This is a genomic window from Vibrio sp. DW001, from assembly GCF_029016285.1.
Classification (GTDB): Bacteria; Pseudomonadota; Gammaproteobacteria; order Enterobacterales; family Vibrionaceae; genus Vibrio.
Genome location: NZ_CP091975.1, coordinates 1845489 through 1960831 on the forward strand (window position 1 = coordinate 1845489; position 115343 = coordinate 1960831).

At 41.2% G+C, this 115343-nt stretch carries 86 protein-coding genes, 11 pseudogenes and 1 riboswitch (1 of these 98 only partly in view); of the genes and pseudogenes, 41 read left to right on the forward strand and 56 right to left on the reverse strand.

Features of this window, described 5'->3' with window-relative positions; translation table 11 throughout:
- On the forward strand, positions 1-888 hold the 3' portion of the coding sequence (locus L3V77_RS08520; RefSeq protein WP_275136619.1) for a threonine synthase. It extends 243 nt beyond the left edge of the window; the window shows 888 of its 1131 coding nt (coding positions 244-1131); the start codon falls outside the window, past its left edge; its stop codon occupies positions 886-888.
- Positions 889-898: 10 nt separating this feature from the next.
- The gene (locus L3V77_RS08525; RefSeq protein ID WP_275136620.1) at positions 899-1276 is read left to right on the forward strand and encodes a Rid family detoxifying hydrolase; all 378 of its coding nucleotides are present in this window, start codon (positions 899-901) and stop codon (positions 1274-1276) included.
- Here the strand turns inward: L3V77_RS08525 and L3V77_RS08530 are convergent.
- The 5 genes from L3V77_RS08530 to L3V77_RS08550 all read right to left on the reverse strand — a co-directional run bounded on the left by L3V77_RS08530 (position 1238) and on the right by L3V77_RS08550 (position 5442).
- Positions 1238-2125: a LysR family transcriptional regulator gene (locus L3V77_RS08530; protein ID WP_275136621.1), complete on the reverse strand. Its 888-nt coding sequence runs from the start codon at positions 2123-2125 to the stop codon at positions 1238-1240. The two genes, L3V77_RS08525 and L3V77_RS08530, sit on opposite strands and share 39 nt — an antisense overlap.
- 99 nt (positions 2126-2224) lie before the next feature.
- Positions 2225-3454 (reverse strand): sensor domain-containing diguanylate cyclase, encoded by a 1230-nt coding sequence (locus L3V77_RS08535; protein WP_275136622.1) that lies wholly within the window; start codon positions 3452-3454, stop codon positions 2225-2227.
- Positions 3455-3813: 359 nt separating this feature from the next.
- Positions 3814-4398: a DUF938 domain-containing protein gene (locus L3V77_RS08540; protein ID WP_275136623.1), complete on the reverse strand. Its 585-nt coding sequence runs from the start codon at positions 4396-4398 to the stop codon at positions 3814-3816.
- A 94-nt stretch (positions 4399-4492) separates the two neighbouring features.
- The gene (locus tag L3V77_RS08545) at positions 4493-5158 is read right to left on the reverse strand and encodes a DUF3047 domain-containing protein (protein WP_275136624.1); all 666 of its coding nucleotides are present in this window, start codon (positions 5156-5158) and stop codon (positions 4493-4495) included.
- Between the two features lie 86 nt (positions 5159-5244).
- Positions 5245-5442, reverse strand: coding sequence for a CPXCG motif-containing cysteine-rich protein (locus tag L3V77_RS08550; RefSeq protein WP_275136625.1), 198 nt, complete (start codon positions 5440-5442; stop codon positions 5245-5247).
- A gap of 185 nt (positions 5443-5627) precedes the next feature.
- Here L3V77_RS08550 and L3V77_RS08555 point away from each other — a divergent pair, with 185 nt between their 5' ends.
- Complete coding sequence (locus tag L3V77_RS08555; RefSeq protein ID WP_275136626.1) at positions 5628-6704, forward strand: PQQ-dependent sugar dehydrogenase; 1077 nt, start codon at positions 5628-5630, stop codon at positions 6702-6704.
- 24 nt (positions 6705-6728) lie between these two features.
- On the opposite strand, the gene L3V77_RS08560 is transcribed toward L3V77_RS08555, so the two are convergent.
- The 4 genes from L3V77_RS08560 to chrA all read right to left on the reverse strand — a co-directional run bounded on the left by L3V77_RS08560 (position 6729) and on the right by chrA (position 9628).
- A complete protein-coding gene (locus L3V77_RS08560) occupies positions 6729-7379 on the reverse strand; it encodes an HAD-IA family hydrolase (protein WP_275136627.1) in 651 nt (216 codons plus the stop codon).
- 241 nt (positions 7380-7620) lie between these two features.
- Positions 7621-7974: a hypothetical protein gene (locus tag L3V77_RS08565; protein WP_275136628.1), complete on the reverse strand. Its 354-nt coding sequence runs from the start codon at positions 7972-7974 to the stop codon at positions 7621-7623.
- Between the two features lie 124 nt (positions 7975-8098).
- Positions 8099-8434 (reverse strand): PBPRA1643 family SWIM/SEC-C metal-binding motif protein, encoded by a 336-nt coding sequence (locus tag L3V77_RS08570; RefSeq protein WP_275136629.1) that lies wholly within the window; start codon positions 8432-8434, stop codon positions 8099-8101.
- 63 nt (positions 8435-8497) lie between these two features.
- A complete protein-coding gene (gene chrA / locus L3V77_RS08575) occupies positions 8498-9628 on the reverse strand; it encodes a chromate efflux transporter (RefSeq protein ID WP_275136630.1) in 1131 nt (376 codons plus the stop codon).
- A 104-nt stretch (positions 9629-9732) separates the two neighbouring features.
- Between chrA and L3V77_RS08580 the strand changes: the two genes are divergently transcribed.
- Positions 9733-10647 (forward strand): LysR family transcriptional regulator, encoded by a 915-nt coding sequence (locus tag L3V77_RS08580; RefSeq protein ID WP_275136631.1) that lies wholly within the window; start codon positions 9733-9735, stop codon positions 10645-10647.
- 41 nt (positions 10648-10688) lie between these two features.
- On the opposite strand, the gene L3V77_RS08585 is transcribed toward L3V77_RS08580, so the two are convergent.
- Positions 10689-11060 (reverse strand): hypothetical protein, encoded by a 372-nt coding sequence (locus L3V77_RS08585; RefSeq protein WP_275136632.1) that lies wholly within the window; start codon positions 11058-11060, stop codon positions 10689-10691.
- 245 nt (positions 11061-11305) lie between these two features.
- On the opposite strand from L3V77_RS08585, the gene ccoN reads away from it, so the two are divergent.
- The 10 genes from ccoN to uspE all read left to right on the forward strand — a co-directional run bounded on the left by ccoN (position 11306) and on the right by uspE (position 20266).
- On the forward strand, positions 11306-12733 hold the full coding sequence (ccoN, locus tag L3V77_RS08590) for a cytochrome-c oxidase, cbb3-type subunit I (protein WP_195703279.1): 1428 nt from the start codon (positions 11306-11308) through the stop codon (positions 12731-12733).
- Between the two features lie 12 nt (positions 12734-12745).
- Positions 12746-13366, forward strand: a complete 621-nt coding sequence (ccoO, locus tag L3V77_RS08595; RefSeq protein ID WP_275136633.1) for a cytochrome-c oxidase, cbb3-type subunit II — start codon at positions 12746-12748, stop codon at positions 13364-13366.
- A 12-nt stretch (positions 13367-13378) separates the two neighbouring features.
- Positions 13379-13555 carry a CcoQ/FixQ family Cbb3-type cytochrome c oxidase assembly chaperone gene (locus L3V77_RS08600; RefSeq protein ID WP_195703281.1) on the forward strand — a complete coding sequence of 59 codons (177 nt, stop codon included), beginning with the start codon at positions 13379-13381 and terminating at the stop codon, positions 13553-13555.
- Positions 13555-14529, forward strand: a complete 975-nt coding sequence (ccoP, locus tag L3V77_RS08605; protein WP_275136634.1) for a cytochrome-c oxidase, cbb3-type subunit III — start codon at positions 13555-13557, stop codon at positions 14527-14529. Before L3V77_RS08600 ends, ccoP begins: the two co-directional genes overlap by 1 nt.
- Before the next feature lie 91 nt (positions 14530-14620).
- Positions 14621-15100: a FixH family protein gene (locus L3V77_RS08610; protein ID WP_275136635.1), complete on the forward strand. Its 480-nt coding sequence runs from the start codon at positions 14621-14623 to the stop codon at positions 15098-15100.
- Positions 15101-15115: 15 nt separating this feature from the next.
- A complete protein-coding gene (locus tag L3V77_RS08615) occupies positions 15116-17485 on the forward strand; it encodes a heavy metal translocating P-type ATPase metal-binding domain-containing protein (RefSeq protein WP_275136636.1) in 2370 nt (789 codons plus the stop codon).
- Positions 17478-17645 carry a cbb3-type cytochrome oxidase assembly protein CcoS gene (gene ccoS, locus L3V77_RS08620; protein ID WP_195703285.1) on the forward strand — a complete coding sequence of 56 codons (168 nt, stop codon included), beginning with the start codon at positions 17478-17480 and terminating at the stop codon, positions 17643-17645. Before L3V77_RS08615 ends, ccoS begins: the two co-directional genes overlap by 8 nt.
- Positions 17635-18306 carry a sulfite exporter TauE/SafE family protein gene (locus L3V77_RS08625; protein ID WP_275136728.1) on the forward strand — a complete coding sequence of 224 codons (672 nt, stop codon included), beginning with the start codon at positions 17635-17637 and terminating at the stop codon, positions 18304-18306. Before ccoS ends, L3V77_RS08625 begins: the two co-directional genes overlap by 11 nt.
- Positions 18307-18405: 99 nt before the next feature.
- Entirely contained in the window at positions 18406-19155 is a 750-nt protein-coding gene (locus tag L3V77_RS08630; protein WP_195703286.1) for an FNR family transcription factor, read from the forward strand.
- 163 nt (positions 19156-19318) lie between these two features.
- The gene (gene uspE, locus L3V77_RS08635) at positions 19319-20266 is read left to right on the forward strand and encodes a universal stress protein UspE (protein WP_275136637.1); all 948 of its coding nucleotides are present in this window, start codon (positions 19319-19321) and stop codon (positions 20264-20266) included.
- A gap of 60 nt (positions 20267-20326) precedes the next feature.
- On the opposite strand, the gene ttcA is transcribed toward uspE, so the two are convergent.
- The 4 genes from ttcA to L3V77_RS08655 form a co-directional block, all read right to left on the reverse strand.
- Entirely contained in the window at positions 20327-21220 is an 894-nt protein-coding gene (gene ttcA / locus L3V77_RS08640; RefSeq protein ID WP_275136638.1) for a tRNA 2-thiocytidine(32) synthetase TtcA, read from the reverse strand.
- A gap of 286 nt (positions 21221-21506) precedes the next feature.
- A complete protein-coding gene (locus L3V77_RS08645) occupies positions 21507-22169 on the reverse strand; it encodes a DUF2987 domain-containing protein (RefSeq protein ID WP_275136639.1) in 663 nt (220 codons plus the stop codon).
- Positions 22170-22222: 53 nt separating this feature from the next.
- Positions 22223-23026: a glucosaminidase domain-containing protein gene (locus L3V77_RS08650; RefSeq protein ID WP_275136640.1), complete on the reverse strand. Its 804-nt coding sequence runs from the start codon at positions 23024-23026 to the stop codon at positions 22223-22225.
- Positions 23019-23921 carry a hypothetical protein gene (locus L3V77_RS08655; protein ID WP_275136641.1) on the reverse strand — a complete coding sequence of 301 codons (903 nt, stop codon included), beginning with the start codon at positions 23919-23921 and terminating at the stop codon, positions 23019-23021. Before L3V77_RS08655 ends, L3V77_RS08650 begins: the two co-directional genes overlap by 8 nt.
- A 327-nt stretch (positions 23922-24248) precedes the next feature.
- Between L3V77_RS08655 and potA the strand changes: the two genes are divergently transcribed.
- From potA to L3V77_RS08675, 4 genes are all read left to right on the forward strand, one after another.
- Positions 24249-25364 carry a spermidine/putrescine ABC transporter ATP-binding protein PotA gene (gene potA, locus L3V77_RS08660; RefSeq protein ID WP_275136642.1) on the forward strand — a complete coding sequence of 372 codons (1116 nt, stop codon included), beginning with the start codon at positions 24249-24251 and terminating at the stop codon, positions 25362-25364.
- Positions 25348-26202 (forward strand): spermidine/putrescine ABC transporter permease PotB, encoded by an 855-nt coding sequence (gene potB / locus L3V77_RS08665; RefSeq protein WP_275136643.1) that lies wholly within the window; start codon positions 25348-25350, stop codon positions 26200-26202. The genes potA and potB overlap by 17 nt, the downstream gene beginning before the upstream one ends.
- A gap of 2 nt (positions 26203-26204) precedes the next feature.
- Complete coding sequence (gene potC / locus L3V77_RS08670; RefSeq protein WP_275136644.1) at positions 26205-26981, forward strand: spermidine/putrescine ABC transporter permease PotC; 777 nt, start codon at positions 26205-26207, stop codon at positions 26979-26981.
- 116 nt (positions 26982-27097) lie between these two features.
- Positions 27098-28138 carry an extracellular solute-binding protein gene (locus L3V77_RS08675; protein ID WP_275136729.1) on the forward strand — a complete coding sequence of 347 codons (1041 nt, stop codon included), beginning with the start codon at positions 27098-27100 and terminating at the stop codon, positions 28136-28138.
- A 115-nt stretch (positions 28139-28253) separates the two neighbouring features.
- Here the strand turns inward: L3V77_RS08675 and cobB are convergent, their stop codons facing one another.
- The 4 genes from cobB to L3V77_RS08695 all read right to left on the reverse strand — a co-directional run bounded on the left by cobB (position 28254) and on the right by L3V77_RS08695 (position 34203).
- The gene (gene cobB, locus L3V77_RS08680; RefSeq protein WP_275136645.1) at positions 28254-28985 is read right to left on the reverse strand and encodes a Sir2 family NAD+-dependent deacetylase; all 732 of its coding nucleotides are present in this window, start codon (positions 28983-28985) and stop codon (positions 28254-28256) included.
- Positions 28986-29126: 141 nt separating this feature from the next.
- The gene (locus L3V77_RS08685) at positions 29127-30347 is read right to left on the reverse strand and encodes an ammonium transporter (RefSeq protein ID WP_275136646.1); all 1221 of its coding nucleotides are present in this window, start codon (positions 30345-30347) and stop codon (positions 29127-29129) included.
- Positions 30348-30741: 394 nt separating this feature from the next.
- Complete coding sequence (locus L3V77_RS08690; RefSeq protein WP_275136647.1) at positions 30742-32751, reverse strand: cache domain-containing protein; 2010 nt, start codon at positions 32749-32751, stop codon at positions 30742-30744.
- Positions 32752-32763: 12 nt separating this feature from the next.
- Positions 32764-34203: a sigma-54 dependent transcriptional regulator gene (locus tag L3V77_RS08695; RefSeq protein ID WP_275136648.1), complete on the reverse strand. Its 1440-nt coding sequence runs from the start codon at positions 34201-34203 to the stop codon at positions 32764-32766.
- A gap of 187 nt (positions 34204-34390) precedes the next feature.
- Here L3V77_RS08695 and mobA point away from each other — a divergent pair.
- The 3 genes and pseudogenes from mobA to L3V77_RS08710 form a co-directional block, all read left to right on the forward strand.
- Positions 34391-34960 (forward strand): annotated as a pseudogene (gene mobA / locus L3V77_RS08700) (molybdenum cofactor guanylyltransferase MobA); the annotation flags it as partial.
- A gap of 6 nt (positions 34961-34966) precedes the next feature.
- A pseudogene (gene mobB / locus L3V77_RS08705) lies at positions 34967-35467 on the forward strand (molybdopterin-guanine dinucleotide biosynthesis protein B); the annotation flags it as partial.
- Positions 35468-35490: 23 nt separating this feature from the next.
- Complete coding sequence (locus L3V77_RS08710) at positions 35491-35751, forward strand: DUF2960 family protein (protein ID WP_275136649.1); 261 nt, start codon at positions 35491-35493, stop codon at positions 35749-35751.
- A 283-nt stretch (positions 35752-36034) separates the two neighbouring features.
- Here L3V77_RS08710 and nagK read toward each other — a convergent pair whose 3' ends face one another.
- Positions 36035-36949, reverse strand: a complete 915-nt coding sequence (gene nagK / locus L3V77_RS08715) for an N-acetylglucosamine kinase (protein ID WP_275136650.1) — start codon at positions 36947-36949, stop codon at positions 36035-36037.
- Positions 36950-37102: 153 nt separating this feature from the next.
- A complete protein-coding gene (locus tag L3V77_RS08720; protein ID WP_275136651.1) occupies positions 37103-37858 on the reverse strand; it encodes a tRNA-uridine aminocarboxypropyltransferase in 756 nt (251 codons plus the stop codon).
- Positions 37859-37943: 85 nt separating this feature from the next.
- On the opposite strand from L3V77_RS08720, the gene L3V77_RS08725 reads away from it, so the two are divergent.
- Positions 37944-38729: a sterol desaturase family protein gene (locus L3V77_RS08725; protein WP_275136652.1), complete on the forward strand. Its 786-nt coding sequence runs from the start codon at positions 37944-37946 to the stop codon at positions 38727-38729.
- Between the two features lie 129 nt (positions 38730-38858).
- Here the strand turns inward: L3V77_RS08725 and L3V77_RS08730 are convergent, their stop codons facing one another.
- Positions 38859-52115, reverse strand: coding sequence for a retention module-containing protein (locus L3V77_RS08730; RefSeq protein WP_275136653.1), 13257 nt, complete (start codon positions 52113-52115; stop codon positions 38859-38861).
- A 231-nt stretch (positions 52116-52346) separates the two neighbouring features.
- On the opposite strand from L3V77_RS08730, the gene L3V77_RS08735 reads away from it, so the two are divergent.
- A complete protein-coding gene (locus L3V77_RS08735; RefSeq protein WP_275133796.1) occupies positions 52347-52700 on the forward strand; it encodes a DUF2750 domain-containing protein in 354 nt (117 codons plus the stop codon).
- A 289-nt stretch (positions 52701-52989) separates the two neighbouring features.
- Here the strand turns inward: L3V77_RS08735 and queC are convergent, their stop codons facing one another.
- Positions 52990-53685, reverse strand: a complete 696-nt coding sequence (gene queC / locus L3V77_RS08740) for a 7-cyano-7-deazaguanine synthase QueC (RefSeq protein WP_275136730.1) — start codon at positions 53683-53685, stop codon at positions 52990-52992.
- A 114-nt stretch (positions 53686-53799) separates the two neighbouring features.
- Between queC and L3V77_RS08745 the strand changes: the two genes are divergently transcribed.
- Positions 53800-54609, forward strand: coding sequence for a Cof-type HAD-IIB family hydrolase (locus L3V77_RS08745; RefSeq protein WP_275133797.1), 810 nt, complete (start codon positions 53800-53802; stop codon positions 54607-54609).
- A 94-nt stretch (positions 54610-54703) separates the two neighbouring features.
- Here L3V77_RS08745 and L3V77_RS08750 read toward each other — a convergent pair whose 3' ends face one another.
- From L3V77_RS08750 to L3V77_RS08785, 8 genes are all read right to left on the reverse strand, one after another.
- Complete coding sequence (locus L3V77_RS08750; RefSeq protein WP_275133798.1) at positions 54704-55186, reverse strand: GNAT family N-acetyltransferase; 483 nt, start codon at positions 55184-55186, stop codon at positions 54704-54706.
- A 109-nt stretch (positions 55187-55295) separates the two neighbouring features.
- Positions 55296-57173, reverse strand: a complete 1878-nt coding sequence (locus L3V77_RS08755; protein ID WP_275133799.1) for a propionyl-CoA synthetase — start codon at positions 57171-57173, stop codon at positions 55296-55298.
- Positions 57174-57200: 27 nt separating this feature from the next.
- A complete protein-coding gene (gene prpF / locus L3V77_RS08760) occupies positions 57201-58397 on the reverse strand; it encodes a 2-methylaconitate cis-trans isomerase PrpF (RefSeq protein ID WP_275133800.1) in 1197 nt (398 codons plus the stop codon).
- A gap of 10 nt (positions 58398-58407) precedes the next feature.
- Entirely contained in the window at positions 58408-60984 is a 2577-nt protein-coding gene (gene acnD, locus L3V77_RS08765) for a Fe/S-dependent 2-methylisocitrate dehydratase AcnD (RefSeq protein ID WP_275133801.1), read from the reverse strand.
- Between the two features lie 142 nt (positions 60985-61126).
- Positions 61127-62257 carry a 2-methylcitrate synthase gene (gene prpC / locus L3V77_RS08770; RefSeq protein ID WP_275133802.1) on the reverse strand — a complete coding sequence of 377 codons (1131 nt, stop codon included), beginning with the start codon at positions 62255-62257 and terminating at the stop codon, positions 61127-61129.
- 98 nt (positions 62258-62355) lie between these two features.
- A complete protein-coding gene (prpB, locus tag L3V77_RS08775; protein ID WP_275133803.1) occupies positions 62356-63249 on the reverse strand; it encodes a methylisocitrate lyase in 894 nt (297 codons plus the stop codon).
- Positions 63246-63971 carry a GntR family transcriptional regulator gene (locus tag L3V77_RS08780; RefSeq protein WP_342752006.1) on the reverse strand — a complete coding sequence of 242 codons (726 nt, stop codon included), beginning with the start codon at positions 63969-63971 and terminating at the stop codon, positions 63246-63248. Before L3V77_RS08780 ends, prpB begins: the two co-directional genes overlap by 4 nt.
- Before the next feature lie 196 nt (positions 63972-64167).
- Positions 64168-65121, reverse strand: a complete 954-nt coding sequence (locus L3V77_RS08785; RefSeq protein ID WP_275133805.1) for a DMT family transporter — start codon at positions 65119-65121, stop codon at positions 64168-64170.
- A gap of 106 nt (positions 65122-65227) precedes the next feature.
- Here L3V77_RS08785 and L3V77_RS08790 point away from each other — a divergent pair, with 106 nt between their 5' ends.
- The 6 genes from L3V77_RS08790 to L3V77_RS08815 all read left to right on the forward strand — a co-directional run bounded on the left by L3V77_RS08790 (position 65228) and on the right by L3V77_RS08815 (position 71713).
- Complete coding sequence (locus L3V77_RS08790; protein WP_275133806.1) at positions 65228-66088, forward strand: LysR substrate-binding domain-containing protein; 861 nt, start codon at positions 65228-65230, stop codon at positions 66086-66088.
- A gap of 80 nt (positions 66089-66168) precedes the next feature.
- Complete coding sequence (locus L3V77_RS08795) at positions 66169-66858, forward strand: DNA-3-methyladenine glycosylase I (protein ID WP_275136731.1); 690 nt, start codon at positions 66169-66171, stop codon at positions 66856-66858.
- A 158-nt stretch (positions 66859-67016) separates the two neighbouring features.
- Positions 67017-68441, forward strand: coding sequence for a TolC family protein (locus L3V77_RS08800; protein WP_275133807.1), 1425 nt, complete (start codon positions 67017-67019; stop codon positions 68439-68441).
- Positions 68441-69427: an HlyD family efflux transporter periplasmic adaptor subunit gene (locus L3V77_RS08805; protein WP_275133808.1), complete on the forward strand. Its 987-nt coding sequence runs from the start codon at positions 68441-68443 to the stop codon at positions 69425-69427. Before L3V77_RS08800 ends, L3V77_RS08805 begins: the two co-directional genes overlap by 1 nt.
- 1 nt (position 69428) lies before the next feature.
- A complete protein-coding gene (locus L3V77_RS08810; protein ID WP_275133809.1) occupies positions 69429-70580 on the forward strand; it encodes an ABC transporter permease in 1152 nt (383 codons plus the stop codon).
- On the forward strand, positions 70577-71713 hold the full coding sequence (locus tag L3V77_RS08815; RefSeq protein WP_275133810.1) for an ABC transporter permease: 1137 nt from the start codon (positions 70577-70579) through the stop codon (positions 71711-71713). Before L3V77_RS08810 ends, L3V77_RS08815 begins: the two co-directional genes overlap by 4 nt.
- 62 nt (positions 71714-71775) lie before the next feature.
- On the opposite strand, the gene L3V77_RS08820 is transcribed toward L3V77_RS08815, so the two are convergent.
- Positions 71776-72522: a chromosome partitioning protein ParA gene (locus L3V77_RS08820; RefSeq protein WP_275133811.1), complete on the reverse strand. Its 747-nt coding sequence runs from the start codon at positions 72520-72522 to the stop codon at positions 71776-71778.
- Positions 72523-72538: 16 nt separating this feature from the next.
- The gene (locus L3V77_RS08825) at positions 72539-72697 is read right to left on the reverse strand and encodes a hypothetical protein (RefSeq protein ID WP_195703317.1); all 159 of its coding nucleotides are present in this window, start codon (positions 72695-72697) and stop codon (positions 72539-72541) included.
- A gap of 322 nt (positions 72698-73019) precedes the next feature.
- A riboswitch (glycine riboswitch) is annotated at positions 73020-73141 on the forward strand.
- A gap of 113 nt (positions 73142-73254) precedes the next feature.
- Here L3V77_RS08825 and L3V77_RS08830 point away from each other — a divergent pair.
- Positions 73255-74631, forward strand: a complete 1377-nt coding sequence (locus tag L3V77_RS08830; RefSeq protein ID WP_275133812.1) for a sodium:alanine symporter family protein — start codon at positions 73255-73257, stop codon at positions 74629-74631.
- An 87-nt stretch (positions 74632-74718) separates the two neighbouring features.
- Here L3V77_RS08830 and L3V77_RS08835 read toward each other — a convergent pair whose 3' ends face one another.
- The gene (locus tag L3V77_RS08835; RefSeq protein ID WP_275133813.1) at positions 74719-75369 is read right to left on the reverse strand and encodes a LysE family translocator; all 651 of its coding nucleotides are present in this window, start codon (positions 75367-75369) and stop codon (positions 74719-74721) included.
- 119 nt (positions 75370-75488) lie between these two features.
- Between L3V77_RS08835 and L3V77_RS08840 the strand changes: the two genes are divergently transcribed.
- Positions 75489-76970 carry a carboxypeptidase M32 gene (locus L3V77_RS08840; RefSeq protein WP_275133814.1) on the forward strand — a complete coding sequence of 494 codons (1482 nt, stop codon included), beginning with the start codon at positions 75489-75491 and terminating at the stop codon, positions 76968-76970.
- Between the two features lie 187 nt (positions 76971-77157).
- Here L3V77_RS08840 and L3V77_RS08845 read toward each other — a convergent pair whose 3' ends face one another.
- Both L3V77_RS08845 and L3V77_RS08850 read right to left on the reverse strand, forming a co-directional pair.
- Entirely contained in the window at positions 77158-77814 is a 657-nt protein-coding gene (locus tag L3V77_RS08845; protein ID WP_275133815.1) for a class I SAM-dependent methyltransferase, read from the reverse strand.
- Positions 77815-78044: 230 nt separating this feature from the next.
- Positions 78045-79156 (reverse strand): annotated as a pseudogene (locus L3V77_RS08850) (IS3 family transposase).
- 548 nt (positions 79157-79704) lie between these two features.
- Here L3V77_RS08850 and L3V77_RS08855 point away from each other — a divergent pair.
- Positions 79705-80988, forward strand: a complete 1284-nt coding sequence (locus tag L3V77_RS08855) for a serine hydrolase domain-containing protein (RefSeq protein WP_275136732.1) — start codon at positions 79705-79707, stop codon at positions 80986-80988.
- Between the two features lie 759 nt (positions 80989-81747).
- Here the strand turns inward: L3V77_RS08855 and L3V77_RS08860 are convergent.
- Positions 81748-82500 (reverse strand): hypothetical protein, encoded by a 753-nt coding sequence (locus tag L3V77_RS08860; RefSeq protein ID WP_275133816.1) that lies wholly within the window; start codon positions 82498-82500, stop codon positions 81748-81750.
- Positions 82501-82797: 297 nt separating this feature from the next.
- Here L3V77_RS08860 and L3V77_RS08865 point away from each other — a divergent pair, with 297 nt between their 5' ends.
- A complete protein-coding gene (locus tag L3V77_RS08865) occupies positions 82798-83697 on the forward strand; it encodes a LysR family transcriptional regulator (RefSeq protein WP_275136733.1) in 900 nt (299 codons plus the stop codon).
- Between the two features lie 67 nt (positions 83698-83764).
- Here the strand turns inward: L3V77_RS08865 and L3V77_RS08870 are convergent, their stop codons facing one another.
- Positions 83765-85219, reverse strand: a complete 1455-nt coding sequence (locus L3V77_RS08870) for a M20 family peptidase (RefSeq protein ID WP_275133817.1) — start codon at positions 85217-85219, stop codon at positions 83765-83767.
- Between the two features lie 322 nt (positions 85220-85541).
- On the opposite strand from L3V77_RS08870, the pseudogene L3V77_RS08875 reads away from it, so the two are divergent.
- Positions 85542-85802, forward strand: a pseudogene (locus tag L3V77_RS08875) (carboxypeptidase M32); the annotation flags it as partial.
- Between the two features lie 207 nt (positions 85803-86009).
- Here L3V77_RS08875 and L3V77_RS08880 read toward each other — a convergent pair.
- Positions 86010-86273, reverse strand: coding sequence for a hypothetical protein (locus L3V77_RS08880; RefSeq protein WP_275133818.1), 264 nt, complete (start codon positions 86271-86273; stop codon positions 86010-86012).
- A 149-nt stretch (positions 86274-86422) separates the two neighbouring features.
- Here L3V77_RS08880 and L3V77_RS08885 point away from each other — a divergent pair, with 149 nt between their 5' ends.
- Both L3V77_RS08885 and L3V77_RS08890 read left to right on the forward strand, forming a co-directional pair.
- Positions 86423-87235 carry a LysR family transcriptional regulator gene (locus L3V77_RS08885; RefSeq protein WP_275133819.1) on the forward strand — a complete coding sequence of 271 codons (813 nt, stop codon included), beginning with the start codon at positions 86423-86425 and terminating at the stop codon, positions 87233-87235.
- 424 nt (positions 87236-87659) lie between these two features.
- A complete protein-coding gene (locus L3V77_RS08890) occupies positions 87660-87893 on the forward strand; it encodes a hypothetical protein (RefSeq protein WP_275133820.1) in 234 nt (77 codons plus the stop codon).
- Positions 87894-88037: 144 nt separating this feature from the next.
- Here the strand turns inward: L3V77_RS08890 and L3V77_RS08895 are convergent, their stop codons facing one another.
- From L3V77_RS08895 to L3V77_RS08905, 3 genes are all read right to left on the reverse strand, one after another.
- Positions 88038-89345, reverse strand: a complete 1308-nt coding sequence (locus L3V77_RS08895) for a TRAP transporter large permease (RefSeq protein ID WP_275133821.1) — start codon at positions 89343-89345, stop codon at positions 88038-88040.
- A 21-nt stretch (positions 89346-89366) separates the two neighbouring features.
- Positions 89367-89846 carry a TRAP transporter small permease gene (locus L3V77_RS08900; RefSeq protein WP_275133822.1) on the reverse strand — a complete coding sequence of 160 codons (480 nt, stop codon included), beginning with the start codon at positions 89844-89846 and terminating at the stop codon, positions 89367-89369.
- 67 nt (positions 89847-89913) lie between these two features.
- On the reverse strand, positions 89914-90873 hold the full coding sequence (locus L3V77_RS08905; protein WP_275133823.1) for a TRAP transporter substrate-binding protein: 960 nt from the start codon (positions 90871-90873) through the stop codon (positions 89914-89916).
- Positions 90874-91755: 882 nt separating this feature from the next.
- Between L3V77_RS08905 and L3V77_RS08910 the strand changes: the two genes are divergently transcribed.
- Entirely contained in the window at positions 91756-92208 is a 453-nt protein-coding gene (locus L3V77_RS08910) for a GyrI-like domain-containing protein (RefSeq protein WP_275133824.1), read from the forward strand.
- A gap of 472 nt (positions 92209-92680) precedes the next feature.
- Here the strand turns inward: L3V77_RS08910 and L3V77_RS08915 are convergent, their stop codons facing one another.
- From L3V77_RS08915 to L3V77_RS08940, 6 genes and pseudogenes are all read right to left on the reverse strand, one after another.
- Complete coding sequence (locus L3V77_RS08915) at positions 92681-93316, reverse strand: LysE family translocator (RefSeq protein WP_275133825.1); 636 nt, start codon at positions 93314-93316, stop codon at positions 92681-92683.
- A gap of 300 nt (positions 93317-93616) precedes the next feature.
- Positions 93617-93817, reverse strand: coding sequence for a hypothetical protein (locus tag L3V77_RS08920; protein WP_275133826.1), 201 nt, complete (start codon positions 93815-93817; stop codon positions 93617-93619).
- Positions 93814-96954 (reverse strand): efflux RND transporter permease subunit, encoded by a 3141-nt coding sequence (locus L3V77_RS08925; RefSeq protein WP_275133827.1) that lies wholly within the window; start codon positions 96952-96954, stop codon positions 93814-93816. Before L3V77_RS08925 ends, L3V77_RS08920 begins: the two co-directional genes overlap by 4 nt.
- Entirely contained in the window at positions 96944-98020 is a 1077-nt protein-coding gene (locus tag L3V77_RS08930; RefSeq protein ID WP_275133828.1) for an efflux RND transporter periplasmic adaptor subunit, read from the reverse strand. The genes L3V77_RS08925 and L3V77_RS08930 overlap by 11 nt, the downstream gene beginning before the upstream one ends.
- Positions 98017-98652 (reverse strand): TetR/AcrR family transcriptional regulator, encoded by a 636-nt coding sequence (locus tag L3V77_RS08935; RefSeq protein WP_275133829.1) that lies wholly within the window; start codon positions 98650-98652, stop codon positions 98017-98019. Before L3V77_RS08935 ends, L3V77_RS08930 begins: the two co-directional genes overlap by 4 nt.
- A gap of 498 nt (positions 98653-99150) precedes the next feature.
- Positions 99151-99848, reverse strand: a pseudogene (locus L3V77_RS08940) (IS3 family transposase); the annotation flags it as partial.
- Between the two features lie 65 nt (positions 99849-99913).
- Here L3V77_RS08940 and L3V77_RS08945 point away from each other — a divergent pair.
- Positions 99914-100790: pseudogene (locus tag L3V77_RS08945) on the forward strand (reverse transcriptase domain-containing protein); the annotation flags it as partial.
- A gap of 305 nt (positions 100791-101095) precedes the next feature.
- On the opposite strand, the gene L3V77_RS08950 reads toward L3V77_RS08945, so the two are convergent.
- The 7 genes and pseudogenes from L3V77_RS08950 to L3V77_RS08980 all read right to left on the reverse strand — a co-directional run bounded on the left by L3V77_RS08950 (position 101096) and on the right by L3V77_RS08980 (position 109251).
- Positions 101096-102052: a bifunctional helix-turn-helix transcriptional regulator/GNAT family N-acetyltransferase gene (locus L3V77_RS08950; RefSeq protein WP_275133830.1), complete on the reverse strand. Its 957-nt coding sequence runs from the start codon at positions 102050-102052 to the stop codon at positions 101096-101098.
- 338 nt (positions 102053-102390) lie between these two features.
- Positions 102391-103628, reverse strand: a pseudogene (locus tag L3V77_RS08955) (ISL3 family transposase).
- 391 nt (positions 103629-104019) lie between these two features.
- The gene (locus L3V77_RS08960) at positions 104020-104829 is read right to left on the reverse strand and encodes an SDR family NAD(P)-dependent oxidoreductase (protein ID WP_275133831.1); all 810 of its coding nucleotides are present in this window, start codon (positions 104827-104829) and stop codon (positions 104020-104022) included.
- A 196-nt stretch (positions 104830-105025) separates the two neighbouring features.
- Positions 105026-105501, reverse strand: a pseudogene (locus L3V77_RS08965) (IS3 family transposase); the annotation flags it as partial.
- A 47-nt stretch (positions 105502-105548) separates the two neighbouring features.
- Positions 105549-107069 (reverse strand): heavy metal sensor histidine kinase, encoded by a 1521-nt coding sequence (locus L3V77_RS08970; RefSeq protein ID WP_275133832.1) that lies wholly within the window; start codon positions 107067-107069, stop codon positions 105549-105551.
- A 173-nt stretch (positions 107070-107242) separates the two neighbouring features.
- Positions 107243-107959, reverse strand: coding sequence for a heavy metal response regulator transcription factor (locus L3V77_RS08975; protein ID WP_275133833.1), 717 nt, complete (start codon positions 107957-107959; stop codon positions 107243-107245).
- 397 nt (positions 107960-108356) lie between these two features.
- A pseudogene (locus L3V77_RS08980) lies at positions 108357-109251 on the reverse strand (IS5 family transposase).
- Positions 109252-109476: 225 nt separating this feature from the next.
- Between L3V77_RS08980 and L3V77_RS08985 the strand changes: the two are divergent.
- Together L3V77_RS08985 and L3V77_RS08990 are read left to right on the forward strand one after the other, a co-directional pair.
- Positions 109477-110877: pseudogene (locus L3V77_RS08985) on the forward strand (PTS mannitol transporter subunit IICBA); the annotation flags it as partial.
- 253 nt (positions 110878-111130) lie between these two features.
- Positions 111131-112330 carry an acyltransferase family protein gene (locus tag L3V77_RS08990; RefSeq protein WP_275133834.1) on the forward strand — a complete coding sequence of 400 codons (1200 nt, stop codon included), beginning with the start codon at positions 111131-111133 and terminating at the stop codon, positions 112328-112330.
- A 234-nt stretch (positions 112331-112564) separates the two neighbouring features.
- Here the strand turns inward: L3V77_RS08990 and L3V77_RS08995 are convergent.
- Positions 112565-112921: pseudogene (locus L3V77_RS08995) on the reverse strand (DDE-type integrase/transposase/recombinase); the annotation flags it as partial.
- Positions 112922-113191: 270 nt separating this feature from the next.
- Entirely contained in the window at positions 113192-114664 is a 1473-nt protein-coding gene (ltrA, locus tag L3V77_RS09000) for a group II intron reverse transcriptase/maturase (RefSeq protein WP_275136734.1), read from the reverse strand.
- Positions 114665-115343 lie beyond the last annotated feature (679 nt).

The window sequence follows — 115343 nt, forward strand, 5'->3', positions numbered from 1 at the left end:
ATACTGGCCAAGATGGATTCATTACAGCCAACCGGATCATTTAAAGACAGAGGTGCGGCACTTGTCATCAATTACCTCAAAAATCTGGGTATAAAAAGTATTGCCGAAGATTCAAGTGGTAATGGCGGTAGCGCCTATGCTGGTTACGCTGCGAAAGGGAAAATCGAGTGCAACATATTTGTACCTGCGGGCACATCTCTTGGCAAAACCACACAAACTAGAATGTACGGTGCAAATTGTATTGAAGTTAAAGGTACGCGAGAAGACGCTGCCCAAGCCGCAATAAACAGTTTTAAAACACACGGTAGTTACTATGTTGGTCATAACTGGCATCCACTCTTTATTGAAGGCGTAAAGTCCATTGCTTATGAAATTTGGGAACAGTGTGGATATAAAGCCCCCGATAATTTTGTGGCACCTGTTAGCAACGGAAGCCTATTAGCGGGCGCCTATTTAGGTTTCTCTGAATTACTTAGAAGTGGAGAAATAGATAAATTACCTCGTTTATTTGGGATTCAGAGCGAAGGTATTCAACCATTTGTCCAAGTATTCAATGGCAAGGAAATTAAAACTATCTCTATGAGTACGATCGCTGAAGGCATCAAGATTCAGCGCTCTTCTCGCCTGAATGAAGTAATTGAATTTGTACGAACTTCTAAAGGCCGTTTTATCAGTGTCAGTGATCACGAGATTAAAGTAGCTCTAAAAGAAATGGGCAAGCAAGGTTTTTTCATCGAGCCTACATCAGCTGCAGCATTTGCTGGTATTGCTGTTCTTTTAGACCGTGGAGACATTGGCAAAGAAGACTTAACAGTAGGCGTGATAACCGGTAATGGCCTTAAGACGACGAGTGCCATCCAACAGTTACTTAATGAAACCACAGATTAAGGGGCAAACAATGAAGTATATTCAAACGAATGATGCGTTAAAACCTGTTGGGCATTACTCTCAAGCGATTGTTCATAATGGGTTAGTCTACGTGTCGGGGCAATTGCCAATTAATCCGGATAGCGGTGAAAAAGTAACTGGTGATATCGAACTACAAACTCGCCAAATATTTGATAACTTGATTAAGATTCTTGATACAGCGGGAACGACTTTAGATCAAACCTTGAAGCTTGTCGTCTATATCTCGGATGTCCATTACTGGAGTGAAATTGATGCAATTTGTAGCGATTACTTTACAAACCATAAACCAGTGCGGACTATAGTGCCAACGCGTGGGCTTCATTTCGGTTTAGAGATTGAAGTGGACTGCATCGCGATATGCACGTAATAATAATGACTTGGTTGTCGCACTATCTGTGATAGTGGCTACCACCTTTTGTATTCGTTCTAGTCGATAGTTATTTTGCCTAACACAAATAGTTATTGGCCTGAAAAGAGGTTCAAGTTCATCATATTTGTGTATGTACTTTTCTTTTATTCGCAGTGCTCTCACAATAGAAAGTGGCACAAGTGCTGGTGCGGTGCCCTGTAATGATAACTGAGCCGCTGCCGTATAAGAGTCTAGCTGCATGACCGGTTGTATATTTAATTTTTCTAAAATCGCTGACTGATAGGTGTTTGCGCCGTTACTTAGGTCTGTGGTGATTAAAGTGTTAGGTAACGATTTCAAGGGCAAGTTACTCACGATATAGAACGGCTCATCAAAAAGGTGAAAAGTGAGTAAGCCATGGCTAGGAGGTAAGTAACCAGCACATAATCCTAGTATGGCTTTACCTGATTTAACATTTTCAACAATTCTTGGCGTATGATTTGTGGTAATAGTGAGATTTGAGTCGTCTTGAAAACATTTTGTTAAAGCCGAACTGAAATGACCCGCAACGAGTGTTTCTGAACAATCCATACGAAGAAGTGTGTTGTTTTCCAGTACCTGTTGTTCATATATCTGCCCGCACAGTTCACTAAACGTTGGGCCAACACTTTCAATTAACGCTTTAGCATCTGCGGTAAGCCGTACATAGCGCCCGTCCGGTTCTATCAGCTTCTTTCCAAGGCGTTTTTCTAGTTTCGTAATGCGTTTGCTAACAGCCGATTGGCTGATATACAGAATGCTTCCCGTGCGGTTCATGGTTTTTTCCTGACCAAGAACTAAAAGGGTTTCAATACCTTCGAGCAACATAATATTAACAATGAAAAAAAGGAATAATTCAAAAAGTTTATTCGTATTTTGCGTAGGTTACAATCATATTTTGGTTGGCATAATTGAATATTTTCTAAATTAGTTATTAACCACTACCCTGTTTCGACCCTCTCTTTTCGCAGTATAGAGAGCAGTATCTGCTCGTAATAAAAGTTGATTGCGAGATTCATCGTTTCGATTCATCGCTACACCCATACTTGCCGTCACTGAATATTGATCGCTTAAATCCAGTGTCTCAATCGCTATTCTCAATTTCTCTGCCAGGCTGCTAGCACCTACCAGTTCAGTATTCGGACAAATCACCAGAAACTCTTCACCGCCCCAGCGTCCAACAATATCCACTTTGCGTACAGTTTCCTTTAGCGCCTTCGCTACCGCAACCAGCGTGTCATCTCCCGCCTGGTGTCCCCAACTATCATTAATTGATTTAAAATAGTCCAAGTCGATAAGAATAACTGAGAACTTATGAGGGTACCGGTTGGAGCAGTTAGTTTCTTCAGTTAATACTTGATCTAACCTATGTCTGTTAGATATTTGAGTCAGCGCATCCGTCACCGAATAGTGCTTAAGTTTCTTTTCTAGCTCGACTTTCTTGGTTACATCTTCAATTACCGCCTGCATCGCAGGCTCACCATCCCACTCAATTCTATTATCGTAAACACTGAAATAGCGTTTTTTTCCATCGAAACAAATATTTTCAAGTACCGTATTTACCCCCTGAGCCTTGCCACTAATTATGTCGGCGTATTGCTGTCGTGCAAAATCATGTTCATCTTCCGGGATGAAGTCCATGAGACTCACGTTGTTGAGTACATATTCTATTGATGGAGCGTGCATTAAGTCGACCCATGCCTGATTGACCATCACCGGTATAAAGTTCTTGTGAACCGTTATACCTTGTCCTGAAGTCGTAATCAGCCTCTTGTATTTGCGCTCATTTTCTTTCAATTGCTGGTGAGCTTTCTCAACGATTGACATATCAATAACGGTAACTTGGATAGCGGGTTCCCCTTCCCATTCAATCACGTGATCGATAGTAAATACTGTGAAGGTACGGCCATTACGATCAATGTTTTTAAATGTTCTACCGCGGGGAGTCATTTTGCCACTTATCTGTAGGTAGTAGTTGTCACGGGCGGCTTGATGAAATTCAGGGTCAATAAAATCCAGAAATGAGCCAATACTACTCATTAACTCCGTCGCCGAATTATACCCAAATATTCGTGCATAGTTGTCATCAACATAAACTGGCTCAAGGTCTTTGAGCACGATTACACCATAGGTTGAATCGATGGTTAATTCAGGCATAAAGCTTACTACTCCAAAGAAGAGACGGTGTTACAGTTAGTTAATATACAGGTAGAACTGTATGCCGCAACATATCCAAACATAAATCTATTTACTTCCTTTGTATTGTCGTTCGTTACCATACGAATTTCGGTGATTACAAATACATGATAGTCAATCTCCAGTGACAAAGAGAGCATAGGCATCACACTACACTTTTTTTCATAAAACTCATTTTCGTGAGGACTAGCTTTGCGGCTATTATTTGCGTGTTAATGAGTCATATCGTCTCTCCAGGTTAACGTGCCCCCATACAACCTTTATGTTTTGCATTAGCATCACGCTGCTATTACATCCGTAATGTCTGAGGTCAATTCGTTTTACTTCGCCCAAACCAACATGAAATTATTCGCAGGCATCGGTATTTTGGTAACCAATTCCATACCTTTAGCCCAAGAGACCAAGTCTTGAATGTCTCGAACACCTCCAAACCCTCTCTTTGTTAATGACTCGTCAAATTCTTGATTGCTACTGCTTGTGTGTTCACCATTGACCATCATTGGACCATATTGACAAAAAACACCACCTTTAGGGAGGTTTTTTGCGATCATCCTCATCATCAATTGTGCATCTTTCTGTTGCATAATATGAGTCGTGTTTGCCGTGAATACAGCATCAACTTCTATATTAGGCCAGCTATCCTGGCCAATTTTGAGCTCAATTGGATTGCTGATAATGACTGAACCAGACTCTGAGATCCATGCATTAATACTTAGATGGTTTTCGGGCATATCGCTGGTGTACCAACAATTAAGATTAGATATTTTAGGAGCAAGAAAAACGGCGTGTTGTCCCGTTCCTGAGCCGATCTCTAAAACGTTTTGACTGTTCTTAAAATAGATGGAAAGCTGTTCGAAGATGACCTGTTTGTTTCTTTCAAAGGACGGGCTAAAGCACTTAGACATAATTATATTCCTGATTGTTTCTGAATAAGTATAAACGGTACTCTTTAGCAAACGAAACATCGACTTTTGTCACACAACGTAATGAAAGTAGCGTTTAATTGGAACTGAATATTATATTGCCGTAGTAGGATTCTGCGTTGCTCCCGCTGTTATCTGTATCCGTCATAATGGCGACCATGTCTATATATCTATAGGCATTTAAGTTCGATTTCTCGCTCCCTTTATCCCCAAAGTAATCGATCAAATCATTGTATACATTTCGTTTTTCATTGTACCAATGTCCTAATTGAGCTCCCTGCCCTCTAACCGCGATCATTTGGACACTTGATCCAGTAAACGCGTTATCCCAAACCTGCCCCTGATTTTGATTGCTTGACCAAACATAGCTTATCGATTTTGTTGTCCAGAGCATTAATCCGCCATCGATAACCACATAAACCCTAGCGACGTAATCATCACCTTCCTTGTCATGCTCGTTCAATAATGGCAGTTTACTTTCTGTTAACCAGCTCCAGTTCATATAAGGCGTTATGAGTAGGTCAATTTTCTTTTTCAAAACAAGGCCCGATGCCGAATTGTTACTTATTGCTTTTAAAGCAATGTGGTCTTTATAGGTAAGTACGTTATACGTTGATTCGCCGGAAATGACTTCGTGTTCCCACTGTTGAATACCATTGTCATTTAATGATGTTAAGTTTAAAGAGGCACCGGCACACAAAGATGTCCCTAAACTGATGAACAAAGCGATAGATCTAACCATTCCATTCTCCACTTGCTGCCATTCGATACATTTTAAATAAGTAATAAAAATCAGTCTTAAAGACCCATTTCAAGGCCGATTTTTTATTAAAATGCCTCATCTTCATTATAAACACTGACAACATGGTCACCATTCACAGTTTCAGATATCAAAAAAACGATGGGCTTACAGCATACTTGACAGTCTTCAATATACTGTTGATTTACGTCCGTGGAATCGACTAGAACATCAATTAATTCAGCACAGTATGGGCATACTATAGATTTTTCAAGTAGTTGATCCATTTTGAAATCCCTCGAAATACGCTGAAATTGATAGTGCCGCAGTTACGCGATTACTATTATTAAGATTTAATTGAATTTATCCTCTTCGCACGATGAAATCAAAGAATAACCAAAAATGTTACATGTACTAACGAGAGTTGAACGCTAAACTTAATAATAATCCACTCGATATTTCAGGCTGATAGATGAAAATAACCCATCAAATAAAGGTATCAATGCTTGTCGTGCTAATGGCGAATACTGTACACGCGTATGAAGTAGAAAAGGTGAGCAGCGGACTAATCATACCATGGGGACTGGCTTATATAGACGACAACACTATGCTCATAACTGAGAGAAATGGTGCAATCAAAAGGCTCAACCTGTTAACCGGTGAACATAAGACTTTGGCTGAGATTCCAAATGTTTGGGCGAAAGGACAAGGTGGACTTTTAGACATCGCACTATCCCCCTTCGATGACAACAAAATATACGTTACGTACAGTAAAGAGAACAATAACAAAGGCATCTTAACCCTTGCATCAGCGACTTACCGGAACGGGTTATTATCAGATTGGAAGGATATATTTGTTTCAATATCCCAAACTGACACTAATAGACATTTCGGCAGCCGAATTACGTTTGATAATAATAGTCTCTACCTTTCAATCGGTGACCGTGGTGAACGAGAAAATGGTCAGAACACCCTAAATCATGCCGGCTCAATCTTACGTTTGTATCCGGATGGTAGTACGCCTCCAGATAACCCGTTTGTCAGCAACGAAAATGCACTAGACGAAATATGGAGTTACGGACATCGCAACCCACAAGGATTATTCTTCGATCATAAGACCGAACAGCTCTGGTCAATTGAGCACGGGCCACGTGGTGGAGATGAAATTAACTTAATCAAAGAAGGTGCCAATTATGGATGGCCAATTACCTCACACGGTAAGGAATATTGGGGTCCAATGAATGTTGGTGAAGCGACTGAAAAAGAAGATATTGAATCACCTATTAAGGTATATATTCCTTCAATCGCTCCAAGTAGTTTGGTCTTGTATCGAGGTGATACGTTTCCGGAGTTAAAAGGCAAATTACTATCTGGTGCGCTTAAGTTGACGCATATCAATGTCGTCACACTCAATAAGGACGGTGACGATATCGCTGAAGACCGAATCCTATTAAATCTTGGTGAACGAATCAGAGACATTGAGGTGTCCCCTAACGGAGAGATTTTCTTCAGTACTGATTCTGGTCATATCTACAAGCTCAAGAGGTGACAATGTTATAGCTATAACTCTCTACTAAAGATACTCAGCGACGACCCCTACAACCTCGTCTAGGTGACCAACGATATGATTTGCGATGTCAAACTCTTTGGATGCCTGCTCAGGTATGGCTATTGTGGTTATTTTTGCGCAAACAGCAGATCTTACTCCGGTGATACTATCTTCTAAAGCAATGGCACTGTTAGTGGAGACACCTAACAGACGGCATACCTCCAAATATACATCAGGTAAAGGTTTTCCGTATTCAACATCATCAGCGCTTAGTGTAAGTTCAAAGACATCCATTATATCCAACTTCTCTAGAACCGCGGATATGATCGGATAACTGGATGAGGTTGCTAATGCAATGCGGCACCCTTTCTTCTGTAGGAAGTCAATTAACGTATAGATCCCTTCTCGGGCCGTCGCTCGTTGACATATTAAAGCGGCCGTCTTTTGCAAAAGAGAACTGGTGAATACGTTTTGATCAACCGTTAAGTTAAAACGTTCGATCCAAAATGCGGCAATATCATCTATACGCTTACCCATTGTATATAGAATGCATTCTTCTTCAGTTATATTGATACCAAGCTGTTCCAACAACTCTATTTGAGCTTTACGCCAATGCGGTTCGGAATCAAGCAACACGCCGTCCATATCAAAAATAAATAATTCTTTTCTGTACATGTAACCTCTGTTAAAAAACTTACCGTTGAGCGGTTATTTATATTGGTTTTATTTTAACGGAGTTGATCAAAAAAAGCTTGAAATTCAAGAGACGCTAACTTATTTTTTTTGCACGAATTTGCAATGCTTAACGTCAATCATCTAAAAGAAAATAGCCATATAAGTGACAGGGTAACCTAGAGTCGGCTGTAATTAGAATGCCTGCAGCCCTAAATTAAAGGCTGCAGATTTACTTAAGACATTAATTGACTCTGTTGCCGATAAGCTTTCTTGTCTCTCGATAGCATTGAACAACCCGCTCTCTCTGAACATTGGCACTTGTTACATTTAAAAGCTTAGCGTCTATATTATTTTTATAGTGATATATTGAATAGTGAGGCCTTCTCGATTTGGTCAGAATATGTTCCAAGAAAACCAACGTCGCTATAAGATGAAAAATTTGACGCGGAAGTTGATATGTCAACCGACTCATTGGTTCAAAACATTCGGGATAATTGAAGGTTAACTCTTGTGCCGCCGTTTTATCCATACCAACAGAATGAAGAATGTCACTCACATTTTCTCTACACTTGCTTTTCTCCAAATATTCGAACATACGCCTCCCCAATACAACATAACATTGGGGTAAATAATAACGTTACGCTAGAGAGTTATTGTAAGCGTGATGTCAGAAACAACCTTGATTTGTAAACAAATATTACACGACAAGAAAAATGTGATTATTTGCCGCAACACTTCTTGTATTTTTTATTACTACCACAGGAACAAGGATCATTACGTTCCGGTTTTTTTTCAAAACGTTGAGTCTTGGGTTTATTTAATACCGCATCGAGTTCGCTGATATCTTCTACGGCTTCGCTATTTATTTCAATATTAGCGAAAAGCTGTTGCTGATCAATCAATCTCTGAACTTCATCCTTACGTTGCTGGCTAGTCACGGTTAATGACAATGGATAATTGGATGTACCAGGCTTAACCTCTGCGTTTGTTTTGTAACCATTCTTGCCGTAATTCGACATAATATCAGGGGTGCCACGATAGAAAAATTTAGACATAAAGTATCTCAAAGGGAGAAAAACGGCATCTTAACAACTTAAAGAGAGATAAGCGAAAGAAGTTTAAAGTAACATCCCGACGAGGAGGAAATACATAATCATCCAGAGCACTGAAAGGTTCAAGCTCTTATAAAGATAAAAACCTAAGGCCACTGTTGCGACATCAATAGACGAGGTGATTGCCCCACTAAAAATAGGATAATAAAGGGCAGAAAGGAGTAACCCGACAACGGACGCGTTCACCCCAAGAATGGCACCAGCCATCTTTGAGTTCCCCGCTAGATGTTGCCAATTCTTTAAGACCGCGAGTAATAATAGGAAGCCAGGTAAAAATACAGCGAGTGTTGCGACAAAAGCGCCAAATATTGGCGACGACGACATCTGATAACCAATATACGTTGCCAGAGTAAACATCGGACCGGGTACTGCCTGAGCCGCCGCATATCCAGTCATAAACACATCCTGACTAACTTGTTCGCCAATTAAGCTCTGAAGTAAAGGAAGAACCACATGACCCCCGCCAAAGACAAAGCTTCCTGCCTGGTAAAAGTGACCAAATAGGTCAATCATTGGGGAGTAATGACTGATAAGCGGTAAACCAATCAATAACATCATAAATAATACCAAAGGAATTATAGATGGTTTGAAAGGTTGAAGATCACTCTTTGCTTCTGTTCTCATAAAGACCCCCCCTATCAGAGCAGCAATAACCAAGGCAACCACCTGCGTAGTAATACCCGGAAGGATAAGAAGCGAACATGTAGTTGCAACGCAAATACCTGCGGTTAGCTTGATCTTACAGAAATTTTTATACATACCCCACGTGGCATCTGCAACGACGACGACGGCAAGCAACTTCAATCCGTGCACAATGCCTTGATAAACATTGGTTCCTATTATTTGACTACTTACCGTTGCTAGCCCCAACATAATCAACATGGAAGGAAGGGTGAAACCAACAAACGCAGCGCATGCACCAAGTATGCCTCCCTTTTTATACCCAAGAGCAAACCCTACTTGACTCGATCCCGGTCCAGGAAGAAATTGGCTTAGGGCGACAATTTGGGCGTATTCGTTATCATCTAACCACTTATGTTTTTCCACAAATGCTTGGCGGAAATAGCCGATATGTGCCGCCGGACCGCCAAAGCTAACCCAACCAAGGAAAAAAAACAGTTTAAAAATTAACCACATTTAAAAATCACTCTGTATCTCGTTATGATTAATTTAATTAGTAAGCTAAAATGAATCAAATTAATAGATTTAATAGACTATATGAACCAAATGGGATGAAGTGAATGAATGGTGTTAAATGGAAAGATGTCGACCTCAATTTGATGGTTGCTTTTCAAGCCCTTTACAAAACGAACAGCGTTAGTATGGCCGCTGAACGATGCTTTATCAGTCAATCCGCAATGAGCCATACCCTTCAACGTATTAGAATGCTATTCGATGATTCATTGTTCACTCGCGTGGGCATTCATATGGAACCGACGCAGAGAGCCCATGAAATTGCACCGGTAATCGAAGATCTTCTCCATTCTATACAAACGAAATTACTCATTAAGCCTGCGTTTATTGCAAATGAATTCGATGGCATATGGAAAATAGGACTGACTGATTACGCCGAACAACTCTTTGCACCTTCTATCTATGACGAAATTAAAGCACAGTCGCCAAAATCTCAAATAGGATTTTATAACGTTAATCGTGGTAATTACTGCCAAATGGTCGAAAGTGAAACAATAGACATTGTCATTGGCAGCATAGAAAGTTTGGATAAGCGGTTTATTTCAGACCATTTATATACAGAAGACCATCTCTGCCTATTTGATCCAGATTCAGTATCATTTCGTACCACTTTAAGCGTAAAGGAGTTTATCTCTATAGAACATGCCTTAGTAAGCCCAGACGGTCACCTACAAACAAAAATTGATAATGAATTGAATAGGTTAGGCCTAAAGCGCCAAGTAAGCGTTGCCTCAAGAAACTTCTTAACTATCCGTCGCCTATTGTTAGGGAGAGAATTAATGTGCATTGTACCTAAGCGATTTGCCGAAACAGAAATGTACAGTCACGCGCTGATGGCACTTCCTCCTCCTATTCCTGTCTCCAGTTTTGACATCAAACTGGTTTATCTAAAAACCGTTCAACAAGAGAACAAAAATAGCTGGTTACGAAAATTAATCACCAACATCATTACGGAATCTTGAGTACATTTCTTCCTGATAAAACTAACGAAAATCGGGCTTTTCTACCGAAAGTTGATATAACGTGCTTTTTCTAATGGTTGGTCCGTTTTTGATAACCTTATCCGTACAGGCAGACTCTCAATTTTTAGTAACCAATGGTCCAATTTAACCTCTAATATCGCCTCTGAATTGATGAGTTCAATCACGAGTTTCTCCTCGACCGTAGCGGACGATATACGATAATTATTGTCTTTCATTTGCCATTTTAAGTTGACATTCATTGAATCATTTTCGATAACGCAATCCTGTTCGACATAACATAAAACATCATTATTTGAGTGAGTTAGGCTACGCCATGTAAACGCGATAATGAGTATACATAACATGAATAAAATTTGAGCTAAGCGCCCTTTTGTCAGTTTTTCTGCAGCCATTTTTTATATTCTCATGCAACAAGCTTCAAACTTTTAGTAATAAATGAACTTGCAATGTAAAAATTGCAGGTTAAATCGTTGTCATTAAAATGTTAATTCAATTATCATGTCGTGTGAAAAATCACTCCAAACCGTGTTTTGATAGAACAGAAAGATAGATTGACGTTTTTTTAATCACCTTTGGAATGTATTACGACACAAAGTCAAAAAAAGCAAATAGTCACTTAAAAATTGGAAGAAATATAATGAGCCAAGTACAACAACTTGAGCACAACTATAACTATACAGTCGTACGTCAATTTACCCTAGTTACCATACTATGGGGAATCGTTGGTATGTCTGTAGGTGTGTTGATTGCTGCTCAGTTAGTTTGGCCACAGCTAAACTTTGATACGCCGTGGTTAACCTACAGCCGTTTACGCCCGCTACATACTAACGCTGTGATTTTTGCGTTTGGTACCAGCGCCCTTTTTGCAACTTCATATTATGTTGTTCAACGTACATGCCAAACGCGTCTGTTTGGTGGAATTCTCGTACCCTTCACTTTCTGGGGATGGCAACTTGTTATATTGCTTGCTGCTATCACACTCCCTCTTGGGTACACAACAAGTAAGGAATATGCGGAACTAGAATGGCCAATCGATATTTTGATTGCTGTCGTTTGGGTCGCCTACGCCATCGTGTTTTTCGGCACGATGGTTAAGCGAAAGACATCGCATATCTATGTAGCCAACTGGTTCTTCGGCGCATTTATACTTACTGTAGCCGTCTTACACATTGTAAATAGCATGGCAATACCAGTTTCTATGGGTAAATCTTACTCATTATACTCTGGCGCGACCGATGCAATGATACAGTGGTGGTACGGACACAATGCGGTAGGCTTTCTACTGACTGCTGGTTTCTTAGGGATGATGTATTATTTTGTACCTAAGCAAGCCGGAAGACCTGTTTATTCATATCGTTTATCGATAGTCCACTTCTGGGCACTTGTTTCTCTGTATATTTGGGCTGGTCCTCACCACCTTCATTACACTGCACTGCCTGACTGGGCTCAGTCACTCGGTATGGTGATGTCTTTGGTTCTATTTGCTCCATCTTGGGGTGGCATGATCAACGGTATAATGACGCTTTCTGGTGCTTGGCATAAGTTACGTTATGACCCTATCTTACGTTTCATGGTTGTTTCCCTTTCATTCTATGGCATGTCCACGTTTGAAGGTCCAATGATGGCAATTAAGACAGTTAATGCGCTCTCCCACTATACTGACTGGACAATTGGTCACGTGCATTCAGGTGCGCTCGGTTGGGTCGCGATGGTTTCTATCGGTGCCATATATCACTTGATTCCAAAGCTATTTGGTCAAGAGAGAATGTATTCTGTTGGATTAATCAATGTACACTTCTGGTTAGCTACTATCGGTACCGTGCTCTATATTGTCGCGATGTGGATCTCAGGTGTAATGCAAGGTCTGATGTGGCGTGCAGTTAACGCGGACGGTACATTAACCTACAGCTTTGTAGAGTCAGTTCAAGCGTCTTACCCGTTCTACACAGTACGCTTCATCGGTGGCTTAATTTTCCTATCAGGTATGTTCTTATTAGCTTATAACGCTTATAAAACAATAACGGCACCTGAAGATAGCTTACAAGCTATCGAGCAACCGGCATAAGGAGATTTATTAATGAGTTCAAACTCAAATAATCGCCATGATCTAGTCGAACGTAACGTCGGTTTGCTAGCGATTTTAATTATATTAGCTATCAGCTTAGGTGCTTTGGTGGAAATTGTTCCACTGTTTTTCCAAAAGCAAGTAAACGAACCTGTTGATAATTTGAAGCCCTATACTGCCCTTCAGATGGAAGGTCGTGACATTTACATCCGTGAAGGTTGTAGCGTATGTCACAGCCAGATGATTCGACCTTTCCGCGCAGAGACTGAGCGCTATGGTCACTATTCTGTTGCGGGTGAAAGCGTTTGGGAACATCCATTCTTATGGGGTTCTAAGCGTACAGGCCCAGATCTCGCTCGTGTTGGTGCACGTTATTCAGACGAATGGCACCGTGTACACTTGTTGAATCCAAGATCTTTGGTTCCTGAATCTAATATGCCAGGCTTTCCTTGGTTAGCAGAAAATGTGTTAGACGGCGAATTAACGCAGGCCAAGTTAACCTTGTTCCGCGATCAATTTGGCGTTCCATATACTGATGACCAAATAGCAACCGCTAAAGCGGATGTTGTTGGGAAAACAGAGATGGACGCACTAATCGCTTATCTTCAATCTCTCGGCCACGCGATGAAATAAGGAGGAATCATTATGAGTATTGGTACTTTCCATTCCATCTGGACCGTTGTGCTATTTGTTAGCTTTTTTGGGGTCGTTTGGTGGGCTTACGGTAAAAACCGTAAAGGTCGCTTTGAAGAGGACGCAAACTTAGTGTTTGCTGATGAGCAAAAAGCGACAACCAAAAAAAATAAAGGAGTAAGCAAATAATGACGTCATTTTGGAGTGCGTGGATTATCATTCTCACAGTCATCACATTGGTTGGGTGTGCTGTGATTTTGGCTTGGGCCTTAAAAAACAACGTCGGTGTCGAAGAAGGCGCCGAAATGGATCACGAATATGACGGTATTAAAGAGCTAAACAACCCACTACCAAAATGGTGGAGCTTTTTGTTTATTGGTACCTTTGTTTTCACCATTATTTATTTGGCATTATTCCCAGGTTTGGGGTCTTTTAAGGGCTTACTAGGCTGGACGAGTTCTAACCAAGTAGTTAAGAATCTAGAAGAGTCTAAACAGTACATTGTGCAAGCACATGCGAATCAAACACTTGATGAGTATGCGAGAGCACTGGATGATGCAAATACTTTCTATGGTGAGGCATTCGACAAACTAGCTTATAGTTCAAACGGAGATTTACGCTCTATCCCCGAGATAGCCGCTGATCCGGAAGCGCTTAAAGTTGGTCAACGTCTGTTCCTACAAAACTGTTCTCAGTGTCACGGTTCAGATGCTAGGGGACAAATTGGTTTTCCTAACCTGACAGACAAAGCTTGGTTGTACGGCGGAGAACCAGAAGCCATTCTGACGACGATCATGAATGGTCGTATTGGCGCAATGCCTGCTTGGGGTGATGCTCTAGGTGAGCAAGGCGTTAAAGAAGTGGTCACCTATACTTTAGGCCTAGCTGGTCGTAAAGTGAATGCACGTGAAGCGGCCGCTGGTAAGCAGCGCTTTGTTGTGTGTGCGGCATGTCATGGTACAGATGGTAAAGGTAACCCGGCATTGGGTGCACCTGATTTGACCGACAATGATTGGTTATTTGGTGACTCGCGCGCAGAAGTAACGGCAACCGTAGTCAATGGTCGTCAAGGCGTGATGCCAGCTTGGAAAGACATTCTTGGTGAAGAGAAAGTACAACTCGTCGCCTCTTATGTTTGGAGCTTAAGCAACAAAGATAAGTAATCTACTGCGAAAGAATAGCCCCAATTTTTGGGGCTATTCTTTTTTCTAATAACCTCTTTATGTCCTAAAGACATTTTTCATAGAGAATCCCATGATAAAACCTTGGTATAAACAATTTTGGCCGTGGTTTCTGATCACATTACCTTTGTGTGTCGTAGTATCAGGTTTTACAACCCTTGCCATTTTTACCCAAAATTCAGTTTCTCTTGTTGCCGAAGACTATTATAAAAAAGGCAAAGGGATTAATATTGATCTTTCAAAAATTAGACAAGCAGGCGCTTTGGGCCTTTCTGCTAGCGTTTCATCCGACGCTGATTTTGTCTCTGTTACTTTTGATAAAGGTGATCTTGAGTTTTATCCCGCTCTGACTATTGTATTTACCCATAGAACCTTAGCCGATCGAGATTTCCAAAAAGTAGTTAGCTCAGATGCAAAGGGCCAATATCGAATCAAATTGGATCGCGATCTTAGCGGCCCATGGTTTGTAGAAATTCAACCTCATACAAAAGAATGGTTGTTGCAAGGAAAAGTCTCCTTCCCTGCTGCTAGTCCGACCCTTCTTGTTAATTAATAACAGAGAATCACTATGGCACACTCGTGTTATCACTGCGGTGAAGATGTACCAGAGAACACGGATTTTATTGTCGAAATACTTGGTGAAACAAGGGAGATGTGTTGCCCAGGTTGCCAAGCTGTCGCGCAAACTATTATAGATAGTGGGCTGGTTAGCTATTATCAATACCGCACTGAAAAGGCAGAAAAAGCAGAACTTGTGCCTGAACAGTTGCAAGCGTTAATCAATTACGACAACGAGGAAGTTCAATCCGAGTTTGTACGTAAAAGTGCTAATACTTCAGAGGTAACGCTTTCTTTAGAGGGGGTCACTTGTGCGGCTTGTGCTTGGTTAATTGAAAAACAGATCAATGATAAGCCGGGCGTAAACTTGATTCGTGTTAACACCACGACCAATAGAGCAATAGTAAACTGGGACAATACTCAAACTAAATTGAGCGACCTTCTGTCTTCTATCCATAGGCTTGGCTATAAAGCGGCCCCGTTCGAAGCTGATGCCCATGAAGCCACCTATCATCAATCTATGAAGCAGTACTTGTATCGTTTGGGTATCGCAGGCTTAGCCTCAATGCAGGTCATGATGCTTGCCGTCGCGCTATATTTTGAAGTTTTCGGTGACCTTGATACTGAATTCAAACAATACCTCCGCATCGTCAGTTTATTATTTGCCACACCCGTTCTGCTCTACTCTGCCCTACCTTTTTACCTGAATGCATGGCGTAGCATAAGAGGCCGAACACTCGGCATGGACGTACCAGTGTCTATTGCCTTAATATTCGCTTACGTGGCCAGTGTTATTGCGACGGTACAAGAACAAGGCGAGGTCTTCTTTGAGTCCGTATCAATGTTTACCTTTTTCTTGCTGCTGGGTCGATTCTTAGAGATGAGAGCAAGAAGGAAAGCGGCAGCCGCGAGTGCTAACTTATTAAAACTGATCCCGGCGATGGCAACTAAAATAGACGGGACTCAAGTACCAGTGCGCGTATTACAGCCGGGAGACCGTGTTCGCGTTTTGCCAGGTGAGCATATACCCGCAGACGGCCTAATTAAAGATGGTCGCATTCACGTTGATGAATCGATGCTTACTGGTGAATCTATCCCTGTGGTTAAAAGCGTTGACGACAACGTCTATGCTGGCAGCATTAATACTGACGAGGCCTTTGAGTTGGAGGTCACCGCAACCAAGGCGGAATCGATGTTGGCGAGCATTGTTCGCCTTCAAGATGAAGCCCAGATGACGAAACCGAAGATTGCTCAGGTCGCTGATGTTATCGCTCGATATTTTGTTGCCGCAATCCTAACGATAGCATTTGCAACATGGTTGTATTGGCAGCAACATCAACCCGACGACGCATTCTGGATCATGTTATCGGTTCTTGTCGCCACTTGTCCTTGTGCGTTATCACTTGCCACGCCAACGGCAGTGACATGTGCGACATCTCGAATGGGCGACTTAGGCTTATTGCTTCGAAAAGCGCACGTTATAGAAACGTTTTGCAAAGTGAATCACTTGGTTATTGATAAAACAGGCACGCTAACAAAAGGTGAGATACACATCGATGATGTCGCCCTTTATTCAGTGCAAGATAAGGAAACGTGTTTGGCGATTGCTGTGGCGCTTGAAGAACATGCTAATCATCCGATTGCGAAGGCCTTTAAACAGATAAGTAAAAAAGACGCGACAGTGTCAGAAGTAAAAAATGTCATTGGTTTTGGTATCCAGGGTCGGTGGCAAGGACATGAGTGCCGAATAGGTAATGCACAATTTGTATTGGGTGACGAAGCACTTTCTGCTCCGTCCTCTATTTTCCTTTCCGTAGATAACCAACACATCGCAACATTCAGTTACCGCGATCCAATACGGAACGAAAGTAAAGCCTTCATCAAGCAACTGCATTCACTCGGTATTAAAACCACCCTTCTGACGGGCGACTCGTTAGTAAACGCAAATAGAGTGGCACAGGAAATCAACGTAGGTAAGGTGGTTGCCGATGCGTCTCCGGAGAAAAAGCTGGCTTACCTACAGGCGTTAGGTAAAGAGGAAATCATCCTAATGGTTGGCGATGGAATAAACGACGCACCAACGCTTTCGGGTGCTCATCTTTCTATTGCTATGGGCGGCGGAACGGATGTAGCTAAAGCCTCTGCAGATATTGTGCTCCTTGGCGATAAATTAAGTCATATTTTACATGCCCGAAAACTTGCGTTAAATACCCGCAAAATAATTAGGCAAAACCTTGCTTGGTCGTTAGGGTATAATTTACTGATACTTCCTCTTGCGGTAATGGGCCATGTCGCCCCTTATATTGCTGTTGTTGGCATGTCTGCAAGTTCTATCATCGTCGTTACCAACTCGTTAAGGTTGCTAAAAAAAGATGGATAGTCTTTATATATTAATCCCTATTGCCATTATCTTCGTGTGTATCGCGGTTGGCATCTTTTTATGGGCGGTAAAAAGTGAGCAGTTTGAGGATCTAGAAAGACAAGGTCAAAATATTTTGTTCGATGACGAATTAGAAAAGAAGAAAGATGATCACAAGTGATTGGTTAGGTGCAATGATGGTCGGTTTTTTGGGTTCAGCGCATTGTATCGGAATGTGCGGGGGCATCGCCACCGCAATGAGTATAAACTCCGTTGCAAAATCCGATCGGTTGCTAACGACCCTGCTCTATAATACTGGTCGAATTATCAGTTACTTGACCGCTGGCGCAATTGTAGGCGGCACAATATCGAGTGCGGCCTCTCTTGTGACTGACTACTCTATTCTCAATTGGCTGAGAGTATTGTCCGCCGTTGTAATGATTATTCTTGCGCTGTATATCGGAAAATGGTGGCATGGCCTTGTTTATGTGGAAAAGCTTGGTCAGCATTTATGGAAACATCTTTCTCCATTCAGTAAAAAGTTATTACCCTTGCCGACGCCATTCCATGCACTGCCATTAGGGCTATTATGGGGTTGGTTACCTTGTGGTTTAGTATACTCCGCTTTAACTTGGTCAGCGGTTTCCGGTAGTGCAGTAAACGGTGCCGCTATCATGCTTGCATTTGGATTAGGTACGTTACCATCAATGCTGTTTATGGGCGTTGGCGCGGCCTATTTGAATAAATTGAAAAATTCTGTCTATTTTCGTCAAACTGGTGCTGTTTTACTTTTATCATACGGCATCTATATTCTGGTGCAAACGTCCAACTTGTTGCGATAATCTAGTTAACTTATTGATTTATTTGTTAATTATTTAACTATCCTTTCCGTCATAGCAATGCTAAAATATTGATGTATATCAAATAGTGACTTGGAAATTATGATTTCAGAAAAACCAGCAACCAAAAGAATTCAGTCGGGCGGATGCGCTATTCACTGCCAAGATTGTAGTATTTCTCAACTCTGTATTCCATTTACTTTGAATGAATCAGAGCTCGATCAGCTGGATCAAATTATCGAGCGCAAAAAACCGATCCAAAAAGGCCAAGAGATTTTCAAAGCGGGCGATGACCTAAAATCTCTTTATGCTATTCGCTCTGGAACAATCAAAAGCTATACTATTACCGAACAAGGTGACGAACAAATTACTGCGTTTCATCTAGCAGGCGATTTAGTTGGTTTTGATGCGATAAACGGTAATGCTCATCCTTCATTTGCTCAAGCACTTGAAACCTCTATGGTTTGCGAAATTCCTTATGAAATTTTAGACGACCTTTCAGGAAAGATGCCTAAACTCCGCCAGCAAATTATGCGTTTAATGAGTAGCGAGATTAAGGGTGATCAAGATATGATCCTATTACTCTCGAAGAAGAATGCAGAGGAAAGATTAGCCGCATTTTTATTCAACCTTTCTACTCGATTCTCACAGCGTGGGTTTAGCCCTAGAGAATTTCGTTTAACCATGACTCGCGGTGATATTGGTAATTATCTTGGCTTAACCGTCGAAACCATCAGTCGATTGTTGGGACGCTTTCAGAAATCGGATATTTTAAGTGTTAAGGGTAAGTACATTACTATTCTTGATCACGAAGAGTTAAAAATTCTGGCTGGTATCTCTACTGAAGAGTAGTTAAAAAAGCGGCAAACAAATCCAAACCGAGTGGCTCTATAATGAGCCACTTCATATTTCTAGAGTACGATCATTTCTTTTGTTAAAATATTCCTCCCAAATAGTCTACAGTTAGAGTAGATTTAATAACTCTTTGGTTCTATTCCATAAAAAGGGAATTGTTATGAGTATATATAACAAAATTTTAGTCGTAGCGAATGTAAACGATGAACCTCAACCCGCACTTGCTCGTGCCATGCAGTTAGCACGTAAGAGCGTCTCGAAAAGTAACATCACCTTTTTCCTCTCTATTTATGATTTTTCCTATGAGATGACGTCGATGTTGTCAATAGATGAACGTGATGCAATGCGCAAAGGGGTGATCGAACAACGTTGCACATGGATGAATGAAGTCGCAGCACCTTATATTGATGATAGCGTTAATTTTAACGTCAAAGTGGTCTGGCACAATCGTCCCTATGAAGCTATTGTCGGCGAAGTATTCGGGGGAGACCACGATATCCTTATTAAGGCAACAAGAAAGCACGATATTTTAGAGTCCGTCATTTTCACACCGACTGACTGGCACCTTCTTCGCAAAGCTCCCTGCCCTGTGTTACTGGTTAAAGAGCACGAATGGCCAGAGAACGGTAATGTGATTGCATCGGTTCATGTTGGCTCCGAAAACCCTACGCACATTGAGTTGAACGATTGTATGGTTGAGCAGTTAAAGAACCTCTGTAGCCGCTTAGACGCGCAGCCTTATCTTGTAAATTCTTACCCGGTTACCCCAGCCAATATAACGATTGAGCTCCCCGAGTTCGATCCGACAACCTATACTGACGCCGTAAGAGGCCATCACCTTAAGGCGATGAAAGCGCTGAGACAAAAGCATGGGTTGGACGAACAATATACGAGAGTTGAGCAAGGGCTTCCTGAGGATGTTATTCCTTCGGTAGTTCAGGAATTAAAAGCAGGATTGGTTATTCTGGGTACCACTGGTAGGACAGGTATTTCCGCTGTGTTTATTGGTAATACAGCAGAGCATGTTATCGACAAGATAAACTGTGATGTTCTTGCACTTAAACCCAAAGGTTTTGTCAGCCCACTCGACCCGAATCAGCCCGCATAATGTTAAAAAAACCACCTGTTTACAGGTGGTTTTTAAATAGGGTTGAATTGAGGTTAATAACTAAATATTTGAAACATCAATAAACATTGATTCATCGATGTTAGACGAGGAAACCTCAGCCTCGTCAAAAGCATACGCTTTTCTTTCACCTTCTCTATCTATCGGCAGGTTTACAAAGTCAAACAACGCTTTATCGGCTAGCTGACTTGGACTGACATTTTGAATAGACTTAAACACCTTCTCTACGCGTCCTGGCGTCTTCTTGTCCCAATCAATCAACATCGCCTTGATACTTTGACGTTGTAGGTTTTCTTGTGAACCACATAGATTACAAGGGATAATTGGGAACTGTTTATAATCCGCATACTCTATTAGGTCTTTCTCTCTACAGTATGTTAATGGACGAATAACAACGTTTCGACCATCATCGGAGCGTAACTTTGGTGGCATCGCTTTTAATCGAGCACCGTGAAACATATTCAAAAACATCGTTTCAACAATATCATCTAGGTGATGACCAAGTGCGATTTTTGTTGCTCCGATTTTTTCTGCAAACGAGTACAAGGTGCCTCTGCGTAAACGTGAGCAGAGTCCACAGGTCGTTTTCCCCTCTTCTATCTTCTCTTGGACGACAGAATAGGTATCCTTATCAACGATGTAATATGGGATGTTAAGATTTTCAAAATACTCTGGAAGTATATGCTCAGGAAATCCGGGCTGTTTTTGGTCTAGATTAACGGCGATAACATCAAAATTGATCGGTGCAGCTTGTTTGAGCTTTAGTAATACATCTAACATTGCAAATGAATCTTTACCGCCACTGATGCACGCCATAACAACGTCATTCTCTTCTATCATGTTGTAATCAACAATGGCATTCCCCACACTACGTCTTAAGCGTTTTTGGAGTTTATTGAATTCTAATGATTGTTTTTTTGTATCAATTTGATTCATTGCGACTTCTCATGCTGCCGAATCTAGTGCCGGCGGTTCTTTACTGAAAATATTGTTGATAGAATCTCTAATTCACAACACTATTTATTAATGAAAACTACTCGTTCGCGAAATAACGGTTTGTTCGCAAACAATTGCTTATTCGCAATAACAATAGCTGGGCGCGGATTATACTGTGTTTTGGGAAGAGTGAAAACAGGCAATATTCATTGAGCCATAATCAAGCAAAATACTTGTTCAGTACATGATTTACTTATGGCCCAAAATCACAAGTGTTGGATAGGAACTATTTAGCAGAAGGCAGCCAAGGTAAAACTCTGGTGGTAGGCTCAGGTAATTCAATATAATCGCCGGGTTTAAGATCGGCCAACAAAATACGTGCCTTTCCTTTTACGATATCCACTGACAAGCCATTAGAGAACGCTACTCTACCTGTGCTCTGTTCAGTAAATTCTAAGGTTACACCTTCAACATCCGGTGTAAACCAACTCGCAAACATCCCGCCAAGATCCTCTAACATACTCTGCATTTGAGGGAGCAGCTTTTCGATATCTTTATAATAAACCTTGTTAGAAAATGGCTCCTTAGTCATGACAACCATAGAGAAATCACAACGCTTGTCCATTGGCGTTCTAACAAACACCAAAGGATTAGCTGATTTTAAGTTGCTGTCTAACGGCACGAGTAACTCTTTACCATTCACAGGAGTAAGCTCTTCGTATTTAGCTTGTTTTTCCATCCATGCCTTTTCAATATTGCAGAGCGTTTTGGTATCGGCATTGGTAAAGAAAAAGCCAATTTTTACATCTTCATGCCCTTCTTTAGCATTGTTCTTTAGTTGAGAATGGAGCTTAGAATAGGTGAACATATATTCTTGTGCTACAAGCGTTGGTGCGAAAGCAGTTAGGCCAATGGCACAAAGAAATGTCGCTATCGTTTTGTTTTTCATATTATTACTATTTCCAATTTATATTCTTCAACAGTGACTCAATGTCTAAATCGCTACTGCTTTGTCCAGTACTTTGCGTTGACACGAATCATAGTTTGTAGGTCGTTTATATAATCTTGACCGCGTTCCGAGTAACGAAGTAATCCGTTGGTTAATGCAGTTGCCGTTTCAGGGCTCAATAGATCACTTTCTTTTTCTGCGAGCTTGTTGCGAATTTCACGAAGTTCAGAATAGGCTCGATTACGGTTCACGTTCATGAAATAACCATGAACCGACCCCGTCACTGATCTAAATTTTGCCACTTCATGGGTTGCCCCATCTTGTCTTCTAAGCGGTATCAATCCACAACCGGCTTTATAACACCATTGACCAAAATAATTATTTGCTTCCGTAGCAAAGCGAGACGTACCCCAAGCGGACTCGTTAGCTGCTTGTGTTAACACAAGAGCATTAGGTAAGACGTTTACCTTTATAAACATCTCGCTTAACCAGTCTGATGTTACCCCTTTGGTTGGTAACGTTGAAAAATACCGATCTCCAAGTTGGCGAGCATATTGAGTATCATCTGCATTAACTGACTTAGACTTCAATGCGTGTTCGATCTTATTAAGACGCTTTCTCTCATCGATTATTCTTTGATTCTCTAACTGAATACTTGGCACAAGAAAATCAAAGAAAGCTTGCTTCTTTTGGTTTGCATTACTCATTGAAGCAAAGTCTGGTGTCTCACTAGGTAGCGTAATCGAAGGTTGCTCGGCTACTGAACTTTGATCGGTTCCTTGTCGCTTTATAAGTACGACTGTTGTGATTATGAGCATCCCAAATACAATCAGTATTAACGTTAAATTTTTACGCATCAAATGTATTTGAACCTTGGTTGTATTCTGACGGTTTGTCTACTTTCTTGGTTTGGCTGTCATCGTTGTCACCACTACCATCGCTATCGTCGCTGTTGTCATTATCATCGTTGTCGCTATTATCCTGATCCTGTTCTTCGTTTGCTTCGCTAGCGATTATTTTTAGCGAAATGCCAAACATGTTACGGTAAATAATACCTTTAGCGTGGAAAAAGAACGGTAAGGTGAAAATAAGCAAGAATCCGTAAAAAATCGCAGACAAAAACATCAAGACCGACAAGACCATATAGATACTCGCCAATGGGAACAGCTTTTTGTTCACGGCTCTTATAGACAAAAACAGCGATTGCATTGGTGACATGCGTTTTTCACATACCAACAACACGGCATTACTAAATGCGATAGAAAAATACATTGAGAACATGGGCAGTATCATACCCGCCACACCTTGGACGATTAAACTGATAAGCGTCGCAAGTATGATCGGGACCGTGAAGGCTAACCCTTTCAAAATATAATCTGGTTTCGTGACTAACCCTGCAGCATGACTCATCGCCATCATTGATACGCCTGCATAGATAGGTGCCGAAATCACTTCGTAGCTGAAGTTCGCAATAAAAATGGCTTCTATTATGCTTTGATCAAATGTCTCTGGGTTTTGAAACATCTGTAAGATGACCGAAGGGTCACCTAACTGCAATTTTAAGGCGATATAGAATATCGCAATCTGAACAATCAAAAGAATGACAATAGCCGGCGAAAAAGAAACAAAGTTCTTAATAGTGAATTTCCAAGCTTCGTGAAGAACGGCTCCTGGTTTTAACTCATACTTACCTGTTAACGCGGTTTCAATTGAACCGCCCAACGTAAAGTTTTTTTCAATATTTTTAGTCATTTTTTATTCCGAGCGAGTCAAAAATTCCCAACGACGCTCTTGGTTAAAAGAGAATTGGCGATAGTATACTTAAATTGTTTACAATCTTGAAACACAAACTTGTTTATGTTTACTAACCACTGTGTGGAAACAAGTTAAATGCCGAGCAAAAGAGAATGGCACTAAGTTATTAATTTGTCAGTTTGTTGACTAAAAAGACTTTGAATTACTAAAATAGAAGATTATTATTCGGTCAATATTGTTACCTAATTAATCTCAACTTTGCGTTTTAGCATGTGATTAATCAGTTATCGTACGGTTTTTCAATGTTACGGAGCAAACTACGCGTTGAATCAGATTACATCGTCCACTACGCCCGTTGTCAATTTGGGCGGCATATCAAAGAGTTTTGATGGAAAACAAGTCATAAATCGTCTCGATTTGGAAGTCAATCATGGTGAATTTTTAACTATATTGGGTCCATCGGGCTGTGGTAAAACAACGGTACTTAGGTTAATTGCGGGCTTCGAACAGGCCGATGCCGGTGAAATATCAATCGATGGTGACACTGTCACGCATATCCCGTCAGAACATAGACCCGTTAATACGGTCTTTCAAAGCTATGCTCTTTTTCCTCATATGACGGTATTTGAAAACGTCGCGTTCGGTCTCCGAATGCAAAAAGTAGCTCCATCTGAGATAAAACCGAGGGTCCTAGAGGCACTAAAAATGGTTCGCCTCGAAGAATATGCTTCTAGAAAACCCCAGCAATTATCTGGAGGACAACAACAACGTGTTGCCATCGCAAGAGCGGTGGTGAATAAGCCGAAGGTATTGTTGCTTGACGAGTCTTTATCGGCACTCGACTATAAGCTTCGTAAACAGATGCAGATAGAACTAAAGCAGTTACAACGCAAACTTGGTATCACCTTCATCTTTGTTACACATGATCAGGAAGAAGCCTTATCTATGTCTGATCGTATTATCGTAATGCGTGACGGGATAATTGAACAAGACGGTTCACCTAAAGAGATATACGAAGAACCAAAAAATCTATTTGTCGCTCGATTTATTGGTGAGATTAACGTGTTCAAAGCCAAAGCGTTGAAACGTATCGATGAAAAGCGCGCACTCGTGGAAATAGAGGGCGTGGAGTCGACCATCTATTTCCGCGATGACTTTAAGCAAGATGAAGAGCTACAAGTTCTCCTACGACCGGAGGATCTTCGATTAGAAGAGATTAATGAATCTGAATCCAAAGGCATCGTTGGTCATGTGTTAGAACGGACTTATAAAGGGATGACGTTAGATTCAGTCATAGAGTTAGAAAATGGTGATCGAGTTATGGTAAGCGAGTTCTTTAATGAGGATGATCCCGACGTCGATCACTCTCTTGGTCAGAAAGTGGTTGTCACCTGGGTAGAAAGTTGGGAAGTGGTATTGAAAGATGAACAACAAGTTTAACCTACAGAAAGCAATCATTGTCTTAATCGTTGTTTGGTTAACGTTGTTTGTTCTGCTGCCTAACCTGATGATTATTGGCACCAGTTTCTTAACAAGAGATGAAGCCAATCTAATTGAAATGACGTTCACTCTGGGCAATTACGTCCGCTTATTTGATCCGCTATACGCTAAAGTATTGGCGCACTCTTTTTATATGGCGATTATTGCGACGCTTTTGTGTCTGGTCATTGGCTACCCATTTGCCTACATCGTGGCAAAGATGCCCGTTGATAAACGCCCTATTATGTTATTTCTAGTTATCGTTCCTTTTTGGACAAATTCTTTAATTCGTACCTACGGCTTAAAGATAGTGCTTGGTACCCAAGGGATACTAAATAAAAGCTTGCTCGCGTTAGATATTATAGAGAAACCAATTCGTCTCATGTATACAGAAACCGCTGTCATGATAGGTCTCGTTTATGTTCTGTTGCCATTTATGATATTGCCACTCTATTCCGCTATAGAAAAATTGGATAGCACATACATAGAAGCAGCAAGGGATCTTGGTGCCAATAAAATTCAAACTTTTATGCGTGTCACCTTACCCCTAACCATGCCCGGAATTATTGGAGGTTGCCTGTTAGTTTTATTACCCGCGCTCGGTATGTTCTATGTGTCCGATCTGCTCGGGGGCGCAAAAAACTTGCTCATTGGTAACGTCATAAAAAGCCAAGTCTTAAATAGTCGAGATTGGCCGTTCGGAGCGGCGACTAGCATCGCATTAACTGCATCAATGGCTGTGATGCTGACGGTCTATTACAAGGTAGGGAAGATGCTCAACCGTAAGGGAGAGTTTTAGCTATGAAACGTGTATTTCAATTTACTTTCGTCAGTCTAGTGTATCTATTTTTATACCTGCCCATTTTCGTTCTCATCGTAAATTCATTTAATGTCAGTAAATTTGGCATGAAATGGGGAGGATGGACGCTGAAATGGTATGAGTCCTTGGTTAACAACGACAGTTTGATGCAAGCGGCATGGCATTCTATCAATATCGCACTTTATTCTGCGACGGTGGCAACCATATTAGGAAGCTTAACGGCCGTGGCTCTGTTTCGTTATCGCTTCAAAGGCAAAGGTATGGTTAACGGGCTACTTTTCATTGTTATGATGTCACCCGATATTGTTATGGCCATATCATTGCTCGCTCTCTTTTTAGTCATCGGTGTCCAGTTGGGCTTTGTTACCTTATTTATTGCACACATTACCTTTTGTTTACCATTCGTTGTCGTTACGGTATACAGCAGACTAAATGGATTTGATGTCAAAATGTTAGAGGCGGCAAAAGATCTTGGCGCGAGCGAGTGGATAATCTTAAAGCAGATAATATTTCCATTAGCAAAGCCAGCTGTTGCAGCGGGTTGGTTGCTTAGTTTTACCCTCTCTTTGGATGATGTCATCATTAGCTCCTTTGTCACGGGTCCAGCTTATGAAATATTGCCGCTTAAAATATACTCTATGGTCAAGGTTGGAATCTCGCCTGAAGTGAATGCGTTGGCAACATTGATGTTGGTTGTCTCATTGACTTTAGTCGCGCTTTCTCAGATTATCGCGCGAGAAAAGACGAAGTCGATTTAATTCGATTGCAAAGTAATTAACTTCGTTTAAAATTCACGTCGAATGATGTATTGCATAACGAATGATTCAGAGAGAATTACTCTTTGGACAGAAAAATCAACATGGTTGGAAAAATGATGAATAACTGGTCTAAAATTATTTCGAGCACGCTTTGTGCCGCGACACTATCAGCAAGTGCTTTGGCCGCTGATAATGAACTCTATTTTTATAACTGGTCTGAATACATTCCAAATTCAATCTTAGAAGATTTTACTAAAGAGACTGGTATCAAAGTCATTTACTCAACATATGAGTCAAATGAAACCATGTATGCCAAACTCAAAACACAAGGGAAAGGCTATGATTTAGTTGTTCCTTCGACCTATTTTGTTTCTAAGATGCGTAAAGAAAACATGTTGACGGCAATAGACAAAACAAAGCTATCGCATTTTAAGGATCTCGACGAAAATTACCTAAACAAATCGTTTGATCCAAACAACACCTATTCCATTCCTTATATTTGGGGAGCCACAGGTATCGGTATCAACGCTGATATGATGGACGCAAGCTCTATCACTGGCTGGGATGACTTCTGGGACCCTAAATGGGAAGGCCAATTAATGATGATGGATGACTCTCGTGAGTTCTTCCACATTGCTTTGGTCCGTTTAGGTTACTCAACCAATACTACAAACCCAGACGAGATAAAGGCCGCGTATAACGAACTTAAAAAGCTGATGCCAAATGTACTTGTATTCAACTCTGACTTCCCTGCGAACCCCTATTTAGCGGGCGAAACAGCCGTAGGCATGCTCTGGAATGGTTCTGCCTATATGGCACGTCAGGAAGGCGCAAACATAGATATTATCTGGCCCGAAAAAGGGACGATATTCTGGATGGATAGTTTGTCTATTCCTGCTGGAGCACAAAACGTCGATGCGGCGCACAAGATGATCGACTTCTTATTACGACCCGAAAATGCGGCCAAGATAGCCCTAGAAATTGGCTACCCAACGCCAGTCAAATCCGCTTATCCACTTTTACCTGAAGAATTCGCGAACGATACGAATATATTCCCTCCTCAAGAGGTTATGAATTCGGGTTTTTGGCAGGACGAGGTTGGCGAAGCAAGTGTTCTTTATGAAGAGTATTTCCAAAAACTAAAGATCGAACAATAAGGCATCTTTGCATTTATAAAAAAGCGGCTTAAGCCGCTTTTTTATTGCTCTTCCCTATCCCCTAAACCCAACCTCTTTCTTTCCGCGACGCGTTCAAAATCTAGGCATTTGATGTCTAAGCACTTTTGGCGTCTTGGTGGCTAAGCAGCTCCGCGACCAGTTTTGGTACTTCTATACTGGCTTTACCGTATCTCTTCTCTTCGAACTCACTTTCAACTGCAGACGGCTCTAGGTTAATTTCGATTGTATGGGCGCCATGCATGCGCGCATCATGTACAAAGCCAGCCGCAGGATAAACAACACCGGATGTACCAATAGAAATAAACAGATCAACTTCTTCTAGCGCGGAATAAATATCGCCCATGCGAAGAGGCATTTCACCGAACCAAACAATGTGTGGTCTCATCTGTACAGGGATTTGACAACAATGACAGAGCTCTCCAGTTTCAATGTCGTCTTTATGCTCAACAACTTGCGAAGATTCTGAACAGCGCGCTTTTAGAAGTTCACCATGCATATGAATAATATTCTTTGTGCCGCCCCGTTCATGTAGGTTATCGATGTTCTGGGTAATAACCGTCACCTTTCCATCTAATTCCGCTTCTAAACGGCCTAAAGCTTTGTGGGCTAGATTTGGTTTTATTTGTTCACTTTGAAGTTTACGACGTCGCTTGTTATAAAAATCTTGTACTAAATCGGGGTTGGCATGGAAGCCTTCCGGCGTCGCAACATCTTCAATCTTATGGTTTTCCCAAAGCCCATCTTGTGCACGGAAGGTTTTGATTCCTGATTCAGCGGATATCCCAGCACCAGATAATATAACGATATTTTTATATGGAAATGACATTGAACTTCCTTTTTACTTTGTTATTCATCTATAAGTAAAGTTTAGCATTTAGGAAATACCACTTATAGTGCAAGGTTTTAGACTATAGTCGAAAAAAAACGGCTAATTAGCCGTTTTTTTCAAGAAATGAGAACTTGCTGTCTAATCCTCGTTAATAGAACTTATTTTATGTATCGCTAAATCAGCACCTTTAAATTCGTCTTCTTCACTCAATCGTAGGCCAACAAATTGGTTGAGCATGCCGTAAACCAGACCAGCCCCTATCAATGCAACCAGAATGCCCATCAATGTGCCCATAATTTGAACGGTAAAGCTAATGCCACCTAACCCTCCGAGAGCCGTCTGGCCAAAAATGCCAGCAGCAATGCCACCCCAAGCGCCACAAACTCCGTGTAAAGGCCATACACCTAGTACATCGTCAAACTTTGTTTTATTTTGTATATAGGTAAACAGCCATACAAACATACCACCCGCAATTGCACCCGTTAGCAAAGCACCAATTGGGTGCATTAAGTCAGACCCGGCACATATAGCAACCAACCCCGCTAAAGGACCATTGTGGATAAATCCTGGGTCATTTTTACCAACAATAAGTGCTGCTAGAATACCACCAACCATTGCCATCAATGAGTTCATGGCCACTAAACCACTAATCCCATTTAGTGTTTGAGCGGACATGACATTAAAACCAAACCAACCAACCGATAAAATCCAAGCACCAAGTGCTAAGAAAGGAATATTTGAAGGTGCAAAGTTTGTGTGTTTGCCCGCGCGGATACGCCCTTTACGCATACCTAAAAATAGTACGGCAACAAGTGCAATCCAACCACCTACACCGTGTACAACGACTGATCCCGCAAAATCGTGGAATCCCGCACCAAAATTGGACTCAAACCAAGATTGAACACCATAATTTCCGTTCCAAATAATGCCTTCAAAAAATGGGTAGATAAAACCAACGGTAAAAAAGGTGGCGAGCAAAATAGGATAAAAACGCGCACGCTCAGCGATACCACCCGAAACGATCGCTGGAATAGCGGCGGCAAAGGTGAGCAAAAAGAAAAATTTGACCAACTCGTATCCGTTACCGGCAGAGAGGGTTTCTGCACTTGAGAAAAAATTAGCGTCATAGGCGACCCAATAACCAATAAAAAAATACGCTATTGCTGATACACCAAAATCAGCAAGGATCTTAACCAGTGCATTCACTTGATTCTTCTTTCGTACTGTACCGACTTCTAGGAAGGCAAAACCAGCATGCATCAGAAACACCATTATTGCGCCCAATAACAAAAACAACGTGTCTGAGCTCTCGGTTAATGTCTGTACTGCACCATGAATTTCGTTAGCGGAAATACTCATTCTAAATACTACTCCATGTATATCGCACTATTGTTGTGCACTTTGTCTTTTTTCTAACCAAAATGATTATTTTTTCTATTGGCTGTAGACGAAGCAAGTAGTGTTCCAAAAAATGAGTTCATTCAAATTTAGAATAAAATAGACATATTGCATTGTTTTTAAAGGATATATTTTAAAAAAACAGAGGTTATGAAGTTAGAGTCTCAACTTGGTTGCCCCATAAAGGTTCATCAAGCACCAAATTGATCCGTTTATTAAGTATTAATGATGCGCCAAAATGGGGACTGAGAAGAATAAGATACGTGGAAAGGAAACAGACAAGAAAGCAGACAAGGGTCAACCTACCTGCATTTAACTCGTCTTATGACAGGGTAACGATTGAGGCGCGACCGCCCTATTCCTTCGATGGGTCATCGAGATCGAGCATCACGTGTTTTTTTAGGAATATACTGAACGTTGAGCCAACACCGACTTTTGATTTTACCTCAATCTTACCGCCTATTTGGTTGATCAAACTCAGCGATACCGCCAGCCCCAATCCAGTGCCATCAGACTTGGTTGTATAAAATGGTTCGAAAACATTCGCTATCTCTTCCGAACTGATCCCACAGCCTTTGTCTTGAATATGAATTATTACACCATTAACTTTTGAGTCTACTAACCAGTCTTCGGTAAAGATACCTAGAGAACCCGTACCCTGCATGGATTGTATGGCGTTCATTAATACGTTTATAATAATCTGCAATAGTTGATTGCGATTACACTGTACCGTCTCACTTTCCGAAAAATGAGTAACAAAATCGATGTTCTTAACGTAAGTACCCGTTCTAACGAGCGTAATGGCTTTTTGCAGCACATCTGAAGCTCTTTCATCCGTCAACATTTCCAGTTCATTGCCGACGCGACTATATTGCAACAGGCTTGAGGTTATATTGGTTATCCTATCTATCTGATTCACAATATTTTCTAATTCATTTGCAACAGATGGATTCTCATTTGCAAAATCAAGCTGCAACAACTGTATATTGCCTAGAATTACCGTGATTGGATTGTTTATCTCATGCGCAATACCAGCAGTGAGTTTTCCAAGAGCCGCCAGTTTCTCGTTGTTAACTAACTTGTCTCTCGTTACATTGAGTAATTCAATATGTTCTTCTAGTTCTTGAGTTTTCTGATTCAAGCTCGCAGTACGAGAAACAACTTTATACTCGAGTTGGTCGGCCGCACTCTGTATTTCGTTCTCTCTTTTCTCAAGTTGATCTAACATGCTGTCAAATTGTGAGCCTAGTTGTGCTAACTCATGCTCCTTATCAAGTTCAAGGTTGCCAATTCGCCCATTTTCGCCATTTTTAATCAACTTAACCGTGCTGGAAATACGTTGTATTGGATAGAACATCTCATTGGTATTTCGGTACACCAGCATCGCTAATATCAACAATACCAGCAAAATAGCACATGAAATTTCAATAAGATTAACGACGTAGGATTCAACGAGAGGCCAAACCTCATAACCCGTATAAAAAATACCCACGACCTTTCTTTGGTGGTCATACACCGGTTGATAGGCTGAGATATACCAATCGTCAAAAACGAAGGCTTTATCAATATAGTTTTCACCCCGTTTTAAAACGGCCTCTCTCACTGTGTCTGAAACTCGCGTACCGAGAGCACGTAGTCCATTCGACTTTGAAATAACATTGGTACTGACACGCACGTCCCCCAAGAATATAGTGACAGTTCCGTACTCTGAATTTTGTTCGTTCGTAAAAGGATAAATAAGATCTCTATACTCATCAACAACAGAAAGGTTATTGTTTAGAAGTATGCCGCCATCGAGATAACCAAGTAAACGCCCATCGTTATCCCGTACTGGATAGATGGTTCGACTAACAAAACCATCGGTTAAAGGTGTTGGCCCTTGTTGAATTGTAATACGAGCTTTATCTGCCAACCCCGGTCTGAGTTCATTAAGTTTGTTTGCGGTCAATATGTCAAAGAATGCAGGGATCTGGGTGTAGGAAATATAAGAAAATTTATTCTCTATTTTGTCTACTGGTACCCACCTTACAAAATCAAAGTGTTGAAATGGTTCGTGTGATTCAATCCAATGATTTATCTCATCGGAGCTACTGTTTGTATCATGAAGTTGTTGTTTAAAACGATATGAATCTGAATAACTTCGCAATAACTCGTTTTGTCTTTCTTGCATTGTTTTGATGTTGAATTCAACAATATTGAGTTTCTCAGAAACATCTTGAAGCGCATTTTGCCACGTGTGATTCACGGTCCAATAAAAACTAAAGGCTATCAGTGAGAACAATGTAGTAATGATTGGCAAAAAGATTAAAATAAAAAGGCGATACCTAAGCGTTGTCCTGATTTTCTCTTTTATTTTGCTATACATGTTAACACCCGTTTACGTACCCCATTCTTTAAATTTTCTATCTAGTGTTTTTCTGGATATTTTAAGTTTTTTAGAGGCGGCCGTTTTATTACCATCGCAGTAATTTACAACCTGCACGATATGCGCCTTCTCAACCGCCTTAATTTCCCAGTCATCAGGATAACCGACTATTTCTTCATCCATTATCATTGGCAATGAGTTGTTGCCACCGATATTGATAACCTGCCGGTGTTTATCCAAAGATGGGTTATGGGATATTTCGTGCCAATGATGTGCGATTGAATTTCCAGTCAGAATACAACGTTCTATTAAATTGCGTAGTTCTCTAATATTTCCTGGCCAATGATAGTTTTGCAGCGCATCAATCTCACCACTGCCCCATCCTGGTTCTTTTACACTCTGTTCGTTTGCTAAAAGCCTCGTAAAATAGGGAATCAGCTCGACCAGGTCATCGCTTCGTTCTCTTAAAGGGGCAACATGAATACTTAGAACGTTTAGGCGGTAATATAAATCTTGTCTAAACTCGCCCTTATCCACCTGAGTTTTTAAATCCTTATTCGTCGCCGCTACAATTCTTACGTTGGTCGTAAATATTCGATTGGCACCTAAAGGTCGCACGACCCGCTCTTCAAGCACTCTTAGCAGGGCTGACTGCATGTTGTGGGGAAGTTCACTCACTTCGTCTAGAAACAAGGTTCCGCCATTGGCGATTCTTAATAATCCGTCACGGCATGCATTCGACGTATGTGCATCGCAATATCCAAATAGTTCGTTAGCCAGATTAGCCGCATCCATTGAACCACAGTTCAAAGGTACAAATGCGCCACTGCGGCCACTTCTTAGGTGCAGTTCGCGGGCAACTAACTCTTTGCCCGTCCCAGATTCACCTTGTATTAACACCACCGCATTAGATGGTGCATATTGATTGATCTGCTTGTCCAGTGTACGGCTCTGAGCTGAATTACCAATAAGTTTAGCGGGTTGATATCGCATAACGTCCCTTTTTAAGGCCGTTATATTTCTTTTTTCAATTCGATTATCAATGCATTTCTTAACCGCACAATAAATTTGGTCAATATTAAATGGCTTAAGTATAAAGTCGCTTGCACCAAGCTTTAATGCTTTGATAGCCATTTGCAGGTTTGCATAACCTGTAATGAATATTACGTCAGTGCTATTGGTCCCGTTTTCAAAAACTTCGTGCCAGTCCATACCAGAACGGTCGGGTAGATTGATATCCAGCAGTACTAAGTCATATTGATTTCGCTGCCTAAGTTGTTCAGCTTGCCTGATAGTCGTCGCCGTATCGATCTGCCTAAAAAGCCGACTCAATGCTTTAAAAAGAAGATCGCAGATGCCATCTTCATCGTCGACGATTAATATGGATATTCCTTGATACTGAACATCAATTGGAAAGGGATGGTCTGTGGTATACTTCGCGGTTGTTGGCATATAAGACAACTAATATTAGGGTTTAAGAACGTAATTGGCAAAGGAACTCATTGCATAGCGAAGATTATATATAATAGCTATCTGTCATGCTAGTTACTATTCAACCGATTGAGTAAAGTGTAACCTACATTTATATTAGTTATTGTTTAACAACACATTTTAAATTACACAAAAAATAAGAACACAAATGCATAACAATTCTTTAAGTTGGGTTATATTGGCTGGCGGTCGCGCGTCCAGAATGGGCGGCAGCGATAAAGGCTTATTAATGCTCAGAGGCAAGTCTCTTGTAGAAACAGTGTATTCATGCTTAAGCGATCAAATTGAACTGATCCGCATAAACGCGAATAGAAACCAAGCGAATTACCGTAAACTCGCCGAAGTACACAGTGACCAGTTAGATGGCTTTCAAGGCCCGTTAGCTGGTATTCACGCGTCGCTAAACTCTTCTAAGACGCAGTGGGTTGGTTTTACTCCCTGTGATACACCAAATATACCCGACGACCTTGTTCGTCGACTGAGTGCTAATTTGAATTCAGATGTTGATGTTTATGTCGCGCATGACGGTAAACACGCTCAACCTGTGTTCAGTGTTTGGAACAAACGCGCGCTTCCAAAACTAGACTCTTTTCTGAAAGCGGGAGACCGTAAAATAAAACTACTATTGGACAGATGTAATACTGAATATATCGACTTCTCCGATAAACCAGAGACTTTTATTAATCTAAACACGCCAGAAGAACTCACTCAATTTGGTAATAAAATGCAGAGACCTACACTACCTTTACTTGGATTTGCCGCTTATAGTGGGACAGGAAAAACCACGCTTTTGGAAGCGATACTACCGAAAATCAAAGCCCATGGCGTTCGAGTTGCCGTATTAAAGCACGCCCATCATGATTTTGATTTGGATACACCGGGAAAAGACAGTTATAGGCTGCGTAAAGCCGGGGCTGATCAGATGCTTATCGCCTCCGGTAACAGACATGTACTGTTTACTGAAACACCAGATAAAGAAGAAAACTTCGAATATCTATTAAACATGTTTGACCATTCCAAATTAGACCTTATCCTTGTCGAAGGTTGCAAGACACTCTCCTTCCCTAAAATCGAACTTCATCGAGATGAGGTTGGAAAACCTTGGTTATACAACCAAGATCCAGACATTATTGCGATCGCAGCCGATGTAAAAGTAAATAGCGCACTACCACAACTCGATATTAATGATATTGACGGAATAATTGAATTCGTCATTACTTATGTAAACCAGTTTAACAAGGGATAAAAATGGCCAGAACCATTCTTTATATATACAAAACAGAAGAAAAAACACTCACATTTTCATATGAAAAGCACCGCACCATTCAAGAAGCGGTAGCTGAAGCAGAAGGCCTAGATATTTCTGATTTTCTAAAAATGGAACAGCAGATAGAGGCTGTATCTACAACCAAGGCAGTGAGAGATTATCGAGACAACTACTTTAAAAAGCTTGGTTTTGGCAAGATTACATTGGCAAAAAAAGAGAATCGCGGTGTAGGTGAAAAGTAATATTAGTAGTTTAGACCAATCTAATTAGACTGTCCTCGCGAAAACTCGACTCTAAGATTCCCGTTTACACGGGAACGACGAAATAAATTCAGGACGTTCCTAGCAACACTGCGGCACTTCTTACCCGACTTAGGATTGTGCCTCATTCATGTTGGATTGTACCCCAACGCTCTACTCCGTCATCGCCACAAAAGTGGAGATGACGAACATTTATCAATTTTGTTCTAAGATGAACCACCCTCAACTTCATACGGAGAGTTTGCGTTTTAGACCGTTCAACTCGTTACTTAATATTCAAGAATGCGGCACCGCGCACACCGCCAGAATCGCCATGTTTTGCCTTGATGATTTTCGGACACTTAGCAACAGACATAAGATATTTAGGTATGCGCTTTGGTAGTTCTTGGTACAGCAAATCATAGTTTGATAAACCACCGCCTAATACCACAACATCGGGGTCAAGACCGGTAAATAGATTAGCGAAACAGATGGCCACTAATTCCATAAAACGTTCAACGTGCTCAACTGCGTTTTCATCGCCTTCCGCTTGTGCTTTGATGATATCAATCGCTTTCTTTTTCTCACCATAGTAATGGGCATAAAGTAATTCGAACCCACGCCCAGAAAGATAATTGTCTAAACAACCTCTTTTATCACAACCACATTCTAATAAAGGTGCGGTGCCTGTATCACCTAAGTGAAACCATGCATCGATAGGAAGGCGTGTGTGCCCTACTTCACCAGCTACATTGTTGTGACCAGAAAAAATCTTTCCATCAAAAACAAAACCGCCACCAAAACCCGTCCCCAAAATCAGACCGATAACGGATTTTTCATCCTGCAATTCTTCGTCCCACGCTTCTGAGAGCGCGAAGCAATTCGCGTCGTTTTCTATAAGAACTTTACGGCTAATCGCACTTTCAAGGTCACGTTTTAATGGCTTACCTTTCGCCGCTTTGATGTTTACTGTTAATACTGTTCCATCGTCAGCGTTTTCCATTCCTGGAAGTCCTAAACCTACGGTACCTTCGGTCTCAAACTGTTGGTCGTATTTCTTAACCATTCCAGCGATGGTATCGACCAATAATTGATAATCATCACCTGGTGTTGGAACGCGTTCTGTTGCTACGCGTTCCAGTTTTTCATTAAATGCACCAAATTCAATTTTAGTGCCGCCGACATCAAAGCCGTAATACATGGTTCTCTCCTAATGAAAGATTCCAAATAGGGAATCAAAAAGTAAATAGTAAAAACGTAAACATTATCCACAACACCACCGCTACATACCGTGACCTGAGCCTAGTTTTGCTGGGCTATAGTGGTTAGTTCGTTAGTAGATGAGCGTCTTATATTATGCTGTTAATACGTTATGATTAGTTAATTCAACGTAGTTAGCTAACGCAGGCCGAGAAAGGTCCGCCCCCATACGTGTCTTGGTCAGTAGATAGCTTTCTCTAAATAATTCAAACCAAAGACGCAAATTATGCGCTGCTTTTTCTTCTCCAATCATTTCCAATACGATATTGGCTACTTCAGCAGTAGAAAGGTGGTTTTCGTTGTCTGATTTGCGCATTACATACTGAGACAATATTTCTGGCTTTATCGATACTACAGGTAGTGAGTCTAGGTAAGGCGACTTACGAAATATCTTTCTTGATTCTCGCCAACTGCTATCAATAAACACCAATAGTAATCTTTTACCGTCAGGTTTTGCAGTTAATGCTACCAAATCTGGATGCTCCAATACTCTTTTACTATCAAGAACATATTCTTCCGGAAAAACAATAATAGGTTGATAACATGTTGAGCTGAGTAGCGCGACCAGCTCTTTTTCAGGTTCAGTTCTGTTCCACTGAAAGGTATAGGTATCTTTAATAACGTCCGCAATAAGCCGCCCTGTGTTACTTGGCTTTAATACCTCATTTTTGGACATTAAAATGAGAGCGGAAACATTGCTGTTGATGTCCGGTTGATAAGGACATATACAATATATTTTTGCTATCTGGCAATACTGACATCGCACCACCTTAGAACCACGCGCGTTAAAGGCTTTGGTCGAGATAGAGTGTCTATGTTCAATGAGTTTATGAACAGAGTGAATTCGCATGTTTATCTTTTGATCATTTAATAGTAGAAAGTTAGGCCGATTGTACTTAGAGTAACGGTAATATCAAATACATTAGGCATTACTCATGAAAGATCCAGAGGTTATTCGTCTAGCATTTTTTGTTTCCGCGTTCGGCCTATTTGCTATATGGGAATGGCTCAAACCCCGAAAGGCACTGACCCAAAAGAAATCCATACGGTGGATAAACAACCTAAGTCTGATTATATCTAACAATGTTATATTAGCCGTGATCATGCCTATTCTTGCTTTCCAGGCAGCACAATTCGCAGAAACGGAATCGTTCGGTCTATTTCACCTCATTGACCTCCCGTTTTGGCTAACGGTTGTATTGTCCGTTGTAATCTTAGATATGGCTATCTACCTTCAGCATATGTTGTTCCATCGTGTCCCTCTTCTATGGCGATTACATAGAGTGCATCACGCGGATCAAGATATCGACCTTACGACGGGTTCTCGGTTTCACCCCATTGAGATAATACTCTCTGCTTGGATTAAGATTGGGTGTGTAATGTTACTTGGCGCGCCTGCATTAGCTGTCGTGATTTTCGAAGTGGTATTAAACGTCAGTGCCATGTTCAATCATAGTAATGCCAGAATGCCATTGGCCTTAGATAGTTGGCTAAGAAAGGTTGTCGTCACACCCGACATGCACCGTGTACATCACTCTATTGTCACAAAGGAAACGCATTCGAATTTTGGCTTTTTCCTTTCTATTTGGGATAGGTTCTTTAAAACCTATATCAACCAACCAACTGGCGGCCATGGCGGCTGTGTTATTGGTGTGCCCGAGTTTAGGCAACCTAGAGAGCAGTATTTAGATAAGATGCTTACGCAGCCATTTAGGGTCTAGTATTATGCTAAACCGTCAGTTTTCTAGATCAATATAAATAAAAGAGGGCTCCCAAAGGAGCCCTCTTTTATCACTTTATTTTTCCAAGCATATAATGTCTTGCTCGTAATCGAAATAAGATGAAGGTTTCTAGCCACCGTGACTAAAGACATGTGCATCAAAAAGGTCATTGACTAGTTCAGTTCCCGTACTTGAGAAATCAGCCCCTAAACCTTGTACAACTATTGTCTGTGTTATCACATCTGGACTATCACCTGTGATGAGCAGATTAACATCATTGCCATTATTGCTAACGGATGCCGTAACATGTTCGCTTAAGAAATGTTCTAACGTTTCGTTTTCATTTTCGCTCAACAGATCTGACAGGTTAATAGTATCACCCTCGGTTGTATTAAAGTCAGTGATAATATCTACGCTATCGCTGGCAAAATCTGATTGAGTCCAAATAAACTGATCTGCACCGCCAGCACCGGTTAAAATATCATCGCCTGCTCCACCTATTAATAGATCGTCACCCGCTCCACCTACTAGTATGTCAGCTCCGTCCGTACCAAGTAACATCGTGGGCTCATCAGAGGCGACGATTAATTGCGGATCACTATCAACATCAGGCGTATTATCTTCAACAACAACGATATTAACGTTGGTTGGACTGCTTTCCACCGATATTGCACCCGACTCTTCAGCTATCGCAACAATGGATAAGGAAGCTGTACTTTCCAAACCAACGATTTCTGCAGAATCTAAGGCATCTGCGTCGATATACCACGAACCTCCACTCAACGTTGCGCCCGTCACCGAGGCGGTGTCTGGCAAGTCAGAAATTCGTATCGTTATGGTTTCGTCCGTATCTACGTCTGAAGCGAAGACCAGATTAGCATTCAGTCCAATAAGCGGAATACCAATAGCAGCAAGGTTACCGGAAACGCTGGTTCTAATCTGCTGAGTTTGCAACGCTAGTTGTAGCTCAGGAATGCCGGCTACGACAGGTGCAATAGTGATCACCGTTGTGTCTGTATCCAATTCTATCGTACCGACAGAATCATAATTTCCACCGTCATTTGTTATCATCGTCAAAGTATCAGTCGTAGCCGTGTTGCCACTACTAACCGTGTAGAAGACTCCTTCACCTTCATCCGAGGCAGATAACAGTTGATTTACTTCTGAAATTGGACCTTGAATAATGATCTGATTAGGATCCGAAGTATCAATGGTAACATTCAACAATGAACCCGGTATTACGGAAGTCAGAGTACCTTGCAAAGTACTTAACGTTACCGTTATCGGTGTGGTCTCAGGTCGAGTTGCATAGTCTATATCCTCCACACTTAATCCGGTCAGTTTCGTGACACTGCCTTCATCGACAGCCAAGCTATCAAACAGTGTATTTACTGGCGCATCGTTAACGGCATTAACCGTGATATCAAAACTGTAGGTATCAGCATCGTGTTCACCAACCATCCCCGTATCAGCGCCGTTGTTTCCACCATCATTAACATCAACGTTGACCGACACGGTGCCGTTAAAGTCCGGATTTGGCACAACGGTAAACCCTGTTGTCAGCAATGCGTTTATTTCAGAAAGTGAATTCGTTAATGTATAGGTACCGTCTCCGTTATCCACTACCCAACTTGGCGAACCACTGAATGTGACCGTACTATCATTCACAGAAAGAATTGCTACATAATCATTAAGCGCATCAGAGTCGTTAGAATCTATATCGGCAATCTGAATGTTATCGATTAGAATCGAGCCACCTTCATCAATCACGGCTGGGTTATTATTGTCGACTTCTATCGTTGGCTTGTCGTTAATCGGCTTAACCGTGACATCAAAACGGTAGGTTTCAGCATCATGTTCACCGGTTATTCCAGTATCTGTGCCACTATTTCCACCGTCATTTACGTCAACACTGACAGACACGATGCCGTTGAAGTCTGGGTTAGGCGCAATGGTGAACCCTGTTGTCAGCAGTGCGTTTATTTCGGAAAACGTATTCGACAACGTATAGGTTCCATCACCATTATCCACGGCCCAAGAAGGTGAACCGTCAAACGTGATACGGCTGTCATTCACCGAAAGGGTCACAACATAATCGTCTAAAGCATCAATATCTGCTGAATCTGGATCGGCGATTTGAATATTGTTAATTAGAATCGAACCATCTTCATTTATTTCAGGTGTATAGGTATCTGGTGCTTCAATGATTGGCTTGTCGTTTATGGACTCTATATCAAGTGTGATTGGGGTAATAGTTGATGGGTCGCCATAGCTTACGTTCCCGCCAACACCGTCACTATCGATGGTTCGTACGGTCACAAATATTTGTGACAAACCAGAACCATTGTCTGGCCAATTGTTGCTGTTCCAATCCGCTGAGTTAAACGTCACTTGAGTGACAGGGCTATCAGCGATGATTGTCCAAGTGCCATCAGCATTTAATACAACCGAATCGGCATCTGCTAACGAAATCAACGCGCCTTCGGGAACACCAGATATCGTAATTTCTATTTTCTCTACGTCGTTTTCGGTGTAATCGAATGTACCAGATGCGGTCTCTAAACTGTCTTGGTTATCGACGGTTTTCGCATTGATGTCTAAGACAAAGTCCTCGCCTTCCGTTCCTGTCGCGGTAGCCGCTACCCTTGTATCGATGTCATCGCCTTTCGGTAAAACCGTAAGTTTGATAGAACCGGTTTGTTCCACAGGTACGTCTATGGTTTCTTCTTGTGTGTATACAACATATTGAAGATTAACCGTACCAGAAAAATCCTCTGCCGGAACGATCTCAATTGCGGTTAAATCTAGGTCAGAGGCCTCTATGTTGCTACCCTTGAGTTGAATGCTCCATTCACCATTACCATTGTTTTTAACAGAATATAAACTGGTGGATCCAGCATTAACTTGTAACTGAAAATCATCTGGAACATTAGTGAGTTTGATTGATACAAATTGCTCTGAACCGTCAGAATCATCAAGACTTAGACCGATATTTCCTAACGATATTGCACTATCTTCGTCACCCGATATGGTCACATCGAGTAAACTGCCGTCAGCGTTTGTGGTCTCGACCCCATCAACCACTGCGACAATATCAAAGCTAACTCTACCTAGGTCAACATCAACGGGCACCGCACCATGGCTTACTTGTTCAGTACCACCGTCCACATCAAATATTGTGGTGTCGCTCATTGTGCCAGATAATTCTAGCTCAACATTGACGCCACCCAGATCGTGAACGGGCGTAAAGATCAGGTCATTGAGTACGTCTTCAGCACTAACGCCATTGTTCAATTTAGACGCATCAATACTGACACCTCCATTGACCAAAGTAATCGCGCCAACCCCGTAGCTGTCCAGTGAGCCTTCAAAAGATAACGACCCTAAGCTTGGGTCAACGAGTTTAACGTCCACAGTATCAAGAGTCTCAATACCGCCTTCGTTCTGGAGTGATGAACCATCTAATTTATCAAACGTCAGGTTTAAGTGGATGACACCATCTTCATAAGCCTTACCCGCCAAGACTGATGCTGGTTCGTTATCGGTAAAGCTGTCCGTAGTTTCGACGACTAATGTAGTTTCCTTTATACCGTCAACAACAGGGGTAACTTGTACCGGTAGATTCAACGTTGTGATGTTTTCATCACCTGACGTCTTATCCGTAATGACAACAGTGATAGGCAGTTTAAAATCACCTGAATAATTGTTAGGCAATGTGAGCATTAAGCTTTCATTTGCTATGAAGCTTCCATCCTCATTGAGTTCGAAGTCAATTGAGAACTTTCCATTATCGAAGTTTTCTTCTCCATTAATCGACAAACCGCCTAATGACGTAAATGGTTCAATAGAGGTATCAATAACAATTGAAACCACATCATTTTCAGCGTTTGCACCTTCAAAATTAAGTATTCCTAGATCCTTAAGCTGCTTCATTAAATCAATAGCGTTGTCTTCTGTACCAACGATAACTGTATCGGGGGTAATAGCCGGGTCAGGTAAAAGTGTTGTGGCTAAATCATTTGTATGCACGCTTGAGTTTGGATGGAGAAACACAACGTTAATATCCGTTGATAGTTCTTTAGGCGCACTACCTTCATTCTCGTCTCCCAAGTCAACAACTTCAGCTCTAACAGTAAAGCTAAGTTCATAAGGGTCTGTTTCACCAAGAGCATATAGACCATCAGGTGCTGTAATTGCAAAAGAGTTTTCGTCAATGACGGTCCACGTACCATCGCCATTATCAATAGCTCCAGTTATGGATAACTGATCGATCAAATAATTATCGGCGTCACTCAAGGGCGACGATAAATTTAAGTCTATTACGATTTCAGATACCTGTTCTAAGGAAGATGGGTCAAGATCATTAAACCCTATTGAGATGTTGGCGCCCGCTTCCTCTCCATTGATAGTAAAGCTAATGCTATCGTTGTCGCCGTTAACATTATAGACATCATTACTGCTATCAGTATCACCACCATCGTCAAAAGAAATGCCGTCCGTATTTAGTGTCGTGACGGTAAGTATGGCTTCATCATCACCTTCAACTACGGGATTAACGACAACGTTAACAACGCCGTTAATGACATTTGTGGCCACGTTATTTTCGTTATCTACGTCGACCTCTTTAACCGTCAGTTCTGTGTTTAACTTAAAATCAACGCTTGAGTCTTCGGGTGCAAGGACACTAATAGTCAAGTTATCCTTAGTTAATGCCGTACCATCCAAAGCGGTAATTGTAATCGTGTCATCAGCAGCGAGTATGTATTCTCCGTTGACAAGATACTGCGCAGCATCACCACCATTAACCTCTACCTTATAATTGTTACTTTCATCGATTATTACTTGTACGTCAGAAGGACCACCATCTAACGTCACAGAGGCTATAAACTCATTATCTACCCTTGTTGTATCATCGAGTAAATTCAGATACCAATTGACGTTTATCGCGGTATCTTCATTCCCTGTCGAAGTAGTTGTATAGCTATCTGCGCTGCTTATGACTGGTGTCACTTCGATAAAGATGTCTTTTTCTTCTATTCTCGTATTACCATCATTCTCAGTCACAATTATTTTCGCGATAATATGTATATCATTTGTAGAGTTGACTAATGGTACAATTTTAATATTTGTGCTCGACACGTTTGCTTCGTATTTTGGATAACCGTTTTCAGTACCAACGTAAGTTAAACTGACTTCATTACCTGTAGCAAGGTCGATAATTTTATATTCTCCAGCGTCACCACCGCCCGCATCAGAAAGGACAACAGATATCGTTTCTGAACCATCTTCAGGGCTTACTATCTCACCCGTCTCGATAGCAAAATTAAGAGTAACTTCAGAGTTCTCATCGATTGTCGTTTTGATGCCCGTAATCTCTTCGCCAGACTGAATCACATCCCATTGTCCGTTACCAACGACAACTGGCGCATCGGCAATGCCTTTTATATCAACATGGATAACTTGATCTGGAATACTTACATTGGTGTCAACTGTATCTCCGTTATTAAGGCCCGCAGTGTCTTCAATTGAAGCTCTGACTGTAAAGTCAAAATCGACATTGCTGTCTTGAGGTGGCGTAATCGTTGTGTTTGGATCTTGTATGACATCATAGGTAAAAATGAGATCTACAGGCTTAGCAATATCAATAATATTGCCATTAGAATCCAGTTCTAATCCTTTTCCATCAGCATTAACGAACAGCGTGATAGTTTCATTGCCATCCTTATAGCTAAAGACACTTCCCTCGGGTAGTCCTATTAACTCGATATAGGCTTGTTCAGAATTATCGGTGAGGTCATCGAACAAATTCACGGTGATATGATCTTGGGTTAAAAATGCCGTGTCTTCATCAACATTGACACGACTTACGACTAATTCACCCTCATCGGCAACAGGGCGTACATCAATGACCACGGTATCCGTTATATAAGCTTGTTCTTTACCTGCCTCGACTAATCTATTGCTGTTCTCTGTTGAGATTGCCGTTACTTCAAGTTCGATGACACCACTAAAATTGTCTTCTGGATTAACTTGCAGTGTTTTTACTTGTTGTGAGGTGACGTTGTAACCCATTACAACATCGCCATTCGGTAACGAGATAGATTCCGCGACCAAAATCGTACCATCAGCTAGTTCAAGGGTATGGTTCGAATCGCCGTCTTTAAAAGCCACAATATAAGTAATCGTTTCACTATTATTATCTTGCGTCACCGCTTTAATATTTAAGACGATATTGTCTTCGTCTTCCGTCCCTGATTCGTAGGTGTCTAGGTTACGCCAAGTAGGTGTATCCGCAATAGCGTAAACGTCTATCGCTAATCGTCCAGAGATAGTTTCTAGTTCTACACCACTATTATCATCTGTTCTCGATATCACAGCGCTGATGTTATATTTAAATCCGTTGCTTCCGCTTGACCTATCATTCGTCGGCACAAAGTACAGGTTATCTAAAGACAATTTGTCGCCATCAAGCGAAGAAGATTTTATTTGGTTTGCTGTTAACTCACCACCGGAGACGGCAATATAGTTTCCACTGCTATCGAGATAATAGAAACTACCATTTGCATTGTTTGAAATCGAAATGGAATGTAAACTTTCATTGGAATCAAGGTCACCGACGTTTACCACAAAATCGACTTTAATTGGGGCATTCGTTGCATCGACGTTGTCATTGTCATTCACGACATTATCAGAACCGACTATCGCTGTATTACGACCAGCATCTTCCGTTCCTGATGCGCTAAGTGTTTCGATTGTAGAAGTACTATCAGAGATATGGATATTTATAGGGGTTGTTGACGTATCACCATCCCTATCGGTCGCCGTAAACGTGATAGGAATATCAAGTCCATCGACACCAGTATCGATATCATTTCCAAGGCTTGTGTAGGTTACTTTTCCTCCTGATTTGACCTCTAACGTCCCAATCTCTTGCTCTTTGAAAATGATCGTGTAATTACTTTCACTGTTGCTCGTAGAATCCAGCCTTAGTTCTACCTCTGAGTTAGCAGGACCTGAATACTCAGTCTCTGTTATTATTCCGACATCGGCTCCTCGATGATTATCAAGTTTTCCGTCGTTATCGTCATCCACTGCAACGAAGATATTGATACTATGGCTTCGAGTACTGCCTTCAGCTAATGAAATTTCTTGATTGGATTCAATTACTGGTTCGTCATCGACGATGGTGACACTAAACTCATTTGTCGCAACGTCGCCATCTGTATCTGTCGCAATAACAGGCACGATGAACGTAACCTCATCATCATTCCCATCAGCTATAGAGTGTGTAATTGCTCGTACTAACTCAAAGTTAACCTGACCAAAAGTATTCGATGTGTCATCGTTATCTACAGTCACATTAATGACGACATCTTTTATGTCACCATTATTCTTGTAGGTAACACCTTGATAAACGCCGGTAGATACTTCTATAAATACAACTTCTCTGCCACCAGAAAGGATTGGTTCTACGTCTAGTAGGGAATTAAGTTGCGCTAAATCTACTTCGAATTTCTCAATATTGTCAACATTTTGGGTGACACTGATCGTCGTTGAATCATGCTCAGTCTCCAAATAATCGGAACTACCTTCAACTTGACCTGACGTTTTGTCTATGCCGCTTTCTTCTAATCGGACATTCTGGACCTCAGAAATTATTGGATCAGTACCATCGTTGATGGTCACATCGATGAAGTTCGTCGTGGTGTCACCGTCGGTATCTTCGACGATGACCGGTATATTCAGTAAGACGCTGCCAAGGTCATTGGCGTCAACGCCCACTTGGTCTATCGCCGCGCTTTGTAGAATGGTGTAATTCTGATTGGTCGGGTCGATCGTGACCGTCAATACCACAACGTCTGTATTTCCAGTCTTATCAACCAACGTTAACGTTAAGCCGTCATCACTGATCACAATCTCGGTCGCATTGCCGTTACTGGTGATATCGACCAGTGAGCTTAAATCCGTATCTAATTCACTAAAGGTGATGCTTTTAACTGCATCAACACCACTGTCGATAACCAATGATTGTGTTTGAGCGGTGTAAACGCCATCTGTCAGTTCGGCACTGACGGGAGCAATACTCGGCTCGGTACCATCGTTGATGGTCACATCGATGAAGTTCGTCGTGGTGTCACCGTCGGTATCTTCGACGATGACCGGTATATTCAGTAAGACGCTACCAAGGTCATTGGCGTCAACGCCCACTTGGTCTATCGCCGCGCTTTGTAGAATGGTGTAATTCTGATTGGTCGGGTCGATCGTGACCGTCAATACCACAACGTCGGTATTTCCAGTCTTATCAACCAACGTTAACGTTAAGCCGTCATCACTGATCACAATCTCGGTCGCATTGCCGTTACTGGTGATATCGACCAGTGAGCTTAAATCCGTATCTAATTCACTAAAGGTGATGCTTTTAACTGCATCAACACCACTGTCGATAACCAATGATTGTGTTTGAGCGGTGTAAACGCCATCTGTCAGTTCGGCACTGACGGGAGCAATACTCGGCTCGGTACCATCGTTGATGGTCACATCGATGAAGTTCGTCGTGGTGTCACCGTCGGTATCTTCGACGATGACCGGTATATTCAGTAAGACGCTACCAAGGTCATTGGCGTCAACGCCCACTTGGTCTATCGCCGCGCTTTGTAGAATGGTGTAATTCTGATTGGTCGGGTCGATCGTGACCGTCAATACCACAACGTCGGTATTTCCAGTCTTATCAACCAACGTTAACGTTAAGCCGTCATCACTGATCACAATCTCGGTCGCATTGCCGTTACTGGTGATATCGACCAGTGAGCTTAAATCCGTATCTAATTCACTAAAGGTGATGCTTTTAACTGCATCAACACCACTGTCGATAACCAATGATTGTGTTTGAGCGGTGTAAACGCCATCTGTCAGTTCGGCACTGACGGGAGCAATACTCGGCTCCGTACCATCGTTGATGGTCACATCGATAAAGTTCGTCGTGGTGTCACCGTCGGTATCTTCGACGATGACCGGTATATTCAGTAAGACGCTACCAAGGTCATTGGCGTCAACGCCCACTTGGTCTATCGCCGCGCTTTGTAGAATGGTGTAATTCTGATTGGTCGGGTCGATCGTGACCGTCAATACCACAACGTCGGTATTTCCAGCCTTATCAACCAACGTTAACGTTAAGCCGTCATCACTGATCACAATCTCGGTCGCATTCCCGTTACTGGTGATATCGACCAGTGAGCTTAAATCCGTATCTAATTCACTAAAGGTGATGCTTTTAACTGCATCAACACCACTGTCGATAACCAATGATTGTGTTTGAGCGGTGTAAACGCCATCTGTTAACTCGGCACTGACGGGAGCAATGCTTGGCTCGGTACCATCGTTGATGGTCACATCGATGAAGTTCGTCGTGGTGTCACCGTCGGTATCTTCGACGATGACCGGTATATTGAGTAAGACGCTACCAAGGTCATTGGCGTCAACGCCTACTTGGTCTATCGCCGCGCTTTGTAGAATGGTGTAATTCTGATTGGTCGGGTCGATCGTGACCGTCAATACCACAACGTCTGTATTTCCAGTCTTATCAACCAACGTTAACGTTAAGCCGTCATCACTGATCACAATCTCGGTCGCATTGCCGTTACTGGTGATATCGACCAGTGAGCTTAAATCCGTATCTAATTCACTAAAGGTGATGCTTTTAACTGCATCAACACCACTGTCGATAACCAATGATTGTGTTTGAGCGGTGTAAACGCCATCTGTCAGTTCGGCACTGACGGGAGCAATACTCGGCTCGGTACCATCGTTGATGGTCACATCGATGAAGTTCGTCGTGGTGTCACCGTCGGTATCTTCGACGATGACCGGTATATTCAGTAAGACGCTACCAAGGTCATTGGCGTCAACGCCCACTTGGTCTATCGCCGCGCTTTGTAGAATGGTGTAATTCTGATTGGTCGGGTCGATCGTGACCGTCAATACCACAACGTCGGTATTTCCAGTCTTATCAACCAACGTTAACGTTAAGCCGTCATCACTGATCACAATCTCGGTCGCATTGCCGTTACTGGTGATATCGACCAGTGAGCTTAAATCCGTATCTAATTCACTAAAGGTGATGCTTTTAACTGCATCAACACCACTGTCGATAACCAATGATTGTGTTTGAGCGGTGTAAACGCCATCTGTCAGTTCGGCACTGACGGGAGCAATACTCGGCTCGGTACCATCGTTGATGGTCACATCGATGAAGTTCGTCGTGGTGTCACCGTCGGTATCTTCGACGATGACCGGTATATTCAGTAAGACGCTACCAAGGTCATTGGCGTCAACGCCCACTTGGTCTATCGCCGCGCTTTGTAGAATGGTGTAATTCTGATTGGTCGGGTCGATCGTGACCGTCAATACCACAACGTCGGTATTTCCAGTCTTATCAACCAACGTTAACGTTAAGCCGTCATCACTGATCACAATCTCGGTCGCATTGCCGTTACTGGTGATATCGACCAGTGAGCTTAAATCCGTATCTAATTCACTAAAGGTGATGCTTTTAACTGCATCAACACCACTGTCGATAACCAATGATTGTGTTTGAGCGGTGTAAACGCCATCTGTCAGTTCGGCACTGACGGGAGCAATACTCGGCTCGGTACCATCGTTGATGGTCACATCGATGAAGTTCGTCGTGGTGTCACCGTCGGTATCTTCGACGATGACCGGTATATTCAGTAAGACGCTACCAAGGTCATTGGCGTCAACGCCCACTTGGTCTATCGCCGCGCTTTGTAGAATGGTGTAATTCTGATTGGTCGGGTCGATCGTGACCGTCAATACCACAACGTCGGTATTTCCAGTCTTATCAACCAACGTTAACGTTAAGCCGTCATCACTGATCACAATCTCGGTCGCATTGCCGTTACTGGTGATATCGACCAGTGAGCTTAAATCCGTATCTAATTCACTAAAGGTGATGCTTTTAACTGCATCAACACCACTGTCGATAACCAATGATTGTGTTTGAGCGGTGTAAACGCCATCTGTCAGTTCGGCACTGACGGGAGCAATACTCGGCTCGGTACCATCGTTGATGGTCACATCGATGAAGTTCGTCGTGGTGTCACCGTCGGTATCTTCGACGATGACCGGTATATTCAGTAAGACGCTACCAAGGTCATTGGCGTCAACGCCCACTTGGTCTATCGCCGCGCTTTGTAGAATGGTGTAATTCTGATTGGTCGGGTCGATCGTGACCGTCAATACCACAACGTCGGTATTTCCAGTCTTATCAACCAACGTTAACGTTAAGCCGTCATCACTGATCACAATCTCGGTCGCATTGCCGTTACTGGTGATATCGACCAGTGAACTTAAATCTGTATCTAATTCACTAAAGGTGATGCTTGCTACTGCATCACTACCCGCGTTAACGAATAACGAGAGAGTTTGTGGTTCCTGTGCATCGTCATTTAGAACAGCTTTACTCGGCTCGAAGTTAGGGTTTACACCATCCATTATTGATACATTTACATTTCGTTCAGACGTATCACCATCAGTATCAGTAGCGACAATACTCACGTCAAATTCAAGTTGGTCATTAGCATCTTGGTCAATCGAACTCAGTTGAGTTACGGTATACTCACCACTTAAATCTGAATTAATTTCTAACGTAAGTACTGGAGTATTGTTACCTACCGTTCTAACTTCAATCTTCGTTTTATCATCAGATAAAGTCCAACTCGTCTCTTCGCCGTTACTCGTAATTTGGTCGAATATTATAGACAGTTCATCGGACACGTCCCATTGAACACTTTCTACATCATCCGTTCCTGCGACAAAGCCTACACTCTCTACTTGTACCGCTGCGTTAGCTAAACTACCGTCAAATGATGTAGCATCGGTCAAAGTTATATCGTCAGGGTCACCATTGGACGTTGGTCCGGCACCGTCATTAACCGAATAATTAAGCTCGTTAGTAGCAACGTCTCCATCAAAATCTACGGACGTGATCGGTAGTGGGAAATTAATAACGTCACTGTCAGAATTTAACTGTTCAAGTACCTGATATTGTGTAATCGAATAGGTTCCATCAAGAGCAATAGTCGCCTCTAGCACAAGATTATTGGGCTCACCAACAACGTATACCGATAGTGTTCGTCCATCGTCAGATAATACCGCTTCTAGCGGTTGATTATTTGTAAGTACATCATCAAATAATGCCGTGCTTGCTTCATCAAAACGAATATCTTGAAGGTAATCAGAACCAATATTGATGGCTGCGCCTTCAAAAATGGTTGGGTTTTCAGGCGTCAGTTCTTTCGTCTCTGTATAATCAATATCAACGTCAACGGTCGTTTGGTCTTGCCCATCGAGGATGGTTGACGTGAGCACTACTGGAGATACAAGACTATTGTTACTAGTGTCTTGACCTTGAATAGCGATATCAATTGACAGATTATTGTCCGTAAATCGAACCAATCCTGTGCTACCAATCGATGCGTTGTGATCGATAGGCTGTTCTAAAGTAGTGGTAAGGGACAATTCTACATTAGCGCCAACGGATGTGGTCACTAAAGCAAACGTGATGACTGTCTCGCCACCTTGTACACCAACAATGCTGTTTGTTGCCTCGTCGAACCGGAATACAACGGGCTCACCTGATGAAGTAACTTCACTATTTAGCTCTAAAAGCAGTGTCTCAAGTTGAACGTCCTCAAAAGTGAACGTTAGCGGATCGAGAGGTCGGTTTCCCGCCGTAACGGTACTGTTAACGGTTGACGTTTGTAACGCACTCGATGAATCGATGATACCCTCAGTAATAGAGGCCGAGCCTACTTGTCCGCCCTCAGCGGGTCGAATGAGAGGAATATCATTATCTTCGGTAGCTTGTGTTCGCTCAAATCCTTGCGTTTCGAAAAACGTGGAAGCCAACGTTTCCATATAGGTATAGTCGATAGTGACAAAGCCGGCATTTGCACTTGTTGCACCCTGCCCACCAGCAGCTGTTGCTTCTAATGCAAGTGTCGGGTCAATCCCGTCCAATATAGCGGCTTGGATATCAGCAATATCGTCAAGCTCAAGTGTAGCAAGTTCACTCGCTACCGCTGTGGGGTCAACGTTTATGTCACCGGATACTGGCGCAATAGCGAGGTTTTGACCATTATTAAGGGCATCAGGTGCTAGGCAAGAAACACAGTTTCTGTCTACAATGACCTGTTGACCGTTGATTTGCACAATAACTTCGGCGTTTTTAGGTGTAATTAATATGTCTTGGGGGATTAACTGCATACCAGATTCGGCCAACTTCGCCGCTTCACCTGGTCTAATCAAAATTGCGCCACCAGTACTGGATTCAATAATGGCATTTTGATTTAAAATTTGTTCGTTCATACGGAGGTTCCCCAACACGGATATCTACTACTATGGAATTTAGTGCGAAATGATTTCTTTAAGATACGAGTCAACACGACCGAAAGATCATTGTAGAATATTAATTAAATGTAAAATCTGCACAATATCTTTACAGTATATCATCCCATCTGAAGCAATAAACAATAAAATATTATTAAATAACGTTATTAATGGTAACCTTGTCGTCTATCGATTACAGAGACCATATTAATGACAAAGCTAACATCAGACATAGAAGCAAACTTACAGTTATTTATAACTGATACTAAGAAGACTAAAATAGTTTGGGGGTTAAGAAATAGCGAAGAAGATTGGCTAGCCTGCGACTCTTCTGAGTTTGAAAATAGTGAAGTCATGCCATTCTGGTCCAACAAAGAAGACGCGGCAATACATAACGTTGAAGAATGGGCTGAATTTGAAATTTGCGAAATTCCATTAGACGTTTTTGTTGAAGATTGGCTTATCACCTTAGCTGAAGATGGCGTGTTAGCAGGAATTAACTGGAATGCATCATTAGAAGGCAAAGAATTAGAACCTTCAGATCTCGCGAAGTTATTTCTTTAAGCCTCTAAGCAAAACTGAATAATAGACTTAAAAAGCCCTTAGATTTAATGCTGATCATTTAAGAGAAAGCAATCATCGTCATTCCCGTGAAAACGTAATGCTGTTCGGTTAGTGCTAAATACTTCGTCATTCCCGTGAAAACGGGAATCTTGGTGAGTTTAGATCCCCATTTTCATGGGGATGACGTCGGTTTTCATGGGGATGACGTCGGTTTTCGTAAGGATGACAGAGTTAGATATCTTAAGTGAACATCATTACCAATTTAGGTTGGGCTGTTTTGATCTAGGTTTTACAACCCTGTATGAGTTTTGCTTCGTAACGCCGCCTTCACGCCATCCTGATTAGAAAGGTACTCGTCCAAGCCTGCTCTTCTTAATTCGCAGGACGGACAATTACCGCAACCATCACCTATGATACCGTTATAACAGGTCAAGGTATTGTTTCTAACGAGTGATAAAGCATCATAATGGTCTGATAACGCCCATGTTTCTGCTTTGTTTAACCACATTAGAGGCGTTTGAATAGTCAGTTTTTTATCCATGCCTTTTACCAGTGCGTCATTTATTGACTTAACAAATTCATCGCGACAATCTGGATACCCAGAAAAATCCGTTTCACACACACCAGTTATAATAGTATCCGCACCGATTTGATAGGCATAAATACCCGCTAAGGTTAAGAAAAGTATGTTTCTTCCAGGCACAAATGAATTGGGTAACCCGTTTTCTTGAAGCGCATGTGACACAGGAATATCATCACGAGTGAGCGAACTGATAGCAAGTTCGTTTAATAACCCGACATCCATAACCTTATGAGCCGTGATACCAAGATCTTTTGCCAGCTTTTTGGCCACCTCTATTTCTAACTTGTGCCTTTGACCATAATCGAAGGTAATCGCATGTACTTCGTCAAACTCTCGAATCGCTTTTACTAAACAAGTAGTCGAGTCTTGACCTCCACTAAAAACAACAACGGCTTTCTTCACTTCACTATCTCTGTTAAAACGCATCCGCTGACATTAGTTCACAACCTATTTAAGGTCAATTAGAACTAGTGTATTCTTCCTTTCGTTTTTCAATTTTATTCTTTTGGGTAGGTTATGTATAAACTCGTCGCTTTAGACATGGATGGTACGCTGCTAAACAGCAAAAAAGAGATCACGACACGCAATAGACAAGCTATAGCTCAAGCAAGAGCGCAAGGTGTAACGGTTATTCTGGCTTCCGGTCGACCGCTTGCAGGTATGGTCGATAAACTTAACGAACTGGAACTAACGTCTGACAAAGATTTTGTGGTCTCTTCTAATGGTTCTTACGTACATCGTGTTTCAGATCTGAAACAGGTACACGGTCAAATTATCACAGGTAAAGATGCAAAACGCGTGGCAAGGGTGGCTGAGGAATTAGGCGTGCATATGCATGCATTTAGTGTTGAACATGGCCTAATTACACCAAAAAGTAACCAATATACCGAGCGTGAAGCCATTATTAATGGCCTTAGTTTCAACGAGTTTGATTTTTCACAATTAGAAGATGACCATCCGATTGTTAAGGCGATGTTTGCAGATTCATCGGAAGCGCTCGATAGAGTAACCCCCCTTTTAACTGACGATCTCCATGCTGATTACACCATCGTTAGAAGCGCGCATATCTTTTTAGAATTTCTACACCTAGGAAGCAACAAAGGTATTGGTGTTGCCGTGGTGGCAGACTGCCTAGGGATTAAACCTACAGAAGTGATCAGCATTGGTGATGCTCAAAACGACCACCATATGATAAAGTACGCGGGACTTGGTGTGGCCATGGGTAATGCAACGGAAGAGACCAAAGCCTTAGCTGATCATATCACCGACACTCATGAAAACTCTGGTGTTGCTGAGGTTATCGAAAGGTTTATTCTCAACGTCTAATAAGCTCCTCATCCTAAATCGAGTTTCTAGTTATCAACATACTCTACGCAGACAGGTACCGGATTTGATTGGGTCAGACTGTGTAGAGTGTACCTCATTCAATCGACTTACAAAGCCAATGAATATGGTGGTTAAAACCACTCTTCTCATAGAATTTAAGGGCATGTTGGTTAAACTGCCACACCTCTACAAATATCTTCTTAACGCCATATTCTTCAAAGGTTTTTTCTAATCGTTGCATCAACTGGTTAGCGACGGATTGGTTCCTGTATTCCGGTGAAACAAACACTTCATCAACGCTACCCATTTGGGTCGGCTGACTGACCACTGAGATGAGTTCACAGAAATGCCCGGTAATAAACCCGACCACGTTGTCTTGAATTGGGTCGATTGCCACATACACAAGGCATTCAGGATCATGCATATATCGCGCAATAGACTTCTGTTTCTCTATTTCTTCAGGCGTTTTTATATCCGTTGGCATAGATTGATGATGATAGTCATGAAGATCAAACATCAACGAATTGAGCTGCCCTAGGTCGTCTAAACACGCTGGTCGAATTTTAATATTGGTCACTTTTACACCGAAAAAATAGAGACGTTATTGATCGCATTATAAGCAGTTTTTCATGTTACACAAAGCAAAAGACACCAACAAGGGTCGGTGTCTTTATTAAGGTTTAATTTTAGTGTTTGAGTACTCTTTCTATCTCTGTCAGGCTGCTCGGATCATCGATAGTTGAAGGGATTGTGTATGCTTCCCCATCTGCAATCTGTCTTATAATTCGACGCAATATCTTGCCTGAACGCGTTTTAGGCAAGCGGTCAACAACCAGCGCGTGTTTAAAGCAAGCAACCGCACCAATTTCGGTCCGAACTTTACCAATGAGCTCCCCTTCTAGATCATGCTCATCCAACTTAACACCATCTTTAAGCACCACGAGACCGAGAGGAAGTTGCCCTTTCAGATCATCATGAATCCCAATTACCGCACATTCGGCAACGGCGGGATGTCCGCCAACGATCTCTTCCATTTCACCTGTCGATAAACGGTGTCCAGCTACGTTTATTACATCGTCAATACGACCCATAATAAAAAGGTATCCGTCTTCATCAATGTAACCGCCGTCGCCTGAAACGTAATAGCCTTCAAACTGACTGAGATAGCCAGTCTCGAAACGGTCGTGATTACGCCAGACCGTAGGAAGACAACTTGGAGGTAATGGACGTTTCAGCGCTACAAATCCTTGTTGATTCGCTGGCACTTCCTCGCCCACTTCATTCAGTACCACAACATTGTAGCCAGGCACTGGCATTGTCGCTGAGCCGGGTTTTACCGTCATCATTTCGATACCAGTCAGGTTACTGGCGATGGCCCAACCCGTCTCAGTTTGCCACCAATGGTCAATAACAGGCTTAGCTGTTTTTTCTACCACCCATTCCAATGTCGGAGGGTCAAGGCGTTCTCCTGCCATAAAGATGGTTTTTAGTGCGGACAAGTCGTATTTTTCTAATAATAAAGCGTCGGGATCTTCTTTCTTGATGGCACGGAAAGCCGTTGGTGCCGAAAACAGCGCCGTTACATTGTACTCGTCGCAAACACGCCAAAAAGCACCGGGATCTGGCGTTCTAACGGGCTTACCTTCAAACAATATCGTTGTGCAGCCGTGGATTAATGGCGCATAAACAATATAAGAGTGTCCGACAACCCAACCCACATCTGATGCAGCCCAAAAGACGTCGTCTTGCTCAATATTATAAATGGTTCTCATGCTGTATTTCATCGCGACTGCATGCCCACCATTATCACGTACCACTCCTTTGGGTTTGCCTGTCGTTCCCGATGTATAAAGAATATATAGCGGGTCCGTTGATAGTACAGGTACGCAGCCGTGTGGTGTTGCTTTCTCGGCAGCCGATTGCCAATCGACATCTCTTTCGTGGTTGAGTTCTGCGAGCGCTTCACTTCTTTGAAAAACCAACACTTTGTCCGGTTTCCAACGGCTGTCCATAATCGCTTTATCGACCAGTGGCTTGTATGGGATGATCTTGGCAATTTCGATACCACATGATGCCGTCATGATAACTTTTGGTTCTGCGTCTTCAATCCTTACTGCAAGTTCATTAGGTGCAAAACCACCAAAAACAACCGAGTGTATCGCACCAAGTCTGGCACAAGCCAACATCGCCATTGCCGCTTCAGGTATCATCGGCATGTATATGACAACGCGGTCACCTTTACTCACTCCATTTTCAGCGAGCATACCGGCGACCTTAGCCACTTGGTCGCGCAGTTGATTATAGGTGTATTTACGTTTAGTAAGGGTTACTGGAGAATCATAAATAAGGGCGATTTTTTCCCCTCGGCCATGTTCACAGTGGTAGTCTAAGGCTAGCCAAGCTGTATTTAACTTTCCGTCAGGGAACCAACGCTCGATACCATTTTCATCTTTTTCAAGTATTGTATTCGGCGCTTCAAACCAGTCTATACTTTTCGACTGTTCTTTCCAGAAGCTTTCTGGTTGTGTTTGAGACCACTGATATTCTTTCAAATAAGCAGACATATTGCTTCCTCCAATGTGTCTTAATGTTTAATTAATTGTATCGACGGGTACACGTACCCACCCTTCCATTAATACTCGAGCGCTTCTGCTCATTACTGCCTTTTCTACTACCCAGCCGTATTCGGTTTTTCTGGCTTTTGCGCCAACCTTCAGGGTTCCCGATGGGTGTCCAAATGTGACCGCATTCTTTTCTCCACCGCCAGCGGCAATGTTAACTAATGTATTCGGTACACAAGCGGCGGCGGCAATAGCGACCGCAGCAGTCCCCATCATGGCGTGATGTAACTTCCCCATCGATAAGGCACGAACCAATACATCAATCTCAGATGAGCTTACCTCTTTACGACTTGAAGAATAGTATGTTTTAGGTGTTGATATAAACGCGACTTTAGGCGTATGTTGCCTCGTCGACGCTTCAGATAAATGGTTAATCAATCCCATTTTAACGGCACCATGGGCCCGAATTGACTCAAACATACTTAACGCTTTCTCGTCATTGTTGATGTCATCCTGAAGCTCCGCACCGTGATAATTGATCGCTGCGGCATCAATAAAAATGGTCGGAATACCGGCGTTAATCATCGTCGCTTTAAGCACACCGACATCGGGTACATCAAGGTCGTCCACAAGGTTTCCTGTTGGAAACATCGACCCGGTCCCGGCAGAAGGATTCATGAAATCAACTTGAATTTCAGCGGCAGGAAATGTCACACCATCGAGTTCAAAGTCACCGGTTTCTTGTACGCAACCATTGCTGATTGGAACATGGATTAGAATGGTTTTCTCGATATTCACTTGCCAGACTCTAACCGTCAAAACGCCATTTTTCGGTATGCAGGATGGATCGAGAAGACCACTATGGATTGCAAATGGGCCTACAGCAGCAGACAAGTTTCCGCAATTTCCACTCCAATCGACAAAAGGCTTATCGATAGAAACTTGCCCAAAAAGGTAATCGACATCGTGAGCGGCTCGATTACTCTTTGAAACAATGACTGTCTTGCTCGTACTTGATGTCGCCCCACCCATCCCGTCAATCTGTTTGGTATACGGATCTGGGCTGCCTATCACTCTTAGCAATAATCTGTCTCTCAACTCGCCCGGTTGTTGGGCCGCTTCAGGTAGATCGTCAAGATTAAAAAAGATGCCTTTACTTGTACCGCCGCGCATATAGGTTGCTGGAATCTTTATTTGAGACTGAACTACTTGTTTATGTTCATTCATGTTCCAACTCCTATGCCAGAAAATCTTGAGCAAAACGCTGAAGTACACCGCCAGCGTTATACACCGAAACCTCATCCGCCGTATCTATTCGACAGGTAACGACCACATCTACCTTCTGACCATTTTGACGAGTGATGACAACATCTAAATCGACACCTGGTTGAATTTCGCCTTTAACATCATAAAGTTCAGTACCATCGAGAGCCAATGTATGGCGGTTTTGACCATGTTTAAACTGTAACGGCAAAACCCCCATACCCACTAAGTTTGTGCGGTGTATACGTTCGAATCCTTCTGCTACGATGACTTCAACACCCGCTAATCGAACCCCTTTTGCCGCCCAATCTCGTGATGAACCTTGTCCATAGTCTGCTCCTGCGATGATGATTAGCGGCTGTTTTCGGTCCATATAGGTCTCTATCGCTTCCCACATACGAGTAACCTTCCCTTCCGGCTCGATACGAGCAAATGAGCCTTGAACCACTTCACCATTCTCTTTAACCATTTCATTGAATAATTTAGGATTTGCAAAGGTCGCGCGTTGCGCCGTTAAGTGATCACCCCGGTGGGTAGCATAGGAGTTAAAATCTTCCTCTGGCACCTTCATTTTGATCAAATACTCGCCCGCAGCACTCGATGCCAATATGGCATTAGAGGGGGATAGATGATCAGTCGTGATATTGTCAGGCAAGATGGCTAGTGGGCGCATAGCAGAGAGACTTCTCTTACCGGCTAACGCTCCTTCCCAGTAAGGTGGTCGGCGAATATAGGTACTTTGTGGACGCCAATCATATAAAGGATCATTGTTTTGATCCTCGTCCACCATCTTAAACATCTGGATGTAAACCTGATTAAACTGTTCAGGTTTAACAAAACGACTTACGACGTCATCTATCTCTTCGTCGCTTGGCCACAGGTCGCTCAGATATATAGCTTGTCCATCGCTATCGGTGCCGATCACGTCCTTTTCTATATCAAAACGCATCGTACCCGCGAGAGCGTAAGCAACAACAAGTGGTGGCGACGCTAAGAATGCCTGCTTAGCGTAGGGATGGATTCGGCCGTCAAAATTTCGATTTCCGGAGAGAACTGCCGTTGAGTAGAGGTCCCTGTCAATTATCTCTTTTTGTATCTTTGGATCCAACGCGCCACTCATGCCGTTACAGGTTGTACATGCATAGCCAACGATACCAAAGCCTAACTTCTCCAATTCAGGTAGCAGACCGGACTCTTCAAGATACAGTTTGGCCACTTTCGAACCCGGTGCAAACGACGTTTTAACCCAAGGTTGACGAACCAACCCTAGTTCGTTTGCCTTTTTAGCCAACAAAGCTGCCGCGATAACATTTCTAGGATTGCTGGTATTCGTGCATGAGGTAATCGCGGCAATAATAACGGCACCATCGGGAAGTAAGCCTTCTTCCTTTTTCCACGCTTTAGCGATTCCGCGTTGCGTCAGCTCCGAAGTGGGCAAACGACGATGAGGATTGGATGGGCCCGCAAGGTTACGTTGGACAAAAGAGAGATCGAACTCTAAAACTCGTTCATATTCCGCCTCTACCATGTCGTCAGCCCATAAACCTGTCTGCTTAGCGTACTGTTCTACTAAGGCCACTTGCTTATCGTCGCGTCCCGTCAATTTTAGGTAGTTAATCGTCTGTTCATCGATATAAAACATACCAGCCGTTGCACCATATTCTGGCGTCATGTTTGAAATGGTTGCTCTATCGCCGATGGTAAGCTTTCTAGCCCCCTCGCCAAAAAACTCTAGGTAGGAAGAAACCACCTTCTGTTGGCGTAAAAATTCTGTGATAGCCAGTACGATATCTGTGGCAGTAATACCCGGTTGTCGAATACCAGTTAATTTCACACCCACAATGTGAGGTAATCTCATCATTGACGGCCTACCAAGCATCACTGTTTCAGCCTCTAACCCACCAACACCGATGGCAAGAACACCTAATGCATCAACATGTGGGGTATGACTGTCGGTCCCAACACATGTATCAGGAAAGGCAACACCATTCTTAACCTGAACAACCGGAGACATTTTTTCTAGGTTTATCTGATGCATGATCCCGTTACCCGCAGGAATGACATTCACGTTTTTAAACGCCGTTTTGCACCACTCTATAAAGTGAAACCTGTCTTCATTTCGTCGGTCTTCAATATCCCGATTTTTTTGAAACGCGTCTTTATCGAATCCGGCATGTTCTACCGCAAGTGAATGGTCAACTATCAACTGAGTTTCTACAACGGGATTTACCTTTGCCGGGTCACCACCTTCATCTGCGATGGCATCTCTCAAACCTGCTAGGTCAACCAACGCTGTTTGTCCTAATATATCGTGGCAAACAACGCGAGCAGGATACCAAGGAAAATCGAGGTCTCGCTTTCGTTGAATTAGCTGCAATAAAGCATCGTTAAGTTGGTCTGCTTCGCATCGACGGACTAAGTTCTCGGCCAAGATTCTAGACGTATACGGTAGCTTGCTATAAGCACCCGCAACAAGGCTATCTACCGCTAGTTTTGTGTCGTAGTACTCAACCTGTGTGTTTGGTAACCACTTTCTATATTGACTATTCATCTTTCACTTCCAGTAATATTCTTTGGCAGGTCTATCCTGCGATTACTTTTCAATCTATCTATTCGAGCAAACCATGTACTGCATCAACGAACGAGTTAGGCAACGAACCAAGTGCTAACTATGCAAGCCTAACTCTTCCCCACTAATCTCGTTGGTCGATGGGTAACCATTCTTGATGTTCTGGTCCATCATAATCCGCGCTTGGGCGGATTATTCGGTTATTGGCGCGTTGCTCAAATACGTGAGCTGTCCAACCTGTTAGACGGCTCATCACAAAGATAGGCGTGAATAACTTCGTTGGGATACCTAAAAAGTGATAAGCGGAAGCATGGAAGAAATCCGCATTACAGAAAAGTCCTTTTTCTCTATTCATTACCGATTCGACGCGCTCTGAGACCGCATAGAGTTGGGTGTCACCAACCGCTTCAGACAGTGCTTTTGACCATTTTTTGATCAACGCATTACGGGGGTCTGATTCGGTATATACCGCGTGACCAAAGCCCATGATCTTTTCTTTTTCATCAAGCATTTTCAGTATTTCTGCTTCCGCCTGCTCCGGTGTGGTCCAGTTTTCGATCATCTCCATTGCTGCTTCGTTTGCCCCCCCATGCAAAGGGCCTCTTAATGTGCCTATTGCGGCGGTGACGCAAGAATGGATATCAGACAACGTTGATGCACAAACACGAGCGGCAAATGTCGATGCGTTGAATTCGTGCTCTGCGTAAACAATCAGCGAGCAATGCATAACCTGCTTGTGAAGATTTGTTGGGGTTTTATCGGTCAGTAATTTTAAGAAATAACCACCAATGGTGTCTTCAGAGGTGTCTTCCGTTTCAATGCGGACTCCATCATGACTAAAGCGGTACCAGTAACAGATAATGGCTGGGAATAATGCAAGCATGCGTTCTGTGCTGGCTTGCTGTTGTGAAAAATCCATCTCTTGTTCAAGATTACCTAATATGGAACAACCTGTTCTCATAACATCCATCGGATGCGCATCTTTTGGGATAAGTTCTAATGCGGCTTTGAGCTCATTTGGTAAACCACGTAGGCCGACTATTCGTGTCTTATAATCGTCGAGTTCTTTTTGATTTGGTAGGTGACCCTGTAACAATAAGTGCGCCACCTCTTCAAACTGCGCGTGGTTTGCCAGATCAGTGATGTCGTAACCACGGTAGGTTAAACCTGTCCCCGTTTGTCCAACCGTACATAAGGATGTTGTTCCAGCGCTCTGACCTCTTAACCCCGCTCCACCTAATTTTTTCTGTGACATAATGAACTCCTTTCATCGGTTTTGAAGCTTCCCTACTGCATCGCTTCGCTTGTTTACGTTATTGGTTAATTCTTTAATTTTTGTTGGTATTATTATTGTTATTTTCCTGAAAACAGCTTGTCTAGCGTGTTCTCATAATCGTGGTAATTAAGGTGTGTATAGAGCTCTTTTCTCGTTTGCATGTGCTCGACCATAGCTTCTTGGTTACCCACATCAAGTAGGTGTTGATACACCATTTCGGCGGCTTTATTCATTGCTCGGAAAGCACTTAATGGGTAGAGGACCATATCAACGCTTGCCTTTGCTAACGCTTCTCCACTATAAAGAGGTGTCTGCCCAAACTCGGTAATGTTAGCCAGTATCGGGACATGTTTACCTGTGGCGGATTGCAGTGCCGCTGAAAATTTCTTGTATTGATCAAGTTCTGTCATTGCTTCTGGAAAGATCATATCTGCACCCGCTTCAACGCAAGCAATGGCTCTTTCAATTGCGGAATCAATCCCTTCAACAGCAAGCGCATCAGTTCGAGCCATGATCACAAAGTCGTCATTCACTCTCGCATCGACGGCCGCTTTTACACGGTCGGCCATCTCTTCTTTGCTTACGATGGCTTTGTTTGGACGGTGGCCACAGCGTTTCTGGGCCACTTGGTCTTCCATATGAATAGCACCTGCGCCTGCTTTTTCCATCGCTTTGATGGTTCGAGCAATGTTGAAAGCGCCACCAAATCCAGTATCGATGTCAACCATAAGCGGCAAGTCACACGCATTGGTAATTCGCTCTACATCAACCAACACATCATTTAAGGTCGTGATTCCAAGGTCAGGTAATCCATAAGAAGCATTCGCAATCCCGCCTCCGGATAAATAAATCGCTTGATGACCCACGTTTTTCGCCATCATTGCGCAGTATGGATTGACCGTACCAACGATTTGAAGCGGGTCATTTTCTTTGACGGCTAGTCGGAATTTTGCGCCTTGACTTAAACTCATGAGTGGTTCTCCTTTACAGATTGCATTTGTTTTTCAATAAGCATGCGGCTACCTGATATATGTCTTCTCATCAACATTTCCGCTAACTCTTCATCTCGGTTCTGGATAGCTTGAAGTATGAACTTATGTTCTTCGAGCGCTTTTTCAGGTCGCGAGTGCGATTGAGGGGATTGAGCACGATACATTCTTAATAAGTGGTATAGCTCGTCGCAAAGCAATGAGATCAATTTGGTATTGCGACTGGCTTTGATAATACGGTAGTGAAAGTCGAAATCTCCTTGTTGCTGAAAATAGGACTTACCCTCTACCTCATCGATATGGTCTGAATGTGTCGACAATAACTGTTTTAGTGCAGACAATTCGTTATCACTGATATTTCTAGCCGCAAGTCTTGCTGCCATCCCTTCTAACGATTCTCTTACTGCGTAAAGTTCTGACAAATGCTCTTGAGAAAATGAAATCACTCTTGCGCCAACGTGAGGAATTCGCTCTATCAAGCCCAGTCCCTCAACACGCATTATCGCTTCACGTAGAGGGCCACGACTTACACCAAATCGTTTCGCTAACTCAGGTTCAGAGATCTTCGAACCAGATTCAATATCTCCAGATACAATGGCGTCAATGAGATACTCGGTCAGATTTTCTGACTTGGTCCCTTCTTTATCATTACTTACGCTTTTTAACTCGGTTGTCTGGTTCACGTTATTTCTCTGTGTTAACAATATTTACTTTATACACAGAAAATAGCGCATTAAACGGGGTAATTACAACTAGATTGTCGACAATGTAGACTAATGTCTAATAATGTGGAGCATAAATAAGAAAGTGTACGCAGAAACGGACAGCAATAACGTTGACACTAGATGTAACGTTATTGCTCTTATAGAAACCGCGTTTATTAACAAGAAGATTCAGGGGCTAGTTCTGTTTCGCTGACTCCATTCGACGAAACCATAAAACCGCGCTTCTATACCGTCGCGCAAGAGTAGACAAGTGTCGAGTTTTAACACCGTTGATGACATTACCTAATAATATGAACGCCACCCCTATCAGGGAACTTTCTGTCCACTGATAACCCTCAAAAATAGTTGAGATAATCAACGCGACGATCGGAAACAAAACCATGGTATAGGATGCTTTTTCTGCCCCTATTCTGCCTACGAGAGTTAAGAAACATCCGAACGCGATAACCGAGCCAAATAATGCGAGATAAAAGAGTGAGCCCAAGTATTGTAGCGAAAACGGCAATGTAAAAGGACTGCCTTGAGCAACAGCAATGAGCATCAACACGATGGAACCATATCCCATGCCATAGGCGTTGGTCTGCACCACAGGAAGTCTCGCTCTCTGATTTCTTACTGAAACCATGCTACCCAGTGAAGCAATAAAACTGGAAAGCAGCGCAAGCAACAACGCGCTCATTTTGTCACTACTCAAATCGAAACTACCGAGCTCCGACCAAAACACCATGCAGATACCGACCAGACCAAACAACGCACTAAAAATAAGGCTCGGGTTTGTTCGTTTACCAAAGAAAATAAAGCTGTTGGCTATATTCATTAACACTATAGTGGAATACACCACTGCGATAAGACCGCTTGTCAGGTCGAATGATGCCCAATAAACCACCAAGTAATTAAAAGCAAACAGTAATAGACCTTGTAGAGCCATCCAGAAATGGTCGACCAATCTAAACTTCATTTGAAGTTTTCGCACAATACACCAAACAATAAGTATCAAAGATGCAATTGAGAAACGGTAAGTAAGTGAGGCTTCTACTGCGACGTCTCCTAGCTGCATTTTAATGGCCAAAAATGTCGTTCCCCAGATAAGAACCGTTGCAATATAGAGTGTTACTGTCTTTTTAAACATAAAGGTGAATCACAATTTGTTTACTATTAACTTCGTTATACTGCCATGAGTGTTATTATCATATCGAATAATATTAATCTAAAACATTACGAGTTCTAATACTATTATGGCCAGAAATATTGATATCAGCCTGCTTAGAGCGTTAATAGCCGTCGTTGAGTCCGGCAGTATGACTCAAGCAGCGTATGTACTCAACCTTACTCAAGGGGCGATAAGTCAGAAGATTAAACGACTAGAGAACCTGTTTGAAATCACTATTTTCGAACGGCATAAAAAGATTAACACACTGACGTCAGACGGCGAAAAACTCATCGCTTATGCTTATCGCTTGGTTAGGCTTAATGATGAGTTATGGAACACAATGATAGAGCCGGAATTTATCGGAGAAATAAAACTCGGCGTATCGATGGACTTAATTCGTCCGTTTACCCCTGCAATTCTAAGGCGCTTTAACCGGGAAAATCCGAATATACAGTTGTCGGTGTCTAGCGAAATGACCCATGTTCTACTGAATCAACTAAAAACTGGGGATGTCGATATCGCCATTACAACTGAACGACAACCAAGCCAGAAAGAAGGTAACCTACTGTTAAAAGATAAGCTGGTTTGGATAGGTGCAAAGGCAGGAGAAGCATGTGCAAAATCGCCATTGCCTATCGCATTAGGGTCCAAATCGAGCGCATTCAGAGAGACGACCGTATCCGCGTTAAACAATCGCAACCTCGATTGGATGGTCGCTAGCGATATAGGAAACCTTGAATCCACATTGGCAACCGTTGAAGCAGACATCGCTATTGGTCCCTTTTTGTCAAGGTTGGTACCCAGTTCGTTGGAGGTCATCGATGAATCGGTTGGTTTACCTAATTTACCCGAGTATTTTATCAACCTGCACATATCGGATAGCAGCAATACGGCGATAACAAAAGAGTTGGCCAATGCAATAAGACACGGGTTTTCCTTGATTTAACCGTTTTGCGCCCCAACCACTGTATTTATAACCAAATTGACCTTTTATATTTAGACTGCATTAGGCAGATCGGTAACGGAATTCACATGGAAAAATTCGCCTCAATTTATCAACGTGCTGCCGAACGAAAAGGCAGCGAAGCACAACTAGAATCACTTTTAAGTCACCCTTTGACGACACAACAACTGTTAGATATACCAGAAGACCGTTGGCTTTCAGCTTTCTCTATGAAAGTTTTTCAGTGTGGTATTTCATGGAATGTGGTTAGAAATAAGTGGCCCAATTTTGAGACTTTATTTTTCAATTTCAAAATTGACTCATTGCTTATGCTGTCAGAGGAACAATGGGAGGCCAAAGCAAAAGAGCCAAAAATCATTCGTCACCTAACCAAAGTGATGTCTATCCCTGCCAATGCTCGAATGATTCAATCAACAAGATTTGAGCATGGATCGTTTAGCGAAATGGTCGCAAATTGGCCTAGAACCGACATCACCGAACTATGGTTGTATCTTAAAAAAAATGGCAGTCGACTTGGTGGCAATACGGGCCCTTACACGTTGCGCCAAATGGGTGTTGACACCTTTATACTTTCTAGCGATGTCGAATCTTACCTCCGTAATACGGGTATTATTGATTCAGGGCGCGGCACCAAACGCGCAATGACAGCCGCAACCAAAGCCTTTACACACTGGCAACAAGAATCTGGTCGAAGTTTTAGTGAGATAAGCCAGATCATCGCCTTCAGTGGTGGTGACAACCGGATCTCTTGACCTAACCTATTGAAACAGGGGCCCCCAGAGCGATACGCTGCTCCGGGCGTTAGTTGTCAAACTTCTGCTACAATCTGGCCACCGTTAGAGCAATTTACATTGTGATCTCCCAGATTAGAATATATGCTCTATTTTTATTTTACTATCGTTGTTCAAACATGGATTACAAATCAAAACTGGCGTTGTTAATTGCCCCTGTTTTCTTCTCAAATGCCAGCTTTTCAGGTGAGATTAGTTTCGAAAACGCATGGACATTACTACAAGACAAAAACAGCGCTATCGCGGCGCAAAGAGCCAATGTTGAGCGTTATCGACAACTAGAGGGTTCTAAATCAGCATTGAACTACCCCTCTATCACGCTCGGCGCAAACTATACTCGTCTGGATGATGACGTGACTTTATCCGGTAATCAGATTGTCGAGAGTCTCGACTCGACCAGTGCTGCAGCATTATCAAACATCGTCGCAGGATTAGGAATGGGCTCAGTGCTTGGCAACCTTAACCCAACCTCAACGATCGCTGAAAAAGACATGTTCAACTCCTCGATTCGTGCGGTATGGCCTATCTTCACCGGTGGCCGTATAACAGCAGCGCAAGAGATTGCAGGTGGACAGACTGATGAAGCTGTTGCCCATTTAAAGATGGAAACACAGGCCCAATACGAAGACCTCGCCAAGTATTACTTCAGTGTGGTACTGGCAAATGATGTTTTAAAAACCCGAATCTCTGTTGAGAAGGGATTAACCAAACACCGAGATTTTGCAGTAAAGCTTGAAACTCAGGGTCAGATAGCGCGGGTTGAACGACTACAAGCAGAAGCCTCATTAACTAAAGCGACGGTCGACCGTAAACGCTCACAGAAAGACGTAGACATCGCCATTTCAGCATTAACTCAGATCCTAAATCAGGACGAGAAAGTCTATCCAGAGACGTCACTTTTCATAAATGAACAACTGCCTCCATTGAGCGCTTTTACCGATCAAACACTGACGACCTACCCTGGCTTATCAATTTTAGACGCCAAAAACAAGCAAGCTAGTCAGCTTATTGTGGCCGAAAAAGGACGCTATTACCCAGAGGTCTATTTGTACGGAAATTATACCCTATACGAAGATGACACCTTGGCGTCAGAAATGGCACCTAACTGGTTAGTCGGTGTTGGGGTCAGTATTCCATTGATCGATACCAATGGACGTTCGGAGACTGTGCAGGCTGCACATAGCGCGGTTTTACAGGTTAATCATCTGCGTCAACAAGCCACACGCGATCTGACCGTGCTTGTAGAGAAAACCTATTTCGAGGCGGAACAAGCTATAGAAGAGGTTAACGGGCTAAACTCGAGCTTAGATTTGGCAGAAGAAAATCTAAGTTTAAGAAGCAAAGCCTTTACACAAGGTCTATCAACGTCACTCGACGTGGTAGACGCCGAGCTATATTTAGCTAGCATAAAAACCCAACAACAGGTAGCGAGCTTTAACTACCTAATTTCTCTGAACAGGTTGTTAGCTCTGAGTAGCGAAATGAATTCTTTTAGTCAATACGTATCAAATGCGTCTCAAACCGTAAAATCAGAGGATCAGTAATGAAAGTCGTTAAACCTATTCTTATGACGGCAGTTGCTGTTGGTATTGGTTCGTGGATCGCGTACAGTTTTTATCAGGCTTATCAACCCAAACCTATACGCCTTCAAGGGCAGATAGAAGCTCAGCAATATAGTATCTCTTCAAAAGTGCCAGGAAGGATTGACGAGGTTATGGTTGAGAAAGGCGATCTGATCTCCATTGGCGACCCTGTTTTTACATTATTTAGCCCAGAAATTGATGCCAAACTAGACCAAGCGCTCGCAGGACAAAAAGCCGCAGGAGCCATGGTATTACAGGCTGAAAATGGCGCTCGTTCGCAGCAAATAGCGGCGTCTAATGATCAATGGCAGAAGGCAAAGGCGGCGTCGTCATTGGCGGAAAAGACCTATAAGCGCGTCGACAATTTATATAAAGATGGTGTAGTTGCAGAACAGAAAAGAGACGAGGCATTAACACAATGGCAAGCTTCAAAATATACTCAAAGTGCTGCCTACCAGATGTATCAAATGGCGAAAGAAGGTGCCAGAAATGAAACAAAACAGGCTGCTTTTGAAAAAGAACGCATGGCCGCTGGTGCCGTAGCTGAAGTCGAAGCCTATGCTCAGGATACCAAGATCAACAGTTGGTTTGACGGCGAAGTTTCTCAGGTATTGCTTAACAGCGGAGAGCTCGCTCCCCAAGGGTTTCCGGTTGTTACTGTAATTGATATGACGGATTCTTGGGCGGTGTTCAGTGTTCGCGAAGACAGACTTAAGTATTTCGATAAAGGCACGCACTTTAACGGCTATCTTCCTGCTCTTGATAAAGAGATGGAATTTGAAGTCACCCATATATCGGTAATGGGCAATTTTGCAACCTGGCGTTCTACGGATTCTTCTCAAGGTTTTGATTTAAGAACCTTTGAAGTAGAAGCGAAGCCTGTCAATCAAAAAGAAAAATTGCGTGTAGGTATGAGCGTTTCTGTTACGTTAGAGTCAGAGAAATAAAATGCATACCAATATGCCGATCGCCCAATGGCATGTGTTACGTAATGACAAATGGTTGTTATCGTGTATCACGTGGATCCCTATCCTATTAGCCGTGTCTGTTTGGTGGATATTCTCCGAAGGTGTCGCCAGAGATGTTAATTTTGGCGTGGTGGACTTAGAAAATAGTACCTTGTCTCGGGAGCTAGTCAGGGAATTCGATGCCACAGCAACCTTAAAAGTTACCCGCAGTTATCAAAGTGCGAGTGAAGCGAAGCATGCCCTAATTAATGGGGATGTTTACGCTTACGCTATTATTCCAAAACACTACAGCAGAGACATTTATCTCGGTAATACTCCGCAGGTATCGGTGTTTTATAACAGCCAATATATTCTTATTGGTCGATTAATTAACTCTGCGATAGTGCAGGCTCACGGGACCTTCAATGCAAAATTGGGTGTCGTTAAACAGCTTGCCAAAGGAGATACATCGGTTGCGAGTGCGGCGGGGAAAACAATCACCATTCAAAATCAGATTACCGCTCTGTTTAACCGAAACACCAATTACGCCCAGTTCTTAGTCAGCGCAATTGTTCCGGCACTGTGGCAAATTATAATTATCGTCGCGACAATATTAGCACTTACGGCTAATCACAGAATCTATGGACTTAGAGGAATGCTTGGCGAAAATCCGTTGAGAGGCGCCGTCAATATATTAGCTTTCTATCTTCCATTTTTTTTACTGCTAGGGTTTGGATTTTTGAGTTGGTTTTACATTGGTTTCAAATGGCCAATGGAAGGAAGCCTACTTCCTATCCTATTTGCGCAACTTCTCACTGTTGTTGCTTGTCTAATTATGGGAGCATTTTTCTTCTTCCTTACATTGGATCCGGCCAGAGCGATGAGTTTCGCAGGCGCATTTACCGCACCAAGCTTTGCCTTTATGGGGGTAACTTTTCCAGCATCCGATATGGGTTTTCTCGCATCAACTTGGCGTTCTCTCCTCCCTGTAAGCCACTATATAGAGGCACAGATAAGCCAAATTAGTTACGGCGTCACTCAATTTGAAACCATCAGTTTAGTATCTGGTCATATGGCTGGATACATTGTACCACTTGTCTTGATATACCCTTTGTGTAAAAAACACCTCGCTAAATTGGAGCAACAATCATGACACTCTTCCAATTAGTGAAGCATGAGTTAAGGTCTATTTTTACTAATCCTATTATATTGATCACCGTGTTTGGTGGTGTCGTATTCTACTCGTTTTTGTACCCTTTACCCTACTCTCACCAGACACCACGAGAACAAACCATCACCGTTGTGAATCTCGATAATAGCCTGATAAGTTTTCAGCTAGAAAGGATGGTCGATGCCACCTCTCAGATAAAAATCGCGGTGCGTTCTCATTCTATCGAAGAAGCGAAGCAACAGTTTATCGAAGGAAAGGTCACGGGCATTCTTGTTATACCCGAACATTTCCATAAAGACTTGTTATTAGGAAAGAGCCCGACCCTTTCGTTTGCCGGTGACGCTTCCTATTTTTTGGTTTACGGTACGATTGTGGAAGGTATTGCGGGGGCGAGTGGTACCCTTGCAGCAAAAGCTCGTGTTAATCGCATGCTCATAGAAGGCCAGCCTTTAGAGGCCGCATCAAAGCATTACGCTTCATCCGTCGTTAACATGAAACCCACGTTTAACCCAGAAATGGGGTATATCAACTATGTGGTTCCTGCCGTCTTCGTATTAATATTGCAGCAAACGTTAATTATGGGTGTAGGTATGGTAGGCGGGACACAAAAACATGGTCAGGGTTACTGGACCAAGCCGAGCACGACAACCTTGCTCTTAACTCGCGCCTCTATATTTGTCGTAATCTATTACTTTTTATCGATGTACTATTTTGGGCTCAGTTTCGACTTTTACGATATTCATCGCTTGGCCGACCCGCTTTCATTACTTGCCCTATTAGCACCATTTTTATTTACTAGCTGCTTTATTGGGTCCATTTTGGGGGCGATTCTACCTAGACGAGAACTCGTAACCGTGGTTGTATTGATAAGTTCAATGCCACTTATATTCAGCGCAGGATTCATTTGGCCATTAGAAAGTGTTCCTCAGCCAATGATATGGCTTTCAAATCTCGTGCCCAGTACGCCCGCTATACAAGCGTTTCTTAAGATAAATCAACTTGGTGCCGATTTCGACCAAGTGGTGCCTCAATGGTCGTTGTTGTGGATTCAATGTGCGGTATGGGGCATGCTAGCCTTCGTTGCAGACAGGAAGTATCGGCAAGATATTCAGTAACTAAGTACACGATAAACCGTCATCAATGAGCACGTATGTCCATTGATGGCGAGTATTACCAATTACAGCCCAATTCTATCCGAAATGCTTTCGATATCTCGTAGATCCAGTTTGTGCACTTCAATCATCTGATCAATTTGACTGATATTTGAGTTAATCTCATCGTGTTTGTCACACGCTGAAGAATTAGCCTCAAATGATGCCCCATCCAGATAGACATCACACTCTTTTTTAAAGCGCTTTAATCTTGGCTCTAATAAGTCACGTTCTTTTTGTAACTTGGTTAGGTCTTGTTTAATCAACAATTCGCGTTGAAACAGCTCGCGAGAACGTTCAAATATATTCGCTTGCATCGTAACCTGTTTTTCTAAGTCTGAAATGGTCAGTTTTCGTTGCTCAATCTCTTCAAGTTGAGATTGAATACGCGCATCCATTTCAATATTTACTTTTTCAAGCTCGGTGACCATCGCTTGCGCTTTGTCAATTTCTTGTTTGCTTTGCAAGGCAATGGTGTCTACTTCTACGGTAACTCTCGACACAATTTCTGTTTCTAGCTCTGCCTCTTTCTTTTCAACAGCTTCCGATTTTTTCACTATAACGTCGGTTTGAGCTTGTTTTGCCTGTACCAATTTCATTTCTAACGCTTGATAGGCGGGTTCCCATTCACTTTTTGTCACAATCGATCCAATAAGTCCACCAATCGCAATACCAAGTACGGTCGCTACAGCGATATAAACTAGGGTGTGTTTGTCCCTTTCCTCGATAACCACAACATCATCTTGATCCCTCGGATCAACCATGTTACTCACGTTCTAACGCTCCTATTCATCGAAACAGTTCACTCATCACCATGGAAACTGCATACATAGCCAGTCCGGATACAAACGCAATGATCACGCCATGTTGTACCTTTTTGTTCGTTCTATACCGAATAAGAAATATCGAAAGTGCAATAAAAGCTGCGATAGCAATTAGTCTTGTCATATGCGCTCCTTGTTACTCTTATATATAGCATTATCTACTCTATTTTACGTTAATATTTCGTTGTTTAGGTTAACTAATGAAACATTTTTGAGCAATCAAATATTTCACTACTGACACAAGGAAAAGTTTTATGTAATATCCGCCGGGCAGAATGCTTGTTGTTTACTTAACAGCAGACATTTGTTCCGAAGAAGACGGCAGGAGAGAGGGTTTACCGCCAATATTTTGTTTTAAATTGGCTTTTAAACCCCACCGAAGAAGTAAATCTTTCAGGTGCGACAATGAGTGCATAAAAACACTAATGGTCGTGAGGACTGTCGTTGGAGGAACCTCTGGAGAGAGCCGATATACCCCAGTTTTATAAGGTATTGATTCGGCCGCCGAAGGAGCAAATCCAGTTTTATATTGGACGAAACTCTCAGGCAAAAGGACAGAGGAGTGGAAAGCTAGGTACATTTTACACCCGAATATTGGGTGTTTTTGGCGTATTTTTGTCAAAAAAAAGATAATTAACCTTTCACTCTTCTCCTTAAATTTTTGTTTTATTAAGGGGAACCATGAACAACTTTCAATCTTCACTTCAAACAATCGACAGCTTTGTTTGGGGACCACCATTATTAATTCTTCTCGTTGGCACCGGCGCGTATTTTACTCTTCGATTGGGTTTGCTGCAGTTTAGGCATTTACCAACCGCACTAAGGCTTGTTTTTTCTCGCTCAGAGAATAACAAAGCTGCGGGTGATGTATCCAGCTTCGCCGCTTTATGTACAGCATTATCAGCTACCATTGGCACTGGTAATATTGTGGGTGTTGCTACTGCAATCAAAATTGGCGGACCTGGTGCTTTGTTTTGGATGTGGCTTGCAGCATTATTTGGCATGGCAACAAAATATGCAGAGTGTTTGCTCGCGGTTAAGTATCGCAAGGTCGATGACAACGGACAGATGGTTGGCGGACCGATGTACTATCTTCAATATGGTGTAGGGTCTAAGCTTTTAGCGACACTTTTCGCCATATTTGCTCTGGGTGTTGCCTGTTTTGGCATCGGCACCTTTCCACAGGTTAACGCGATATTAGACGCTTCACGACTCTCTTTTGGTATCTCTAGGGAGATCTCGACCATAGTGCTTACCGTGTTGGTTGCGGTTGTCACCATTGGCGGGATCAAATCGATTGCGAAAGTGGCAGGACGAGTTGTACCTGTGATGGCTGTTTTCTATGTTGCTGCGTGTTTGTTTGTACTGGTAACTAACGCCGACCAATTGTTTACCGCTATTGAGTTAGTGGTTGTGTCTGCATTCACTACGACAGCCGCTTCCGGTGGATTCTTAGGCGCAGGCATGATGCTCGCTATTCAGTCAGGTATCGCTCGTGGGGTGTTCTCTAATGAATCAGGTTTAGGCAGCGCACCAATGGCTGCCGCCGCCGCAAAGACAGATTCGTGTGTTCGACAAGGTCTTATATCCATGACTGGTACGTTTTTCGATACCATCATTATCTGCACAATGACTGGACTCGCCCTAATCTTAACTGGCGCTTGGCAGAGCGATTTTTCCGGTGCAGAAATGACAACGCATGCCTTTGCTGTTGGATTAAGCTCCGATACGTTGGGCCCTATGTTGGTGTCAATTGGACTTATTTTCTTTGCTTTTACTACCATATTGGGCTGGAACTATTACGGTGAACGGTGTGTTGTTTTCCTGATGGGGACGAAAGCTGTGCTTCCTTACAAGGTCATCTTCTTGGGTTTAGTGGCATCTGGCGCCTTCTTACATCTAGATATGATCTGGATAATCGCTGACATCGTCAACGGTTTGATGGCGGTTCCGAACCTGATTGGTTTAATTGCATTGCGCCATATCGTTATTGCCGAAACAAAGGCTTATTTCGACGCAAACAACAAAGATAACCACAAACTCGCATTGCAAGTATAGCAACGCTGTTTTCGAGTTTGACCGGTGGTAAACATCCGTGACGACCAATAAAAAGGCCTGCAGATAAGCAAGCCTTTTTGTCTAAACTTATCGGTTATTTAATGTTGGTGGATCTTCCAGCAACAACTTAATACCTAAGCCAATCAAAACAACCCCGGTTAAGCCTTCCATCCATGTCATTATCGAGCCGTTTTGCACCAAACGCTTGGCATAGTTTATTGCACCTACGAGCCCACATTGCCACACCATAGAGATAACAAAATGAATGGTTGCCATCAACAATGATTGAAGAAATGGTGAGTACGCTGGATCAATAAACTGCGGTAAAAATGCAAGATAGAATACTGCTGTTTTTGGATTCAGCACGTTTGACAGAAAACCTTCTCTTAACGAACGTTTGAGCTGGAATACGTCATGCTCAGAATCACCAATTTTAAGGCTACTTTTCCCCTTGAAGGTAGAACGTAATCCGTTGATACCCAGATAAATAAGGTATGCGGCCCCTACCCACTTCATCATTTGAAACGCTTCTGCTGATTGAAGTAAAATGGCAGAAATTCCAATAGCCGAAAACGTCGCGTGAACAAATAGGCCCATGCAGATACCAAAACTGGTTACGCAGCCGTCTTTAATCCCTGCACGACTCGTATTTCTAATCACGACAGCGGTATCCAAACCGGGTGTTAGTGTCAGTATGGTAATGGCTATCAAAAAAGCCTCGATATTTAGTATATGCATCCTTGTCACCGTCAAAAACTATCTGTTATTTTGTTATATCAGGTAATTAGAGTAAACCCAAGGCTTCTCGACTTGTTTAGATCAATGGTAAACTTGTTTTTTTGGCGATGGAAAAAACAATGTCTGCATATAACCAACTCAAAGAACACTCAAAAAAAATATCACACTTTAATCATCTTGCGGCGATATGTGGCTGGGATCAAGCTTCGGTAATGCCATCAGGCGGCAATCAAGCGCGTTCAGAAGCCATGGCAGAACTGTCTGTCCATATCCACAAATTAATGACTGAACCACAGTTGGCAGAACTGTTCGACAAAGCAGAAAACGAAACGCTAAGTGGCGAACAACAATCCAGTTTACGGGAGCTTAAAAGACACTGGATGCAAGCAAATGTATTACCTGAAAAGCTTGTACAACAAAAATCATTAGCAGGCTCCAAATGCGAGCATGCATGGCGTACTCAGCGCGGCGAAGACGATTGGCAAGGTTTTATGAAGAACTGGAAAGAAGTTGTTTCCCTATCGCAGCAAGAAGCACAAATACGTTCTGAAGCTACCGGCCTGTCACCTTATGACGCGATGCTCGATCTATATGAGCCTGGTACGACAACCGCGTCTTTAGATACGCTGTTTAGTGATGTCAGTAGCTGGTTACCCGATCTCATCGATAACGCATTAGAAAAACAGAAGTCAGACACGCTTATCTTACCTAATGGCACCTATAGTCGTCATAGCCAAAAGCAACTCGGGCTTGAGGTAATGAGGTTGCTTCAGTTTGATTTTAATCACGGTCGATTAGATGAAAGTGTCCATCCATTTTGTGGTGGTGTTCCAACGGACGTACGTTTAACCACTCGATATGACGAAAGTGATTTTATTCAATCCTTAATGGGAACCGTACACGAGACAGGTCACGCGCGTTATGAACAGGGTTTACCTACGTTGTTATCCGGACTGCCCGTTGGTGAAGCACGTTCTATGGGTATTCACGAATCACAGTCTCTATTTTTTGAAATGCAGGTAGGCCGAAATGATGCTTTTATTGAGCATCTATCTAAAATGTCTGCGAATGCCTTTGACGCCAAGACAGATCCGGTATTTGAAAGCAGCAATTTTCAAAAGCTATACACTCGCGTGGACAAAGGGTTTATTCGTGTTGACGCGGATGAACTCACTTACCCTGCTCACGTCATCTTGCGTTATGAAATTGAAAGAGATCTTATGAACGGCAAGATCTCGTATACAGACATACCAGAACTTTGGGACCATAAAATGAATGCCTATCTTGGTTTGTCTACTCAAGGTCATTTCAAAGATGGTTGTATGCAGGATATTCATTGGACCGATGGGGCCTTCGGGTACTTCCCTAGCTATACGCTAGGCGCTATGTACGCGGCTCAATTTATGGCTTCGATGAGGAAAACTGTAGACGTAGATTCTGTGATTCAAAGCGGCGACCTCTCCCCTATTTTCTCTTGGTTATCGGAGAACATTTGGAGCAAAGGAAGCTTGCTAACGACCGATGAATTGGTTAAGGCAGCGACTGGTGAGACGTTGAATGCTGACCATTTTCAGGCGCATTTGAGAAGTCGTTATCTTTAATGAAGTAACCTTAGAAAGGCTGATCGTTTTTGACTCAGCCGTTCTATTTAAACACTCAATCATTACAGAGAGTTCTTTACGATATAAGTACCAGTCAAGGTAATGTTTTCGATAACTATTGGACATAACCGTTGTCTTGTTATCTACATTGTTAGGGTAGCTTTAGGTAAAGATTTCGAACCCTATTTTATATACACTGCGGTTGTGGTGCTTTCTTTGCGACAACAAAATAGCTAGACGCCTCTTTGTATACTTCTTCAGCGACTACTTTTTGAAAATCCCCGTTTTTTATTAGATAGTCCAAATCAGAACTTTTATATCTTCTTATCGTTATTGGGATTATTCCGAGTTTTGATAAGATTCTAACAAGATAAATTTGCATGTTAACTACAAAGGACTTTCTCCCATCCAAGCAAGGTGTGGCAGAGATAAATAGTCCACCAGGTTTTATTAATTCGTATATTCTTCGAATAACATCGTTAGGATTATCTATGGTATGTAACATATTGAATGCTAGGATTACATCAAATGATTCATTCCTGAACTGTTTATCAAAAATAGTAGTCTGATCAAAGCTAATATTTTCGATCCTGCTACTAGCCGCTTTAATTTTCGCCGACTCAATCATTTCGGATAATATATCTATCGCATGGATTTCTTTGACGTGACTAGCTAGCTCACAGGCTTTTGTACCAGTTCCACATCCGTAATCCAAAACAACATTGTTAATATCTAAGTGTTTTTTAGTATTTTCTCTTGTCTTATTATGAATATATTTAAAACGATCTTCAGATTTATCGTAGTTTTTTGAAGCTTTATCCCAAAAACTTTTTGTTTTATTCATAGCTTGCACCTTACCAATATCCATGAGTTATAAGCCCACGTGTTTATGTGAAATCTTGATGGTTTGTAATAAAACATTATAGATATTGTATCAATGCCATTATGAATAGATACGAACAAAAATGCATGAATGGTATTCACATGAGAATAGACTGGAAAGCTATAGACTTTGATTGGAATCACGCTAGAGCCGTTCTGGTTACTGCTGAATTAGGTGTAACCCCCCCTTAATTAATAGCACTCGAAATTAGGGCCTTCCTTTCGTTGTGATTTAGCCAAATACTCCCATGACGTAAGGTCTGCCAGTGAGTCATGTGGCCGCTCATGGTTATACTCTTTTACCCAGGTTTCGGTTAATTCACGAACTTCATTCAGCGTCTTAAACACGTACATATTCAGAATGGCATCACGATAGGTTCGATTAAAACGCTTAATATAAGAATTCTGAGTGGGCTTTCCTGATTTGATAAACTCCAGCTCAATCTGATTGTTTTCCGCCCATTCAGCCAGTTTTAACGAGATAAATTCAAGCCCGTTATCCATTCTTATCTTTTGTGGATACCCACGCCATGCGACAACTCGATCAAGCACGCGAAGTATACGAACCGTTGGTAAACTCAAGTCAATTTCTACTGCTAATGCTTCACGATTAAAATCATCTAAAAGGTTAAACGTACGAAAACGTGTTCCACACTGTAAAGAGTCGCTCATAAAATCCATAGACCAACATTGATTCGCATGGTCTGGCACGCACAGTAGCATAGGGTGACAAGTAGGAAGCCGCTTCTTACCACGTCGTCGTATATTCAGGTTTAACAAACGATATACGCGATGGACTCGCTTATGGTTCTATTTGTAATCCCATCGTTTTAGAGTCTTAAATAACTTACTAAATCCGTATGCTGGATAGCGTTCAACCGCTTTTTGAAGCGCATCAATGACCTCATCGTCTCGATGTAGATCTGGCTGGTATCGATAAACTGAATCGCTAATGCCAACAACTCGGCACGCTCTGCGTTGGCCGACGTTATATTTGTGTTTCACATAATCAACCAACTCACGGCGAACCGATGGCTTTACAGCTTTTTTTCAATAACGTCTTTAAGGATGGAGTGATCCAGACTTAAATCTGCATACATCTGTTTTAATCGACGGTTCTCTTCTTCAAGCTCTTTCAATCGCTTAATATCAGAGCTATCCATGCCGCCGTATTTAGACTTCCAGCTATAATACGTTCCATCGGAAATACCGTATTCACGACAAACATCCGATACTTTTCGACCTGCTTCAACTTCCATCAAAATCTTAACGATCTGCGATTTTGTATAGCGTGACTTTTTCATCATCGTTCTCCGTTTTACTTAGTTTAAACGGAAGAACTCTAAATCGGAATACACCTATTTTAGGGGAATAAATCGATAGAGGCTGATCAGTTTATTGATTCAGCCCTTTTAAATCACATTTTCAAAACATATTTGGCTGATTTAAAGACAATCCCCCTAGTTGATCTTCACAATCGCTTTAGGATCAAACAGGTACAATCAAACTAAAATCATTCCTAGTTTGTCATTCCTAGTTGCTAGCATGAATCTGGACAATTATGTGTCAGTCACCTTGCTAATTTAGCAAAATGTAAATGGGTACAAACGGTAGTAAACAGTTAATCTTTTAAGCCTCTTGTGCTAATGGTGCTATCAAAAATAATTTTTCACCCCTCAACTACAAAAAACATTCACATTTTCACAAATAATATTCGATGGATCTAATCCATCGGAAGAGATTAAGAGTTGTCTGGTATCCCTCGTATTATATTTGCAATTAAGAAGACCACAGCGGTGTCGTTTTCTACACGCTGTTTATTCCGCACTTATATATCAACAGGACAAACATGATGAAAAAATTAGTCGCTTTATCAATAACAACAGCTCTATCTGCAGGAGCTGTGTTTGCTAATGAAATCGTAAATGACACAGTAACAAATAAAGACGTATACAATACTCATGAATTTTTCTTACAAAAAGGAAACCGCGTAAAATTGCAATTTCCAATTAAGCAATCGAAATTTGCTTGGCAAAACCTAAGCCGTTTTTACCCTACTGCTCAAGTTGAGCGCGATGGACCTGTTTATCAATTTCCATATAAGATCAACAATAAGATTGGTGAGATTGAAGCGACTATCCATGGAAAAACTAAAACATTAAACGGCCACTTAGATTCTTATCCCGTTGATGCATTTCTCGTAGTAAAGAATGGTGAGATTATCTTTGAACGTTACAATACGATGAGCAAAACTGACAAGCATAATTGGTTCTCAAATTCTAAAATCACAGCAGGCATCGAGCTAGCCAAATTGGTAAGTGAGGGGAAAGTTAACCCTAATGATCCTATATCCCAATACATCCCAGAATTAAAGGGCTCCGATTGGGATAACGTATCAGTCATCGATACTGCGAACATGGCGACTGGTTTAAACGCGACTGAGCATGATGAACCAGAGGCTGATTCACGAACAAACCCCAAGCAAACTTGGTTTAAATGGGCAGTTTCCATTGGTGTATTTGAAGGTGATGTTAACCAATCTCCACTAGAAGTTTTAGCGGAGATGAGACGAAAAGCTCCGGGTGGTGAAACGTTCGAATATAACTCTATCAATACGTTCGTGATTTCTCGACTTGTTGAAAACGTACGTGGCCTACCGATGAATCAGATAATTAGTCGAGATATGTGGCAGAAAATGGGCGCAAACAATGACGCATACACGGTTGTCTCTCCGCAGGGAGGATATCCATTGATGTTCTTTTCAATGAATACAACGATTGAAGATATGACAAAATTCGGTATGTTGTTCACTCCTTCTGCGGAAAAATTAGGTAATGGTGGCATAAGCAACAAAGTAATAAAGTTAATCCAAAATTCTGGTGACCCAGAAGCTTACGGTGGAGGTTATGTAGGTAAGATGATGGAAAACTCTTTTTACAACGACACAAACATCAAGAATGGGTATCAATTTGATGCAATCTTTGAGGATGGCGACCTATTCAAGGCAGGTGTTGGCGGGCAAGGTGTTTACATTTCGCCAGATAAAGACTTAGTAATCTCTTTCTTCTCAACAAGCAACGGTAAAAACCAAGAAGAAACTTATGCCCGTGAGATAGCAAAATATTTCAATAATTAGCGATGTAAGATAACCGTTGTCACTCAACAGCCCGAACTCTGAGTGATCCAGTGGTCGAATTTAACATGTTCTAAACTCTGGTAACGTCAGTCAATAGACTGGCGTTTTTTATGATTAAATAACAACAAACTCGTCACCGCCAAACCCTGCTAAAAGATCATGTCCGCATTCACACTGAATAAATTACTTTGCGTCACCCCAGCACAACAAATTGCCTAGGTCAGGTGCTATGAAGCTATTGACACTTTTCAAAACTATGTCGAGTAATGTTTAAGCCTTTGCAAAGATTAGCTAAGAAGAAGTTGTTGCTGGTATCTGGTACCTAATTAAATCTATTAGTTGTGTTAATAGCACATATAGCTCGTCAGAGTTATCGTTCATTTCTAAGAAGGTAGCCAAACTCGAAGCTACCAAAGTCGAACTATAATACAAAACTAAGCATGACATAAGTTGGCTTTCTCGCTGATGGTTTCGTGGCGCTCTAATTCTGGACCATCAGCGATGTGACAACAGCTATAGCAAATGAAGTAGATTGAGATAGATACGCATAGAAGGAATGTAGAGGACATGGCAATGGGATTTAATTTACTTTAGCCGAACATTTAACGGTCAGATGAATCAAACGTCAGCGCAGTATCAGAGCCCCATCTGACAAGAAAATGAAGTCACATAAACAATAATAGAGGACCTTGAAATAGCAAAAAGGTGAATGTTTCAATTCACCTTTTCAAATGTATTATTGCCATTACTTAAATACTATTAGAAGAACACCTTGTATTGGAACCAAGCCACTGTATCGTCGATATCAATGCTTTGATTCGCTGACTTCATGCTTCCATAAGTGTTTTCCACCTTAAACTGGCCCCAACGTGTTTTGTCTGCGGAAAAAGGCGTTGCCGCAAGCAGCGTTGTTTTAACTGTGCTTGTTTCAATATCTCCGTTCATATAAGTAAATTCTGGATAAGCAGCAAAATAAGTACCATCTGCACCCGGCTTCCATACCGCATAAGCCGCAGCCATACCACCAATGATACTGTTATCTTGCACGCCAAAAGCGGATGTTGTGTTATATGAGTATTCACCTCCAAGTACAGCAGCACGCCCAAAAAAGGTCAGTGAATCAACTGGAGTTTTAAAAATAGCCACTCCACCTGCCGCTGCCGTAGTAAAGCTAGTATTATCGATGATATCCAAAGATGCCGCTACCCGAGGTGTAACTGCATTATTTAGGCTGAATACATGGAAATACTGAGCACGGCTATCCTTATACTTACCATCATTGTCCATAGACCCTTCCAAAGTAACCATCGACATTTGACCGTTATCATAAGCGTATGATAATGCCCCAGATAACTTAATGTCACCTTGGTTACTGGTCGCCACGTACATGTTGGAACTAGCACGAGTCATATCGGATGGATCGACCTCTTTTGCGCCATCGCCAGCAAAAGCGGAAAGAGAAAGAGTAGCAAGTAAAGCAGTCGATAAAGCGGTCATTTTTACGATTGTCATGATATTTACCTAGGTGATTTAAGTTAAGTTGCCGTAGCAATGACGTAACTTTACCTAGGGAATTGGTATTCACTAACTCTCTAGCGAAGGGCTTAATCCATCATGAATACCAATATGTAGTCGATCTGGGATGACTTCAGAGCTTTTCGCATGACAACAAAAAATATCTTTAAACAAAGCGATAGAAATACAGAGTTTGAATGTGGTGAGTATATAAAAGTAATAGAGGTTGTGTTGGCTAAAAATCGACTCAGTGTTAATATTTTATCATCTTTGATAAAGAACGTTGTCGATAGCATGAATTTTAGCCTAGAGCAGTTAACCACTTTCGTTGCCGTATATGAACAGCAAGCCTTCAGTAAAGCCGCTATAAAATTAAACAAGCATCGAACGACGATTGGACAAGTGATCACTAATTTAGAAGATCAGTTAGCTATCACATTATTTGAAAGACTAAGCCGAACAGTAGAACCAACGGAAGATGCAGTCCTCCTTTATCACTATGCGAAACAAACATTAGAGCAAGCCAAAACCTTTGATAGATTTGCTTTGAGCCTTTCATATGGAGGGTTAGAGTCGGTCACTATCGCCTATGCCAGTTTTTTACCTCATCACGTTGTCTCTAAGATACGTCGACAGTTATATGAAGACTTTCCATCCATGCGAGTTAATTTTCTAGTTAGAACGAAACCAGAAATCAAAGCGGGTATTGAAGACGGAAGCATACATTTTGGAATTGTAAATATATATGAAAGCAAAGTAATCAATAGCATCGATTTTACCTTTTTAGGAAATATGCCTTTCGTACCATTTGCTCATATAGGGAGTGACCTGTCTTCTTTGGCTCCCAATCAAACACTCTCGCTAATGAAGTCTTCACGCCAATTTGTGCTCAAGTCTTTAGTTGATGACAAAATGACGGAAAAAGTCATTCTTTCTTCTCAACATGAGTTTGTCGATCAATTGGCTGTGATTATTAAGCTTATTCAAGAAGACTTCGGCTGGGCGCTATTGCCAAAATCGATTACCGAGTCTGAATATGTGACTGACAATTTGGTGGCCATAAAATGTGACCAAATAAAACAAGAAATAATGGTTCCTATATCCCTTTGGTGCCCCCATTCAAAACAAATTGCCCAGGTTAAAGAATCCATCCTTAAGGTTGCAGATTATTACATAAACAAATCTGAGTACTGAAAGTCCAGACAAAAAGGACTCAAATGAGCCCTTTTTGTTCAATCATATTCCTATACACAGATTAAAATTACATTTCTTGCATGTTATTCAGTAAGTTATGGAAAAACTGGATTGAATTCGCGTATTCATCAATGAGAACTCGTTCATTCACACCATGCCAGCGAGCAGCATCCGCAGCGGATTCAACTCGAACCGCGGTGAAACGATACACATTATTGACCATGTCTGTTGCCGCAAACCATTTTGCATCAGCACCACCAATGACCAAATAAGGCACAACCGCTAGATCATCTTGTTCATTCCATGTTTGATGGATAGTTTTTTCAATCATTTGATATTCTGCTCCAGTTCCTGCAATAGGAGATGGATTAATAGACGCTGGATTATCTGTGATGGTCACACGCTCATCATTAATGACATTACTCACATATTCAGTCACTGACTCAATACTGTCTCCTTGAAGGATACGGAAGTTAACTAAGGCATCCGCACTTGGAGCCATAACGTTTTCCTTAACTCCACCATCAACAACCGTGACCGCAGTAGTCGTATGGATCATTGCTCTAGTGATCGGATTAGAATATAAATATTCCAACAGTGAATCGTCATCTTTCAATACTTTTCGTTGTTCCTCCGTCATATGTGGTGCCATCGCCTTAAATTGCTCTCGTACTGAATCCGTTAGCGAAACGGGGAATGGGTTAGATTCTAACTTAGCAATAGCGTTCGATAAAATACCTATATTTGATTCTTCCGGAGGCATAGCAGAGTGACCACCAGGTCCTTCAACTTTAAGCTCTAGAGTCAGGTAACCTTTTTCAGCAATACCAAGTAAAGCGGCAGGTTTATCAAACCCAGGGAAAATACCGGCCGTAACCGGTAACCCTTCATCAACAACCAAAGCGACTTCATTGATACCTCGCTCTTGCAGCACTTCTACAATGTGCTTAGTTCCTTCAGGTCCCCCGACTTCTTCATCTTGACCGAAAGAGAGATAAATTGTGCGCTCTGGTCGGAAGCCTTCCGCAAGTTGCATTTCAATCGCTTCCATAATGGCATGTATCATTATTTTGTCATCTAAAGAGCCGCGCCCCCAGATATATTTATCATCTATATGTCCGGAGTAAGCATCATACTCCCAGTCTTTTTCTGTTCCGGGAACAACAGGCACTACATCTTGATGTCCCATCAATACAATAAGGGGTAATTCTTTATTTTGGCCTTCCCAAGTATAAAGCAGGCTATATTCTCGACCAGCACCAAGCACTTCTTTTTTGAGCGTTTTATGCAACAAAGGATAAGTCTTTTCTAAGTAGGCATGGTAACCAGTAAATGCCTCTGAATCGAAATCGGAACGATCTTGGTTAGAAATAGTTGGGTACTGGATACCTACTGATAATCTTTGCGCGGCTTCTAATGCATTAATATGACCTTCAGTTCCTTGTGCCATCGCAGATGGTGCGAACAAAGACGAACCGAGTAAAGCAATTTTACACAAAGTGGCTATTTTTTTAGGGAACATGATTAAATCCTATTTTTGCTAAATTAAGTGCCCCATTTATTTCAATGAAGTCACGATATGAGTATTAATGTCGTGTTGATGACAGCAAGAATAGGCGCTTTTTTTAGATCGGTGTAATACCCTCCGATGGATCAAATCCATCAATCTCATGAATGTATATATAGTTGTAGCATTTTCGCGAAATTGACTCTCTTGGGTACTATTAAAATCATTGACGGTTTTATTCTGTCGTGGATTGTCAATATTAATTATAGACTTAGATTTTATTGTTACAACTAAGCTCTACTCACTCCATAAGTATGCAGGTTACATTATACCGTAGACGGATGGGGCCTTCGGGTACTTCCCTAGCTATACGCTAGGCGCTATGTACGCGGCTCAATTTATGGCTTCGATGAGGAAAACTGTAGACGTAGATTCTGTGATTCAAAGCGGCGACCTCTCCCCTATTTTCTCTTGGTTATCGGAGAACATTTGGAGCAAAGGAAGCTTGCTAACGACCGATGAATTGGTTAAGGCAGCGACTGGTGAGACGTTGAATGCTGACCATTTTCAGGCGCATTTGAGAAGTCGTTACCTTTAAACATCTAAATAACATAAGGCTGAGCAGGTTTAAGTTTCAGCCTTTCTAACCACCTCGATAATAACATCGCTTAAAGCCATATTCGAACATCTCTACGTTATGAAATTTAGATTAATCTTTTCTTTAGGATAACCTCTGTTATTCAAAATCATACCAATTTTCAAAATTTTCTGACCAAGCACTTCAGAACACTACAACGGGGTTTCCTTACCTTTTTAGAGTTACTAAAGACGTAATTTTCCTAGCATAACGATGTCTACCAATATCAGTAAGTGTTATTCCAATTTTTGCGACTATATTACCGATTATTTTTAACAGCGTGTAGAACTTACATATATCGTCTGAACTATATTCTTTATAAAAAGCATCTTCTTTTTTCAACATTTGAGTTTTACCACCATCAGGGAACGGAACTTTTCTTGATGTGTGCTTCATAAAATATCTGTTTTTCTCTCCTGCTTTTGTTTTCATTTTAGGCTCCGTGCTAACTGTATTTTCTCACTCCAACAATATTGATCTATGTGATATTTACGACAAAAATCAGAATGAGACCTTTGACTGATCTACAGATTACTAGACAATGTAATTTCATCAACAAATCGACATGCAAAGGTCTTTTCATGAATAAAAAGAAAGTGGATTGGAACGATCTTCAATTGTTTATTTCTGTAGCAAGAGAAGGTGGTCTTTCAGCAGCAGCAAAATCGAGTCAACGAAGCCCTGCAACACTGGGACGCAGGATGTTTGCACTTGAGCGTAGCTTAGGAAAAGAACTGTTTATCCGTCATGATCGTGGATATGAGTTACTTGCCGAGGGAAGAAAATTGTTAGAAGAACTAACTGTCATCGAATCAAAAGTTACTAGCTTCACAATGACAAGTTCGCAAAGCAAAAAGCCGTTAGTCAAAATCTCTGCAGGAACGTGGACGACACTTTTTTTAATCCAACATATTGATCAATATTCAGGAACGTTAGATAACACGCTTATACGCTTCATCTCTACAGAGAAAATACTGGATATATCGCACAGAGAAATAGTTATCGGCATTCGAAACAGTAGACCGACAGACGAATCTCTAGTATGTCGTAAACTTAAACGTGTCGATTTTGCACCCTATTCAACGCCAGAAGCTCCTGAATTATGGATAAAAGTTCTTGAAGATATCCCCTCAGGTCGCTGGCTTGATCGCTTTGTTATGAGTAATTCAATATGCGAAGTAAGTGTACCGAGAAACAGCCTTGATATCGCTCTTGAGAGTAAGGGCATAGCCCTTCTTCCTACTTTTATAGGAGATACGCAACCTAAACTTAAACGTGTAGGAAATATAATTGATGAACTTAGTCATGACCGATGGTTGGTGACACACCATGAGGATAGATATTTACCAGAAGTAAGGAACCTCATAATTAGACTCGGTAGAATTTTGGAGTAACTTTGATATGATTTTCTGTTGTTTACTTAGATCAACCTGAAGAGCATTGAAATGATTCATTACCAATGTCCGACTTACAATGCGTCACAAACGCACAACGCAATTCCAGTGACAATGCAGGTTACATTATACCGTCGACCAATGAGGCCTTCGGGTACTTCCCTTCCTACACTTTAGGCATAATGTATGCGGCGTATTTGAGAAGTCACTATTTGTAATGATTTAGATTGGTTAAGGCTGGGAGTTTTCTGTTACAGCCTTTTTAATTAACGTCAGGTAGGGATTCTAAAGCTCGCTTATGTACGAAAAGCTGAAAGAGTTACTTTACTGTTTCTCTCTACAATTGGAGACGTGATGTCGTGTTTAAACCTCTCCAGTGAACTTTAGAAAAACGTATGATGCTAGGGCAAAAAACGTAACTACATTGAGTGTTTCTATAACCCCTAAAAAATTCGTGGTACAAGAAACGGGGTGTCGCCTTACCAGTCTTTGTGGACAATCTTTTGCCCAAAATAGTGGGGTTATTAAAGTGGACCTTTTTACTATGCTCGGATTGCAATCTGCAATCTGCAATCTTCAATCTGCAATGCGCGGTGCGATGAAAAAACCACAAAACTCGGCAAAAATAGCATCGAAGTTTGTACAAACGCTTATTTAGAGTTGCATTAAAATTGCGACAGCGTACCGAGCAGATAAAAGAGAACCTCCATTTTACTTCTAAAAGGGATATCATAAGGAAGGTAAATGTACTTGAAAATAAGGGGAGCATAGGCTCCCCTCCCCCAAAAAAGAAACTGAAGTATTAGTTAATCAATCCAAACATTCTCGGTAAGAATAGGCTGATCTCTGGAATAAAAGTGATAGCCAATAATGTGACGATCAGTACAGCACAAAACGGCATTATGCTTCTTATAACATCTTCAATCTTAGAGCCACTGACACTACAACCTACAAATAATGCAGTACCAACTGGTGGTGTTGCAATACCAATACATAAGTTGAATATAATCATCATCGCAAAGTGAATCGGATGCATACCCAGATGCTCAGCAATCGGCATAAAGATAGGAGTAAAGATCAATACGGCAGGCGTAAGGTCCATAAACATACCAACAATCAGTAAAATCAGATTCATCAGAATAAAGATGATAATAGGATTATCTGAGATAGATAGCATCCAATCACTGATCATCGTTGGAAGACCTGTAAAAGCCATTGCCCAAGACATGATGGTTGAAGCACCAATCAAGAACAGCATAATACCGGTGACCTGAACTGTTTCTCTGCAAATTAGTGGGAAATGCGACCACTTGAGTGTTCGGTAACAGAGTGACAGTGCAAAAGAGTAAAGAACCGCTATACATGCACCTTCTGTTGCGGTGAATACGCCTCCAATAATGCCGCCAATAACAACAAAAATAAGCCCTAAGCTTGGCGTTGCTTGCCAGACAATGTTCAATACATCTTTAGTTGTGAAGCCGTCATTAGCACTTGTTTTGTAGCCTTTCTTTTTAGCAATGAAATAGGCTACGACCATACAGCTTAAACCCATTAAAATACCTGGAACATAACCTGCAATAAACAGTGCCGCAACCGATGTTCCACCCGATACAACTGAAAATACGATTAATGAATTACTCGGCGGAATCAGTAAGCCTGCTGGGCAGGATGCGACATTTACTGCTGTTGCTAAGTTTTTATCATAACCATCTTTTTCTAATTCAGGGCCTAAGGTTTTACCAACCGCTGCCGCTGCCGCAACGGCTGATCCAGAAACTGCGCCAAACATCATATTGGCAAAGATATTAACGTGTAAAAGTGAACCAGGGATCCAGCCAACCAAGAGCTTTGCAAGGTTAATAAGTCGACCAGCGATACCACCCACATTCATTATATTCCCGGCGAGGATAAAGAAAGGGATAGCTAATAAACTGAAACTATCAATACCAGTAATAATTTTTTGACCCGCAGTAATACTTGCGACTTCAAACGGTAAAATAAAATACATGATAGTCAAAGACGACATTGCAATTGCAATTGCAATTGGCATGCTTATCGCAATCATGAATAAGAATAGGCCTAGCAGCCAAACACCAATGGACAAGTCCATAATTTAGAGTCCTTTTTAAACTTATTTTTTGTTAGGTTCACAAAAAAGGTCAATCGTATTTATTGCCAAATAAATGAGAATAACAACGGCTGAAATAGGTAATATTGAATAAACCGTAGACATCGGTAATTGCAATGCAGGTGATAATTGTTGTGTGGTTCTTCCCATTAGAGCGATACCACCTTTAAGCATTGCTAAAGACACAAATGCGCTTGAGATTACATTGATGAGTATATGTAATGCTTTATGTGCTTTTCCCTTAAGATAACCATCCAATAACGTTATTGCTAAATGTCCTTTTATACCGAATAAGTAGCTTGCTCCTAATAAGCCAAGCCATACCATCGCATAACGAGCGAGTTCATCAGTCCAGTTACTTGGGTCATTCAACACATAACGACTAAAAACTTGCCAAGTGACAGTAACTACAAGCAACATTAATGCAAAAGAAGAAATAAAGAGAATCAACCTATCAAGTAGGTTTCTGAAAGTTGTTAACATGGAATGATACCTCAAAAAATTTTGCCCCAGCAAAGCCAAGGCAAAATTATATTTTTACTAATACTAATTAAAGAGCTTCAATTTTCTCAATAAATGAAGCTAGTTTAGAATCTTTTTTAGCTTCATCAATCATAGGTTTAACAGCCGTACGGAAAGGGGCTTTATCGACTTCAACAAATGTTACGCCTTCTTTGATTCCTTTCTCTTTGTTCATGTTGTCTGTTGCGTCCCAGATATTGATCTGTTCTTCAAGAGACTCAGCGGCTGCTTCTTTTAAGATTTTTTGCTCTGCTGCTGTTAATGAATTCCATTTATTCTCTGAAATGATAATCACATCAGGTGTCATCATATGCTGATCCATAGAGTAAAATTTAGCAACTTCACTATGTTTCATTTCAACTAAGCTAGAAATATTATTTTCAGCACCGTCAATTACGCCTTGTTGTAATGCAGTGTAAACTTCATTGAATGGTACAGGTGTTGCCTTCCCACCTAATAGATTAACCATTTCCATCATGGTTGGAGAACCTGGAACACGAACTTTCATACCAGCAAGATCAGCAGGTGAGTTAATTGCTTTTTTAGCGTAGAAACTACGTGTACCAGAATCATAAAAAGTAAGACCAATGAAACCTTTACCTTCGCTTGAAACTAACATCTCTTGTGCTACTTCACTTCTCATGAATTTTCTCATGTGTGGAACATCACGGAATAAAAAAGGTAGTGCATTAACTTTAAAAGTTGGTTCAAAAGATTCTGCTAATCCACCATTGATTTTAGCCATATCAATCGCACCAGTAACAACTTGCTCAGCTTGATCACGTTCAGAACCTAGTTGACCGTTTGGAAAAATCTTAATAGTCAGGTCGCCATTCGATTTTTCTTTAACTTTATCTGCCATGATCACCATACCTTGGTGAGCAGCGCTTTCTAATGACATTGCATGTCCAAGTGTTAACATTTTTGCAGATACATTTACGCTAGTAAAAAAAGATGTAATAAGTAAAGGTAATATTAGTTTCTTCATTATGTTGTCCTTAATATATTTATGTAATAACTGATGTTTTGAACATTGGATATAAGCAATCTTTAAAACATTACTCTCCAAAAGTTGAAGATCATAATACTAATGTAGTCTTGTATTACAATAATACGACGTAAGAAGCATGATCAAAGCACTGTGTTAGATCACATTTTTAGCCTATATTCTACATTATCGCTCTTTTTTACCGATTTTAGTTAACCTGAATTACCTTAAACGAGCCACTTAACGTGGTCGATTAAGTTTTTAAAATCTTATAATATTAATATATCCCGAAATCAACTTATCCCTATTCCAGTAACATCAAGTACGTTTATTCAATTCTTATTAAACTTTGTTAATACTATTAATTGCGTTATCTCATAAAGGTTCTTGAAGGTACGTTTTGAAGCAGGATATTCTGTGCCTATCCACTTATAATGCGGGGGACAATACATTTGACCGATGGGGCCCTCTGATACTTCCCTTCCTACACTTTAGGCACAATGTGTGCGGCGCATTTGAGAAGTCGCAACCTTTAATCGCATTGATAATTTAAGGTTGGTTAATTTCTGTTCCAGCCATTTAAATCTTACTAATAATCACAACTGACAAATTGTGCTTTAACACATTTGGACAAACGTTTGCCAGTGCATTTACCAATGTTGCATTTCACGGATTATCTCAGGTATCGATAAACACTAAATTATCTATATGCGGCAAGCCAAGTTCATTCAACCACTACAGCAATAAGAATGCGAACAGGGGCTAGATGTGGGCTTTATATGAGAAATCGTTAACCCACAAAGGAATATATGTAAACGAAAAAGACTAAAATTTAACCTATACTTTTAACCGAGACCGCTGAAAAATATAGGAAGTGATAATATGGAAACTCAACATTTTGAACCATCGGCACTCGCTTACAAGCGTGTGACTGGCCCTTATGGTGAAAATTATGAATTGCCTTGTGAGCAGTTGTACCAATGGTCCGAGGAAAAGGGTGTGGCGGATAGCCAATGGATATTCGTCTACAGAGATGACCCTATGGTAACATCGCCACAAGATTGCAGAACGGATATATGTTTGTTAGTTCCAGATGACACTGAGTTTACCAGTGTTGTAAGTAAAGCGTATTTTGATGGAGGGCGGTATGCATTTATTCGGAAAGTTATTGAGGATAAATCTGAGTATCCACTGATGTGGCAACAATTACTTAAAGAAGCGGGAGAGCATTTCGAGTGGGATGATGATCGAACTTGTGTCTGTTTCGAGCTTTATCATAGTTACGATATGGAAACACACATAGCAGATGTGAGTTTTTGTATTGCGGTTAAGTAATTAAGGCACCAGATTGTTTGCTGGTAGGTGGAGAGACCGCTAGATAAACGCAAACAGAGAAAACAGTAACCGCAATACTGGGTTCTTATTCTCTCTTTTGGCATGATTTCTATTTGCTGTCGATAAAACTTTCTACATTGTCGACCATAGAGGGATAGTCAACATAGAGTGGTGATCTTTAATGAAGCTTTGTAGGATCACTATCTACTACAAAAAATTCTATCGTGACATCCGTTTCGCGAATCATTGTTAAAACCACTCATTGTTGTGTCTTATTATTCACAAAATATTGCCATTCTGGGCGCGGCTTGAGATATCATTTTCTCTTTACTACTCCCAACTGCGCTGTTGCTCCTCTGTCTCCATATGCGCGTTGGTCTTAGGGTTATAAAATTCAACCGCTTAGGCACATTAATTGAACAAAAATGACAACATTTTAAATCAAGTGCTTAATCTTTTGCTGGTTATTAGGCTAACTTATACTTTTGACGCTAAAGAGACTAAACCCCATGCCCACAAACAGCCCACCACTGATACGATGGAACCACTTTACGTTTTTGGAATTGGAAAGAAACCCTTGGCTTCTTTGTGCTAAGTAACCGTAAGTAGATAACGAGAAAAACGAAAAGAGCATGAATATTAGTGTCATTAATGAAAACTGAAAGAATAATGGTTGGTGAGCGTCTATAAACTGAGGAAAAAGCGCTGTAAAAAATATTATCGGCTTTGGGTTTGTAATCGCGATAAGAAAACCTTCTTTAAAATAAGAAAAAAGCGTACGTTGTTCTTTTACGTGCCTAAACGTCGTCTCTTTTTGAGTTACATTACTCGCGCGGATTTGCTTGATACCCAAATATATTAAATAACACGCTCCGACTACTTTTACGACCAAAAACAAGGTGGACGATGCAACAAGGATCGCACTCAACCCTGTAATAGAAATAATAGATAGGATCATCAAGCCAATAATGTTACCGAACGCCGATACCATCACACATCTCACGTTATTAACGGCCCCATTATAGATAGCCAAAAATACCGCTGGGCCAGGGCTAATAATGTAAAAAAACGAGACAAAAATATAGGTTAACAACGTATCATGATTCATTTTTTATCCTCTAACGTAATTCCATAGTACTCTCGATCATATTTAACCTTACTATATCACTTCCTAAACCTGTAGTGGTTTAGTCATTTTGGCCACTATGTTGGATTTCTCTTGATAACAATTTGTAGGGAAAAACTTAGACCTAAACTAAAGAGCCCATTCTTACGCAATACAATGTATAGAATCCACGCCCTCCTTTGCCATACTAAACTTAGGAGAGTGTGTGTCCTCGTTGATTTTGGACCATTAATTCAACATATTCACCAGCAAGCTCTTATCTACTTAAGGCCAATTTAAATTTTACGCTTTATCAGACGGGTGACTATCTTTCTCAAAGTCCTTGACTCGTTGATATTGGGTCCAAACATATTCCGGTGCCGAGCAAGCACAATCGTCACAGATGATATGGAGTTCTTTCTCTTCCCCTCCCCATATAGGTATTTGAGAGAGCAACGATAAATGACAACTCCCGCAAAAAGGACATTTTATTTTAAGACTCATAGTTTATCCTTAACCAAGTTCACTCCAGTGTTGGTATCAGAACGTTTCGAAAAACGCACAACATGCTTTAGCAGTTGCCTAACATCGTCATTCAACATAAATAAACAAGGCAAAAGGAATAGGGATATCAAGGTTCCGAAAACAACCCCCCACGCCATCGCCATAACCATAGGTGCAACAAAAGGGTTATAACCACCCAGTCCGTATGCTGTTGGTAAGAGCCCCACCAACGTCGTTAATGATGTAATCAATATTGGTCTAAAGCGTTTTGAGGCCAGATCTGCAACCAGTTTTGGTTCTCCATAGCTTTCCACCTTATTCAAGGTAAATATCATGACTACAGCATCATTAACTAGCACACCAACAAGCCCTAATACACCTATAAGAGCTAGGAAACTTAAAGGTAACCCTTGAACTGCGAATGTGGCAAGGACACCCATAATTGAAAAGGGTATAACCGCCAACACAAGCAAGGGTTGGCTGTATGAGTTGAATAACACAACAAGAACTAAAAGTATCATCATTAAACTTCCGGCAAATGCGATGCTCAATTCTGTGTAACTTTCTTGCTGTTGCTCTAATTCTCCACCTTGATAAAAAGCAAGATCAGGGTAATTAACGTGCCAGTTTTGGGCAGATATATAATCCCCAAGAGCTTTATTTACCTCAAGAACGTCCGTTTTGCTTCTGTCAATTTCTCCATATACAGTTAACGTTCTCCTACCATTAAAGTGTTTTAGATCCGCTTCCCCAGGACGCAATACGAAATCTGCTATCGAGCTTAACGCAATAGTCTGTCCTTCATGGTTAACCACATAAAAATCTTGTAAAACACTTATTTTTTCTCTATCAGTTGATGGTAGTCTTAAACGGTAATAAACTCTTTCAGATGCTAATTGCTGTTCAGATATAAGTAAACCATCGAGCGCTACTCTCACCGCATCAGCAACCTGCTTCACACTCAACCCATAAGCAGCAAGTTTGTGATCGTAAAACTGTAGATCTAATATAGCTTTACCCGTTTTACTGCTGTCCCAAACATTTGTAATTCCAGGAACCGTTTGAAGGTAATCTATTAACTCTTTCGCGACAAATTGCTTTTCCATTCCGTCTGACATAATTTCAAGCTCTATTGGCTTACCCATTACTGGCGTATCTTTTAAAGGCTCAACCCTTAGTAATTGATAACCTTCTAACTCTCCAGCTAATGATTGTATCTGAGCCAACGTTATGCGCTGATCTTGTAAAACCTGATTCTGTGGTTTTAGATAAATAGTGAGTAATGCCCATGCTTGATTTCGTCCAAATGACCCACCATAAAGATCTGTATCATGATGACCGACTTGACTCACAATGTTTAACAAATCACTTTCAGGCACATTTTTTCTGATTAATGCCTCTAATTCTGTGACTTTATTGATTGTTTCATCGAAAGGGCTGCCACTTGGTAGTTCAATCGATACATTAATCGTATCTACCGCAGTTTCTGGATAAAGTTGAAATCGAACTGACGTAGCACTGACTATAGTTATTCCAACAAAAATTGTTACAATGCCCAATGTCGCAATTTTTCTTCTTACTAGTAACCACAGAATAATTTGACGATAGACATCTCGAAGTTTATTTAGCCAGCGTCTTGGTGAAGGTTTGAATGAACTGTGAGCCAAATGTGCAGGGAGCAAAAACTTACTTTCCAGTAGAGAAGCCGAAAGAGTTAACATTACGACGACAGGAATCGCAGCGATAAACTTTCCCTCTAATCCACCCAAGAAAAATATTGGAAAAAAAGCCAACATAGTGGTCAGTACACTTACAAATACAGGTGCGGTAATATCTCTTGTGCCCATTATCGCAGCCTTGATCGGATCAAGACCTTGTTCTTTACGAACCTGAATAGCCTCTCCAGTAACAATTGCATCGTCGACCAACATACCCAACACAAGAATAATAGACATTAGTGTTAAGCTATTTACGGACAAACCAAGCCAAAGCATTGCGCAAAAGGTCAGTAATATAGAAAATGGAAGTCCAACGCTAACCCAAAAAGCCATGTGTCTACCAAGAAATAACCATAGAATGACAAACACAGAAACAAGCCCTATTACGGCATTACTGTATAACGTGTCTAGCATATCACTGGTAAACCTAGAAACATCATTAACAAATTTAAGCTCTAAACCAGGTCTAATCGGACTGTTTTCAATTAATTGGCGAATGTTTGAAATAGTTTTCAGTTCATCTGCGCTGCTTTTTTTCTTTATTAGCAATGCTATACTTAACTGACCATCAGTCCGCACCTGAACATCCCACTTCTCGTACGACGGCAAAATTTGAGCTACATCTCTTAAACGAACTTCATTCCCTGGGCTGCTACTACGAATAATAACTTCACCCACCTCACCGGGATTTTTAAACTGTCCTATACTTAAAACTTTTTTTTCACCCGCAAACGACGCGACAGAGCCACCACTATCTCTCACATTTCTCAACGAAAATGCTTGTTCAATTTCTGCAAAGCCTATTCCTAATTGCCATAACTTTTTCTGATCCAATTCAATGCTTATCTCAGGGCGGCGGTATCCTACACGTTCAACTCCAACCACATCAGGTAGCGAACGAAGCTTTTGTTGCCAATGTCTAGCTTGTTGACGTAATACCGATTCAGACACATTCCCGGTTAAGTGAAGCTCAGCAACAGCAAGGTTATCGGTGGATAACTCTTCTACAAGAGGCTTTTCGATAAGGTCTGATGGCAACCTAGATTGTGCTCTGTCTACCGCTTTCTGAATATCTACAATCAGTTTCGATGTTTCACTCTCAGAGTCTAACGTAAGCGTCAGCAAAGAAAGATTCTCCATACTACGAGATACTATTTTCTTTACACCTCTTACTTTCAATAGCTCCTCTTCAAGGGGTGCCGAAATGGATAATTCTACTTCTTCCGGACCAGCCCCTGCTTTGGTTGTCGTGACCTTAACGATACCCATATCAATTTTGGGTACAACTTCATATTGCAGTCCCTGTAGGCTCAGCAACCCCATGATAACCACTAAAACCATGACCAAATTGCCTAATTTCGGTCGCTCGATAAAGAGCGACAGCAATGAACCTAAAGTTACTTTACTTTTACTGTTCATGCCCCCCCCTTATCGTCACTAAACTACCATTTACCAAAGTACCAGCACCTGTAACTGCTACAATATCATTGCTCTTTAAACCTGAAGTAACATGGATTCTTTCATTTAAATTGTATTTCAGTTCTACTGGTTGACGAATAGCGACTGAGTCTTTAATCAAAAACACTACATACTCCCCTTTATCTACAACTAATGCAGATTCTGGAACTATAAGTTGTCTTTTCAATGGGATGGTCTTAAGTTCAACTTCTACCCCCATCCCAGCTTTATATTCACGCTGACTATTGCTAATAAGTAACTTCACCTCATAGTTGCCAGTCTTAACATCAGAATGTGACGCTATAGATACCACTTCAGCGATAGAAGCCCCAACGATAGTCTTAATAACTGCGGAGTTTCCAAGTTTAATCAGAGGCAACATTTTTTCACCAACAAAAACAGATACCTTCATACTTTCATCAACCTCGACCTCAAGCAACGATGTGTAAGCAATAGCATTTTCGTTTGGATCGACTTTTCGTCGGCTAATTGTTCCTTCTACCGGGCTAACTAGCTCTCGTCGAACAAGGTCTCTATCAATCAAATCACGCTCACTTTTTATAGCTGAAACGAAAAAACGACTTGAATCGAATTCAGCTTGCGCGTTATCCAATTGCTGCTGCGAAACAGAGTTATTATTTTTGAGTTCTCGCATACGGAGTAAGTTTTTTTCAGCTTTAACGAACTGACTCTTTGCTTGAGCCAATGTATGACGAAGCTGACTTTTTTTAAGTTCAATCTTAGAAAGATCAAAATGCAAAAGTGTCTGTCCAACTTTTACTCTATCACCCTCCTCTACCAGTACAGACTGAATAGGTGCAGAGAAATCAACGTTAATGGATACAGAAGAGACGGGTTCAAGCACCCCGTAAAGAGAAAGAGTTGCTTGTGTTTGAGTTGGCACTACCATTAAAGTTTCTACCGAGATCGCGCTAGTTTTAACCTCATTTGATGAAGTCGATTCAATACCTTCTTTACATGCAGTTAATAAAAGTAACGTTATTAAGCTAATATGAAGTTGCTTCATAATTTTCCTTCATGGAGACTAAAGCAGATAATTTTGCATAAACTTCGCCAGTTCTCTCTACATTGGATGGGGTCATCAAGCAAATACCAATGAATCATTGAACCACCAAAATGAGCGTCTAGAATTTGGACAACTGTCGAAACTTGGCTCTTTGTAAGTGATGGGAATTGATTACTTACCACCTCTGCATAACGATCTAAGCTACTTTTGGTTAACTGTGTCACGCCTTTCTTAAACTCAGGTTCAAACATAGCTTGCTGAATAAACACCATCAGCGCTTTTAACTCAACTGGCCGTTGTTCCATAGCATTAAAAGTCAAATCACCAATAAAAGATAAATACTCTTCCAGTGAATTAAACTGCATATGATCATTTCCCAAGTTCAAAAACCCGTCAACAAGTGTTTGAAATGCCGAAATTTTTAACGTATTTAAACTATCAAAATGATGATAAAGCCCGCCTTTACTTGTATTGGCTTTCTTGCTTAATGCACTGGTGGTTAATTTTTCTATACCAGAAGTCCCAACGATTTCAATCGTCGCTTCTATAAGCGTTTTTTTCATTTTCTCAGCAGCTAACTGTTTTTTATTCACATCAAGCACTCCTATTCCTATTTCAATAGGATAACGCATACCGACCGTTCGTTCAACATTGAAAAATGCATTGATTGTAATAAGATTTCGATATTGTTCAGGCTAAGGCTTTTAAAATGAAATTAAATACCTTCACGGAACACAGTAAGCCTGTATCACTCCCTCTGGGAAGCCGATAGTGATGCAGGTATAGGAGATTGGAATAAGCGAAGGCTGCATTGTAACGATGCAGATACAAACTTGTGTCTGGCCACGAAAGTAAGCCCACTTCCGATTGGTCTCCCGTTGTAAGTGAATTCGAAGATCTTTTTTGTCTAAGATTGTATTCAAAGTCTAGCAATCTGATGATTGCTAGACGGGCTCTAGGTTATGCCTAAAAATGTTTAACAAAGAATTTGAGAAATAGAAAATTGAAAAAAAAATTATTTAAAAAGGACAGACACTTTAACTTCGAGCATACGTCCTTTGCTAATCTCTGTAACTCGTAGTTGGACGTGCGACGTGAAGTCGTATGAAGCGCTGTTCACCGCTCAATGAGTGAACCATCTGTGTCACCCAATGAGTGTTGTAAGTCTCTGGGTTAAATTGACGATTTAGCAAGTTCGGAGCATATCTCTTTTCTTGTCCTGCATCTGGATAGTAGTGTTTCTTTTTCGGATAACGAACATAAATATTTTGCTCTTTCATTAACTTGGCAACTTTATATAGACTTACTGTCACCCCTTTATCTACGAGCTCTTCCTTAATCCTACGTTTACCATAAGTGTAGTTTGATTCGCTTGATATTACTCGGATCTGGTGACGGAGCTGAATATTACATAGTTTATTGATCTTTTTGTAATAAAAATCACTCAATGTCACCTTAAGTGTTTTACATAATTCAGAGACAGTATAGTTCGGATACGCTTTCTTCATCTGCCTGACGACATCCAGTTTTAGTGGTCTCGTATAAACAAAGCGCTGGCTTTTTTTAATATATCGATGTCTCGGTTCGCCCTATCTAACTGTTTTTCCAGCTCCTGTATTCGTTGCTGCTCAGGTGTTATTGCTTTTTGATTATGGGGTGTAATACCAAGCTTTTCTGCTTAGTATTGTCTTTTCCATCGAACCACGGCGGAAGAACATGCTCCTGATATTTCCTGTATCTGCTGATTAGAGTATCCATTTTCCACCATCATTTTTGCGTATTCGAGTTTTTGCTGCTCTGAGATAATTACTCGTTCTTTTCGTTTCATAATTTAGCTTCATTTATAATGTGATTATAAGGCTTAATTAGTCTCCAAGATCATCGTACCATTACAAACAAGCGCTGCACCCATTAGCGTTAGAGCCCGTATCGGAAAGCCTTGCAGACCCTAACAGTTATTGTTTTCGACCAAAACGTAGTACGGCTGATGCTATCGGGCAGTGTTTTATCTGCCTGAGTCAAAAGCGTTCCGCACAATGGGTTCTTGAAGGGGACATCAAAGCCTGTTTCGACAAAATCGGGCATCAATGGCTGATGGACAATGTTGCCGTTGATAAGCGTATGTTGGGACAATGGCTAAAGTCTGGCTTTGTAGACAAAGGGCTGTTCTATGACACCAATGAAGGCACGCCTCAAGGTGGGATTATATCCCCAGCCTTGATGTTAATGACGCTCTCTGGTCTCGAACAACAAATTAAGTCTACCGCTCTCAAAAAGGAAGCAAGAGCCAACTTTATTAGATACACCGACGATTTCGTCGTCACTTGCGCTTCAAAGGAAGTGCTTGAGAACGATATCAAACCGTTGATTGTTGACTTCTTAGCGGAAAGAGGCTTAACACTCTCCGAAGAGAAAACGCACATCACTCACATCAACGATGGCTTTGATTTCCTAGGTTTTAATCATAGGAAGTACAAAGGGAAATTGCTCATTAAGCCGAGTAAATCCAACAAAGCCTAAAACTTGGATCGCCCTAAAATACTTCTTCAACCGCAAAGGCCAATGGCAGTTTCACGGTTGGCAGAAGATCATGGATATGGATTGCCAATTTAATCTGTTCCAAATAGCTAAAGTGCCAATAGAAAGACATGTAAAAATCCGAAGTGCAGTGACACCATTTGACCCTCAATACCAAGAATACTTGGCAAAGAGAAAGTCCAAAAGGCTAACCCGTAACTCTTGGAAAGAGCCTGTCCCGACTGCGTTATAAGTTGCTGGGTATCATTTGATGCCTTTGTGGAGGCTTGAGCCTAGTGCAGTGAACGTTGCACGCTGGGTTCTTAGGGAGACGGCACTTAGTAACAAGTGTCGTCCACCCGATATAAGCTCGTTAGAGTAAACCACCCAGAACTCGTTCTTCGGATAACTTTTCGTATCCAAAAATGTGAAAGACCATCGTTATCGGCGGTGGTCGATTTGCGTGGAATTGGACAATTTTTTTCACTATGCGATCATTTTAACGAAATTAACTACGCAAATATAATGAATGGAATACGCTTAACAATAGTTGCTAACTCAAAACATAGAGGTTTTGTTGCAGCTTAAACGAACAAAACATTGTTCCGTTACTTCAGTTCCCCATCGTGATCCTAAGTGTTCCTCTTCCAATAAAAAACCTCGGGTCTCATATAGGTATCTCGCTGTATTTAAACCTGAAAATGTCCACAGGTGAGTCTCTGCGAAGTTTAGAGTATCAACGAAAGCAAGTGCGATATCTAAAAGAACCTTACCAACTCCAGTCCCTCTTGCTTTATCACTGACTATAAACCAACGGAGATGAGCCTTACTGTCTCCAAGATCTTCACCGTCAATAGCAATTGAACCGATTATTTCCCCACCTAAAATGGCAGTCCAAATTTGATTGACAGGATTATCTAATCGGCAGCAGAAGTCAGCTAAACCATTCGCTACCACTGCTTCAAATTTTGCTCCAAAACCCGATTCTCTAGAGTAGTAGCTAGCGTGAAGTTGGGTTATTTGTCCCACAACTGAAGGAACGTATCCTTCGATTATTTCAACTCGTGTTTTCTTTGGCAGAACATCGTCGCCCGAAAGGGCACCACTATAAAGCTCAAGACCTCTTTGGATGGTATATTGTTGACTTAATTCAAGTTTATTTAACGCGCTAACTACTTGATGTCTCGCGAACTGATGAATCTCTTCAACGTGCTTGCTCCCCTTCATTGTCAACGATAATCTCTTTACTCTACAATCGGTTTTGCATGGTTCTTCATATACCATACCTTGTCCTTTCAACTTACGTAGCATCCTGCTTACACTCGATTTTTCAAGTAAAAGCAAGTGGGTAAGTTCGCTTGCAGTAATGCTCTCTCGACCTATTTCAATCAACGCATGAACAGTTGAAGGAGACAGTTTTGTACCAGCGAACCTCCCGCCCATGAAACCAAGTTGTCTAACTAAGTTACGAGAAGTAAATCGTATACCTTCTACCAAATCTTGTTCCGTCCCCATACATTATCTCTTTGGCCCGAATAGAATATATAGTTGTATAGTACAACCATTAGTCAATTACAAGGAAAGCCGTTAACGTGTTTACTAAATATAAATTGCGTATACATGCAGAAGAAATAGGCCATTGGATAATGCTTGAAAATGTGAGTTTCCGATACCCCCTCAGCCATGAGCTAAAGTACTGTGATTCCAGTAGCGTGTTCTGCCACTGAGTAAGTGCGTTTACAAAGAATTAAGCAGAGACGAGTTACAACACTCGCAGAAACATCTCCGCAAAAATTTGTAATTAATATTGATAAATTAGGATATAACGGATTAAGTGACGGGCTCTTCTCCACTTACGTGAGCTTGATCTTTGGGTAAAAGGTTGAATGAGTGTCAGGAACAGATGTTTGTCTTATCTTCAATTTAAAGTAATCCGTATCTCTCACCCCTCGGGCTCTACGTCTGAGTAAACCAACAGATACATTCCCTGCTTCAACTCGAGCGTTAGTCAGTTTGTATTTTGCGTAGTTGCAGATACCCACTTTTCTTTCTAGCAGTGCGTTTGCATAGTTACATAAGGAAAGAATCCGGGTTGATCTGGCAAGGCGGCTCCATGCTTCAAGAGCTTTAACCATTGCCTCGTAATAGGGCTCATCCCATATCGCTTGTAGCTGTGCTTTCAGCATATAAATGATGCACAGCGTCTTATTGCTTTCGAGCAAGTCATCGAGTCTGTCTGACTGCCTATCATCCGACTTAATGGCGTTTTTCAACAAGAGGAAAAGTGTACCTTTGAGCATTTTCTTTTCTTCATGAAACCCGTTTTTAAAAGCTTTTGGTCTCTCTTTTTTGATTAATATGCAGTAGTTCTGCATCACGTGAAATCGGTCAAAGACAATATCGGCATTGGGTAGCATTTTTCTCACGGCCGATTGATAAGCCTGGCCCATATCCATTGAGACGGCTTTAATCCTTCTTCCGTTTCGACTGACAGTTGCTCGAAAAAAGAGATCAGAACTTCCGCTTTTCGACCATGTTCAACCCAAATTAAATGACCAGAAATCAGCTCATATACCACAGTCATATAATCATGCCTTTTAGCTCTGGCAACTTCATCGACACCGATGTGGATTAAGTTACTCAGTTTCTTGGGGTCTAACGCTGGCAGGCTTGAACGCAGGTATTCTCGATCAATATTCTTTACGGTTTCCCAACGAATACCTAAGTGTTGAGAGACAGCATGGATACTCATATGACGACATAATCCACTTATAAACTTGCAGAAACGAGCGGTATATCTACCTCCTTTAGCAACATATTCCGTTACTTCAATCAGCCTTCTTCCTGCCTTGTTTCTCGCCTGAGCTAGCTCAATTTCAATCGTACACGGTCGACCGTTAACAGGAAGATCCTGAACACGCCTTCGAATGTAATGATCGACAGTGCAAGGTGCTCCTGCTGTAGGCTCTTTGACCTTAAACCGCCTATCTCGACGGCACCGAACAAATACAGATTGAGCGTCTTCTTCTACAGAAAAAGACTCGACACATTGACCTTTAAAGTCGAATAGCGCTGAAGATAATGATGGCAAGGTATGTCACTGACTTACAGAATAAAGAAGTATTGTAAATCATGACCTTAGTAGAGGTTGCCTTATATATACTGACTCACGTAAGCGGAGAAGAGCCGGTGACGTATGGAAAAATAACGCTTACGTAACTGGCGCGACGTCAGGAACGTCCTAGTTGACGCCCTTTTTATAAGTTTATTGATTTTCCCAGACTCTCATTCAAAAAAAACCAACAAGACCAATAGTTTTTATCCGATATTTATCGAAGTTATTTTGATAATAACAAATCAAATCTTGTGAGATACAAACAATTTTTTGGCACAAATTACCTCTACATTTTAAATTACCTGATTTTATTGGAAGTGCTCAAGCTAAGTTGTCTTTCGACAACCACAGGCACGTATAAGCGTATTCATAATTTCAGCATCAATTCTGTCAAGGTCCATAAATCTGTTTGTAGCTGGAGATTTTGAACTTGTTTACTTGGTTTTGTTAGAGTGAGCCTATCGTAATAAGCTCCTTTTTCCCAGGAAACTCCGGGCGAACCCTCCGCAAAATGAATCAATGGCTTTGCACCTACTTGGGCTGAGATTGAAGGGAACATACTCATCATACTTCTAAAACTGGGGGACTTTGATGCAAAATTCGAATGAACCACACCGGGACAAAAAGACATCGATGGCAATCCATTCTCGCCATATCGTTTTTGCAATTCTGAACTAAATAAAATCAACGCTATCTTTGAGTCACCATAAGACTTCTCTGGAGTATGTGTAACACCGTTATACAAGTCAATAAGATCGAGCTGCCCGAATAAACGATGTCCTTCACTAGCTGTATTGATTATAGATGCTTGGTCATTCTGTAGCATCGGTAGTAAGAGTTGTGTTAACAAAAATGGGGCTAAATAATTGACTTGTATCACTTCATCAAACCCGTCCTCTGTTTTGGAAGCTATATCTGATACACCACCCGCATTATTGATTAATACATCAATGTTTGATAGCTTTGAAAGTAAATTATTTGCTAGTGTGTATACATTTGAGAGCTTGGAATAATCAGAAACAAAAAAATCAGCGCTTAAACTCTTCGCTACTTCTTCAGTTTTACGAACGTTGCGACCAACAAGTATTACGTTGTGACCGTGCTTTTTAAGAATTTTAGCGGCTTCTTTACCTATTCCATCACTAGCGCCTGTAATAACTATTGTTTTCGCTTCCATAAATAGCTAATTCCTCTTCACAGTCAATGTTTAAAATATAGCTTAAAAGTATGCCCATTTTTATTTCTTGGTTCACAAATTTTATATCGAACTACTGTCTATTTCGGTCTTAGCCGAACCATTGTTATAACAAACCTTTGAACAAAGGTGTGTCAGTGAGTGATCTGCTCCAGCCAGACTAGACACTTTGTTAAGCGACACACCTTGCACCATCGCGTTCTTTTTTATCATCAATGACTGCTCGATTTTTACTATCGAGCTGCTTACGCTGCTCTTTGCGTTGAGTAACTTTATGCCGATTTTCAATCCAATAGTAAAACCCACTTCGAGAAACCCCAAACACTTTAGCCATAAGGACAATCCTATATCGCATCAGGGGTTCGAACATAAACTCATAGCAATCTACTTGAGATTTTTCGCGAAATAGATGGCGGCCTTTTTTACGATGTCTAACTCTTCGGCTTGCTAGGCTAATAATCGTTTGAGCTTGGCATTTTCAATCGCTAACTCTTTCTCCCTGTCGCTAGTTTTCGTGTCTTTTTTACCATAGAATTGAGATTCATATAACGATAGTTGTCTTGCCGCAGCAGCGACACCCACTTTCTCGGCTAACTTGAGTACTTCTGCTTTAAATTCAGGAGCATGTTTAATTCGTGTTTTCTTAGTTATCATTTACTCACCTCGTTAGCGATTGTACTCACTTAACTCAGTGTCCAAAACTAATGGTGCGGATCATAAGCAGATACCTCATTTAAATTACAGGCTCTGGAACCCTCGTTTTGACCACATTCTCCTAAGTCTAACGTTAATAAAAACGTTGTTAATTGATTTCCAGAACTTACAGAAACATCACCACCATGAGCTTTAGCGATTGATCGAGTAATAGCTAATCCTAATCCAACCCGTTCGTGGGTCCTCTCTGAGCCAATTCGATAAAACCGGTCAAACAGATAAGGTAAATCTTCTTTAGCAATAGTTGGTCCATCATTACAAACATAAACATATAGTTTTGATTTTCTTCGCGATATATAAATATTGACGATGCTACCTTCAAAGCAATGACGTATGGCGTTTGAAATTAAATTACCAATAGCACGATTTAGCATATTTCTATCTCCACGTAATTTAGCTTTACCACTTACACTTAAAGTAACATTTCTCTCCTGTGCAAGTATTTCATAAAACTCGAAAAGATTAAAAACCTCCTCATCTAAAGAAATTTCTTCAATGAATAACACATTGGATTTATCATCTGTTTTCGCCAAAAATAACATGTCATAAATCATTTTTGATAATCGTTCGAATTCTTCTGCATTAGAAACTAGAGTGGTTAAATATTCTTCTTTAGTTCGAGGTTGTGAAATAGATACTTGAGTTTGCATCATTAAATTATTAATTGGAGTGCGAAGTTCATGAGCGATATCAGAGGAAAAGTTCTCTAAGCGTCGAAAAGAATAGTCTAATCGACTAAGCATATTATTTAATGTTTCTGACAAAACTGAAATCTCACTTGGAATATTTTCTACAGGCATGCGTTGTTGAATATCTTTCCCTGAAACCAAAGTTGCCTTCTTAATTAATATTTGTAGAGGTTGCAATCCTTGATTAGTCAGGAACCAATGCAACAAAGCACTAATTACTGTAGCAATGAGAATAAATTTGGTCGTAAATATGGAAAGTGTGCCCGTGAAATCATGCAAGAAGTATCGATGATGATCAATATTAATACCAATGGTAACAAGTATTGGCAGTGAATCTAGATGATCCACCGTTAAAAAAATTCGCATCCCTCGGTAATAGCTAGATTTATCTCGCCATTCGAACAGGTTATTGTCCATGTATGGTGTTTTTTTAACCCCTTTGATATTGTAGTATGTGATATTTTTTTCTAAGTCATAATTAGTATAATATTTTATCTCATCATTAATGAGATTTTCTGGGAAGTATATTTTATCTGAAGTATAAATCACAGTTTTATCATCGGGCTTATTTATTCTAATTGTTACACCTTCTAATGTTTTTTCGAATTTTTTAAGCGTGTCAAAATCTTTGTTGAAATGAGTATTGGAAAAAATTTCTTTTATTTTGTCAGCTCTGCTGTTTAGAATAATAACTTCTTCTTTTAAGAAGCATGTTACCAATTCATACCATAAAAAGGTAGATAAGGTGATAAGACTTAAGGTTACTGCGACAATATAAAACAAATTTAGACGCCAGGTCAGAGAGTTCTTAAATATCATGGTACTACCTATATAGTAAAAATATACAACCTATAAACCGATTAGTCATCATACTGCTCGATGTTAATGAGTCTTTCCGAACAGTCCATCACCACTGTACAAATGGTGATGAAAAGTTATGTTATCAGCAAACCGAATACAGACAATGAAATTATACAACGCTCATACCTATCTTATTGATTTAGCGAGGCTACTGCGTTGTATGCATTGTCATCTATAATATCTAATACATAACCTACTCCTCTGATAGTATGAATTAGTTTTGGTTCAAACTGTTTATCCACTTTGTTACGCAATCGTCGAATTGCAACATCAATAACATTTGTATCACTATCAAAATTCATATCCCATACTTCGGATGCAATCGAAGAACGACTTAACACAATGCCTTTACGACGCATTAACAACTCTAAGAGTAAGAACTCTTTTCTTGTTAAAGATATTAAAACATTATCTCTATATACTCGTCGATTTAATAAGTTTAATTGTAAGTTCTCTACTCTAAGAATGGTATCATTATAATTTTGTTCGTTATTTCTTCTTAGTACACACCGGATTCTGGCGACTAATTCAATAAAAGCGAAAGGTTTAACTAGATAATCATCAGCACCAAGTTCTAAACCTTTAACGCGATCTTCTAGTTGATCTCGCGCTGTCAATATTAATACCGGAACAATAATTTGGCTGCTACGTAGTGTTTGTAAAATTTGCCAACCATTTAGTTTGGGCAGCATCACATCTAGAATAATCAAATCATATTTTTCGGTCATAGCTTGATGCAACCCATCAAGTCCATTATTTACTAAATCTACAACAAAATTGGATTCAATTAAGCCTTTTTTAAGATATTCTCCACTTTTCTTCTCATCTTCAACAATTAGTAGTTTCATGTTTCTCTCGTCATAGTGTCGGTGGTATGTGGCTTACTTTTTATATCGATGTATCATTCAACTATCATTTTGGATCTTTTTATAGGGAGATATCTACCCTTAACAGTGATTTTGATTAATAAAATGACTAATATTGCGTTATTTATCATATTCTGAGAGGTTTAACTTTGTTAGCAATTTTGAAATTGATTAAATTATCTGAACTCGGGATAGAAAACCGAAGGGAACTAAAATCTGCTTCTGTACTCAGATTATTTGGCTATAAAGGCCTAATAACAAAGAATACAGCTATGCATCAATTAGTGTTCTTAATGCCATGCCGATGGCTTTTATAATGTCTTTGGTTTTGTTGTTTATTTCAGAGAGAATACATGCTTGCGCTATTGTTGCTTAATTCTTAAACGATATACTGAATTTCAGGCATACCTAGCCCCGTAAGCTTGTTCAACGCTTTGATCATTGCAACCTGAGCGTTGTAATTTCTTAGGCTTAATCTCCCACCTAACAACTGTTTCACTCGATACATTGCTGTCTCTGATAGAGAGCGCTTATGAGAACCATATCGCTTTTTCAACTTCTTGTTAGAGCCGTAGAGCTTCTGACAACCGACCGCTAAATTGCGAGGGTGTCCTTGCTCCCAGAAGGCTGCCCCTTCGCGTGGCGAGATGAGCGGAACTGCTCGCTTGAATAGTATCATGACAATTCCTTGTGTCATAAGCCCCATCACCTGATATCTCAATGATTTTACGACGTGTCTGCTTGAGTAAGTTGGGGAGCACTTCGGCATCTGTTACGTTAGATAAATTCAACTCTGTTGCGACTATTTTCGTGGGTACTGGTATCCACTGCGATGTGCAGCTTAAGCCAGACTCTTCGCTTCCCGTCAGTACCATGCTTCTTGACCTTCTAATCAGCTTCGCCATAAACCTTGAGACCAATGGCATCAATGACCAGATGCTGTATTGCCCCTCTGGTTTAGGTTTTAAATGAAACCTAAACTTCCTTAGCTCGACGGCTTATACAGGTGTAATGCGAACTACCAAGCGGGATATTAGCCAGCTTAAATTCTGAATCTAGAAAACCTTATAGCGATCTCAAAGGCGTAGAGAAAACTCGTTTAACCATCAGTGTGGTAGTAATGGCTAAGTCGCTGAATCTGCGCGGTCTATCGCGCTTGTTTTGCTTCCACTCGGCTATCGCTTCCTCATCAATTCAGAGGTGAGAGAACAACGGTTTATTAAGGCTTTATTGTACAGCTTCCAGTTAGTTGTTTTGCAACGAAGTTTAGGCATGAGGCTACGACGATTAATGAGCGTAATGGATCAGAACATAACTTCTTAAATTCGTTCCATCAATTTAGGCAACAAAGCCTTAAACGACAAGTGAATATGACAGACATGTCATTATTGTGTTCGTCTTTTGTCACTAAAAGTCCTGTATCCTTATTTTAGGGTAAGTCTTTAGATATTAATAATTATATAGAAAATAACACAAGATGAATTGGATGGTGACAAGATATGATTTCAGCAGAATTAAAACTTAAAGTACAAAGTTTTGGTAGATTTTTATCTGGTATGGTTATGCCAAATATAGGAGCCTTTATCGCATGGGGCATTATTACGGCATTTTTTATTCCAACAGGTTGGTTCCCAAATGACGAATTAGTCAAATTTGTTGATCCAATGATCAAGTATATGCTTCCCTTATTAATTGGTTATACGGGTGGTAAATTAATTGGTGGTGACCGAGGCGCGGTTGTTGGTACGATTTCGACTATGGGTGTAGTCGTTGGGGCAAGTATACCAATGTTTATGGGGGCTATGATAGTTGGTCCTCTAGGTGGTTGGGCAATTAGCAAATTTGACAAAGCTGTCGAGGGTAAAGTTAAGAGCGGTTTTGAAATGTTAGTTAATAACTTTTCAGCCGGCATTATCGGTATGATTTTGGCTATTCTTTCATTCTATTTGATAGGTCCTTTTGTTACTTCAATGTCTGACATTCTTGCCGCAGGTGTTAAAGCATTAGTTAACGCCGGTTTATTACCACTGACATCAATCTTTGTTGAACCCGCTAAAATTCTATTCTTAAATAATGCAATTAACCACGGTATTTTCTCTCCTTTAGGTATTCAACAGTCTACTGAGTTTGGTCAATCGATTTTTTTCTTAATTGAAGCAAATCCAGGACCAGGCCTAGGTTTATTGCTTGCGTACATGGTCTTTGGTAAAGGCTCTGCAAAAGCATCTGCTGGCGGCGCGACAGTTATCCATTTCTTTGGTGGTATCCATGAAATTTACTTCCCATATATATTAATGAACCCGCGCTTAATACTTGCGGTAATTGCAGGAGGTGCAACGGGTGTATTCACTCTTACCATGTTTAATGCGGGTCTTGTTTCTCCCGCTGCTCCTGGTTCTATCTTTGCTATATTATTGATGACTCCAAAAGCATCCTTAACTGGAGTCTTACTATCCGTTGCGACTTCTACTACAGTTTCGTTTCTTGTTGCTTCTTTCTTGTTGAAAACTCAAAAAGATGTCAGTGAAGATGAAGGTGACCAATTAGGTGTTGCCGCTAACAAAATAAAAGAGCTTAAATATGCACCTGAAGCAGAGACGACAGTTAACGTAAATATGGCCGCTGTGACTAAAATCATTGTTGCTTGTGATGCTGGTATGGGTTCAAGTGCAATGGGGGCAAGCTTACTTGCTAAGAAAGTAAAAAAGGCCGGTTTGAATATCAGTGTTTCCAACTGCGCAATTGATAACCTGCCAGGTAATGTAGATATTGTGGTTACTCACAAAGATTTAACGCCACGCGCATTTAAGTACGCTTCACAAGCCAGACATCTATCATTAACAAACTTCTTAGATAACGCTCTTTATGATGGGCTTGTTGCTGAACTCGTGACTGCTCAATTGGATAGTGATGTTAGCAAGTAGACACTAATGTAAACCATAGATCGGGTCCGCCTTCGAATTATGCTTAAAATATCTTCTTGGGCTTGAAGGCGGAAAATAAGCATCATGAAACTAACTCGCTAGTGATCAGTTTGGTGATTTTGGCTATGTTGTGGAGCCCGCTAAGTTAAAGGAAATGCATTCTTTGGAAACAACTGCTATCTAGAGAAATTTGTCAAGTCAATTTACAATAACGAGGAGCGAAGAACTAATGGGAAATGAAATTTCGGCTGACATAAAAAAGCTAATCGAAACTAAGGAAATTGACCAAAAAGAGTTGGCTTTCTTTAACAATATTCGCTGGGTTCTCACTATCTTTGTGGTACTTATCCATTTGAATGTTACTTATAGCACATTTGGTAAATGGTACTACACAGAGCCTTGGGCTATTGATTTTACTGGTCTATTTTTCGCAATGTATGGAATGCTAAGTCAGGCGTATGTATTAGGTTTATTCTTTTTCATCGCGGGGTATTTCACACCAAGTTCTGTTGACAAAAGAGGCATTAAAGAATTTATTAGGAGTCGAACTATTCGTCTCGGTATTCCTACACTTGTTTATATGTTGTGTATTCATCCGATAACAATATACATCTTGCAAAAATTTAGCCTTACATCCCATACTGATTTCGTTGCTTGGTATAGTGATTACATACTATCTCTTTCTTTTCTAAGCAATTCAGGTCCTCTTTGGTTTACTATCGTATTATTGGCTTTTTCAATATCTTATGCATTATCTAAAAGCTTATATACAACTAAGGCTGAAATTAAGAAAAAATTTGAAATGAAAAATGTACATTTATTTTCTTTAATACTCATTACTGCTTTGTTGGCATTTCTGATTAGATTGTTCCAACCTGCGGGTACAACACTTTTTAATAATGAGTTAGGGAATTTTATGCAGATTGGCTTTTTTTCTTCCTATATCACTTTATATTATTCTGGCATTTTGTTTTACCGCTATAAACTGTTAGAAAAGTTGAATTTCAAATTTGGAATGAAGTGGTTAGTTCTGACTATTCTTGTTGGCGTGCCTCTGTGGTTTATTGTTATCATTTCAGGTGATTTATTATCTGGATCGGTAGTATTATTTGGTGGTTTCGGCTGGCAGTCGGGTATGTATTCACTATGGGAATCTTTTTTAGCAGTAGGTATGACTATTGGATTAATTGCATTGTTTAAAGAAAAGTTTAACTCTCAGGGACAAATAACTCGCTTTTTAGGGCAAAATTCTTTTGCGGTTTTTGTGTTTCATCCACCGATATTAGTTCTTATATCAATACTAATGAGTGAGGTTTCGTTGCCTCCATTAGGGAAAATGTATGTAGTCGCGACACTCGTTATTCCGACATGTTATATTTTTAGTCATTTTTTTAGGAAGATAACGTGGATTAAAAAATATTTTTCTTAATAAGGCTACATGGATATTGCTATAAACTGCTTCTATCAAATTAAAGACAATATCTTAGATCCTTGTTCGATTGTTATATGGTTGAGCCATGTAGACCGATTAAGTTTCCAAATGGTTCGGCTTTGTTGCTTAATTCAGAGAGAATACATACCTGCGCTATTGTTCCTTAATTCTTAAACGATATATTGAGTTTCAGGCATACTTTGATCTGCTCCAGCAGGACTGGACACGGAATTAAGCGACATTTTGTTGTTCAAAGTTAAAAGGGCTTAAATATGCAAGAGCACTGCGCCTTCTAGTCCGATTATAATCAACCGCAATATTTTCGAAGATCGTTTGACGCATAGCATCTCTTGCCATGATAGGCTCATATTGAATTGCTTCAACTTTCATCGAGTGGAAGAAACTTTCCACACAAGCATTGTCTCAACAGTTTCCTTTTCTACTCATACTTTGCTTTAAATTATAAGCAGTTATGAGTTCACGATAATCTTTAAAGCAGTACTGGCTTCCTCTATCACTGTGAATAATTACATCCTCTTAGAAGCCGCGTCGGAACAAGGCCATCGACAATGCGTCACAAACTAGAGTCGGTATCTTTCGTTGCTGCTGACAACGGGGAGTCCACATAAGATGCCCACTCTAGTGCGGAGAGCATAACGACCACGAAAAGGGATCGCCCAATCCCTTTTCAGCTCTCATTGCCATTTTGGCCATAGCGTATTAGCTGCTTCATCGCATAACGCATTTGTCGGGTGGACGACACTTGTTACCAAGTGCCGTCTCCCTAAGAACCGTACGTGCAACTTTCACTGCATACGGCTCAAGCCTCCACAAAGGCATCGTTTGATACCCAGCAACTTATAAAGCAGTTAAAACAGGATCGTTCCAAGAGTTGCGAGCTTTCCTTTTGAATTTTCTCTTCGCCAAGTATTCTTGGTGCTGAGGGTCAAATGGCGTTGCGGCACTTCGGATTTTCACATGTCTTTCTATTGGTACTTTGGCTATTTGAAATAGATTGAACTGACAATCCATATCCATGATCTTCTGCCAACCGTGAAACTGCCACTGGCCTTTTCGGTTGATGAAGTACTTATGGGTGACCCAATTTTTTGATTTAGTTGGGTGACGCCTAACAGCCCAGAGCCATAATGCTTGGAATAGTTGGTGCCCGACATATCCGAAAACTCGTTTGGCAACACAGTGGCGATAGTAATTCGCCCATCCCCGTATTTTGGGATTTATCATTTTGATAAGGTTATTTACTGGGATCGTTGCGTGAGCTTTGATGAGTTTACGTAAGTTACTTAAGAATGACAGTACGTTGGTTTTACTCGGTTTTATGAGTAGCTTCCCTTTGTATTTTCTGTGGTTGAACCCTAGAAAATCAAATCCATCATTAATATGAACTATGCGTGTTTTTTCATCGGAGAGTGTTAGACCTCTTTCTATTAAGAATTCAGCAATCAATGGTTTTATATCGTTCTCTAATACATCCTTTGATGTACAAGTGACAACGAAGTCATCAGCGTATCCAATAAAGTTAGCTCTTGCTTTCTTTTTAAGAGCCAAGGACTTTATTTGTTGTTCAAGCCCTACGAGAGTCATTAGCATCAAGGTTGGAGAAATTATTCCACCTTGTGGCGTACCTTCGTCAGTACGATAAAACAACCCCTTGTCAATAAAACCAGACTTCAGCCATTGTTCCAACATACGCTTATCTACAGCGATGTTATCAAGAAGCCACTGATGCTCGATTTTATCAAAACAAGATTTAATATCTCCTTCAAGAATCCATTTAGCCGCCTTCTTTTGAGCCAAACATAAGAAACACTGCGCTATTGCATCAGTGGTGCTGCGATTTGGTCTAAATCCGTAACTATTTGGGTCTGAGATTGTTTCTGAGATAGGCTCCAATGCAAGGAGGTAGAGCGCTTGTTGCGCTCTATCAGTCATGCAAGGAATACCAAGTGGTCGAAGCTTACCGTTCTTTTTAGGGATGTAGATTCGCTTGAGTGGTTTAGCTTGATAAGCTTTCCGACTCAATTGATTCACTGCTTTCATGCGACGCGCATCTGTATTCCAGATGACGCCATCTATTCCAGGCGTTTTACTACCTTTGTTTTGAGATACTCGCTTAACAGCAAGAAGTTTTGCTGAACGCGAGTGAGTCAGTATCCATTGCAACGTTTTCACTTTACCGTGTTTACCTTCTCTAGTTGCCTTTGCGATACGCATTTGAAGCTTTAAGACACGCGCCTCCACAGCCTTCCAGTTAATGGATTGCCATTGTGCACTGTCAGAAGATGCACTAATCTCGTTCGAAATCATCATTTGCTTTTCTTCCTTAATAAAGTTCTTCAAACTTTCTCGCAACGGGAGACCAGTTGGAAGTAGGCTCACTTTCGTGATCAGGTATATTCCTGTATCTGCGTCATTACAATGCAGCTTTCGCTTTCTCCAACCTCCTTTACCTGCATCACTATCGGCCACAGAGGCTTTCCCAGAGGGAGCGATACAGGCTTACCATGTTCCGTATGTCTCGTAATGTCAGGGGAGATGCCCACTATAATGCGAAGAGTATTTCGATCACGAAAGAATACATTCAAATTTCTTTCCTACTCTCGTTGCTTATTTAGCTACAGCGTCTAAACCACTTCCGCTGCTTGTGAAATTACGCATCTGACGTGGATTCACTTCTGTTCATCATACTGACTCCCTAGCACTTACCCGATTTATGTGGTTATCAGGAGGAGCGTCCTCTCACGATTCAGTTCCCGCCTATTAGATAGACTTTGTTACATTGTCAGGCTCGCTTCTTTATTCAGAGCCATAGGGTCATTTGGTGATACAAATGGTTCGCTCTTTTCGTGGCGAACAACGATTCATACGACTTCATGTCGCACTAAATGGATTCACATACGTCCATCATACTGACACCCTAGCACTCACCCGATTTGTGATTATCAGGAGGAACGTCCTCTTACGATTTCATTCCTACTCAGCCTGACGG

What these genes read in the sequence shown, in the direction of transcription:
- L3V77_RS08550 (WP_275136625.1), bottom strand. Translation starts at nt 5,442, where the DNA reads ATGGATCAACTACTTGAAAAATCTATAGTATGCCCATACTGTGCTGAA.
- potC (WP_275136644.1), top strand. Translation starts at nt 26,205, where the DNA reads ATGAAACGTGTATTTCAATTTACTTTCGTCAGTCTAGTGTATCTATTT.
- L3V77_RS08725 (WP_275136652.1), top strand. Translation starts at nt 37,944, where the DNA reads ATGAAAGATCCAGAGGTTATTCGTCTAGCATTTTTTGTTTCCGCGTTC.
- prpC (WP_275133802.1), bottom strand. Translation starts at nt 62,257, where the DNA reads ATGTCACAGAAAAAATTAGGTGGAGCGGGGTTAAGAGGTCAGAGCGCT.
- L3V77_RS08810 (WP_275133809.1), top strand. Translation starts at nt 69,429, where the DNA reads ATGCATACCAATATGCCGATCGCCCAATGGCATGTGTTACGTAATGAC.
- L3V77_RS08685 (WP_275136646.1), bottom strand. Translation starts at nt 30,347, where the DNA reads ATGAGTATTTCCGCTAACGAAATTCATGGTGCAGTACAGACATTAACC.
- L3V77_RS08865 (WP_275136733.1), top strand. Translation starts at nt 82,798, where the DNA reads ATGAATTTTAGCCTAGAGCAGTTAACCACTTTCGTTGCCGTATATGAA.
- prpB (WP_275133803.1), bottom strand. Translation starts at nt 63,249, where the DNA reads ATGAGTTTAAGTCAAGGCGCAAAATTCCGACTAGCCGTCAAAGAAAAT.
- L3V77_RS08560 (WP_275136627.1), bottom strand. Translation starts at nt 7,379, where the DNA reads ATGTACAGAAAAGAATTATTTATTTTTGATATGGACGGCGTGTTGCTT.
- L3V77_RS08870 (WP_275133817.1), bottom strand. Translation starts at nt 85,219, where the DNA reads ATGTTCCCTAAAAAAATAGCCACTTTGTGTAAAATTGCTTTACTCGGT.
- L3V77_RS08815 (WP_275133810.1), top strand. Translation starts at nt 70,577, where the DNA reads ATGACACTCTTCCAATTAGTGAAGCATGAGTTAAGGTCTATTTTTACT.
- L3V77_RS08675 (WP_275136729.1), top strand. Translation starts at nt 27,098, where the DNA reads ATGAATAACTGGTCTAAAATTATTTCGAGCACGCTTTGTGCCGCGACA.
- L3V77_RS08695 (WP_275136648.1), bottom strand. Translation starts at nt 34,203, where the DNA reads ATGCCAACAACCGCGAAGTATACCACAGACCATCCCTTTCCAATTGAT.
- L3V77_RS08840 (WP_275133814.1), top strand. Translation starts at nt 75,489, where the DNA reads ATGTCTGCATATAACCAACTCAAAGAACACTCAAAAAAAATATCACAC.
- L3V77_RS08650 (WP_275136640.1), bottom strand. Translation starts at nt 23,026, where the DNA reads ATGCGTAAAAATTTAACGTTAATACTGATTGTATTTGGGATGCTCATA.
- L3V77_RS08540 (WP_275136623.1), bottom strand. Translation starts at nt 4,398, where the DNA reads ATGTCTAAGTGCTTTAGCCCGTCCTTTGAAAGAAACAAACAGGTCATC.
- cobB (WP_275136645.1), bottom strand. Translation starts at nt 28,985, where the DNA reads ATGTCATTTCCATATAAAAATATCGTTATATTATCTGGTGCTGGGATA.
- nagK (WP_275136650.1), bottom strand. Translation starts at nt 36,949, where the DNA reads ATGTATTACGGCTTTGATGTCGGCGGCACTAAAATTGAATTTGGTGCA.
- ccoN (WP_195703279.1), top strand. Translation starts at nt 11,306, where the DNA reads ATGAGCCAAGTACAACAACTTGAGCACAACTATAACTATACAGTCGTA.
- L3V77_RS08805 (WP_275133808.1), top strand. Translation starts at nt 68,441, where the DNA reads ATGAAAGTCGTTAAACCTATTCTTATGACGGCAGTTGCTGTTGGTATT.
- L3V77_RS08905 (WP_275133823.1), bottom strand. Translation starts at nt 90,873, where the DNA reads ATGAAGAAACTAATATTACCTTTACTTATTACATCTTTTTTTACTAGC.
- L3V77_RS08570 (WP_275136629.1), bottom strand. Translation starts at nt 8,434, where the DNA reads ATGTCTAAATTTTTCTATCGTGGCACCCCTGATATTATGTCGAATTAC.
- prpF (WP_275133800.1), bottom strand. Translation starts at nt 58,397, where the DNA reads ATGAATGAACATAAACAAGTAGTTCAGTCTCAAATAAAGATTCCAGCA.
- L3V77_RS08730 (WP_275136653.1), bottom strand. Translation starts at nt 52,115, where the DNA reads ATGAACGAACAAATTTTAAATCAAAATGCCATTATTGAATCCAGTACT.
- L3V77_RS08745 (WP_275133797.1), top strand. Translation starts at nt 53,800, where the DNA reads ATGTATAAACTCGTCGCTTTAGACATGGATGGTACGCTGCTAAACAGC.
- L3V77_RS08600 (WP_195703281.1), top strand. Translation starts at nt 13,379, where the DNA reads ATGAGTATTGGTACTTTCCATTCCATCTGGACCGTTGTGCTATTTGTT.
- L3V77_RS08545 (WP_275136624.1), bottom strand. Translation starts at nt 5,158, where the DNA reads ATGGTTAGATCTATCGCTTTGTTCATCAGTTTAGGGACATCTTTGTGT.
- L3V77_RS08785 (WP_275133805.1), bottom strand. Translation starts at nt 65,121, where the DNA reads ATGTTTAAAAAGACAGTAACACTCTATATTGCAACGGTTCTTATCTGG.
- L3V77_RS08645 (WP_275136639.1), bottom strand. Translation starts at nt 22,169, where the DNA reads ATGAAAAACAAAACGATAGCGACATTTCTTTGTGCCATTGGCCTAACT.
- L3V77_RS08930 (WP_275133828.1), bottom strand. Translation starts at nt 98,020, where the DNA reads ATGAAGCAACTTCATATTAGCTTAATAACGTTACTTTTATTAACTGCA.
- ccoP (WP_275136634.1), top strand. Translation starts at nt 13,555, where the DNA reads ATGACGTCATTTTGGAGTGCGTGGATTATCATTCTCACAGTCATCACA.
- L3V77_RS08655 (WP_275136641.1), bottom strand. Translation starts at nt 23,921, where the DNA reads ATGACTAAAAATATTGAAAAAAACTTTACGTTGGGCGGTTCAATTGAA.
- L3V77_RS08910 (WP_275133824.1), top strand. Translation starts at nt 91,756, where the DNA reads ATGGAAACTCAACATTTTGAACCATCGGCACTCGCTTACAAGCGTGTG.
- L3V77_RS08565 (WP_275136628.1), bottom strand. Translation starts at nt 7,974, where the DNA reads ATGTTCGAATATTTGGAGAAAAGCAAGTGTAGAGAAAATGTGAGTGAC.
- L3V77_RS08525 (WP_275136620.1), top strand. Translation starts at nt 899, where the DNA reads ATGAAGTATATTCAAACGAATGATGCGTTAAAACCTGTTGGGCATTAC.
- L3V77_RS08790 (WP_275133806.1), top strand. Translation starts at nt 65,228, where the DNA reads ATGGCCAGAAATATTGATATCAGCCTGCTTAGAGCGTTAATAGCCGTC.
- potB (WP_275136643.1), top strand. Translation starts at nt 25,348, where the DNA reads ATGAACAACAAGTTTAACCTACAGAAAGCAATCATTGTCTTAATCGTT.
- L3V77_RS08855 (WP_275136732.1), top strand. Translation starts at nt 79,705, where the DNA reads ATGAAAAAATTAGTCGCTTTATCAATAACAACAGCTCTATCTGCAGGA.
- L3V77_RS08800 (WP_275133807.1), top strand. Translation starts at nt 67,017, where the DNA reads ATGGATTACAAATCAAAACTGGCGTTGTTAATTGCCCCTGTTTTCTTC.
- L3V77_RS08900 (WP_275133822.1), bottom strand. Translation starts at nt 89,846, where the DNA reads ATGTTAACAACTTTCAGAAACCTACTTGATAGGTTGATTCTCTTTATT.
- L3V77_RS08880 (WP_275133818.1), bottom strand. Translation starts at nt 86,273, where the DNA reads ATGAAAACAAAAGCAGGAGAGAAAAACAGATATTTTATGAAGCACACA.
- L3V77_RS08535 (WP_275136622.1), bottom strand. Translation starts at nt 3,454, where the DNA reads ATGCCTGAATTAACCATCGATTCAACCTATGGTGTAATCGTGCTCAAA.
- L3V77_RS08920 (WP_275133826.1), bottom strand. Translation starts at nt 93,817, where the DNA reads ATGAGTCTTAAAATAAAATGTCCTTTTTGCGGGAGTTGTCATTTATCG.
- L3V77_RS08970 (WP_275133832.1), bottom strand. Translation starts at nt 107,069, where the DNA reads ATGATATTTAAGAACTCTCTGACCTGGCGTCTAAATTTGTTTTATATT.
- L3V77_RS08555 (WP_275136626.1), top strand. Translation starts at nt 5,628, where the DNA reads ATGAAAATAACCCATCAAATAAAGGTATCAATGCTTGTCGTGCTAATG.
- L3V77_RS08860 (WP_275133816.1), bottom strand. Translation starts at nt 82,500, where the DNA reads ATGACAATCGTAAAAATGACCGCTTTATCGACTGCTTTACTTGCTACT.
- L3V77_RS08830 (WP_275133812.1), top strand. Translation starts at nt 73,255, where the DNA reads ATGAACAACTTTCAATCTTCACTTCAAACAATCGACAGCTTTGTTTGG.
- ccoS (WP_195703285.1), top strand. Translation starts at nt 17,478, where the DNA reads ATGGATAGTCTTTATATATTAATCCCTATTGCCATTATCTTCGTGTGT.
- L3V77_RS08630 (WP_195703286.1), top strand. Translation starts at nt 18,406, where the DNA reads ATGATTTCAGAAAAACCAGCAACCAAAAGAATTCAGTCGGGCGGATGC.
- L3V77_RS08925 (WP_275133827.1), bottom strand. Translation starts at nt 96,954, where the DNA reads ATGAACAGTAAAAGTAAAGTAACTTTAGGTTCATTGCTGTCGCTCTTT.
- L3V77_RS08615 (WP_275136636.1), top strand. Translation starts at nt 15,116, where the DNA reads ATGGCACACTCGTGTTATCACTGCGGTGAAGATGTACCAGAGAACACG.
- L3V77_RS08935 (WP_275133829.1), bottom strand. Translation starts at nt 98,652, where the DNA reads ATGCGTTATCCTATTGAAATAGGAATAGGAGTGCTTGATGTGAATAAA.
- L3V77_RS08735 (WP_275133796.1), top strand. Translation starts at nt 52,347, where the DNA reads ATGACAAAGCTAACATCAGACATAGAAGCAAACTTACAGTTATTTATA.
- chrA (WP_275136630.1), bottom strand. Translation starts at nt 9,628, where the DNA reads ATGTGGTTAATTTTTAAACTGTTTTTTTTCCTTGGTTGGGTTAGCTTT.
- L3V77_RS08990 (WP_275133834.1), top strand. Translation starts at nt 111,131, where the DNA reads ATGGGAAATGAAATTTCGGCTGACATAAAAAAGCTAATCGAAACTAAG.
- L3V77_RS08845 (WP_275133815.1), bottom strand. Translation starts at nt 77,814, where the DNA reads ATGAATAAAACAAAAAGTTTTTGGGATAAAGCTTCAAAAAACTACGAT.
- L3V77_RS08950 (WP_275133830.1), bottom strand. Translation starts at nt 102,052, where the DNA reads ATGGGGACGGAACAAGATTTGGTAGAAGGTATACGATTTACTTCTCGT.
- ccoO (WP_275136633.1), top strand. Translation starts at nt 12,746, where the DNA reads ATGAGTTCAAACTCAAATAATCGCCATGATCTAGTCGAACGTAACGTC.
- L3V77_RS08720 (WP_275136651.1), bottom strand. Translation starts at nt 37,858, where the DNA reads ATGCGAATTCACTCTGTTCATAAACTCATTGAACATAGACACTCTATC.
- L3V77_RS08530 (WP_275136621.1), bottom strand. Translation starts at nt 2,125, where the DNA reads ATGTTGCTCGAAGGTATTGAAACCCTTTTAGTTCTTGGTCAGGAAAAA.
- L3V77_RS08835 (WP_275133813.1), bottom strand. Translation starts at nt 75,369, where the DNA reads ATGCATATACTAAATATCGAGGCTTTTTTGATAGCCATTACCATACTG.
- L3V77_RS08755 (WP_275133799.1), bottom strand. Translation starts at nt 57,173, where the DNA reads ATGTCTGCTTATTTGAAAGAATATCAGTGGTCTCAAACACAACCAGAA.
- L3V77_RS08585 (WP_275136632.1), bottom strand. Translation starts at nt 11,060, where the DNA reads ATGGCTGCAGAAAAACTGACAAAAGGGCGCTTAGCTCAAATTTTATTC.
- ttcA (WP_275136638.1), bottom strand. Translation starts at nt 21,220, where the DNA reads ATGAATCAAATTGATACAAAAAAACAATCATTAGAATTCAATAAACTC.
- L3V77_RS08610 (WP_275136635.1), top strand. Translation starts at nt 14,621, where the DNA reads ATGATAAAACCTTGGTATAAACAATTTTGGCCGTGGTTTCTGATCACA.
- uspE (WP_275136637.1), top strand. Translation starts at nt 19,319, where the DNA reads ATGAGTATATATAACAAAATTTTAGTCGTAGCGAATGTAAACGATGAA.
- L3V77_RS08580 (WP_275136631.1), top strand. Translation starts at nt 9,733, where the DNA reads ATGAATGGTGTTAAATGGAAAGATGTCGACCTCAATTTGATGGTTGCT.
- acnD (WP_275133801.1), bottom strand. Translation starts at nt 60,984, where the DNA reads ATGAATAGTCAATATAGAAAGTGGTTACCAAACACACAGGTTGAGTAC.
- L3V77_RS08895 (WP_275133821.1), bottom strand. Translation starts at nt 89,345, where the DNA reads ATGGACTTGTCCATTGGTGTTTGGCTGCTAGGCCTATTCTTATTCATG.
- ltrA (WP_275136734.1), bottom strand. Translation starts at nt 114,664, where the DNA reads ATGATGATTTCGAACGAGATTAGTGCATCTTCTGACAGTGCACAATGG.
- L3V77_RS08825 (WP_195703317.1), bottom strand. Translation starts at nt 72,697, where the DNA reads ATGACAAGACTAATTGCTATCGCAGCTTTTATTGCACTTTCGATATTT.
- L3V77_RS08915 (WP_275133825.1), bottom strand. Translation starts at nt 93,316, where the DNA reads ATGAATCATGATACGTTGTTAACCTATATTTTTGTCTCGTTTTTTTAC.
- L3V77_RS08690 (WP_275136647.1), bottom strand. Translation starts at nt 32,751, where the DNA reads ATGTATAGCAAAATAAAAGAGAAAATCAGGACAACGCTTAGGTATCGC.
- L3V77_RS08885 (WP_275133819.1), top strand. Translation starts at nt 86,423, where the DNA reads ATGAATAAAAAGAAAGTGGATTGGAACGATCTTCAATTGTTTATTTCT.
- L3V77_RS08960 (WP_275133831.1), bottom strand. Translation starts at nt 104,829, where the DNA reads ATGGAAGCGAAAACAATAGTTATTACAGGCGCTAGTGATGGAATAGGT.
- L3V77_RS08710 (WP_275136649.1), top strand. Translation starts at nt 35,491, where the DNA reads ATGGCCAGAACCATTCTTTATATATACAAAACAGAAGAAAAAACACTC.
- L3V77_RS08975 (WP_275133833.1), bottom strand. Translation starts at nt 107,959, where the DNA reads ATGAAACTACTAATTGTTGAAGATGAGAAGAAAAGTGGAGAATATCTT.